We start from the raw sequence: 111,411 nt of genomic DNA, 5'->3' as shown, positions 1-111,411 counted from the left end.
AGATCGGCCCAAGATCGGCTCTGTCGGTTGTTCGCACCCTGCCGGACGGACCGAATCGCTTGTACCGTTTTGTGCTCGTGCAGTCCTGGAGCCGCCTCGGTCATCGATTCGGTCCTTGAGCAATCCGTGAGCGACTGGTGACCCCATGTCATCCGCCGATAACCCTCATTAATTGCTCCTAGCGCATTTGGAGTAACGCTCGGCGCACCCGGACTCAATGCTTGTCTCGTGTGGTGACCGAGTGTAAGACTCGAAATGGTGACCTGGGGGCAAGCAAGGGGGTCGGATGATCAGGGTCCTACTAGCCGAGGACGTGCAAATGGTCCGCGGTGCTTTGGTCGCCTTGTTGAATCTTGAACCGGATATTGAGGTCGTCGCGTCTGTCGCCACCGGTGACGAAATCATCGCCGCTGTCGAGAAGAACAAACCGGACGTCGCGGTGCTCGACATCGACTTGCCCGGAATGGACGGTCTTTCCGCCGCCACGGTGATCCACGACACCGCTCCCGAGACGCGCACTCTCATTCTCACGAGCCTCGGCCGGCCGGGCACTCTGCGCCGCGCGCTCAACGCACGCGTCAACGGGTTCATCCTCAAGGATGCTCCGGTCGGAGAACTCGCGGACGCCATTCGCGGCGTCTCAATTGGTCGGCGCGTGATCGACTCGCAGCTCGCGCTTTCCGCGTGGGACACCGACGAGTGCCCGCTGACCCCTCGCGAACTGGAAGTGCTGCGGCTCGCCTCCGACGGCGCGGACGCCATGGAGATCGCCACGACGCTGTTCCTGTCGGTCGGCACGGTCCGCAACTACCTGACGGCGGCGACGGCCAAGCTCGACGCCCGCAACCGGGTCGACGCCGTCCGCATCGCGCGCAAGTCCGGCTGGTTCTGAGCGCCGGTCTTTGCAACGGGTCTTTTGCCGACGAAGTCAAAACACCCGTTGCAAGGGGTCTGATCAGGGTGCGGGCGTGGCCGGGATGGCCGCGTGCACGTGGAACGAGTCGTCGCCGATGTGGCGCGCGGTGAACGTGCCGCCGGCCGCCTTGACGCGTTCCGCCTGGTTGCGGACACCGTTGCAGTCGGCGGAGTCCGGGCGGGTGGCGGCGCCGTCGTTGATGACGTCCAGCAGGATCGTGGCGCCGCTCTGGTGCACGCCGATGGTGCACGTGCTGGCGTCGCTGTGGCGCAGGACGTTCGTGACCGCCTCGCACAGGACGGCGGCCAGGACTGTCTCGACCGTCTCGGGGAGCGGGTCGTGCGCGAGCTCGACGCGCACGTCGATGTTGGAGGCCGCGAGCATCGCCTTGGCCGAGTCCGAGGTGTCCGCGAGCGACAACGGGCGGTAGGCGCGCGCGAGGGAGCGCACGTCGGCCAGGGCGTGGTGGGTGATGTCCAGGATGTCGGTGATGTGCTCCTGCATGAACTCCCAGCCGTGGTCCGGGCGGTCGGCGACGATCCGGTGGGCCAGTTCGCTCTTGAGCTTGATCGCGCTCAGGCTGTAGCCGAGCAGGTCGTGCAGGTCGCGGGCCACGCGGACGCGTTCGGCGGTCACCGCCGCGGTCGTGGTGACGCTGATGTCTACGGTCTGCACCGGCGGTGCGGCCGGGGGCGGAGGTGTCAGGGCGGCCGGCCAGTCGCGGTGGGTCGCGAAGCCCGTGGCCAGGCCCGCGAGCAGCAACGCCGTGGCGGCGGTGGCCATCATCGCCTCGCCGTGCACGGCCTGGGCGAGGCCCGTGGAGACCACGGTCGCCACGAAGATCGACCAGCCCGCGACCGGGCGCAGGACGAGGAGCGCGTTGCCCGCGACCAGGCCCGCGACGCCCGTCCAGGAATAGCCGAAGAGGGCGTACGGCAGGATCAGGAGTGCCGCCTGTGCGGCCAGTGCGAGGTGTCGCTGGAGTGCGGTCAGCGGCCTGAAATACGACACTTGCAGCAGGACAAGTACCGCTAAATCAATGACCGACACCGCCAATTCGGTGATCTCGCCGGCGAGAAGCAGCGCGCGGGTCAGGTCGGTCAGGCACACCGCTGCGAAGACCGCCACGATGATCGCGCGGTATCTCGGTATCGCAGGCGAAGCATTCACGTGCCCCCCAAGAGCATCTGCTCCAGAGCAAAAGTCTGGCAGTCGACGCCGGTCTAACTGCTCACACGGCGCGCGCCCAGGCCGAATACTAGACATGCACAGGCAGTTCGGGACGGCAACTGAATCGGTTCAGAATGCCAATTCGCATTGACTCTCGACTCAATGTCACGCCAATGGACGAGTATTTTCGGACCGCCGTCACGGCGCGTGTTCAGCTGATTACTGGACGGGGCGGTTTGGGTTCGTTTGAGCATATGAATTTCTCACGTCGGGCGCAGTAGTTAGCCATCCGGGAGTCATGGCGGCATACGTGGCGTTCGATAGCCCCGCTCAGGTGAACTTGATGGCACGACCAAGTCGTCCGCCGCAGAGCAGGGGAGGCTCCAATGGAGATCAAGGTTCTGGGACCGCTGGAGGCACGGGAGAACGGCGTCTCGATCGCACCGAGCGCGGTGAAGCCGCGGCAGGTGCTGTCCCTGCTCGGTTTGCAGGCCGGTCACGTCGTCACGGTTCCGACGTTGATCGAGGAACTCTGGGGGATGACACCGCCCAGGAGCGCTCTCACGACGCTGCAGACGTACGTGCTGCAGGTGCGCCGGCGCATCGAGGCGGCCATGCCGGGCGACGGTCCCGGTGTCGCGAAGAACGTCCTCGTGACCCGCTACGGCGGTTACATGCTGGACGTGCCGCCGGAGAGCGTCGACGTCCGCAGCTACGAGCGGCTCGCGAGTGCGGGTCAGCGCGCGTTCGAGGTCGGCGACCTGGAGTCCGCGAGCCGGTTGCTGCGCAGCGCCGCCGAGGTGTGGCGCGGGCCGGTCCTGGTGGACGTGCAGATCGGTGTGCGCCTGGGCATGGAGGTCACCCGGTTGCAGGAGAGCCGGCTCGGCGTCCTCGAGACGCGCATCGAGGCCGACCTCCAGCTGGGCAAGCACCAGTCGTTGCTGAGCGAGCTGTCGGTGCTCACCGCGCAGCACCCGATGCACGAGAACCTGTGCGCGCAGTACATGCTCGCGCTCTACCGGGCGGGCCGGCAGTGGAAGTCGCTGGAGGCCTACCAGTCCCTGCGCGACACGCTGATCGAGGAGCTGGGGCTTGAGCCGTCCGAAAGGCTGCGTCAGTTGCAGCGGGCGATCCTGAGCTCCGAGCCGTCGCTCGACAAGCCGTTGTCGCCTCGCCAGCTGGAGCGCCAGCTCGCGGGCTGAGTGCAGTTCGGGGAGCAAGCGTGGACACCACCGGTGCAGGTGCGTTGATCAAGGCGCTCGAGGACGTCGGCTGCGAGGTGATCTTCGGGATGCCGGGCGGGGCGATCCTGCCCGCGTACGACCCGCTGTTCGACTCGAAGATCCGGCACGTGCTCGTGCGCCACGAACAGGGCGCCGGGCACGCCGCCCAGGGGTACGCGCTGGCGACCGGACGCGTGGGCGTCTGCATGGCGACCTCGGGCCCCGGGGCGACGAACCTGGTGACACCGCTCGCGGACGCCTACATGGACTCGGTGCCGATCGTGGCGATCACCGGCCAGGTCGCGCGGTCGGTGATCGGGACGGACGCCTTCCAGGAGGCGGACATCCGCAGCATCACGCTGCCGATCACCAAGCACAGCTTCCAGGTGCACGACCCGGCCGACATCCCGCGGGTGATCGCGGAGGCGTTCCGGCTCGCGGCGAGCGGACGGCCGGGACCGGTGCTGGTGGACCTGCCCAAGGACGTGCTGGCCGCCGCCACGACCTACACCCCGCCGAAGCCGGTCGCGACGTCGCGGCCGGTGCTGTCCCCGGTGCAGATCCGCAACGCCGCCCAGCTCATCGGCAGCTCCAAGCGACCGGTGTTCTACATCGGTGGCGGTGTGGTCCGCAGCGGTGCGGCGCAGGAGCTGCTGAAGCTCGCGGAGAAGACCGGGATCCCCGTCGTCACCACGCTGATGGCGCGGGGCGCGTTCCCCGACTCCCACCCGCTGCACCTGGGGATGCCCGGCATGCACGGCACGGTGCCGGCCGTCGCCGCGCTGCAGCGGTCCGACCTGCTGATCGCGCTCGGCACGCGGTTCGACGACCGCGTCACCGGCCTGCTGCCGGACTTCGCCCCGCACGCCGCGGTGGTCCACGCCGACATCGACCCCGCCGAGATCTCCAAGAACCGCAAGGCGGACGTCGGCATCGTCGGCGACTGCCGCGACGTCATGGCAGCGCTCTCCGCCGTTGTCACGCGGAAACCGGACCTCACCGACTGGTGGAACTACCTCGGCGGCCTGCTCACGACGTACCCGCTCGGCTACGACTGGCCCGCCGACGGCATGCTGGCGCCGCAGTACGTGATCGAGCGCATCAGCACGCTCACCGGCCCGGAGGCCATCTACACCGCGGGCGTCGGCCAGCACCAGATGTGGGCCGCGCAGTACGTGCGCTACGAACGCCCCGGCTCGTTCATCAACTCCGGCGGCGCGGGCACGATGGGCTTCGCGGTGCCGGCGGCGATGGGCGCCCAGGCCGGCGCGCCCGACCGCACGGTGTGGGCCATCGACGGCGACGGCTGCTTCCAGATGACCAACCAGGAGCTCGCCACCTGCGCCGCCGAGGGCATCCCGATCAAGGTCGCGATCATCAACAACGGCAACCTCGGCATGGTCCGCCAGTGGCAGACCCTGTTCTACGAGGGCCGCTACTCCAACACGCGGCTCGGCACGCACCAGCGCCACCCAGACTTCGTGAAGCTCGCCGACGCGCTCGGTTGCGTGGGGCTGCGCTGTGAGGACAAGTCCGATGTGGACGGCACGATCCTGGAGGCGATGGCGGTCCGGGACCGGCCCGTCGTCGTCGACTTCGTGGTGGGACAGGACGCCCAGGTGTGGCCGATGGTCGCCGCGGGCACGGGCAACGACGAGATCATGGCCGCGCGGGGCATCCGGCCCCTGTTCGACGAGGTGGAGTGATGACCAGACATTCGCTGTCCCTGTTGCTGCGCAACGAACCCGGCGCGCTGGCGCGGATCGTGGTGCTGTTCTCGAGCCGCGGTGTCGAGGTCGAGTCGCTGAGCCTCGCGCCGGCCGAGCGGGGAGACCTGTCCCGCCTCGACGTCGTCGTGGACCTGCGGCCCGGACGCACGGCGGGCCAGCTCATCAAGCAGCTCGGCCGCGTCGTGGACGTCAAGAGCGTCGTCGACCGCACGCACGACGAGGCGCTCGAGCTCGGCGCCTGACCGGAACACGAGGAAACGGCCACCCCGGAGGCTTGGGGCGGCCGTTTCTCTTTCGCCTGACGAAGTTCCGGGTTCGTCAGGCAGCCTTCGGGACGTGCCGCTCGATCACGCGGGCGTACGTCTCCAGCGTCTCGCCGGGCGACGGGCCGTCGAGCGCCTTGTGGATGCCCTCGGCGATGTCGCCGTGGCGGTGCAGGTCCGCGTGCGTCAGCGTGACCTTCGTCGTCGTCGGGCCGACGGCCTCGAAGTCCACCTTGATGAACGAGGCCTTCTCGTCGTCGAAGATCGGCTGCCAGTACGGGCCGACGCGCCACGTCATCACGAGGCGGTTCGGCGGGTCCCACTCGGTGATGGTGCCCCAGGCGATCTCCTCGCCGTCCGCGCCGCGCTCGAAGTAGCGCCCGCCGACGAACGGTTCGATCGTGATGGCCTGCCGGTCCTTGACGAACACGTGCGACTCCGGCCACCACTCGATCGGCTTGGTCGCGAAGATCGCGAACGCCTGCTCGATCGTCGCCTCGACCGTCACCGACTTGGCGACATCGGGAGTTGAGGCCATGTGGCCCTCCTCGCGCATAGATAGGGGAGATGTCCCCCAGACCGTGCCCGTGCCGTCTCGACGCCACCTCAAACGGCGGTCGAACCAGGACGGCTCGACCGGCTGTCCAGCGGCCGCACCCATAGTCGCGGTAGCGAAACCGGCAGACCGAGGAGTTGTCGTGTCCCCTGTCAATGTTGCGGTCCACATCGAGGTCCAGACGTTCTACGCCCAGCAGATGCGGCTGCTCGACGCGTTGGACGTGGAGGGCTACGCCCAGACGTTCACCGAGGACGGGGTCACCGACCACGCCCACCGGAGCGAGAAGGTCGAGGGCCGCGCGGCCCTGATCGCCGGCGCCAGCGCCGCGCTGCCCCGCTACAAGGGCGTCGCCGTGCGGCACTGGAACGACCACTACCTGATCGAAGAGGTCGACGAGAACACGCTGAACGTCAGCTACGCCTCGCTCGTCACCCGCACGACCGCCGAGGGCGTGGTCAGCTTCGAGCCGACGTTCTCCATCGAGGACGTGCTCGTGCGCGTCGACGGCAAGCTCTACACCAAGTCCCGCACCATCCACCGCGACCTTCCCGTCCAGGCCGCGTGACGTTCTCCAGGAGGTGACGAGGTGACTGCTCAGAACACCGGCCTCGCGGTGGCCGCGGAGAAGGTGAAGCTGATCGCCGCGGAACACGCGGCGGAGGCCGACGCCACCCGCAAGCTGGCCCCCGAGGTCGTGGAGGCACTGCGCGACGCCGGGTTCGCGCGGCACTTCGTCGCGTCCGGACGCGGTGGCGCGGAGGGGTCCTTCGCCGAACTGACCGAGGCCGTCTTCACGGTCGGGCAGGGGTGCGCGTCGGCGGCGTGGTGCGCGTCGTTGTCCGCGCTCTCCTCACGGTTCGGGGGACTGCTGCCCGAAGAGGGCCACGACGAGCTGTGGGCGTCCGGCCCGGACACGTTCGTCGTCACCGGCCAGCCGCCCATGGGCAAGGGCACCGTCGTCGACGGTGGCCACCGGCTGAGCGGCCGCTGGCTCTACGTCAGCGGCGTGGACTTCGCCGACTGGGCGTTGCTGTGCGGCATGGTCGGCGACCAGGGCCGCTTCTTCGCCGTGCCGCGCAGGGACTTCACCGTCCTCGAGACGTGGGACAGCGTCGGCATGAAGGCCACCAGCAGCCACTCCGTCGTGGTGGACGACGTGTTCGTGCCGTCCCACCTCTCGTTCGACAGGGCGGACCTGCTCACGGGCACCAGCTGGTCGCCGGTGCCGAGCCACAACGTCCCGTTCCAGGCGGTCGGCGGCCTCACGTTCGTCGCTCCGGCCGTCGGTGCGGCGATGGGGGCACTGGACGCGTGCATCGCGGTGCTGTCGGGGAAGAAGCAGTCCGTGATGAACGCGGTCGACCTGGTCCGCGCGTCGGGTCAGATCGAGGCGGCGAAGCTGCTCGTGGAGCAGAACGCCGCGGTGCTCGACGACCGCGAGTTCACCCCGGCGGCGATGGCGCGCAACGAACGCAACGTCGCCTACGTCGCCGAGGTCCTGGTCGACGCGGTCGGCGGCCTGGTGCGGGCCGCCGGCACCAGCGGACTCGCGGAAGGCGGTGCGCTGCAACGGTTCTGGCGTGACGTGGTGAGCTCCTCCAGCCACGTGGCGCTGCGGTACGAGACCGCGTCCGTGCGCACCTACCCGGCGTCGGTCCTGCACTGACCCGGAGTCGAAAGGCCCTGGTGCCCACCTCCCCGGCACCAGGGCCTTCGGCATGCGCGCGAAACGCTCCGCCGCGGCCTGACCGGGACTCAAGCGGAAGGGATCACCCTGAGGGCATCGACCGGCAGTCGTGTTTTCAGGCAGGAGGTGGGACCTCGTTCAACTCGACCGGCTTTCCGCCACCACGAGTAGTCCCGAGCCATCACCTGTCGTGCGCAGCGAACAAAGTCCATCTGAGGAGAAATCGTGACCTCCACCAACACCAACCCCGATCTGGAGTCGCCGTCGGCGACTGCCGGCGCGCAGGCGGCTCCGGTCGTTGACGCGCCGGCGGCCGACCCGCGCCGCTGGATCGCGTTCATCATCATGACCGTCGCGACGTTCATGGACATGCTGGACGGCAGCATCGTCAACGTCGCGCTCCCCGCGATCCAGCACGGCATGGGCGCGAGCTTCGTGCAGCTGCAGTGGATCACCGCCGGTTACGTGTTCGCGTTCGCGCTGACGCTGATCACCGGTGGACGTCTCGGCGACATCTACGGCCGTCGCCGCATGTTCCAGCTCGGCGTGCTCGGCTTCGTCGTCACGTCGTTCCTGTGCGGCATCGCGGTCAACCCCGAGATGCTCGTGATCTCCCGCCTCGCGCAGGGTCTCGCGGCCGGCCTGATGGTCCCGCAGGTCATGTCGATCATCCACGTCACCTTCCCCGACAAGGAGAAGGGCGCGGTCTTCGCCATCCAGGGCACCATCGGTGGTCTCGCGGCCACCATCGCGCCGCTCGTCGGCGGCCTCCTGGTCGCGTGGAACGTGTTCGGCTGGGACTGGCGGACGATCTTCCTGGTCAACGTCCCGATCGGCATCATCGGCTACGTCCTGGGCTGGAAGTACATCAACGAGTCCAAGGCGCCGAGCCGCATCCGCCTCGACCTCATCGGTGTCGTCCTCGCGACCGTCAGCCTCACGGCCCTGCTGTTCCCGCTGACCTTCGGCCGTGAGCTGCACTGGCCGGCGTGGGGCTTCGTGCTGATGGCCGCGTCCGTCGTCGGCTTCATCGGCTTCGTCGCCTACGAGAAGGCCAAGCAGCGCAAGGACGGCATGCCCCTCGTGCCGCTCAACCTGTTCAAGTCCCGCAGCTTCTCTGCGGCCCTCGCGCTGATGCTGGGCATGTTCAGCTTCACCGGCATGTTCATGCTGGCCCTCTACCTGTACCTGCAGGAGGGTCTGGGCTTCTCGCCGCTGCGCACCGGTGTCACGCTGCTGGCGTTCTGCATCGGCGCGTTCATCACCGCGTCGGCCTCGGTCATCGCGCTGGTGCCGAAGTTCGGTCGCGCCGTCCTGCAGGCCGGCGCCGTCGTGATCGCCGTCGGTGTCGCGGTGCTGCTGCTCTCGGTCAGCCCCGACATCACGAGCTGGGGCCTGGTGCCCGGGCTGCTGCTCATCGGCCTCGGTTTCGGCATGACCGCGACCCCGATCGCGCTGTTCGCCCTGCAGGAGGTGCCGCACGAGGACGCGGGTGCGGCTTCCGGCCTGATCAACACCAAGCAGCAGCTCGGCTTCGCGGTCGGCATCTCGGTCGTGACGCTGGCGTTCTTCTCGCCGCTGGCCTCGCACGGCGCCGAGAACGCCTCGACGCTGGCACCGCAGTTCCGCCAGGAGATCGTGGCCGCGGGCGTCGCCGACGCCAGGGCCACCGAGCTCACGGCCGCCTTCCAGTCCTGCGCCACCTCGACGTTCTCCGGTTCGCCGGACGCGGCGGCGTGTGGCGCGGTCCAGGCGGACCCGCAGGCCAAGGCGGTCGCCGACAAGTACACGCACCAGGCCGCGGGCCAGTCCTTCACGGACGCGTTCCGCACCACGCTGTACGTCGGCTTCGGCTTCGCCGCGCTGGCACTTCTGCTCGCCTCCTTCCTGCCTCGCTGGCTGAAGCAGGAGGAGTGGGGCGCGCCGGCCGAGGAAGGCGCCGAAGAGGGCGCTGAGGACACCGCCAAGGCGTAGTTCCCTCCCGCTGGAATCCCTGAGGCCCCAGGCGATCTGCCTGGGGCCTCAGGGCGTCTGAGGGCTGCTTCGGGCGCGGCGAAAGGCCCCCTCACGTGAGCGAGGGGGCCTTTCGGCACGCGCGGCGCTTCAGATGCGCTTGGCGTCACCGTCGACGTCGACCGGACCCTGCCAGGGCGTCCCGTCGTTCATGTTGATGTAGGTGTGCGCCTTGGTGGTGAACTTCTTCTTGTTCGCGCTGATCTTGCCCAGGTGGCTCGCGTTGATCGAGCCGACCGGGTTGCCGTTCGCGTCCCGGTGGGCGTGGTGCGTGATCCAGAAGCTGAACTGCCCGTCCTTCTGCGCCGTCCAGACGCCGCGGCCCTCCAGCTCGTCCGGGTAGCCGGGCTTGGTGACGCAGTGCAGCTGGTAGTCGGCGGTGAAGTCGCAGAACAGCGGGGTGAGCAGCGGCGGTTCCTCGATGTGGATGGTCACCGTGAGGTCCCAACGGCCGACGAGCGCGTTCTCGTAGTTCGGCTTCGCGGTGGCACCGGCGGCGGCGACGAACGGAACTGCCAACGCGACGGTGGCCACGGCGGCCAGGGCCTTCTTGCGGACGTTCATGGGGTTGCGCCTCCGTTGAGGTGGGCAGCGGACGCGCTGAGTGTTGTTCGCGCAGCTCAAGCACCCCTGTAGCGCCAGTTGTGACCCGAGCGGGTTTCTAGGCCGGTTGCGGAGGATGGGCGAAATGAGAGGAGCTGGCGCATGTCTGCAACGGTGACCGACGCGTTCCGCTGCCGGGCGGCCAGGACGCCTGACGCGATCGCGCTCTCCGCGGCCCAGGGGTCGCTGAGCTATGCCGAGCTGGACAGGTGGTCGGACGCCCTGGCCGGTGAGCTCGTCGAGTCCGGAGTGCGGCCCGGCGACCGGGTCGCGGTGTGCCTGGAACGGTCGCCGCAGCTCGTCGTGGCACTGCTGGGGGTGCTCAAGGCCGGCGCGGCCTACGTGCCGATCGACCCGGAGGACCCCGAGTCGCGGGTCTCGATGATGCTCGCGGACGCCGAGGTCGCTCTCGTCGTGGGCCGGTTCTTCCCCGGCTACACCACGATCAAGGTGCCGCCGGCGACCACCACGTCCACTGTGGAGCTCCCGGTGGTCGCCCCCGAGGACCTCGCCTACCTGATGTACACGTCGGGCTCCACGGGCAAGCCGAAGTCGGTGATGATCGAGCACCGCAACATCACGAACCTCGTCACCGCGCCCAACTACGTCGCCGTCACGCCCGCGGACCGGATCCTGCAGCTCGCGCCGGTCGCGTTCGACGCCGCCACGTTCGAGATCTGGGGCGCGCTGCTCAACGGCGCCCGCGTCGTGCTCGCGCCGCCCGGGGTGGTGCAGGCCGAGGAGCTCGGGGACCTGTTGCGGTCCAACGAGATCAGCGTGCTGTGGCTCACCGCGGCGCTGTTCCACCGGCAGGTCGACGTCGACGTGTCCGCGTTCAAGGGGCTGCACACCGTGCTGACCGGCGGGGACGTCGTGTCCGTGCCGCACGTGCGGCAGCTGCGCGAGTCGGTGCCGGAGCTGCAGGTCGTCAACGGCTACGGGCCCACCGAGACGACGACCTTCGCGACGTGCCACCGCATCGGCGCGGACGAGGAGCTCGGTGGCGCTGTGCCGATCGGCAGCGCGCTGCAGAACGTCGAGGTCGTCGTCGTGGACGCGGACGCGAGGCCCGCTCCCGAGGGGACCGCCGGCGAGCTGTGGATCGGCGGCGCCCAGGTAGGCCGCGGCTACTGGAAGCGCCCCGACCTCACGGACGAGAAGTTCGTGCGCGGGAGCTGGAACGGCGAGCGCTACTACCGCACCGGTGACCAGGCGAGGAAGCGCGCCGACGGCGTGGTCGAGTTCCTCGGCCGCATCGACGACCAGTTCAAGCTGCGCGGTTTCCGGATCGAACCGGGCGAGGTGGAGAACGCGCTGGCCGAGCACCCGCAGGTGCGCGCGGCCGCGGTCAGCCTCCGCACGCACCCCAGCGGCGACCGCAGGTTGATCGCGTGGGTGGTGAGGTCCGGTGAAGACCTCGACAAGCGCGCGTTGAAGGCGCACATGCGCGCCGCGATGCCCGAGCACATGGTGCCGGCCGGGTTCGTCGTCCTCGACGAGCTGCCGATCACGAGCAACGGCAAGACCGACCGCAAGGCGCTGCCGGAGCCGGACTGGAACTCCAAGTCCCTCTACGTCTGACGCCGACGCGAAAGGGCCGGGCTCACAGGGGAGCCCGGCCCTTTCGCACGTCTTCCTAGACCCAGGAGGGGACCTCGAGGATCTCGATCACGGCCGCGGTCCACACGTAGCCCGCGCCGGAGGACTGCAGGACGACCAGGTCGCCGGGCTTCGGGTCGCGTTCGGCCAGCACGTGGTCGAGCCCCAGGGCGATGTCCGCCGTCCCGACCATGCTGTACTGCTTCGCCCAGTCGTACGTGGTGGAGGCCCGGTCGACGCCCAGCAGGCCGCAGATGCCGTGCGTGACAATGGTTTCCGCGAGCTGCTGGTGCAGGAAGAAGCGCGCGTCGGCGAGCTCGATCTCCGCCTCGTACAACGCCATCTTGAGCGAGTGCCGCACCCCGCCGCCGATGCGCGCGATCATGTCGTCGAGGTCGACGTCGCCGTTCTGCAGGAAGTCCTCGACACCGCTGTTGAGCTGCAGGGTCTGCCCGTCCGCGAACGGCCCGGTGGTCCACGGCTGGAAGCCGCGCGACATCTGCTCGAGCGTCGAGTCGGCGTGCGAGTGGATGGAGCGGATCCGCGCGAAGCCCGAACGGTTCGACAGGACGAACGCCCCCGCGCCGTCGCCGTTGACGTTCTGCTCCTCCGAGGCCCACCGGTCGAAGTAGGGGAGGTGGAACGCGTCGCCCGCGGTCACCAGCGCCGCCGGCAGGTCCCGGTGCGACGAGAGGTACGAGGCCGCCAGGTCGACCGCGGCCATGAAACCGTTGCAGCCCTGCTTGACCTCGAACGCCGGTCCGGTGCCGCCGACGGTGTTGGCCTGCACGTAGCTCGCGGGCGTCCACAGGTCGAGGCCCTGGTGCGACAGGGAGGCGTGCACGGTCAGGCCGAAGTCGAGCGGGCTGAGGCCGGAGCGCTCCACGGCTTCCAGACCTGCCTTGGCCGCCATGACGGGACCGGTCTCCCCCGGAGCGGCGACGCGCAGCTCCCGGTAGCCGTTCATGGCCTTCTTCTCTTCTGTGTACCGGCCGGCCGCGATGGCGTCGTCCACCGTCTCGACCTGCTCGGGCAGGTATGTGCCCACACCGGCGATGTACAGGTCATTCCATCGCATCTCGAACTCCTAGGCTGCCTGGTCCAGCTGCTTGGCGACGGCACGCGCCGTCGGGTCCTCGTAGAAGCTGCGCAACGGGACGCGGACGCCGTACCGCTCGTGGACCTGCTTGACCAGCTTCGACGCGAGCAGCGAGTGACCGCCGAGGTCGAAGAAGTGGTCCTCCGGTTCGATCCCCGGTACTCCGAGCACCTCCCCGAACAGCTCGCAGAGCTCTGTCTCCCGTTCTGTCACGGCGTCCTCCCTGTCAGCTCATGAGTAACGAAAACTTTGCGTTACCCGAGTCGAGGTGAGCTTGTGCCGCAACGGAAAAACGGGCGTTCGAGTCGTTCTGAGGTGTGCGTCGAGGGAGGTCGTCCACGGTTGCGCGCGTCCGCCGCTCGCACCCTGGATCAGGAGCCGCACAGATGCAGACGTTCACTCCGAAACGTTCGGGCCTCTTCGCACGCATAGGAGCGATCACGGCCGTGGTCCTGCTCTCGCTGGCCGGCACGGCGACCGCGGCGAACGCGACCTGCACGCCGGTGGGGAACTGGACCGGGTACGTGACCCGGACCGACGGCGACCACCCGACGCAGTTGCAGTTCAAGGCCAACGGCAAGGTGTTCGTCACCAACGAGCAGAACACCACCACGCAGGGCAGCTGGTGGGTCACCGGTGTGAACAAGTTCCACTTCAAGTTCCGCGGCGAGAAGGTCTACGACGAGAACGGCGCGTACTTCGCCTACGTCGACTTCGACCAGGACGCCGTCCAAAGTGGAGCGAACAGCTTCACCAGCTCCGGCCCGTCCACGTTCTTCCTCGCGGACGGCACGAACCTGGGCACGTCGACCATCACGTTCACGATGACGCGGGTCTGACCCGTGACCGGAGTCGGGGTGGGTCCGCCGCCCTCATCCCGACTCCGGCCCCCGGTCACGCGAGGAACGCGGCGTGCTCTTCCACCCACTGGCGGAAGGTGCGGGCCGGCTTGCCGGTGATCCGCTCGGCCGTGGCGCTCGTGTCCGCGACGACGCCGACCGCGGCCTCCCACTGGTTCAGCAGCGACGTGAGCACGGGCGGCGGCACGAAGTTGCTCATCTGCGCCTCGCCCTCCTCCCGCGTCAGCCCGTTGATCACGAGCTTGCGGCCGAGCACCTCGCCGACGATCTCCAGCTCCCGCCGGAACGTCAGCGACTCGGGCCCGGTGAGGTCGACGATCTCGTCCTGGAGCTTCTTCTCCGTCAACGCGACCACGGCCACGTCGGCGATGTCGTCCTCGTGCACCGGGGCCACCTGCGCCTCGGGGAAGACCTGGTCGATCGTGTCGCCCTGCTGCAGCGAGTAGCTCCAGCCGAACGCGTTGCTCATGAAAGCACCGGGACGCAGGATCGTGTAGGTGAGGCCCGAGGCGACCACGGCCTCCTCGACGAGGACGTGGTGGTGTGCCAGCGGGTCCTCCTCCGCGCCCGGCAGGCCGACGGTGTTCGACGAGAGCAGCACGATCTGCTCGACGCCCGCCTTCTCGGCCTCGTCGAGGAACTTCACGACGCCGTCCGGCTCCGCGTAGAGCAGGACCTTGGAGACACCGGCGAGGGCCGCGACGAACGTCTCCGGGTCGGTGAGGTCGAGGGCGACGGTCTCCACACCTTCGGGGACGTCGAGCTCCGCGGGATTTCGGCCCGACGCGCGGAGGCTGTGACCCGCCGCGTAGAGCCGCTGGAGCACGCGACGGCCGACGTTGCCGCGCGCCCCCGTGACGAGGATGGTCATGTGGATCTCCAAGTGGGGTGCTTCGCCTGGATGGCCGATCACGCTCAGCGTTCACCCGGTCACTCGAACGGCACTAGATCGGGGTTCAGGCCGACGCTCCTAACCTGCGGAAACATCCACTCTCACCGCGAGGAGCGCACGGTGGTCACCTTTCCCGTTCCCGGATCCAGCTACCGCGGTCCGGCGCCGGAGTTCGCCGGGTTCCGCGCGTCGAGCCCCGTCGTGCGCCTGCCCGCGAACGGCGGCGGCCACTGCTGGATCGCCACGACCCAGGACTCGGTCCGCGTCGTGCTCGACGACGTGCGGTTCTCCCGCGCCGCGTCCTACGAACCGGACGCGCCGACCTTCCCCGGGCTGTTCCAGGCGCCGCCCGGCATGATCATCTCGCTCGACCCGCCGGCCCACACGAGGCTGCGGGACCTGGTGTCGCAGGCGTTCTCGGTCGACCGCATCGAGTCCATGCGACCGAGAATCCAGCGGCTCGTGACAGAGTTGCTGGACAGGGCGGACGAACGAGCGCTGGAAGGTCCCGTCGACCTGCTGGGCGAGTTCACGTTCCCCCTGGCGATCATCGCGATCAGCGACCTGCTGGGTGTTCCCGAGCAGGACCGCGACACGTTCGCCCGGCTGATCCGCGAGTTCGCCGCCGTGGACGCGCCGGATCTCGCGGCCGCGGCGGGCGAGCAACTCGGTGAGTTCATGGCCGGACTGGTGTTCGCGAAGACCGCCGCACCCGGTGACGACGTGCTGTCGGCGCTGACCGAGGCGCGGATCGGTGACGACAAGCTGGAGGTCGGCGAGCTCATCGGCCTCGGCTACACGTTGCTGGGTGCCGGCGGCGACTCGACCGCCTGCCACCTGGCCAGTTCGGTCCTGACGTTGCTGGGGCACCACCGCGACATCTGGGTGCGGCTCGGCGAACGGCCGGACGAGGTGCCGGCCGCCGTCGAGGAGCTGCTGCGGTGGATCACGTTGTCCACCAACGACACCACGGGCCTGCCGCGGATCGCGACGGAGGACGTCACGCTGTTCGGCGTCACGATCCCCAAGGGGGACGCGGTGTTCGTGTCGACGAACTCGGCGAACCGGGACGAGACGCTGTTCACCGACCCCGACCGGCTCGACTTCGCGCGCACCGACAACGCGCACCTCGCGTTCGGGTACGGGATCCACCGCTGCCTCGGCGCCCCGCTCGCCCGCATCGAGCTGACCACCGCGTTCGAGGAGCTGACCCGGCGCTTCCCGGCCGCGCGGCTCGCCGTCGCCGAGGAGGACCTCGAGTGGCAGGGGGCCGACATGAACCACCGGCTCGTGGCGCTGCCGGTCGACCTGCACGGCAAGGGCTTCTAGGAAACGACGAAGGCCCCCGGCGCTGACCGGGGGCCTTTTGGCGTCGTGCCTACTTCTTGCGGGGAACGGCCAGTGCCGCGAGCGCGCCGCAGAGGGTGAAGACGCCGGCACCGAACAGCGCGAGCCCGTACCCGGAACCGAGCGAGTGCTGCAACGGTTCGCCCTGGGCCAGCAACGAGTCCGCGCGGGCCGACGACATCGTCGCGAGCACGACCAGGCCGATCGCGCTGCCCATCTGGCGGATCGTGTTGAGCAGCCCGGACGCGAGGCCCGCCTGCTCGCGCGGCACACCGGACGTCGCGGCGTTCGTGGTCGCGTTCAGCACCGCGCCCATGCCCAGTCCCAGCAACGTGGTCGGCACCAGGATCGAGCCGAGGAACGTCGACGTCTCGTCCGCTGTGGACACCCACAGCAGGCCGAGGGTGCCGAGGAGCAGGCCGCCGATCAGCACCGGCCGCGGCCCGATCCTCGGCACGATCCGCGCCACGCCGAACCCGCCGAGCGCGATGCCGATCGACAACGGCAGGTAGCCGATGCCGGTGGCGAGCGCGCTGAAGCCCATCACCTGCTGCAGCACCAGCGTCAGGAAGTAGAAGGTGCTGAACAGCGCGGCGATCGCGAAGAACGCCACGATGTTCGTCGCCGTCACCTGGCGGTTGCGGAAGATGCCGAGCGGCATGAGCGGGTGGTCCGAGACCGTCTGCTGGCGCAGGAAGAGCGCGAACAGCACGAGCGCGAGGACCAGCGAACCGCTGACCTGCCAGGAACCCCAGCCCAGCTCGTGCGACTGCGCGATGCCGTAGACCAGGGCCATCAGGCCGACCGTCACGGTGATCGCGCCCGGCACGTCGAGACTCTTGAGACCACCGTTGCTCGGGGTCTCGGGCACGGCCCGGCGGATCATCCACACCAGCGCGATGCCCAGCGGCACGTTGATCAGCAGCACCCAGCGCCAGCCGAGCGACTCGGTGACGATGCCGCCGAGCAGCACGCCGACCGCGCCACCGGTGCCGGACACCGCGCTCCACCAGCCGAAGGCCTTCGCGCGGGCGGTAGGATCGCGGAACGTCGTGCCGAGCACCGTGAGCGACGCCGGTGCCATCACGGCCGCGCCCAGGCCCTGGAAGCCGCGGGCCGCGATCAGGGTGCCGGGCGAGGTCGCCATGCCACCGACCGCGCTCGCGACGGTGAACAGCGTCGCGCCGAAGAAGAACACCCGGCGTTGCCCGAAGAGGTCGGCGAGCCGGCCGCCCAGCAGCAGGAAGCCGCACACCGCGATCGTGTACGCGCTGTTGACCCACTGCAGGTGGTGCCGCTCGAACTTCAGCTCCTCGAAGATCGAGGGCAGGGCGACGTTCATGACCGACGCGTCGAGCACGTTCATGAACTGCGCCAGGCAGCACACGGCGAGGACGAGGCCGAGCTTGGTGCTCGGCTTGCCCAAGGTCGCCGTCATGCGCGCACCAGCCGGAAGAACGTCCGCAGCTCCTCGACGAGGACGACCGGGTTCTCGAGCGCGGGGAAGTGGCCGCCGGACGGCATCTCCCGCCAGTAGCGCAGGTCGGTGAACCGGTGCTCGGCCCACGCCTTGGGCATCCGCGCGTCGGCGGGGAACACCGAGAAGCCGGTCGGCACGCCGACCTGGGTCAGCGGCGACTTGTTGTAGCTCTCCCAGTACAACCGGCCCGACGACGCGGCGGTGGCGGTGAACCAGCACACCGAGACCATGTCGAGGATCCGGTCCCGTGAGATGATCTTCTCGGCGTCGCCGTCGTGGTCGCTCCACGACCAGTACTTCTCGCCGGCCCAGCCGAGCTGGCCGACGGGGGAGTCGGTGAGGCCGTAGGCGAGCGACTGCGGCTTGGTGTTCATCACCGCCGCGTACGCGGACTCCTTGGCGGCGAACTCCTTGAGCGCGCCGAGTCCTTTGTAGTCCTCCTGCGTCAGCTGGACCTCGGCCTCGGGTGCGGAGGCGAACGGCATGACGAGGTGGATCGCCTCGACGTGGTCCGGCGCGATGTGGCCGAGGATGCCCGTGATGAACGAGCCCCAGTCGTTGCCGTGCGCGTAGAACTTGTCGTAGCCCGCGCGGCCCATCAGCGTGACGAGCGAGGCAGCGATCTTCTCCAGCGTCCAGCCGGTTCCGGTCGGCTTGTCGCTGAAACCGTAGCCGGGCAACGAGGGCGCGACGACGTGGAACGCGTCGGCCGGGTCCGGCGGGTTCGTCAGCGGCTCGATCACGTCGAGGAACTCGGCGACCGACCCGGGCCAGCCGTGCGTGAGCAGCAACGGCTTCGCGTTCGCGTGCGGCGAGCGGGCGTGCAGGAAGTGGATCCCGACACCGTCGATCTCGGTCTTGAACTGGGGGATGGCGTTCAGCCGCGCCTCGGTGGCGCGCCAGTCGTAGACGCCTGCCCAGTACTCGGCCAGTTCCTTGGCGTAGGCCAGGGGCATGCCCTGCGACCAGTCGTCCACGGTCTCCGCGTCCGGCCACCTGGTCGCTGCCAGCCGCCGGGTGAGGTCCGCCAGTTCGGAGTCGGGAACCTCGACCCGGAACGGCACGAGTGCAGTGTCCATGAGCGCGAAGGTAGGGACGAAACCTCGAACCCCGGTCGACATCCAGGTTTCGAGCCGCTTTCGAGGTGCGCGGAGCAAGGTTCGGCGCGAGGCCAGGCCGAATTCCCCCGGAGGTGTCCCGTGCTGCCCCTTGAACTGGACGAGGTGTTCCCGTTCAGCGGTTCCTCCTACCGCGGCCCGGACCCCAAGTACGACGAGCTGCGCGCCACCTGCCCCGTGGCCAAGGTGCAGACCAACTCCGGCACGCCGACCTGGGTGATCACCAAGTACGAGGACGTCCGCGCCGGGCTCGCCGACTCCAGGCTGAGCCGCGCGTTGACGTGTGCTGAAGGTGCTCCCCAGGTCGGCGGCGCCATGACCACCACGCCCGAGATGATCATCTCGCTGGACGGTGCCGAGCACTCCCGGTTGCGCAAGCTCGTGATGGGCGCGTTCACCGTCCGCAAGGTCGAGGCGATGCGCGCGGGCGTGCAGAAGGTGGCCGACGAGCTGCTGGACGCCGTGGAGTTGCAGGGCGGTCCGGTCAACCTCGTCGAGGCGCTGTGCGTTCCGTTGCCCCTCACCATCATCGGCGACCTGCTGGGCGTGCCGACCGAGGACCTCAAGATCTTCGAGACGGACGCGCGGGCGTTCGCCACGTTCGACGAGAACGACCCCGAGGCGCCGATGCGGGCGTTCGGCCGGCTCGCCGGGTACGTGATGGGCCTGATCGCGCAGAAGCGCGAGAACCCCGGCCAGGACATGCTGTCCGACCTGATCTCCGCGCGGGACAACGACGACAAGCTGAGCGAGCAGGAGCTGGTGACGTTCGCGTTCACCCTCATCGGCGCCGGCTTCGACACCGCCGCGAACCAGATCTCCAACTCCGTGCTGGCGTTGCTGCACGACCACCCGGACACGTGGAAGCGCCTGGTCGCCGACCCGTCGCTGATCCCCGCCGCCGTGGAGGAACTGCTGCGCCACGTCAACCTCTTCGCCACCGACACCACCGGTTTCCACCGCATCGCCGCGGAGGACCTGGAACTGGGCGGGCAGAAGATCGCCCAGGGCGACTCGGTGTTCTTCGTGCTCTCGTCGGCGAACCGCGACGAGGACGTCTTCGAGAACGCCACGCAGCTCGACATCGACCGCGCCTCGAACCCGCACATCGCGTTCGGGCACGGCGTGCACTACTGCCTCGGCAAGCAGCTGGGGCGCATGGAGATGGCGATCGCCATCGAAGGCCTGACCCGCCGCTTCCCTGACCTCCGCCTCGCCGTGCCGTACGAGGACCTGGAGTGGCACCAGGGCGAGATCAACCACTCACTCGTCACGTTCCCCGTCACCTGGGGCTAGAGAAACAAGGAGAGCCATGAGCATCCCCGAGAAGCAGTGGGAGGTCAGGCTCGCCAAGCACGTCGAGGACGACCTGACCCTCGAGCACTTCGACGTCGTCGAGGTGGCCGTCCCCGAGATCGGTGACGGTGAGGTGTTGGTGCGCGTCGACTACGTGTCGGTGGCCGCCGCCTTCAAGGAGTTCATGAAGTCCGACTGCCAGATCCCCGGCGTGCCGCCGTGGAAGGTCGGCGAGCCCGCCGGCGCCGGTGGCGTGGGCACCGTGGTGAAGTCGAACAGCCCGGACCTCGCCGTCGGTGACCTGGTGCAGTCGTTCGGGCCGTGGCAGGAGTACTGGTCCGGTCCGGCGCAGCAGTTCATCAAGCAGAACCCGCACTACGTGCCGTCGCCGGTCTACTTCCTGTCGCAGGGGCCGACGGCCTACTACGGCATGGCGACCATCGCGCAGGCCGGTGAGGGCGACGTCGTGTTCGTCACCGGTGCCGCCGGTGGCGTCGGGTCGCTCGCCGGGCAGATCGCGAAGGCCCGCGGCGCCAAGGTGATCGGCTCGGCCGGCAGCCAGGCCAAGGTCGACTGGCTGGTGAACGAGCTCGGCTTCGACGCCGCGTTCAACTACAAGGACGGCCCCGTGGCCGACCGGCTGCGCGAGCTCGCTCCGGACGGCATCAGCGTGTTCTTCGACAACGTCGGAGGGGAGCAGTTCGAGGCGGCGGTCCAGGCCGCCCGCCCGCACGCCCGGTTCGCGTTGTGCGGCGCGCTGTCCAACCAGAACGACGGCGCGGAGAACCCGCGGATCGACCTGATGACGGCGATCACCAAGCACCTGGAGATCCGCCCGTTCGCCTGCTACCACCTGCCCGAGCAGATCCAGGACTGGGTCGTCCACTTCGGACAGTGGTTGCAGGAGGGCAAGTTCGTCTTCCCGCACACGATCGTCGAGGGCGGGGTGAAGTTCGCGCCGCAGGCCTTGCTGTCGTTGCTCGCCGGTGAGTACACCGGCAACGTGACGGTCAAGTTCTCCTGACGCGCGTGCTGTAGAAGGGGGCGCCTGCCTTGGCGCCCCCTTCGAGGTGCCATCACCCGAGTCGTTGCGCCACGATGCGAATCGCGGCCTCCCGGGCCGTGGTGCCGTTCGCGAGGCGCACCACCGCGTTGCCGTTGCTGACGAACTCGTCGCCGCGCAGCACGGCGTCCTGGGCGATCTCGATCGTGCCCGGAGCCTCGGTCAGCTCCTCCTCGATCCGGTAGCTGAACGTGTCGGGGCCCGTCTGGGTCCACGTGCCGGCGCCCCTTCCGCCCACGACCAGCATCGCCGTGCCGTCGCGCGCGAACTCGAACTCGCTCGTCGTGTCACCGCCGGGCCTGCCGACCCGTGCGCGCCACCTGCCCACCGCAAGAGTTCCCATGGCTCCCAGGGTTTCCGTCCGACCTAGACCTGGACTCAAGGAACACCGAGCAGGGTTTACAGCGACTGCGACACCGAGTGGAAAGAAGCTGGAGGCGTCATGTCGGACGCACCATTTGCCGGACAGCAGGTCGTCGTGACGGGTGGGGGAACCGGCATCGGCCGCGCGGCGGCGCTGGCGTTCGCCGACCTCGGCGCCGCGAACGTGATCATCACCGGCCGCCGGGAGAGCCGCCTCACCGAGGTCGTCGCCCTGCACCCCGCGATCACCGCCGTCGTCGCCGACGTGACGACCGACGAGGGCGCGCAGAAGGTCGCGGACGCCGTGAAGCTCGGCGGCGGCAAGGTGGACGTGCTCGTGCACAACGCCGGGATCTTCCGCTTCACGCCGGTCGCGGGCTTCGACCTCGCGACCGCGCGCGACGTGCTGGAGACCAACCTGGTCGGCCCGCTGGTGCTGACCGCCAAGCTGTTGCCGCAGCTGACTTCGCCCGGCGGCAGCATCGTCTTCGTCTCGAGCAACGCCGGGCACATCGCCGTGCCGGGCGGTGGCGTCTACGGCGCCAGCAAGGCCGCCGTGGACAGCCTGGTCCGCAGCTGGGCCCTCGAACTGGCCCCGCAGGGCATCCGCGTCAACGCCGTCGCGCCCGCCGCGGTGCGCACGGAGGTCTACGCGGCCAACGGTTTGAGCCCCGAGGAGGTCGAGGGCTACTTCGGCTTCCAGGCCTCGCAGACGCCGCTCGGGCGCACCGGCGAGGTCGACGACGTCGTTCCGTGGATCACCCGCTTCGCGGAGCCGGCGAGCTCCTGGGTGACCGGGCAGGTCATCACGCTCGACGGCGGCGCTGACCTGGCGTGAGCCAACCTTTCGACTAGGAGGAAGACCCAGATGACCAGCACCGCCGAGCCGGGTGTGGACACGTTCCCGTACAAGCGCACCTGCCCGTTCACGCCGCCTGCCCAGTACACGCAGATGGCCGAGGAAGACGTCGTCGAGGTGACGCTGACCGGGTCCGGTCTGCGCATCTGGACGATCAGCGGCTACCACACGATCAAGCAGCTCCTCACGGACCCGCGGATCAGCGCGTCGCGCAAGCACGACAACTTCCCGTTCTACTTCATCGCGCCGCCGGAGTTCCGCACCGAGACGTCGTTCATCGGCTACGACAACCCGGAGCACACCAAGACCCGGCGCAAGGCGGCCGTGACGTTCACCAACCGCCAGGTGAAGCGGCTGCGCGGGCGCATCCAGGAGATCGTCGACGAGTACATCGACAAGATCCTGACGATGACGCCGCCCATCGACTTCCACCGCGAGTTCTCGCTCGCCGTGCCGATGACGGTCATCTGCGAGCTCCTCGGCATCCCGCAGGACGAGCACGACTTCTTCATCGAGCACGGCACCTGTCTGCTCGGCGGCCACTCGACGCCCGAACAGCGCCAGGCCGCGATCGTCGAGGTGAACGCCTACGTCGACAAGCTGATCACGTTGAAGGAGAAGGAGCCCGGCGAGGACCTGCTCTCGCGGGCGATGGCCGAGTACGCGGCCTCCGGCGAGGAGTACACCCGCCGCGACCTGTTCAACATGATCCGCCTGCTGATGAACGGCGGCCACGAGACCACGGCGTCGATGCTGTCGCTGGGCACCGCCGCGCTGTTGGAGAACCCGGACCAGCTCAAGCTGCTGCTCGACGACCCCGAGGGGATGATCGAGCCGGCCGTCGAGGAACTGGTCCGCATCGCGACCATCGGTGACACCGCCATCCCGCGCGTCGCGCTGGAGGACATCGAGATCGCCGGCAAGACCATCAAGGCGGGCGACGGCATCCTGTGCCTGGGCTTGAACGGCAACCGCGACCCGGAGATCTTCCCGGAGCCGGAGAAGCTGATCCTGGAGCGCGGCACCCGCAAGCACCTCGGGTTCGGCCACGGCCTGCACCACTGCATCGGCGCCGACCTCGCGCGCCTGGAGATGCAGCTGGTGTGGACGACGCTGTTCCAGCGGATCCCGTCGCTGCGCCTCGCGAAGCCGTTCCTGGAGATCCCGCGCAAGGAGGGCGCCGTGATCTACGGCCTCTGGGAGCTGCCGGTCACCTGGGACCTCCCCGCGGAGGACTGAGTTCCGCACGCGAAAGGGGCCCCGCACCTCGGTGCGGGGCCCCTTTGCCGTTGCTAGTCCTTCGGGATGTCCGGGCGCTTGACGTGCCCGGGGATCCTGGTGTGCTTGGACGCGGGCAGCACGCCGTCGACGAGGTAGTCGTCGACCAGGGCGTCGAGTGCCTCGTTGCCGGCCAGCCCGTACACCTCGTGGTCGCCGGAGTCCTCGATGAGGACCAGCGGGTGGTCCAGCAGCGCGGCCAGCTCGATGCCGCCCTCGACCCGGTCCATCGGGTCGCCGTCGGCCTGCACGACGAGGCCCTTGGGGTAGCCCGGCTGCGCGAGCTTCGTCGGCGGCTCCAGGCTCTCGAACGTCCGGAACGCGCCGACCCACGGCTGCGCCCGCAGCACGCCGTACCCGTACGGGTGCTGGGCGCGGTGCTTGCGCACGTCCGCGTAGTAGACCTCCAGGTCCTGCGGCCAGTAGGTCTCGAGCGTGATGGCCTCCAGCACGCCGACCCGCAGGTCGCCCTCGGAGTCCTGTGGCCGCCACGTGGCCTGGCCGACGATCAGCGACCGCGCCTTGTCGTAGTTGGCGTCCTGCAACGTGGTGCGGAGGTCGCCGATGAGGTAGCCCAGCGAGTCCCACTGCGCCCGGTCCGTCGACCTCGTGCCGACCGCGCCGTCGAACAGCGTGCGCAGCTGGACCTGGTCGCCCTCCTCGAGCTTCTCGACGACGGCCTCGATCTCGGCGATGACCGCGTCCCGGGTGGTGCCGAGGCGGAAGTGCCCGTCGCGTTCCGCGGTCCAGTCCGCCCACAGCTCGACGTTGCGGTAGACCGCCTCCGCCTGCGTGACGAACTGTTCGCGCCACGTCCACTGTGGATTGATGCACGAGTCGAGGACCGTGCGGTCGAGGTTCTCCGGGAACATCGTGCCGTAGACGGCGCCGACGTACGTGCCGTAGGCGTACCCGACGAACGAGATCTTCTCCTCGCCCAGCACGACCCGGATCAGGTCCATGTCACGCGCTGTGTTGCGGGTCGTGATGTGCGGGCGCAGCTCGCCGCCGGCCTTCTCACAGCCCAGTTCGCGCAACCGCATGTCCTCGGCCAGCTGCTCGAACAGCGAGTCCGGCGGCCGGGAGTCGAAGGGCGCCTTGGGAATCGTCACCTCGCTGTAGAGCTTGGTGGACTCGCCGTACCCGCGCGGGTCGAACCCGATCAGGTCGTAGGCGGTGCGGACCCGCTTGCCCAGCAACTTGATCAGTCCGAGTCCGTCGCCGCCGTCGCCACCGGGACCGCCGTTGACGGCGAGCAGCACACCGCGGCGCTTCGCCGGGTCGGTCGCCTTCAGCCGGGCGATCGCGATGGTCAGCTTGGGACCGTCGGGATCGGAGTAGTCGCGTGGCACGACGACCGTCGCGCGTTCAAGGCCGTCCTCGAACGGCGGTGACCAGTTCACCTGCTGGTCGTAGAACTCCTTGAGGGGCACGGTGGAACCTCCGCGTGTGGGTGTGCGCCGACACCGCAGAGTCGCAACACCTGCTCGAATGCCAGCGGAGCAGCGGGGCAGGTGCCGGGTTTGTGGCGAGACGGGAGGTTCGAGGTCACCGGCCGGTCGAGCCGTCGATCAGCTCCCGGACGATGTCGGCGTGCCCCGCGTGCCGGCCGGTCTCCTCGATCATGTGCGCGAGCTTCCAGCGGACCGTGCCGATGGGACGGTCGATCACCTCCCTCGTTCGCTCGACTGTGCCTGCCTTGGCCGCGCCTTCCTTTTGCGGCGGCGAAGATGACCATGGTTTCGTGACACCTACCAGACGGCGCCGAGCGTGAATCAGGACGACAATCACTCGATCAGGTGAGGTGGCGGGTCGACCTCAGCAGGGTCGTCCCGGACGGCACCACCGCGGTTCGCACGGCAGGTTCGGGTGCACCCTCCACCTTGGCGATCACTGCGGCACGCAGGTAGTCGAGGAACCCGCGCAGCACCTCGGTCTCGCTCCCGCCGGTCCTGGGCGGCGGCTGGTCTCGTTTCCTGGCCATGGCCCGATCCTCGGTCGCACCGCACCCGGACGCACGCGAACTTGCCGTTCCGGCAAGCCCGTGAACGCTCAAGGTGGTCTCCACCACGTGCAAAGCGAAGACGTTCAAGGTGAACCACGTCCGGCGAGCCGCAGATCCGTGGGAGAACTGCCATGCCAAAGATCACTTACGTTTCGCACGACGGCATCGAGACCGTTGTCGACGTTGCCCAGAACGACTCCGTGATGCGCGGCGCGGTTCTCAACGGCATCAAGGGAATCGTCGCGCAGTGCGGTGGCGGGGCGTCGTGCGGGACCTGCCACGTGTACGTGGACCCCGAGAACACCAAGCCGCTGTCCCAGATGCACCAGGTCGAGGACGAGCTCCTCTACTTCACGGCCTGCGAGCGCAAGGAGAACAGCCGCCTGAGCTGCCAGATCCCCGTGACCGAGGAGCAGGACGGGCTCGTCGTGCACATGCCTGAGAAGCAACTCTGAGGGAGAGAATGAGCATGAGCCAGCGACGGGTCGCCCTGGTCACGGGCGCTACCAGCGGTATCGGTCTCGAGGTCGCGCGCAGCCTCGGCAACCAGGGGCACGCGGTCTTCGTCGTCGCCCGCAACGCCGAGAACGTGCAGACCACGGTGAAGCAGCTGAGGGAAGAGGGCATCGAGGCGGACGGCGCGGCGTCCGACGTGACGTCCACAGAGGACATCCGCAAGGCCGTCGAGAAGGCCGTCGAGGTGTTCGGGCCCATCGAGATCCTCGTCAACAACGCCGGGCGCGGCGGTGGCGGCATCACCGCCGAGCTGGACGAGGACCTCTGGCTGGACGTCATCGACACCAACCTCAACGGTGTCTTCCGCTTCACCAAAGAGGTGCTGAGCACCGGCAAGATGGTCGAGCAGTCTTGGGGCCGGATCATCAACATCGCCTCCACCGGCGGCAAGCAGGGCGTCGTGTTCGCCGCGCCCTACTCGGCGTCGAAGCACGGCGTCGTCGGCTTCTCCAAGGCCGTCGGCATCGAGCTCGCGAAGACCGGCATCACCGTCAACGCGGTGTGCCCGGGCTACGTCGAGACCCCCATGGCCGGCCGGGTCCGCCAGGGCTACGCCAACCACTGGGGCGTCAGCGAGGAAGAGGTCCTCGAGAAGTTCAACGCCAAGATCCCGCTGGGTCGGTACAGCACGCCGGAAGAGGTCGCCGGTCTCGTGACGTACCTGACGACGGACACCGCGTCCTCGATCACCGCGCAGGCGCTCAACGTCTGCGGCGGGCTGGGCAACTACTGACATGCGCGGCGAGTCGGTAGTCGTCGTCGGGGCCGGGCAGGCGGGATGCCAGGTCGCGGTGTCCCTGCGCGAGCAGGGACACCGCGGACCCATCACGCTCATCGGCGACGAGCGGGTCGCGCCGTACCAGCGGCCCCCGCTCACCAAGGCCTACCTGGCGGGGGAGACCGACCTCGCCGGGCTGGCGCTCAGGCAGGACTCGTACTACGACGACCACGGCATCAAGCTCGTCACGGACGAGCGGGTGATCGGGGTCGACCGCCAGGCACGGGTCGCGGTGCTGGGCTGCGCCCGCACGATCTCCTACGACCACCTGGTGTTCGCGACGGGCGCGCGGCCCCGGCCGTTGCCCATCCCCGGCGCCGAGCACGTGCTGAACCTGCGCACGGTCGCCGACGCGGACGCCATCCGCGAGCGGCTCGACGGCCAGATCGGGCTCGACGTCGTCGTCATCGGCGGCGGGTTCATCGGCCTCGAGTTCGCCGCCGTGGTGCGCAAGCTGCGCCACGAGGTGACCGTCGTCGAGGCGCAGCCGCAGGTGATGCAACGGGCCGTGACCGCGGCGACCGCGGAGCAGCTCGTCAACCGCCACCGCAGCGAGGGCGTCCAGATCCTCACCGGCACGGGCGTCGCGGCCGTCCGCGAGGGCCTGGTGGAGCTGACGGACGGCACGGTGCTCGTCGCCGACCTCGTGGTCGCGGGCATCGGCGTCATCCCGAACACCGAGATCGCCCAGCGCGCCGGCCTCGCCGTCGACAACGGCATCCTGGTCGACGCCCACCTGCGCACGGTCGACCCGCGGATCCACGCCCTCGGCGACTGCGCGCGGTTCGCGAGCACGCACGCCGGCGGCCTGATCCGCCTGGAGTCCGTCCAGAACGCCACCGACCAGGCCACCACGGTCGCGGCGGCCATCCTGGGCAGCGCGGAGCCCTACACGGCCCTGCCGTGGTTCTGGAGCGACCAGTACGACGTGAAGCTGCAGACCGCGGGACTCACCAACGGCCACGACCGCACGGTCACCGTCGGCGACCCGGCGGAGGGCCGGTTCTCCGTGTTCTGCTTCAAAAATGACAGGTTGATTGGAATCGAGGCCTACAACCGGCCGATCGACTTCCTGATGGGGCGCCGGATCCTCGAGGGCGGCAACCAGCTGACCCCCGAGATCGTCGCCCGGCCAGGCTTCGACCTGCGGGCGAGCCAGCAGAAGGCCGCGTGAGCGATGCCGTCCGCACGCCTAGAGCCAGCCGGCTTCCTCGGCGATGCGGATGGCGTCCACCCGGTTGCGCCCGTTGAGCTTGGTCATGATCGTCGTCATGTAGTTGCGGACCGTGCCGACCGACAACGACAGCGCGACAGCGATGTCAGGCGCGTCCGCACCGTTGGCCGCGAGCCGGAGGACCTCCAGTTCGCGGTCGGTCAGCGGGCACTCGCCGCGGTCCCACGCGGCCAGGGCGAGCTGGCTGTCGACGACGCGTTCCCCGGCGGCGACCCGGCGGATCGCGTCGGCGAGCTCCGTCGGCGGCGCGTCCTTCAGCAGGAAGCCGTCCACGCGGGCGGCCAGCGCCCTGCGCAGCGTCCCCGGACGGCCCAGCGACGTCAGCATCAACGTCCTGACCTGCGGCATCGTCTCGCGGATCGTCGACGCGGCACTGAGTCCGTCGAGGATCGGCAGGTCGATGTCGATCACGCAGACATCCGGGTTGTGCTGGCGTGCGGCCGGCACGATCTTGTCGCCCGAGCTCACCTCGGCCACGACCTCGATGTCCGGTTCCAGGTTGAGCAGCGCGATGAGAGCACCGCGCACCATGTGCATGTCCTCCGCGAGCAGAACCCTGATCATCGCGCCCCTCCGCGCGACACCCTATCTCCCAACGTTCATGTCGCGCTCCACGCCGCGTCAAGGCGGCCCGGCGAGGGTGAACCGAGCTGCCTCGCGAAGGGATGCGTCATGGAACGCAGCGTCAACGTGACGGTCGTGTACTACTCCTCGACGGGAACGATTCACCGGCTCGCCTCGGAGATCGCCGAGACGGCCGAGAAGCACGGCGCCGAGGTGCGGCTGGTGCGGGCGGCGGAGCTGGCTCCCGAGTCGGTGTGGCGGTCGCGGCCGACGTGGGCCGCGCACCTGGAGGAGACCGCGGACGTCCCGATCGCCTCGGTCGACGACGTGCTGTGGGCCGACGCCGTCGTGTTCGGCACCCCGACCCGCTTCGGCAACGTCTCCTCGCAGCTCAAGCAGTTCATCGACACGCTGGGGCCCGCCTGGTTCAGCGGCCTGCTCGCGGACAAGGTGTACAGCGCGTTCACCTCCGGCGGCAGCCTGCACGGCGGCATGGAGACGACCCTCGTGTCGATCTACAACATGGTCTGCCACTTCGGCGGGATCATCGTGCCGCCGGGCGGGAACCTGAACCCCTACGGCACCTCTCACGTCCTGGGCGCGGACAACGTGCCGGTCGACGAGATCGCGCTGCAGGCGGCCCAGATCCAGGCGGAACGCGTCGTGCGCGTGGCACGCGCGCTGAAGGAGGTCTGACCGCGGTGCGAGTCAAGGATGTCTACGTCAACGGCAGTGGCGTGCGCCTGCCCTCGACGCTGAACGTCGCGGACGCGATCGCGTCGGGGGAGTGCGAGCCCAAGCTCGTCGCGCGCACGGACGTCGAGTCCGTGTCCGTGTCCCCGCACGAGTCCGCGGCCGAGATGGCGGTCGAGGCGGCACGGGTCGCGTTGGCACGGGCGGGGTCCGAGCCCGACGACGTCGACCTGATCCTGCACGCCACCACCTACCACCAGGGCCAGGACCTGTGGCCGGTCGGCTCGTACATCCAGCGCGAGACGGTCCGCAACTCCTGCCTGGCGCTCGAGATCCGGCAGATGTCCAACGGCGGCCTGGCCGCGATGGACCTCGCCGTGTCGTACCTGATCGCCCGTCCCGGCAGGGACGCCCTCCTCACGTCCTCGGACCGCTTCTGCCTGCCGGGGATCGACCGGTGGAGGACCGACCCCGGCACGCCCTACGGCGACGGCGCGTCGGCTCTGGTGCTGTCCACAAGGGGCGGTTACGCCAAGCTGCTTTCATTGGCCATCAATGCGGACAGCGACCTGGAGCCGTTGCACCGCGGCGACGTGCCGTTCGGTCTCGCGCCCTTCTCGCACCGCATCCCGGTGGACTTCGAGGAGGCCAAGCACACGTTCAGCCGCGAGTTCGGGCTCTCCTACGGCATCAACAAGGCCAACGCGGGGCAGGCGCTCGCCGTCGAGCAGGCGCTGTCCGACGCCGACATGAAGATCGGCGACGCGGACTGGGTGATCCTGCCGCACTTCGGCCGCCGCCGGCTCGACGTGAACTACCTGCGCCCGTACGACATCGAGACGGACCGCACGACGTGGGAGTGGAGCCGCACGGTCGGGCACCTCGGCGCCGGCGACCAGTTCGCGAGCTTCGACCACCTCGTGCAGACGGGCAAGGCCAAGTCCGGCCAGCGGATCGTGATGTTCGGCGTCGGCGCCGGCTACAGCTGGGGCTGCGCGGTCATCGAGATGCTGTGACCCAGCGGGATCTCCGCGCGCAGCCGGTAGGTGTGCTCGGGCGTGAGGCCGGCGTGGAGCACGCCGCCGAGCGCCCGCACGCGCGTGGCGAGGTTGCCGATCCCGCTGCCGTCGCCCGGACCCGGTGCGGTGGCGGGGATGCCGTCGTTGGTCAGCTCCATCTCGACCGACTGCGGTGAGGTCGACAGCAGGATCTCGCAGTGCTCGGCCTTGCTGTGCCGCAACAGGTTCGTGACGCCCTCGCGCAGCACGGTCGCGAGCGCCACCTTCGTCGCGGCCGGCAGCTCGTCGTAGGCGTCGATCCGGGCCACCACCTCGATGTCGGCCGCGGACAGCAACGCCTGCGCCGACCACGTCTCCTCGTCCAGCGAGAGCTCGCGGTAGCTCAGGGCCACCGACCGGACGTCTGCCAGCGCCTGCCGCGAGATCTCCGCGACCTCCCCGAGCTCCCGCCGCGCGCGCACCGGGTCCGGTGCCGCGAGCCGGTGCGCGAGCTCGCACTTCAGCGTGATCGCGGAGAGGCTGAACCCGAGCAGGTCGTGCAGGTCGCGGGCGAACCGCAGCCGTTCGCGCGTGACCGCCGCCGTCGCCAGCTCCTCCTGCGCCGCCCGCAGTTCGGTCACCATCGACCGCAGGCGGGTCAGCGCGTAGAGCACGAGCCCGTGGTTCGTCGTCGCCATCAGCGCCCACACCACGTCGCTCGCGGGGAAGCCCCACACCGCCTGCAGCACGCCCTGCCCGGCCACGACCGCGGCGAACGCCGTCCAACCCGCCCAGCGCGGGAGGAGCAGCACCGCCGCGCCCGCGAGGAAGCCGGGCACCCCGCCGAGGTACGGGTGCCCGTAGGCGAACTGGGGGAGGTACACGCAGACGGCGATCCCCGCGAACGCCGCCCAGCGCGGTGCCGGACGGACCCCGGGACGGCTCACGAAGCCCAGCACCAGGACCGCGGTCACCGCACCGCTGAGCGCGCAGACCGCGACGGCGCCGAGTCCGATCACGGGCAGGTAGTAGGCCGCCAGCAGCGTCGCCATGACCCCGTACCCGATCACCACCGCGGTGAGCAGCGCTCGTGCGAACCGCGTCGGGATCGGCGGACCGGCGAGGAACGGCTGCCGCGCCGGCGGGGCGGCCGACCGGGGAGACGGCTCCGGGCGGTCCGCGGTCAGCGCCGATCGTGCCGCCTCGAGCTCGTCGGCCGGCGACAGCGCCCGGTAGCTCGACGCGACCGCGCGCACGTCCGCGAGGGCCTGGCGGGACAGGTCGATGATCCGCGCGAGCTCCTCCGCGGCCCGGCCGGTGCGCTCGCCGATCAGGCGGCCGGCCAGCCCGGCCTTCAGCGTGATCGTCGCGAGGCCGACGCCGAGCAGGTCCTGCAGGTCGCGGGCGAACGCCAGCCGTTCCCGCGCCACGGCGAGGTCGGCGAGCTCCGAGCGGGTCGTCTCCAACTGGTGCACGAGGGTGGGCAACCGCGAGAGGCCGTAGACCGCGAGGCCCGCGGTCAGCGAGGACGCCGCGTAGTAGGCCATGACGCTGGGCGGGATGCCGAACGAGATCTTGCTCGCGGGGTTGGCCAGCGCCGCCGCGACGAAGACGATCCACCGCACCCGGCCGGGCACGACCAGCAGCACGCTGCCCGCCAGGAAGACGCCCATGCCGCCCCACGCCGTGGGGAAGAACGGCACCGGCGCGAACACCAGCACCGCCAGTGCGCCCAGGGCCAGGCGCGCCCGGCCCGACCGCAGGTCCGTGCCCGGCCGCGAGAAGACCCCGAGCTGCAGGTACGCGATCGAGAACAGCAGCGCGAGCGAGGTCACGACCCGAGCGGTCGTCGCACCGGCCTCCAGGACGTAGAGGAACGCGTTCCCGAGGTAGTTCGCGAAGACCACGCTGATGACCGCGTACGCGAGCCTGCGGGACACCGCGGAGTGTTCCTGTCGTCTCGGCACGGCGGCATGATAGGCGCGCTACCTGGGATTTCCCGTCTGCCCGGACCGGCTCAGTTGAACGGCAGCGGGATCTCGGCGCGCAACCGGTAGGTGTGCTCCGGCGTGAGACCCGCGTGCAGGTCGCCGCCGAGGGCGCGGACGCGGGTGGTCAGGTTGCCGATGCCGCTGCCGTCGCGGGACTTCCGCTCGGCCTCCGGGATCCCGTCGTTGACGATGTCCATCGTGACGAGGCGAGGCGAGCTCGACAGCAGGATCTCGCAGTGCTCGGCCTTGCTGTGCCGCAACAGGTTCGTGACGCCCTCGCGCAGCACGGTCGCCAGCGTCACCTTCACCTCCGTCGGCAGCTGGTCGCACGCGTCGATCTTCACCGTGACCTCGATGTCCGCCGCGGACAGCAGCGCCTGCGCCGACTGGGTCTCCTCGTCGAACGACAGCTCGCGGTAGCTCAGGGCGACCGACCGGACGTCCGCGAGCGCCTGCCGCGAGATCTCCAGGACCTCGGTCAGCTCCCGGCGGGCCCGGTCGGGGTCGATCGTGGCCAGCCGGTGCGTGAGCTCGCTCTTCAACGTGATCGCGGACAGGCTGTAGCCGAGCAGGTCGTGCAGGTCGCGGGCGAACCGCAGCCGCTCCTGGGCCACCGCCGCCGTCGCCAGTTCCTCGCGGGCCTCGTGCAGCTCGGTCACCATCGACCGCAGGCGGGTCAGCGCGTAGAGCACGAGTCCGTGGTTCGTCACGGCGATCAGGGCGTACACGACGTACGAACCGGTGAGGCCGGTCGCGGGAAAGACGAAGGACTGGCCCGCGGCGATCGCGATGAAGGTCGTCCAGCCGTACCGGCGTGGCAGCAGCAGCGCGGCGGACCCGGCGAGGAAGCCCGGGTCGGCGATGAACGGGTTGTCGAAGATCCACACCGGTAGGTACACGCAGACGGCCATCACGGCGAGCACCGCGAGTCTGCCCGCCGTGCCGAGATGCACTCGGGTGCGCCCGACGAAGGCCAGCACGAGGCCGAGCTCGATCGCGGTGGCGAGCACGGCGGTCGCCAGGCCCGGCAGGCCGATGCGGGGGTAGTCGTAAGCCACCTGGAACAGCGACATGAGGCCGTAGCCGATCACCACGGTGACGAAGAGGACCTGGGCGAACCGGGTCGCCATGGGCTGGCCCGCCGGTCGCGACCCGTCCGCCGGTTCTTCGAGCACCGGCTCCGCCGGCACCTCGGCGTGCAGCCGGTACGTGCCGTCCGGTGTCACCTGGGCGAGCAGGGAGCCGTTGATGGCGGTGGCACGCGTGGCGAGGTTGGTGAGGCCGCTGCCGCGTTCGGCGGTGACCTCGGCGGGAGCACCGTCGTTGACGATGTCGATCGACGCCGTGCTGCCCCTGTGGGAGATCGTGATGGTGCAGCGGGTGGCCTCGCTGTGCCGCAGCAGGTTCGTCACGCCCTCGCGCAGCACCGTCGCGAGCACCGTCCTCGACCGCGGCGAGAGCTCCCGCCGGTCCGTCTCGATCGTCACCGCGACACCGGCCGCGGTCAGCACCGACCGCGCCGACTCGATCTCGTCGGCCAGCGACAGCTCGCGGTAGCTCGACGCCACCGCACGAACGTCCGTCAGGGCCTCGCGTGCGACGCCGAGGATCTCGGCCAGCTCCCGCATCGCGCGTTCGGTGTGCGCGCCGAGCAGCTTGCGGGCCAGCTCCACCTTCAGCGTGATGGCGGACAGGCTGAACCCCAGCAGGTCGTGCAGGTCGCGGGCGAACCGCAGCCGTTCCTTGGACACCGCGAGCGAGGCGAGCTCCGAGCGGGCCGCCTCCAGCTGCTTCACCTGCGACGGCAGCCGGGACAGGCCGAACACGACCAGCCCGGCGACCATCGACGCGATCACGTGGTAGATCTGCGTGGACAGGTCCGGGACGCTCCACGCCTGGTACAGCCCGTTGCTCAGCGCCACCGCGCTGAAGACGAGCCAGCGGATCCCGCCGGGCAGCACGAGCAGCACGCTGCCGGCGAGGAAGCCGTGCATCCCCGTCCACTCGGTCGGGAAGAACAGCAGCGGGACGAACACCAGCGCCGCCATCGCGCCCAGCGCCAGGTACGCCCTGGGGGAGTGCAGATCCGCTCCGGGCCTGCTGAACACCCGCAGCTGCAGGTACCCGATCGCGAGCAGGCAGGCGAGCGAACCCACGACCCTCGCGGGCGTCGCGCTGACCTTCACCACGTCGAGGAAGTTGTCGAGCAGGTAGTTGAAGAACACCACGCTGATGACGACGTACGCCAAACGACGGGACACCGACGAGCGTTCCTGTCGTTGCGTCACAGCGGCTCCCACGCGAGGTTCGGGACGCGGCCATGATACGGGCGCTTCCTGGGAAATCTCGCTTTTCGCGGTCCTCGTTCGGAGCAACATGACGGCGGCTCAACACCTCTGGACGACGACCAGGTCGGCCCCCGCCAGGTAGGCGACCACGTCGGCGACCAGCGTCCTGTCGACCTGCAGCGAGCCGGCGAGCTGGTTGATCGTGCTCTCGGTGTGCAGCAACGACTTCGCGATCTCCGTCGCGGGAGCGCTGTGCAGGATCGCCTGGTAGGCGAGGCCGGGGCAGGTGAGCGCCTGGTCGCCGTTGAGCCGCTCGACCTCGGTACCGGGCCGCATGGTCACGACCTCGTCGTCCCCGATGTGCGGCAGGGCGAAGACCGCGTCGCGGGTCACGGCGACCAGCGAGAGGATGGGACCGGCGCCGTCGTTCAGGCCGAGCGACGGCACCAGGCACCCACCCAGCTGGTCGAGGGTGTTCTTCAGCTTGCGCCAGATGAGGCACGGCCCGGAGCCCGACTTCCACCGCACGAAGTTCTCGTGCAGCGCCGAGATGTTCTCCAGCGCCACGGGGCCGAGGCTCATCCGGTGCAACGCCTCGCGCACAAGAGGACTGGTGTCCGCGATCTCGATGACACCCCACCGGCCGTGCACGGCGAGGTGCTCGGCGCCCTCGTCCACGAACGCGTCTTCCAGCAGGGACCACAGCGGCCGGCCTGCCGGGACGTGCGATTGCGTGGTCGTGGTCACCACAGCGCCTCCGCTCTGGGCGATGGTCATCACATGAACAACGGGAACGGGTTGAGCTCCTCGTACCGGCGGGGTCGTGCCAGCCGACCCAGTTGTACGGGTACCTCGTAGAGGCGCCCTTGAGCGAACCTCGACCAGAAGTGCCGCAGCCCCGGCACGACCACCCGGACGACCGGGAGCCCGATGTCCGGACGCGTCTGGTCGAGCACGAGCAACTCCATTCCCCGCGACTCCAGGGTGGCCTGGATCGCGCGGATGTCGTCGACGAGGTCACGCCGGTGCGTGTAGGCGTGGTGGGACGGGGCGCGCGCCGGTACGCCGGGGTCGGGGGCGATCCAGCCCTGCTCGGCGAGCCGGGCGTGTTCGAACCAGCGTCGCATGTCGACGTCGAACGCGGCCAGGTCCATCGGGTCGCAGACCATCGGCATGCACTGGTTCAGCTCGGTCAGCGCCCGGCGGGCGGCGATCCTGGGGTCGAGGTGCGCGCCGCAGCCGAACATGATGTCCTCGCGCGGGCCGTCCGTGCGGCGGGACACCGCCACCATCGCGGGCACGCCCAGGTCGGACGTCACGTCGAGCAGCCACACCTCGCGGCCGAGGCCGGCGTGCACCGCGCGGAGCTCGTCGATCCACGGGTCGTGGAAGGCGTCGAGGTCCATGCCCGGCACCGGAGTGCGGTTGTACCACCAGATCGCGACGGCGTCGCGTTCCACGAGTTCCAGCAGCCCTTGCAACACCGCGTCCTCGAGGCTGCTGCCGGCGGCGCAGCCGTTGGAGTTGGAGTTGACGCTCGGCGGGCAGGGGGCGCCGAAGTAGAGCATTCCGCTGGGCAGGAACCGGTGCCGCCGCTGTGTCAGCGACCAGAGGGGGGTCCAGTCCAGGACCTCGTCCTCGTCGAACGGGGTGGTGATCTCCTGGAACGCCGAGTGGTCCGCGTTCCACGCGTCGCGGTCCTCGAACTGGCGGGGGTGGTAGAGCTGCACGGAGTCCGGGTGGACCGCGAGGTCGCCGAGCGAGGTGAAGCTGCCGCTCACGCGCGCCTCGTCGCCGACGAACGCGCCGCTGCGCCGTTCCACGGCCTCGCACAACGCGCCGACCTCGGCGTCGAGCGCCGTGACGCCCTTGCCCCCGCTGTCCGCGCGCAACGCGGAGCGCAGGCCTTCGAGACCCTCGCCCATAGCCGCGATGTTCGCCCCGGACTGGAAGGAGTTGAAGAACGAGGGACCCCGGTCGTTGCGGTGGATCTCCCGCACGATCCCGGTGACCGGGCCGATCAGGTGCCGGTAGGTGTCGAGCACCTCCTGCGGCGACGACGACCGGTGGCCGCCGCCGTCGCAGGAGGTCTTCACGCGACTGACGAGTTCGACCGGCTCGAACGTCCTGCGCGCGACAACTCCGGGGTCACCGCAGCCGGAGCACTGCGGGCGGTGCCGCACCTCGTGCTGCGTGACCCTCATCGTCAGGCTGTCGTAGTTCCAGATCGACCGCTGCACGTCGTGGCGTATGCCGGCGAGCCACTTGGTCACCTCGACCGAGGCGATCTCGAGCGCCGTCGCCCGCAGCGAGGGGAGGCCGATGGAGGGACGCGGTGCCGGACCTCGTTGTCCGCACCGTGCCCGTACGTGCGCCTCGGCCTTGCGGTTGGCCGAGAGGCGGGTGGCGAGGCAGCGCCAGCAGGGGCCGTCGCCGGGGGTGAAGAAAGGACCCACGCTCACCTGCGCGCCGACCGGTTTGACCAGCAACCAGGGCGTGCCGGACGCGCGGTGCGCGGCGTCGATGTCGCGCAGTTCGGAGGCCAGGTAGTCCGCGCACACCACGACCGTGAGGTCACCACTCCCCGAAGTGACCGTGAGTCCGTTGTGGCGCAGAGCTTCCACCAGCCCGTCGCGGTCGACGTCGCCGATCGCGACCACGGAGACGAGCGACGCCGTCGTCGCCGCCACCGCGTCCGAGGGGTCGAGGCCCGCCGCGTCCCAGTACGCGAGCGACGCCTCTGTCGTGGCCGAACCGCCCTCCGGGCAGCGCCTGCCGATCAGGCCCGCCGCGGCGAGCCTCGTGAGCATCCGTTCCACCGTGTCGGCGGACAGGCCGGCGGGCAGGTCGCGCAGCACCGCGGTGAGGTCCCGGGTGCCGTCGAGCAACGGCGCCAGCGCCTCGACGTACGTGCCCTGGATCGCGGTGACCCCGGACTCGCCGATGAGGTAGACGGCCTCACCCTGCACGATCTGCGGTCGGAGGTGGCGTTTGAACCCGATCCTCTGTTCGCCGGGTTCGGCCAGTTCGGGTCTCATGCCGCGAGAACCTCGTCGTAGGACACGTAGCGGCTGCCGATGATGCACTGCGTGCCGCTGCAGCAGCCGAACGTGTAGACGTAGTAGTCCGACGAGGCTTCACGGTCGAGCTGGTAGATCTTCATGTCGTCGGAGTCGTCGTTCGCGGTGGTGACGGAAGACAGGTGCTCCACGGTGGCGGTGGGGTGCATGAGCGTCTCCGATGTTTGGGGGTGACTTGATGTGGGTAATGATGCGGACCAGCGGTAATGGACCGGTAGTTACCGGCTAATGCGCCCCCGTATGAAGTTTTCATACCCCCCACGGGCAGAACTCACCTGACATCGATGGCCTGTGCACTAACGCGCGACCGTTGGGCCGAGCAGACTAATCGTGTGCTTGGAACCGAAGGAGGGGTCGCGATGCAGATCAAGGTCCTGGGGCCCGTCGAGGCCAAGGTGAACGGTCGCTCGGTGACTCCGACCGCGGCCAAGCCACGGCAGATCCTCGCCCTGCTCGCGCTGCACTCCGGGCAGGTCGTGTCCGTCCCCACGCTGATCGAGGAGCTGTGGGGCGACCGCCCGCCGCGCAGCGCCCGCACCACCCTGCAGACCTACATCCTGCAGCTGCGCAAGCTCATCGGGGACGCGCTGGCGTCGTCCGGTGAGGGCGCGGCCAAGGAGGTGCTGGTCACCCGCTACGGCGGCTACCTGCTCGACGTGCCGGAAGACGCCGTCGACGTGCACGAGTTCGAACGGCTCTCGCGCGCCGGCCAGCAGGCCTACGACGTCGAGGACCACGCCTCGGCCTCCCGGCTCCTGCGCCAGGCCCTCGACATGTGGCGCGGCGCCGCGGTCGTGGACGTGCGGCCCGGCATGCCGCTCGGCATCGAGATCGTGCGGCTGGAGGAGGCACGTCTCGGCGTGCTGGAGGCGCGCATCGACGCCGAGCTGCGGATGGGCAAGCACAAGGCGCTGCTGTCCGAGCTCTCGGTGCTGACCGTGCAGAACCCGATGAACGAGAACCTGTGCGCGCAGTACATGATCTCGCTGTTCCGGGCGGGCCGGCAGTGGCAGGCGCTCGACGCGTTCAAGGCGTTGCGCAACACCCTGATCGAGGAGCTCGGCGTCGAGCCGTCGTCGCGGCTGCAGACGCTGCAGCACGCGATCCTGACGTCCGACCCGCGCCTCGACAGCGCCGAAACCCGCCAGCTGCAACGACTTCTCGCCTAGATCACGGCTCCAGCGGCCCCCGCCACACTGTGGCGGGGGCCGTTTTGCTTGTCGCGCAACGGTTTCTTCGAGAATCTCTCCACCGGCTTACAGGTGTGCGCTGGCAACCTCAGACGTGGGCGCGCGGGAATCGCCCGCTGGAGGAAAGGAAACAACAGTGAGCGCACTGACCATCGAGGGCCTCAAGGAGATCCTCAACGAGGCCGCGGGCGACGACGACTCGTTCAAGCCCGGCCAGGACATCCTCGACCTCCCGTTCCTCGAGCTGGGCTTCGACTCCCTCGCCCTGCTGGAGACGGTCGCGCTGATCAAGCGCAAGCACGGGGTCGCCATCGCCGACGACGAGATGGCGTACATCGAGACGCCGCGTCAGCTGCTGGACAAGGTCAACGGACAGATCGCGGCCTGACGCCGGCGACTCGGGATACGGAGACGGACATGACGCACACCACCACGCACACGGTCATGATCGGGGCTCCCGCCAAGGTGGTGTACGACCTGGTCGCGGACGTGACGACCTGGCCGTACATCTTCGGACCCACGGTGCACGCCGAGGTGTTCGAACGGGACGGCTCGACGGAGCGGTTGCGGCTGCACGCGTTCGCCAACGGTGACGTGCGCACGTGGACGTCTCGCCGTGAGCTCGACCCGGCGAACCTGCACATCAAGTTCGAGCAGGAGCGTTCGGCGGCACCCGTGAAGACGATGGGTGGGGAGTGGCGGATCGTCCCGATCGCCGACTCGGCGACTCGGGTCGATCTGCTCCACCACTTCACCGCGGCGCAGCCCGAGGCGGTCGACCTCATCCTGAACGCCGTCAACAACAACAGCGACGCCGAGCTCGCCGCCCTGAAGCGGGCGGCCGAGTACGGCGACGACTACGACAAGCTCGTGCTGTCGTTCTCCGACAGCATCACGATCCACGCGAGCCGCAAGGACGTCTACGAGTTCCTGTACCGGTCCGACCTGTGGCCGGAGCGCCTGCCGCACGTGGCCAGGCTGGACCTCACGGAGGCCGTCACCGGGGTGCAGTCCATGGAGATGGACACGCGCAGCCCGGACGGGTCGATCCACACCACGCACTCGGTGCGGGTCTGCACCCCGTACGACGGCATCGTCTACAAGCAGACGCACACCCCGCCGATCATGGCGGCGCACGTCGGCCGGTGGACGTTCAGGGACATCGGCGACGGCATCGAGGCCGGCATCGAGGCGACGTCGCACCACACCGTCGTCATCCGGCCCGAGGTCATCCCCGAGGTGCTCGGCGCCGACGGGACGATCGAGCGCGCTCGTGAGCTCATCCGCCACGCGCTGGGCACCAACAGCCTCACGACGCTCCGGCACGCGAAGGAATTCGCCGAGAACGGATGAGGGTGACGCGATGGGGTTGAGTGGCGCGGACTTGCTGACTGCCGCCGCACGCGCTGCAAGCCGCAACGGGCTTTACGTGGTCTCCATGTACCTGGAGAAGGCCGCGGTCGAGCACCAGCGCAAGGGATGTCCTTCCGACATCGGACATTGCGCCTACGAGATCGAGGCCTCTCGAGTACTGCTGTCGGGCTTCTGAACGGTGAAGCGCGAGGGGTTTTGGATGAAGCTCTACGACATCTCGCTGCGCCGCACCGGACTGTCCATCTCGGACAGACTGGTCGCGGCGCGGCGCCTCGACGCGCTCGGCGTCACGTTCGTCGACGGAGGCAGGCCGGCCCGGTCGTTCTACCCCAGAGGATTCTTCGGCAGGGCCGCGATCGAGCTCCGCTTGCGGTCCGCCACCCTCATCGCCTCCGGGTACGCGGAGGACCTCACCGCCCTCATCGCCGCGGAAACACCTGCGGTGGCGGTAGTTGTGGAAGGGCACGGCATTTCGGTGGTCCGAGAAGCCGTGCGTCAACTCGTGCGCGCCGAACGACGAGTGGTCGTCGAGGCGCGGGACTTCTTCGACGGCTGGCTGATCGACCCCGAACACGCGTTGGAGGTCGTGCTGTCGGCCGCGGAGGCTGGGGCGGAGACCGTGTTGCTGCACGACACCGCGGGCAAGCTGTGGCCGGACCAGATCGGCGAGATCGTCGCGTCGGTCGCGGACACCGGTGTGCCCCTGGGATTCGGATGTCACGACGAAGGCGGTTCGCAGGCGAAGCAGCTGTTCGCCGCGGATGCGGGGGCCGGCCTCGTACAGGGGTCCTACGCCGTCGTTCGAGGTGGCCTCGATCGGGCCGTTTCACCATCGGTTCATTCGGCAGAGACAGGTATCGCTCCCGTGCCCTGTCCGAGATTGGAGCAGACCGTGTCCGCACAGAAGGCGATTGGAGGTGTCCGATGAGTCGTCGCGCCGTCATCACCGGGGTGGGCGTGGTCGCACCTGGTGGCATCGGAACGAAGGCGTATTGGAAACTGCTGTCCGAAGGGCGTACGGCGACTCGCAACATCACGCACTTCGACGCGTCTCCGTACCGCTCCCGCATGGCGGGGGAAGCAGATTTCGATCCAGTGCGCGAAGGCCTGACGCCGCAGGAGATCCGCCGGCTCGACCGCGCCGCGCAGTTCGCTGTCGTCGCGGGTCGTGAGGCGATGTCCGACTCCGGCATCGAGTTCGACCAGCTCGACCCCGGCCGCATCGGTGTCTCGCTCGGCACCGCGGTCGGCTGCACGACCTCGCTGGAGCGCGAGTTCATCGTCGGCTCCGACCGGGGCAAGTACTGGGAGGTCGACCAGTCCTACGCCGTCCCGCACCTCTACGACTACTTCACGCCGTCCTCGATGGCGACGGAGCTGGCGTGGACGGTCGGCGCGGAAGGACCGGTCTCCGTGGTCTCCACGGGCTGCACCTCCGGCCTCGACTCGGTCGGCTACGCCGCCGAGCTGATCATGGAGGGCTCCGCGGACGTCGTCGTCACCGGCGGCACCGAGGCCCCGCTCTCCCCGATCACCGTGGTGTGCTTCGACGTGATCCGCGCGTCGAGCACCCGCAACGACGACCCCACCACGGCGTGCCGTCCGTTCGACAAGACCCGCGACGGCCTGGTGCTGGGCGAGGGTTGCGCGATCATCGTGCTCGAGGAGCTGGAGCACGCACGGGCGCGCGGCGCGCACATCTACGGTGAGATCGGCGGCTTCGCCTCGCGGTGCAACGCCTACCACATGACGGGCCTGCACCCCGAGGGCATCGAGATGTCCGACGCCATCAACATCGCGCTGAAGCAGGCGCGGGCGGACGCCACGGACGTCGGCTACATCAACGCGCACGGGTCGGGCACCAAGCAGAACGACCTGCACGAGACGGCCGCCTTCAAGCGCTCGCTCGGCGCGCACGCCTACAAGACCCCGGTCTCCGGCTTCAAGTCGATGATCGGGCACTCGCTGGGCGCGATCGGGTCCCTGGAGATCGTCGGCTCGCTGCTGGCGTTCGAGCAGGACCTCATCCCGCCGACGGCGAACCTCCACGAGCCGGACCCCGAGTGCGACCTCGACTACACGCCGCTGGTCGCGCGCGAGAAGAAGGTCAACACGGTCCTGACCGTGGGCAGTGGTTTCGGTGGATTCCAGAGCGCCATGGTGCTCAAGAAGGTGGAAGGGGCTGGCCGGTGACTCGGGCGGTGGTGACGGGAATCGGCATCGCGTCGCCGAACGGTTTGGGGCCGACCGCGTACTGGCGGGCGACCCTGCACGGTGAGGCGGCGATCAAGCCGATCACCCGGTTCGACAGCGCGAACTACTGGGCGAAGATCGCCGGCGAGGTGCCCGGCTTCGAGGCAGGGCGGCACCTGCAGGGTCGCCTGCTGCCGCAGACGGACCACATGACGCGGCTGACACTCGTCGGCACGGACTGGGCGTTGCGTGGTGCGGGCGTGCAGCCGAACGACATCCCCGACACGGACATCGCGGTGATCACCGCGGCGACCGCCGGCGGCTACGAGTTCGGTCAGCGGGAACTGCAGAAGCTGTGGCACCAGGGGCCGGAGTACGTCTCGGCGTACCAGTCGTTCGCGTGGTTCTACGCGGTCAACACGGGCCAGATCTCGATCCGGCACGGCACGCGTGGTCCGGGTGCGGTCGTGGTGTCCGAGCAGGCCGGTGGCATCGACTCCATCGGGCACGCCCGCCGGCAGCTGCGCAAGGGCGTGCAGCTGGCGCTCACGGGTGGCATGGACTCCTCGCTGTGCCCGTGGGCGTGGGTCGCCCACCAGGCGTCGGGTTGCCTGTCCCGCAACAACAACCCGAAGCGCGCCTACCTGCCGTTCGACCGCGACGCCTCCGGGTACGTCGCGGGTGAGGGCGGCGCGATCATGGTCGTCGAGACGCCGGAGTCGGCGGCGGGACGGCCGGGGACGCGCATCTACGGCGAGATCGTCGGGTACGCCTCGACGTTCGACTCGAAGATGCCGTCACGGGAGCCGGGCCTGAAGCGGGCGGCCGAGCTGGCCCTGTGCGACGCCGGCATGGACGCCTCGGAGATCGACGTGGTGTTCGCCGACGCGGCGGGCATCCCGGAGCTCGACAAGGCCGAGGCCGAGGCGATCAAGGGCATCTTCGGGCCGTACGGCGTGCCGGTCACGGCGCCGAAGACCATGACCGGTCGTCTGTTCGCCGGTGGTGGCTCGCTGGACGTGGCGTCGGCGATCCTCTCCATCTACTGGAGCGCGATCCCGCCGACCGTCAACGTCGAGAACGTCGTGCCGGAGTACGAGCTCGACCTCGTCATGAACGAGGCGCGGCACGGCAAGATCAAGGCCGCGCTGGTGCTCGGCCGCGGCAAGGGCGGCTTCAACTCCGCCATGGTGGTCCGCGAGTACAGGTGATGTCATGCCTCAAGGGCCGCGAGGGTTTTCTCTCTCGCGGCCCTTGAGCCGTTTCTGGAGGCGTGTTGTGGACGTAGCACTTATGTTTCCGGGCCAGGGATCGCAGTACCCGCGGATGGCGGCGTCCCTGTACGGCACGGACGCGGTGTTCACCTCGGTGATCGACGAGGTGTTCGAGCTGTTCGGCGAGGTCGGCTCGGTGGCCTGCGAGGACTGGCTCTCCGGCGCCGACATCGATCATGTGTCGCGCGCGCAGCCGTTGTTGTTCGCGGTCGACTACGCGCTGGGGCGCACGGTGCTGTCGTGGGGTGTGGAGCCCGTGGCGTTGATCGGGCACTCCGCGGGGGAGGTCGTCGCGGCGACCTTGGCGGGCGTGTTCTCGTTGGAGGAAGCCGTTTCCCTGGTGCGCGACCGGGTGGTGTCGGCCGTGCCGATCCCGTCCGGGGGCATGCTCGCGGTGGCCGCCTCGGAGGCGGACCTGCTGCCGTACCTGGAGGGCGACGTCGCGATCGCCGCGGTGAACTCGGCGCGGCAGACGATGCTCGCGGGCTCCGACGAGCCGCTGGCGCGCGTGCGGGCGCGGCTGGAGGCCGACGAGTACATCGTCGTCACGGTGCCGGCCTCGACGCCGTTCCACAGCCCGGCCATGCAGCCCGCCGTGGACGAGGCGCTGGCGAACTGGAGCGCGTCGCCCGTCGCGCCGTCCCTGCCGCTGTACTCGGGCTACACGGGCAAGCTGATGACCGAGGAGGACGCGCTGTCGCCGCGGTTCTGGACGCGGCAGCTCACCGACGCCGTCTACTTCGGACCCGCGCTGAACGAGCTCGTGGCGATGTACGACGTGCTGCTGGTGGAAGCGGGTCCCGGCCAGACGCTGACGTCGTTCGCGCGTCGCACGAAGGCCGTGCGGTCCGGCGCCTCGCAGGTGCTGCCGTTGCTGGACGCCCACGACACGATCGAAAGCGCTCGCGCCCGTCTGGTGTGAGCGCACTATAAAAGGGCCGCCCTCCAGGAGAGGGCGGCCCTTTAGTGACTTCTAGTCGATGCCTCGGACGATGTGGTCTTCGTTCTCTGGTGGCCATGAATCGCTGTTTTCCATACCTACGAAGGTAGGGATGGTGATTCAGCTCTCACTTGAGGAACGGTTGTCCGGTTTTCAGTCGTCCAGAAGGGCTACCGCGCGCGTCCAGCCCGCGCCCGCACCCTTGATCTTGACGGGGAACGCGACGACGGTGAACCCGAAGTCCGGCAACGCGTCCAGGTTGCTCAGCCGTTCGATCTGGCAGTACTCGCGGTCGCGGCCGGCGAAGTGCGCGGGCCACAGCACGCTCTCGTCCTTCGTCTGCAGGTAGCGCTTGACGATGTCCGGGAACGGCGCGTCGAGGCTGAACGCGTCGGTCGCGATCACCTTGACCCCGAGGTCCAGCAGGAAGTTCGTGGCCGGGCCGTCGAGTCCGGTGTAGTCGGTGAAGTAGGTCTGGGTGCCCGCGTGCTCGGCGGCGCCGGTGTCGAGGATGACGATGTCCATCGGCTTCGGCGTGTAGCCGATGCGGGCGAACTCCTTCTCCAGCACCTCGACGCCGATGACGCCGGTGCCGTGGCCGCGCACGTCGAGCTTCACGCCGGGGTTGTGGAACCACTCCAGCGGCATCTCGTCGATGTGGCGCGGAATGCCGTTGCCGTACGTGGTCTTCGAGCCGTAGTGCGACGGCGCGTCGACGTGGGTGCCGGTGTGGGACGTCAGGCTGATCCGGTCCAGCGTCAGGAACTCGGAGTCCCGCAGCACGGAGACGTCGAACTCGATGCCGAGGCGCGCCTTGAGCTGCTCGGCCATGTGTTCCGCGCCCTGGGCGGCCGTGAGCACCTCGTGCGTCACCGGGTCCGCTTCGTACGCGGATGCGTCAATGTGGGAAGACAGATCGATGATGCGCATGGAGCCGAGCTTGGCGGGCGTTCCTTGAGCACGTCTCAAGACGCGGTGTGCAGAGTTTTCTCTGGCCAGACACCGTTTTCTGAGGGAGCTCGCTCATGATCACCTTCCTGAACCGCTTCACGCTCACCGGTGACCCCGAGGAGTTCGAGAAGGCCTTCGACGAGACGGCGGCGTTCCTGCGCGAGCAGCCGGGCCTGATCCAGTACACGCTCTCGCGCCAGCTCGACGACCCGGCGTCCTACATCAACATCGCGCTGTGGGAGAGCGCCGACGCCCTGCGCGCGGCCCTGGCCCACCCCGACTTCGGCAACCACGCCAAGGCGATGCGCGGCCTGGCCGAGTCGAGCGGCGCGATCTTCAACCCGCGCCTGTCGTTCGTGGCCTCCGAATCCTGATGGCCCCGCTGCACGGGCTGAAGGTCGTCGAGTTCGGCGGCATCGGACCCGGCCCGCACGGCGCGATGCTGCTGGCGGACCTCGGCGCGGAGGTCGTGCGCGTCGAACGCCCGTCCGGCGGGCTGTCGGTCGTCCCGGACGCCTCCCGCGACTTCCTGTTGCGCGGCAGGCGTTCGGTGTCGGCGGACCTCAAGTCGGAGCAGGGCCGGGCCGACGTCCTGGCGCTGATCTCGGCGGCCGACGTGGTGATCGAGGGCTTCCGCCCCGGCGTGCTGGAACGGCTCGGCCTCGGCCCGTCCGACTGCCTCGCGGTCAACCCCGGCCTGGTCTACGCGCGGATGACCGGCTGGGGCCAGGACGGACCGCTCGCGCAGCGCGCCGGGCACGACATCAACTACCTGTCCGTCACCGGGTTGCTGCACGCCATCGGCAAGCCGCCGCTGAACCTCGTCGGCGACTTCGGCGGCGGATCGCTCTACCTGGTGCTGGGCGTGCTGGCGGCGTTGTGGGAACGGCAGCGCACTGGCCGCGGTCAGGTCGTCGACGCGGCGATCGTCGACGGTGTCGCCTCGCTCGCGCAGATGATCTGGTCGATGAAGGCGCAGGAGGTGTGGGAGGACGCGCCGGACGCGAACCTGCTCGACGGCGGCTGCCCGTTCTACGCGCTCTACGAGTGCGCGGACGGCCGGTCGGTCGCCGTGGGGTCGCTGGAACCGCAGTTCTACGCGTTGCTGCTGGCCGGGCTGGGCCTGTCCGCCGACGACCTCCCGCCCCAACTGGACCGCGACACGTGGCCGGTGCTGCGCAAGACGTTCGCCGAGGCGTTCCTGACCCGGACGCGCGACGAGTGGTCGGAGGTGTTCGGCTCTTCCGACGCTTGTGTGACGCCGGTGCTGACCCTGGAGGAGGCCGCCGCGCACCCGCACCTGGTGGCGCGCGGAGTGTTCACCGCGGACGGTGCGGCCGTTCCTGCACCACGCTTTTCGGCCGACTAGATTCGGGTCGTGGAACTGCGCATCTTCACCGAGCCCCAGCAGGGGGCGAGCTACGACGACCTGCTCCGGGTGGCGCGGACGGCCGAGGACGCCGGCTACGGCGCCTTCTTCCGCTCCGACCACTACCTCAAGATGGGCTCGGCGGACGGTCTGCCCGGCCCGACCGACCCGTGGATCACGTTCGCAGGCCTCGCCCGCGACACGACCACGATCCGCCTGGGCACGCTGATGACCGCCGCGACGTTCCGCCACCCCGGACCGCTCGCCATCAGCGTCGCCCAGGTCGACCAGATGTCCGGTGGCCGCGTGGAGCTCGGCATCGGCGCCGGCTGGTACGAGGCGGAGCACGCCGCGTACGGCATCCCGTTCCCGTCGCTGGGGGAGCGCTTCGAGCGCTACGAGGAGCAGGTCGCGATCATCACCGGCCTGTGGGAGACCCCGCTCGGCGGCACCTTCTCGTTCGAGGGCAAGCACTACGCGCTCACGGACTCGCCCGCGCTGCCCAAGCCCGTCCAGGAGCGCGTCCCGCTGCTGATCGGCGGCATGGGCGCCAAGCGCACGCCCGCGCTGGCCGCCTCGTACGCCACCGAGTTCAACCTGCCGTTCGTCGGGATCGACGCCGCGGTGGAGCAGTACGCCCGCGTCGACGCCGCGTGCGAGGAGATCGGCCGCGACCCGAAGGACCTGACTCGCTCGGTCGCGCTCGTCGCGTGCGTCGGCCGCACCGACGCCGACGTCGCCCGCCGGGCCGCCGCGATCGGCCGCGAGGTTTCCGAGCTTCGTGAGAACGGTCTTGCGGGCAGCCCCGCCGAGGTCGTCGACCGCATCGGGCGGTGGCGGGATGCGACCGGTGTACAGCGCGTGTACCTGCAGGTCCTCGACTTGGCCGACCTCGACCACGTCACCGAGATCGCCGAGGACGTCGCGCCCCAGCTGTGACCGCGGGTCAGGCGAGTGCTTTGCGAACCGCCGCCGGCAACGGCAGGACGTGGTTCGCGAAGCGCCGCCGGTTCCCGAGGAACCGCAGCTGCAGGCCGGGGTCGTCGAGGTAGCGCTGCTCCAGGCCGTCCCGGCCGAGCACCAGCTTCAGCCCGCGGCCGAGCATCGACGGCGACTCCAGGCCGAACCGGGCGCGCAGCACGTCGGCGGCCGCGTGGTCGCCGAACTCCAGGGCGGCCCTGCGCACGGACTCGGCGGGCACCAGCAGGTACTGCTCGTCCGCGCGGACGCCGTCGCGGTGCGCGATGCCCAGCGCGGCGAGCGCCTTCTGGTGCGCACCGCCGTCGAGCCCGAGGTGGAACTGCTCCCACTCGCTGACCTGGATCTCACCGGACCAGGTGCGCACCGGCGCCGCCACCGCCCCGTTAGACCCTGTAACGCCTGCTACACCTGCTATTGCGGCAGCCGTGAACAACTGGCGTCGGGACAACCTCACGACGCACCCTCCTCCGACAGCCTGCGGCTCCCCGCCGCAGGGCTACGGAATGCTAGCGAAGGTGATACCCGGAGCAACGGGTCCAGTGCGGGTCAAAGTGCGGTCCGTCAGGGGGAGCGTGCCGTCGAGCGCCGCGAGCACAGCGTCACGGGCGAGCGGCAGCACCTCCGCGACCGTGACGTCCCGGCCCAGCTCGTGCGACAGGGAAGCGACGCCCGCGTCCTTGATGCCGCACGGGATGATGTCGCCGAACGCGTCGAGGCTCGCGTTGCAGTTGATCTCGAAGCCGTGCATGGTCACGCCGCGCTGCACGCGGATGCCGATGGCGGCGACCTTGCGCTCCGGGCCGCGGTCGTCGGCGGGGAGCCACACGCCACTGCGGCCCTCGACCCGGCCGGTGTGCACGCCGAGCTTGTCGCACACGTCGATCAGGCCCTGCTCGACGCGGCGCACGTAGTCGACGACGTCGATCGGGTCGGAGAGCTTGACGATCGGGTAGCCGACGAGCTGACCGGGGCCGTGCCAGGTGATCTTGCCGCCGCGGTCGACGTCGATGACCGGGGTGCTGCCGCCGCGCGGGCGCTCCTCGTCGAGGGTGCGCTTGCCGCAGGTGTAGACGGGCGGGTGTTCGAGCAGCAGCAGCGTGTCGGGGCCGGTGCCACCCGCACGCGCCTCCGCGAGCTCCTTCTGCAGGTCCCACGCCGCCAGGTAGTCGATGAGCCCCAGCTCACGGACGACGACGGGGTCTGTCGAGGTGCGACACGAGTTCACGACCCGACGTTACCAACCCCAGCGCCATGGCGGCCAAGAGACCGACGCCCGTCACACCGAGCACGGCGCCCACGACGTCGGTGGCCCAGTGCATCTCCAGCACGATCCGCGCGAACCCCGCCACCAGCACCGCGATCGCCGCCCACAGCACCCCGCGCTTCAGGATCACGACCAGCGTGAACCCGACGGAGGCGACCGCCACGGTGTGCCCGCTCGGATAGCTCGGCAGGTGGTACTCGACCGGCCGCACGCGGTCGAACAGGAACCTCGTCAGGATGGTCGCGCAGCAGATCCCGTGCAGCGCCAGCGCCTTCCACAACCGCGCGTCACGGCGCTTCCACGCCAGCACGAACAGCACGGCCGCGAACGCCCAGCCGATCGTCGGCCCGAGCACGAGGCTCACCGCGAACGCCGTGGCCTGCAGCCACTCCGGCCTCGGCAGCCCGTCGTGGACCCACAGGTCGAACGCCGTCCTCTCGGGGAGCCCGACCAGGATCCACGAGACGATCAGCGCCGCCGCCACCGCACGCGTCATGCGACCGCCGCGGTCAGCGCCGCCGGCAGCGCCGGGTGCAGGAAGTGGAACCCCTTGCTCTCCAGCACCTTCGGCGTGAGGCCGGGGCCGGTCAGCAGCAGCTCCTGCGCCATCTCCCCGCCCAGCACCGTCTTCAGGGCGAACGCGGGCACCGTCCACGGCGCAGGCCGGCCCAGCGCCGTCCCGACCGCCTTGGTGAACTCGGCGTTCGTCACCGGCGTCGGGCCCACGACGTTCACCGGCCCGCGGACGTCGTCGTGCTCGACGACGAACCGGTAGGCGGACACGACGTCGTCGAGCGACACCCATGGGAAGTACTGGTCACCCGTCCCGAGCTTGCCGCCCAGGAAGAACTGGAACAGCGGCTTCAACCGGCCGAACACTCCACCCGACGGTGAGATGACCACGGCCGTGCGCATGAGCACGACGCGCACGCCGCCCTCCTGCGCCGCGGACGTCGCCGCCTCCCAGTCCTGCGTCAGCCGCGACATGAACGTGTGGCCGGCCGGGGCGTCCTCGTCGGCGAGCCGCGAGCCGGTGTCGCCGTAGTAGTGCGCGCCCGACGAGCTCACGAGCGTCGGCACGCCGTGCTCGACGCACGCGGCGGACAGCACCTCGGCCGGCACGATCCGGCTGTCGTGCAGCACCTGCTTGCGCGCGTCGTCCCACCGCTTGTCGCCGATGCCCGCTCCGCAGAGGTTGATGACCGCGTCCACGTCGTCGAACGTGCCGTCGTCGATCCGCCCGGCGTACGGGTCCCACCCCCGTTCGTCGGGCGCGGTGGGCTTGCGGCGCACCAGCCGCAGCACCTCGTGCCCGGCGGCGCGCATGGACGCCACCAGGCTCGTTCCGATCAGACCCGATGACCCCGCGATGACGACTCGCATGACCTAGATCGTTCCGCACAGGGGCACCGCGTGCACAGCCGCAGCAGACATAACGGACCCAGGATGTGCCGAAGGCCACCCCGGCTAAACCGGGGTGGCCTTCGCGTCACTCTTCGGTGAGGTCCGGGCTACCGGACGTCAGCGCTGGTCAGAGACCGAGGTCGGCCTCGAACGCGCCCTCCTCGAGACGGTTCTTGACCGTCGTGAGGAAGCGGCCCGCGTCCGCACCGTCGACCAGGCGGTGGTCGTAGGTGAGCGCGAGGTACATCATCGAGCGGATCGCGATGGTGTCGTTGCCGTCCTCGTCGGTCATGACGACCGCGCGCTTCTTCACGACGCCGACGCCCAGGATGCCGACCTGCGGCTGCTGGATGATCGGGGTGTCGAAGAGGGCGCCGTTGCTGCCGAGGTTCGTCAGCGAGAACGTGCCACCGGCGAGCTCGTCCGGCGTGAGCTTGTTCGAACGGGCGCGCGCCGCCAGGTCACCGATCTTGTGGGCGATGCCCGACAGGTTCAGGTCACCGGCGTTGTGGATCACGGCGTTGAGCAGGCCGCGCTCCGTGTCGATCGCCAGACCGAGGTGCTCGGCACCGTGGTAGGTGACCTCCTTGCGCTCCTCGTCGATCGACGCGTTGAGCACCGGGTGGGCCTTGAGGGCCTCGATGGCGGCCTTCGCGAAGAACGGCAGGAACGTGAGCTTGGCGCCCTCACGAGCCTCGAACGCCTTCTTCGCCTGGTTGCGCAGGCGGGCGATCTTGGTGACGTCGACCTCGAACACCTGGGTGAGCTGGGCCGACTGCTGCAGCGACTCCCGCGTGCGCTGCGCGACGATCTGGCGCAGGCGGGGGAGCTTCTGCACGGTGCCGCGCTTGCCCGAGTTGTCGACCGCGGCCGGGGCGGCGGTGCGCGCGGCCGGAGCGGCAGCCGGAGCGGCGGCGGGCGCCGGAGCCGGGGCCTTCTTGGCCTCGACGGCGGCGAGCACGTCCTGCTTGCGAATGCGACCACCGACGCCGGTGCCCTTGAGCGAGCCCAGGTCGATGCCGTTCTCCGACGCGAGCTTGCGCACGAGCGGGGTGACGTACGGCGTGCCGTTCGCGTCGTCCGAAGTGGACGGTGCGGCGGCCTGCGGGGCCGGGGCGGCGGCCGGAGCCGGTGCCGGGGCGGCCTGCGGGGCGGGAGCCGGCTTCGGGGCCTCCTCCTGCTTCGGCTCGGGCTTCGCCTCGGGGGCGGGCGCGGCCTGCGGGCTGCCGGAACCGACGACGGCGAGCTTGCCGCCGACCTCGACGGTCTCGTCCTCACCGGCGACGATCTCGAGCAGCGTGCCCGCGACCGGCGACGGGATCTCGGTGTCGACCTTGTCGGTCGAGACCTCGAGCAGCGGCTCGTCGACCTCGACGCTGTCGCCGACCTGCTTCAGCCAGCGGGTGACGGTGCCCTCGGTGACGGACTCGCCGAGCGCGGGCATCGTGACGTCGGTGCCCTCGGCGGACCCACCGGACTGCGCCGGGGCGGGCGCCTCGGGAGCCTCCTGGGCCTCCTCGGCGGGCTGCTGCGGGGCCGGCTGCGTCTGCTGCGGCTCGGGCGCGGACTCCTGGGCCGGGGCGGGCGCGGGTGCGGAGGAACCGCCGTCACCGTCACCGATGACCGCGAGCTCACCGCCGACCTCGACGGTCTCGTCCTCCTGCGCGACGATCTTCTGCAGGACGCCGGCCGCGGGGGACGGGATCTCGGTGTCGACCTTGTCGGTGGACACCTCGAGCAACGGCTCGTCCACCTCCACCCGGTCGCCTTCCTGCTTCAACCACCGGGTGACCGTGCCCTCGGTGACACTCTCACCGAGTGCGGGCATCTGGACGGAGAAGGCCATTGTTCGCTGACTCCTCGTGCTCTCGTGTGGCTGACTTTGTGTGGGGAACGGTCAGCCGTGCACGTGCAGCGGCTTGCCGGCCAGGGCGAGGAACGCCTCGCCGAGGGCTTCAGTCTGGGTCGGGTGGGCGTGGATCAGCGGAGCCACGTCCTCCGGGAAAGCCTCCCAGCTGTAGATCAGCTGGGCCTCACCGATCAGTTCGCCGACGCGCTCGCCGACCATGGTGATGCCGACGACCGGGCCGTCGGGCGCCTTGACGAGCTTCACGCCGCCGGCGGTCTTGAGGATCTGGCTCTTGCCGTTGCCCGCGAGGTCGTAGACGAACGTCTCGGCGGAGCCGTACTTCTCCTTCGCGGCGGCCTCGGTGAGACCGACGGAGGCGACCTCGGGCTTGCAGTAGGTGACGCGCGGGATGCCCGCCTCGTCGATCACCTTCGGGTTCTGGCCCGCGATCTCCTCGGCCACGAAGATGCCCTGCTGGAAACCGCGGTGCGCGAGCTGCAGGCCCGGCACGATGTCGCCGACCGCGAAGACGTTCGGGAGGTTCGTGCGCAGGCGCTCGTCGGTGATCACGAAGCCGCGCTCGATCTTGATCCCGGCCTCCTCGTAGCCGTGGCCCGCGCTGTTCGGGCCGCGGCCGACCGCGACGAGCAGCAGGTCGGCGTCGAGGACGTCGCCGTTCTCCAGCGTGACGGACACGCCCGAGTCGGACTGGGTGGCGCCGGTGAACTTCACGCCGGTCTTGAACTTGATGCCGCGCTTGCGGAACGCGCGCTCCAGCTGCTTGGACGCGTACTCGTCCTCGGCCGGGACCAGGCGGGGCAGGGCCTCGACGATGGTCACCTCGGCGCCGAACGAGCGCCACACGCTCGCGAACTCCACGCCGATGACGCCGCCGCCCAAGACGACGACCTTCTCCGGGATGAAGTCCAGGTTGAGCGCCTGGTCGCTGGTGATGACCCGGCCGCCGATCTCCAGACCGGGCAGGCTGCGGGCGTACGAACCGGTCGCGAGGACCACGTTCTTGCCCGTGTAGCGCTGACCGTTCACCTCGACGGTGTTCGGGCCGACGAACGTGCCGGCGCCCTCGACCAGGGTGACCTTGTTGGCCTTGGCGAGACCCTGCAGGCCCTTGTAGAGCCGCGAGATCACGCCGTCCTTGTAGGAGTTGACGCCCGCGATGTCGATGCCCTCGAGAGAGGACTTCACACCGAACTGGTCGCCTTCGCGCGCGTTGTCCGCGACCTCGGCCGCGTGCAGCAGCGCCTTGGTCGGGATGCAGCCGCGGTGCAGGCAGGTGCCACCCAGCTTGTCCTTCTCGACCAGGACGACGGACAGGCCGAGCTCGGCCGCGCGGAACGCGCAGGCGTAGCCACCTGAACCACCGCCGAGGATGACGAGATCGGCGTTGGTGGCCGACTCCAGTTCCGGCGAAGTCACTTCGGATCTCCTCGGGATTACTTACTACGCGCGGGTGCGCGCGAGGTACGCGGCCATCTTGTCACTAGTTGCCGGAGCGCGGTGATCCGGCATGGACCACCACGTCACGATCCTGATCATTCACCTACTCATAACACCCTTTCCTGGCACGATGGTGGAGGCAAGCACAGGAGGTGCTCGATGGGGTTGTTCGACCGTTTCCGCAGGAAACCGCGCCCAGGTGTGCTGCGCACCGCCTCGAACCAGGACACGAGCCACCTCGAGCAGTGGACGAAGGCCCGGCACGGCGTCGAGGCGTACGTGGAACCGAAGACCACGGTGACCGAGACCACTGTGGTCCTCGTCGCTCACGACGGCGAGTGGACCCGCCGCCGGGTGGCGTCCCCGGACGCGGCGCGGTCGTTCGCACGCAAACTCGGCATGCCGATCTACGACGCGGGCATCGTGGGTTACCCGAAGCGCATGCGCGACTACACGGCGCGCAAAAAGGCCTCGGGCGAACTCTAAATCCGCACGGTCGGCTCGTGCCGCACCGGGAAATTGACGCTCGCGGCGATGAAGCACAACGCGTGCGCTTTCTCGTGCAACGCCTGCGCGGTCTCCCGGGTGGCGGGGTCCGCGACGGTCACGACGGGGTTGAGCTGCACCTCCGTGAACCGGCCCGACCCGTCCGGGTGCTCGGCCATCGTGCCGGTGGCGTGGTCGCGGTAATCCGTCACGACGACACCGTTGGTCGCCGCGAGGTGCAAATACCAGAGCATGTGGCATTGCGAGAGCGACGCGACCAGTAATTCCTCGGGGTTGTAGCGGCCGCGGTCCCCGCGGAAAGCGGGGTCGGAGGAGCCGAGAATCGTCTCCTTGCCCTCGACCCGGATCTCGTGCGCGCGTTCGTAGGACCCGTACCCGGAGGTGCCGCTCCCGGTGTTGCCGGTCCAGACGACGTCGGTCTCGTAACGATGCGTCCCCATGTGGAAATACTCCTCGCTCGGGGCGCCGCGGGACAGTCCCGGAAAACCGGTGCCGGTCCGCCTCCACACGCGACCGTCCACGCCGGACGGTCGGCCGACGGGGGGAACCTTCTGACAGCACGACAACCGGGGGAGTGGGCGTGAGGTTCGGAAGACTGCCGATCGACGAGCAGGTCGAGGTGCTGAAGGAGGTCCTCGGGCACAACGAGGTGCTGACCGAGGTGCTGGAGGGCGCGGCCGAACTGGACCTGCCGGGGTGGTACCTGACGGCCGGGTGCGTCTTCCAGACCGTGTGGAACGTGGTGACCGGCCGGCCCGCGACCGAGGGCGTGCTCGACCACGACCTGTTCTACTTCGACGCCTCCGACCTGTCCTGGGAGGCGGAGGACGCCGTGATCAGGGCGGGGAGTAGCCGGTTCGGCACCACGGCCGTCGAGATCCGCAACGAGGCTCGCGTCCACCTCTGGTACGAGGCGAAGTTCGGGGTGCCGTGCCCGCCGCACGACTGCACCGAGTCCGCCATCGACTCGTTCGCCGCGACGACCTGCTGCGTCGGCGTGCGGGTCGAGCCCGGCGGCCGGTGGCGGGTCTACGCGCCGCACGGCCTGTCGGACGTGTTCGACCTCGTCGTCCGGCCGAACCCGGTGCTGGCACCTCGCAGCGTCTACGAGGCGAAGACGGCCCGGTGGCGCGAGCAGTGGCCCGAGCTCGCGGTGCTTCCCTGGCCGTGAACGCGAACGGGCGGGGACCCCGCAGGATCCCCGCCCGTCCTCCAGCCGAACCTCAGCCGTTGGCCGCGATGTCCGCGAGCACGGCCGCGATCGTGCGGACCGGGACACCGGTGCCGCCCTTCGAGGTGTAGCCGTACGGCCCACCCGTGTGGAACGCCGGACCGGCGATGTCGATGTGCGCCCACTGCACGCCCTCGGCGACGAACTCGCGCAGGAACAGACCGGCCGCGAGCATGCCGCCCCAGCGGTGCCCGGTCACGTTCGCGAGGTCCGCGAGGCGCGAGTCGAGGTCCGCGCGCAGCTCATCGGGCAGCGGCATCGCCCACGCCGACTCGCCGACGGCGGTGCCGATGGCGGCCACGCGGTCGCGGAACTCCTCCGAGCCCATGACGCCCGACGTGCGCTTGCCCAGCGCCACGACCTGCGCGCCGGTCAGCGTCGCGGTCTCGATCAGGTAGTCGGGGCCGTCCTCGCACGCGCGCACGATGGCGTCGGACAGGATCAGGCGGCCCTCGGCGTCGGTGTTGAGCACCTCGACGGTCTTGCCGCCGTACATGGTCAGCACGTCGCCTGGGCGGTACGCGTCACCGGACGGCATGTTCTCCGCCATCGGGATCGACGCGATGATCTCCAGCGGGTACTTGAGCTTCGCGGCGAGCACCATCGTGGCGACGATCGCGGCGGCACCGGACATGTCCGAGGTCATCTCGTCCATGTTCGCGGCCGGCTTGATCGAGATGCCGCCGGTGTCGAACGTGATGCCCTTGCCGACGAGCGCGACCTTCTTCGTGGCCTTCGCGCCCTTGTACGAGATGCGCACGAGGCGCGGCTGGCGGGTCGAGCCGCCGCCGACGCCCAGGATGCCGCCGAAGCCCTGCTTCTTCAGCGCCTTCTCGTCGAGCACCTCGACGTCGAGACCGGCGGCGGTGGCGAGCTTCGCGGCGCGGTCGGCGAACGAGCCGGGGTAGAGGTCGTTCGGCGGCGTGTTGATGAAGTCGCGCGCGATGGCGACGGACTCGGCGATCGCGACGGCGGCCTTCAGCGCGGCCTTGTTCTCCTTGGAACCGGCGGCGTGCAGGTCGACCTTCGCGACCGGGCCCTCGCCCTTGTCGGACTTGTACTCGGTGAACGAGTAGGCGCCGAGCAGCGTGCCCTCGGCGGCGGCACCGACGTGCAGCGCGGCGAGCGTGTTGACCGCGCGCTTCTTGCCGGCCAGCGCGCGGGCGGCGACACCGGACGCGCGGCGCACCTGCTCCTCGCCCGCGGTCTTGCCCAGGCCGACGGCCAGGACGAGCGGGGCGGCGATCTTGCCGAACGTGGGGACCTTCACCAGTTCGTCCGCCTTGCCGGACGCGCGCAGCGTGCCGAGCACGTCGAGCAGCGCGCCGTCGAACGCGGCGGCGACAGCGTCGGCACCGGGGGCGAGCTCCAGACCGTCCGCACCCTGCAGGGTGCCCACGACGACTGCGTCCGCGGCGGTGGTGCTCAGGTCACCTTCGGTGAGGGCCAGCTTCGGGGCTGTCACGTGCTGCTCCAGGGTTGTGCGTGCGAGGGCTCGGAATCGTGACCCATGCTAAAGGTCGGATTGGTCCACTCACGGGCAGGCCCGCCACGTTCGCCGCAATCCGTGACGTTCACAGTTGCTGACAGTGGCGATTCGCCCGTTTCACTCATCAACCGACCGGGTGGTTACGGCCGGATGCCGCATCTGAGAACGTGTACCGGTGACCCACAAGCCACGCGAGATCGTCACGGCGGTCGCGCTCGGTCTTCCCGCGGTGCTCGGAGCGGGGGTCTTCGCCGGATTCGCCCCAGCCGCAGGCCTTGCGGGCTGGTGGCTGCTCCCGGCGCTGGCCATCTCCGCGCTCGCCGCCCTGTGCTCGGCCTTCTCGACCGCGGACCAGTCGCGCGCGTACCCGGACGTCGGCGGCGGGTACGGCTACGTGCGCGCGCAGCTCGGCGTGTGGCCCGCCCGGATGACGGCGAGCGCCCACCTGCTCGGCCGGTGCGCGATCGCCGCCGCGGTGGCCTTGATGTTCGGCGCGTACGTCGTGCCGGACCGCCCGGTGGTCGGCGCGCTCGCCCTGGTCGTCACGACGGCGCTGCTCGGCGCGGCCGGCTTCCGCTTCACCGCCGGGGTCAGCCTGCTGGTGTCCGCGGTCGTGCTCGGCGTGCTGGCGCTGGTCGTCGCGGCGAGCTTCTCGATCCCGCCCGTGCCGTCCGCGGGCGAGGCGGGCACCGTCAACGAGCTCGTCGGCGTCGCCGGCCTGATGTTCGCTGCCTTCGCCGGGTTCGAACGGATCACCGCGCCGCTGCGCGGCGAGCGGCAGCACTCCCCGGCGGTGCTGAAGGTCGCGATCCCCGTCCTCGTCGGACTGACCTTCGCGGTGTGCCTGGCCGTCGGTGCCGGGGTGCTGCGCCAGCTCGGCAGCGCGCGCCTCGCGCTGTCCCCGGCCCCGTTGCGCGACGCGCTCGTCGCCGCGGACTCGGCCGCGCTCGTGCCCCTGGTGCAGGTCGCCGCGGCGGTGGCGGGGGTGGCGGCGCTGCACTTCGTGCTGCGGTCCGCGCACCGCACGCTGACCGGCCTGACCGAGGACGGCGACCTGCCGAGCCGCCTGCGGCCCGCCGTGCTCTCGCTCGTCGTGGTCCTCGCGTCCGCGCTCGCCGCCGTGCTGATGCCGTTCGACGTGGCGCTGGGCGTCGGGGCGTGCGGGACGTTGTTCTACTACGCCTTCACGAACGCGTCGGCTCGGGTGCTGCTGCAGAACGACCGCACGTGGCCCATGCGCACGGCCTGTCTCGGACTCGGGCTGTCGGTGCTGCTCGCGATGAGCATGCCGGTGCCCGCCCTGCTGATCTCGCTCGCGGGGCTGGGCGCCGGCACCGGGCTCATCGGCCTCACGTCAGCGCTGAGAAGAAGACGAGCAGCGTCACGCCCACACCCACCGCAAGCCCGTACAGCCGCCCGTTCGTGATCTCGGGCTTCTCCTTGGTGGCCGCCCAGTAGAAGAACAGGAAGGTCGAGGCGGCGAACACGGCCGCCACGATGCCGCCCGCGCCCCAGAGCGCCCAGCCCGCGAAGAACGTCACGCCGGTGCCCAGCACGAGCAGCGCGGCCTGGATGACGGTGCGCACGTCGGCACCCTTGGAAGATCTTTCCGGCTCGGTCATGGCCGGGGACTCTATCGAGTTCTACTTAGTAGGACGTCCGAGTTTTGGGAAGTGGATTTTCCGTATCCCGACCTGCGGGTTACCGTGCTCCCATGACGAGCGAGTTGCCTTTCACCCGGACTCCCCACCCGCACCCGGCGACCCCGGAGCGCGTAGCGGAGGTACTTGCCAAGCCGGGCTTCGGGCAGCACTTCACCGACCACATGGTGACGATCCGCTGGAACCGCGAGAAGGGCTGGCACGACGCCGAAGTCGGCCCGTACTCCACCCTCGCACTGGACCCCGCGGCAATGGTGCTGCACTACGGCCAGGCGATCTTCGAAGGGCTCAAGGCCTACCGGCAGCCCGACGGTTCGATCGCGTCCTTCCGCCCTGAGGCCAACGCCGAGCGCTTCCGCGCCTCGGCCCGCCGCATGGCGATGCCCGAGCTCCCCGACGAGCTCTTCCTGGAGTCCGTGCGGCAGATCCTCGCGGTCGACGACCGCTGGGTGCCGTCCGCCGCGGAGGAGTCCCTCTACCTGCGGCCGTTCATGATCTCCACGGAGAAGGGCCTCGGCGTGCGACCCGCGTCCGAGTACCTCTACGTGCTGATCGCCTCCCCGGCCGGCTCCTACTTCGCGGGCGGCGTCAAGCCGGTGAGCGTGTGGCTCTCGACCGAGTACGTCCGCGCGGCTCCCGGTGGCACCGGCGCGGCCAAGTTCGCCGGCAACTACGCCGCGTCCCTCGTGGCGCAGGCGCAGGCCGCAGAGAAGGGCTGCGACCAGGTCGTCTGGCTCGACGCGGTGGAACGCCGCTGGGTCGAGGAGATGGGCGGCATGAACCTGTTCTTCGTCTTCGGGGACAAGGTCGTCACGCCCGAGCTGACCGGCACGCTGCTCCCGGGCATCACCCGGAACTCGTTGCTGGCGCTCGCCTCCGACCTCGGCCTGTCCGTGGAGGAGCGCCGCATCTCGACCGAGGAGTGGGAGAAGGCCAACGCCTCCGGTGAGCTCACCGAGGTCTTCGCCTGCGGCACGGCGGCGGTCATCACGCCCGTCGGCCACGTCAAGCACGCCGGTGGCGAGTTCGACATCGCCGACGGCGGCACCGGCTCGGTGACGATGAAGCTGCGCGAGCGCCTGACCGGCCTCCAGCACGGCGCCGTCGCCGACACCCACGGCTGGATGACGACCCTCAAGTCCTAAGCGATCACCAGCACGGCCAGAAGCGCGATTTCGGCGGCAGCACCGAGCACATCACCGGTGATGCCGCCGAAACGCTTTCCGGTGTGCCGCACGAGTCCCCACACGAGCGCGAACGCCACGACGACGGCGAGAACCGCACGCCAACCGAGCGGAATCGCCGCTCCAGCGAGCACCACCCACGTGCCGATGACGATCCCTGGGTGCTGTGTGCCCGACACGAGCGCACCGAGCCCCTCGGGCCGTGCCGCGGGCACGCCGCGCAGGCAGCAGACGCCGAACGCCGCCCGGCTCGTCGCGAACGCGAGCAGCACGACACCCCAGTGGGCGTGGGGGAGCGCGGCAGCCTGCGCGCCCAGCACCACGATCAGCGACACGACGCCGAACGGTCCCGCGCCGCCGTCCTTCATGACCTTGAGCGCACGCTCGGGCGGTCCGTAGCAGCCGAGTCCGTCGGCGACGTCGGCCAGTCCGTCCAGGTGCATGCCGCGCGTGGACAACGCGACGGTGCCGACGGCGAGGAACCCCGCGACGAGCGCCGGTACGTCCGACACCGCCAGCAGCTTCAGCACCCCGACGACGAACGCGCCGAGGACGAGGCCGACGGCGGGCGTCCACGAGATGGCCCGCCCCGCCGCCTTGCGGTCGACGTCGTCGACGCGCAGCGGCAGGACCGTCAGCCAGGACAGTGCCAATTTCACGGGCAGAGCTTCATTCCTTGTTCGTGACCCCGGCGCTCTCGAACGTCGCCATCTCCGCGAGCACCTTGACCGCCGAGACCAGCAACGGCAGCGCCGCCACCGCGCCGGAGCCCTCGCCGAGCCGCATGCCGAACTCCAGCAACGGCTTCAGGTTCAGGTGCCCGAGCGCGATCGCGTGCGCGGGCTCGGCCGACTCGTGCCCGGCCACCCACCACTCGCGCGCACCCGGCGCCAGCTCCTCGGCGACGACGGCGGCCGCGCCGACGACGACACCGTCGAGCACGACGGGCGTCTTGCGCACCGCGGCCTGCGCGACGAAGCCGGCCATCGCGGCGAGGTCCGCGCCACCGGCCGTGGCGAGCAGCGCGACCGGGTCGCTGATCTGCAGGCGGGCCCGGCGCAGCGCGTCCCGGATCGCCGCCGTCTTGCGCATCCACGCCTGGTCGTCGATGCCGGTGCCGCGCCCGACCACCGCGACCGGTTCCGACCCGGTCAGCGACGCGATCAGCACGGCCGCGGGCGTGGTGTTGCCGATGCCCATGTCGCCCGCGACGAGCACGTCGGCGCCCGCGTCGACCTCCTCGTCGGCGATGGCCCGGCCGGCCGCGATGGCCAGTTCGCACTGCTCACGGGTGAGCGCGTCCTCGCGGTCGATCGATCCGGACGAGCGCCGCACCTTGTGCTGGCTGACTGCGGCGGGGGTGTCCGCGTCGACGGCCATGTCGACCACGCGCACGGTGGCGCCCGCGACCTGCGCGAGCACGTTCACCGCGGCGCCGCCGGTGAGGAAGTTCGCGACCATCTGGCCGGTGACCTCGCTCGGGTACGCCGACACGCCCTGCGCGGTGATGCCGTGGTCGCCCGCGAACACGACGACCCGCGGCCGCACGAACGGCTTCGGCGGCACGACGCCCTGGCAGGCGGCGATCCAGTTGCCCAGCTCCTCGAGCCGCCCCAGCGAGCCGACCGGCTTGGTCAGCACCGCGTGCCGGGCCTCGGCCTCGCGCAGAACGGTCTCGTCCGGCGGTTCAACCGGCGGGAACTCGGTGCTCACCTGTCGCTCCTATCGCAACTTCAGTCCGATGCCGGCGACGAGGAGGGTGACCTCGTCGCACACCTCGGCGACGCGCGCGTTGAGCGCACCGAGGTGATCGCGGAAGAGCCTGCCAGAGCGCGTCGAGGGGATGACGCCGAGGCCGACCTCCGCGGTCACGAGCACGAGCCGCGCCCGGCACGTGGCGACGGACCGCACGAGCCGGTCGACGTCGCGCGTGATCGCGTCCCCGCCGTCGCCCTCCCAGGCCTGCGCGTCGTCGAGGACGCCGACCAGCCACGTCGACAGGTCGTCGACCAGGATCGGCGGGTCCTCGTACTGGGTCGCGGTGAGCAGGGCGGGCAGGTCGGCCGGCGTGGACGCCTCGACCGTGTGCCAGGTGGACGGCCGGCGTTCGACGTGCGCCGCTATGCGCGCGTCCCAGTCCGGGTCGTCCGGGTACCTCCGCGCGGTGGCGACGTACGTCACGACCGGCTCGGTGAGCAGGCCCTCCGCGTGCGCTGACTTGCCCGAACGTGCTCCGCCGAGCACGAGCGTCCTGGTCGACAAGAGAGTTAGCCTTCGTCCGTGGAATATCGCTGGCGCTACCAGGATGCACAGGGACGGGACGTCACGGGCCCGGATGTGATGTTCGCGGACCAGACCGAGGCCGAGGACTGGTTCAGCGCCGGGTGGCGCGACCTGCTCGACGCCGGGGTCGAACAGGTCACGCTGCTGCGCTCGGAAACCGAGGTGTACGGCCCGATGAGCCTGCACCCGGCCGGCTGATCAGCCCTGGGCGGTGAGCCTCGGGTCGTCGGTGACGACACCTTCGAGGACCGCGTCGATCTTCTTCAGCAGTTCGGCGTCGAGCTTCACGCCGACCGCCTTCACGTTCTCCGTGACCTGCTCGGGACGCGACGCGCCGATGATCGCCGAGGCGACGTTCGGGTTCTGCAGCACCCACGCCACGGCGAGCTGCGCCAGCGTGAGGCCGGCCTCCTCCGCGATCGGCTTCAGGTTCTGCACGGCGGTGAGGACGTCGTCGCGCATCCAGCGGGCGATCATCTGCGACCCGCGCTGGTCGGTCGCCCGCGAGCCCTCGGGCAGGTCGCCGCCCGGCAGGTACTTGCCGGTCAGGACGCCCTGGGCGATCGGGGAGAAGACGATCTGCGAGATGCCCTCGCGCTCGCAGGTGGGGACGACCTGCGGCTCGATCACGCGCCACAGCATCGAGTACTGCGGCTGGTGGGAGACCAGCGGCACGTTCAGCTCCCGGGCGAGGGCCGCGCCGCGGGCGATCTGCTCGGCCGTCCACTCGGACACGCCGAGGTAGAGCACCTTGCCCTGCCGGACGAGGTCCGCGAACGCCGTCATGGTCTCTTCGAGTGGAACGGTCTCGTCCCACCGGTGTGCCTGGTAGAGGTCGACGTAGTCGGTCTGCAGGCGCTTCAGGGAGGCGTTCGCCGACTCCATGATGTGCTTGCGGCCCAGACCGCGGTCGTTGGGACCACCGGGGCCGGTCGGCCAGTAGACCTTCGTGAAGATTTCGAGGGACTCGCGGCGCTCGCCCTTCAGCGCTCGCCCGAGCACCGACTCCGCCGCTGTGTTCGCGTACACGTCGGCGGTGTCGTAGCTGCTCACGCCCGCGTCGAGGGCCGCGCGCACGCACGCGGTGGCGGCGTCCTCCTCGATCTGCGAGCCGTGGGTGAGCCAGTTGCCGTACGTGATCGCGCTGATGTTCAAGCCGCTACGGCCCAGACGTCGAAACTCCATACCGGCAGCCTAGACCAGATCTTTCGTGCTGCTAATGAAATTCCGGTGCGTGCCACACCAGGGACCACCGCCAGAACAGGCGCCGCCGGATCCGCGCGCCGGGCACGATCCCGGCCGCCGCCGCACGGATCTCGGGCAGCGTCGGCGCGGTCGTCACGACCGGCATCTCGGGGTCGTGCGGCTGCTCGCGGCTGCCGCGCAGGAACTTCCCGAGACCGACGAGCGCGTTCGCGGGCAGCGTGACGAGCTCCATCGCGCGGTCCGCCCAGGTCGCCGCCCGGTACAGCCCGACGACGACCAGCGTCCCGCCCGGCGCGGTCAGCCCGGCAAGTCTCGTCAGACCCTCTAACAGAGGTAAGTGGTGCAAGCTCGCCTCGGCGGTGACGACGTCGAACCGGCCGAGTTCGCAGGTGAGCACGTCGCCGTGGATCCACCGGACCTCGTCGCTCGTCGCGCTCGCCCGTTCGATCATGCGCGCGCTGGCGTCGATCGCGGTGACCTCGCGGGCCTCGATCGAGCGGGCCAGCGCACCGAGGCCGCAGCCCACGTCGAGCGCCGAACCCGCCCGCGACGGCAACTGCCGGAGCAGCCACCGGCGGTACCACGCGTTGTGGTCCCACCGGAGGATCTCCGGCAGCTCGAGCCTTCGAGGCTTCTCGCGCACTACTTGATCGCGTCGCCCGGCTTCACGTGCGGCTTCGGGACGCGCAGCTTGCGGATCTGGCTCGCGCGGATGAACGAGTACCAGCCGATCGACAGACCCTTGATCGGCTCGGTCGGGAACTTCGCCCGGACCCTCTTCGTGACGAGGCGGCCGAGCACGATGCCCTCGATGACCATCGCGATCAGCATGAACGTGGTCGCGAGCGTCGCGTACCGCTGCACCGCGAGCGACGGGGTCAGCAGCGCCACGAACACCAGGATCGCGAGCGGCATGAACAGGCCCATGAGGTTGCGGCGCGAGTCGACGAGGTCGCGGATGTACGCCTTCACCGGTCCGCGGTCGCGCGGCAGCAGGTACTTGTCCTCGCCCGCCATCATGCGCTGACGGCGCTCGACGGCCGCGGCACGGCGCTCTTCCTTGCTCACCTTGTTGCCGCGCATGCGCTTGAACGCCTCGCGCTGCGTGCGGGGAGGAGGCGGCACCGGACCGGTGCGCCTTCCCTGCGCCTCACGGCGCTTCGGCGTCGGCCTGCCCTTGCCCACCGAGGTGGTGGAGTCGGCGGCTTCGGCGGTCGACTCGGTGACCGGGGCTTCGGTGGCGGCGTTGCGACGCAGGAACCTCACGGCACCAGGGTAGGACAGGGGTTCTTCTGTACCTTTCGCGAGGTGCGCGTACTCATCGCTCCGGACTGCTTCGGCGGCACCCTGACCGCCCGCGAGGCCGCCGACGCCATCGCCACCGGCTGGCACGACGCCAAGCCCGGCGACGTCGTCACCCAGCGCCCCCTCGCCGACGGAGGCCCCGGCTTCGTCGACGTCCTGCACGCCGCCACGGGCGGCGAGATCCGCTCCGTCAGCGTCACGGGCCCGCTCGGCGACCCGGTCGACGCCCGCTGGCTCAGCGTCGACCGGGTCGCCTACATCGAGTCCGCCGAGGCCTGCGGCCTGCACCTGGTGCCCGCCGACCTCCGTCCCCAGCACTGCGAGACGGCCACCACGCGCGGCGTCGGCGAGCTCATCGCGTCTGCGGCGGCCGACCACGACGTCATCACCGTCGGCCTCGGTGGCTCCGGCACGACCGACGGCGGCGCGGGCATGCTCGCGTTCCTCGCCGAGTCGGGCGTCGACCTGTCCCACGTCTCGCTCGTGGCCGCGTCCGACGTCGAGAACCCGCTCCTCGGCCCACACGGCGCCGCGCGCACGTTCGGACCGCAGAAGGGCGCCTCCCCGGAAGCGGTCGAACGCCTCGAAGCGACGCTGGCCGCCATGGACGTCCTTGCCCCCGTGGCCGACGTACCGGGCGCCGGAGCCGCGGGCGGCCTGGGTGCCGCGCTCCTGTCGTTGGGTGCGACGGTCGCGTCGGGCGCGGGCATGGTCCGCGAACTGACCGGCCTCGACGCCGCTCTCGACGACGCCGACGTCGTCATCACCGGCGAGGGCAGCTTCGACTGGCAGTCGCTGCGCGGCAAGCTCATCACCGCCGTCGCGGGCGGCGCGGCCGAACGCGGCATCCCGTGCCTCGCCATCGCGGGCCAGGTCACCGTCGGCCGCCGCGAGATGGGCGCCGCCGGCGTCCAGGCCGCCTACTCGGTGTCCGAGCACGTGGGCTCTGTGCAACAGTCGATTGCGGACGCCCGCAAAAGTGTCGTTGCAACGGCCAGGCACGTGGCCGCGCAGTGGTCGCGTTAGAGGGTCTAACGCGACCGACAGGCATATCGGCCCGCTCGAGCGTGGTCTACGTGACGTTCGACATGACGAGCTGTTGTGGGACCATGGGAGGCGGAACAAGGCGGGGAACGCCCGTGTTGTTGATGGGTGAACCGCCCGCAAAGGACCTCTTAGGAGAGCCATGACGACCGCTCAGGATGCCGCTTCGACCTCCGAGGCGCCGAGCCACGGCGTGACGCTGACCGATGCGGCCGCCGTCAAGGCCAAGGCCCTGCTCGACCAGGAGGGCCGCGACGACATGCACCTGCGCATCGCCGTCCAGCCCGGTGGGTGTGCCGGCCTTCGCTACCAGCTGTTCTTCGACGAGCGCTCGCTCGACGGTGACGCGATGGTCGACTTCAACGGCATGAAGGTCGCCGTCGACCGCATGAGCGCCCCGTACGTCGAGGGCGCTGTCATCGACTTCGTGGACACGATCGAGAAGCAGGGCTTCACGATCGACAACCCGAACGCCGGCGGGTCGTGCGCCTGCGGCGACTCGTTCCACTAAGGCGACCAAGCGCAGAGGCCGCGTTCCCGCATCGACGGGAACGCGGCCTCTCCGCGTGTGGACCGGAAATCCCCGCTCGGGGGACCGGAAGCCGGAAGGGTCAGACGCCGTAGTCGGCCAGACCTTCGACCTGGTGGGCGCACCGCTCGTCGACCTGCCACGGCGCGGCCGCGCGCGGGGCGGGGAGGGGGTGCTCGGGGTGGGTCAGAGCGAACGGGAGCTGCGCGCAGTCCTCGATCAGTTCACTCATCGTGGTCGCCTCTGGAATGGTCACTTTGTGACCGTATGACGGCTGTCTGACCTGCGGTAGTCCTACCAAACAGTAGTCTTCACAGCGGTACTCGTCCGGGTGAGTTGTCACTCAGCGCTACAGAGAGAAGAGGAGCCGACGTGCCCCTAGCCGTGTGCGGCAGCATCGCGACCGACCACCTGATGCACTTTCCGGGTCGTTTCGCGGACCAGCTGGTCGCGGAGCGTCTGGACCGCGTGTCACTGAGCTTCCTGGTCGACGACCTCGTGGTCCGCCGCGGTGGCATCGGCGCGAACATCGCGTTCGGCCTCGGCGTGCTCGGGGTCCGCCCGGTGCTCGTCGGCGCCGTCGGCAAGGACTTCGACGACTACCGCTCGTGGCTCGAACGGCACGGTGTCGACACGTCCGGCGTCTACGTGTCCGAGGTCGCGCACACCGCGCGGTTCGTCTGCACCACGGACGACGACATGTGCCAGATCGCCTCCTTCTACGCCGGCGCGATGGCCGAGTCCCGCAACATCGAGCTCTCGCCGATCGCGAACCGCGTCGAGAACCTCGAGCTCGTCGTCATCAGCCCGGACGACCCCGCGGCGATGCTCCGCCACGCCGAGGAGTGCCGTCAGCGCGGCTACAAGTTCGCCGTCGACCCGTCGCAGCAGCTCGCCCGCATGGACGGCGAGCAGGCGCGCGCGTTCATCGAGGGCGCCGAGTACCTCTTCAGCAACGACTACGAGTGGGAACTGCTGCTGCAGAAGACCGGCTGGACCGAGGCGGACGTCCTCGCCCGCGTCGGCAAGCGTGTCACCACACTCGGTGCCAAGGGCGTCGAGATCGTCGACCGCGACGGCTTCGCGCTGCACGTGCCGGCCGTCCCCGAGGTCGCGAAGACCGACCCGACGGGCGTCGGCGACGGCTTCCGCGCGGGCTTCCTCGCGGGCATCACCGCGGGTCTGAGCATCGAACGCGCCGCTCAGCTGGGGTCGTTCATCGCCGTCGAGGTGCTGGAGACCGTGGGCACGCAGGAGTGGGTGATCGAGCGCGAGTCGGCTCTCGCTCGCATTCGCGGCGCGTTTGGTCCGGAAGCCGCTGAGGAGATCGCCCCCGTCCTGCCATGATCGGACAATGGGGACGTACCTGTTCGGCGACGCCGATGAACCTCTCGATCCCAAGTTCGACGCGCTGAGCTCCCTGCTCGACGCGGGCACGTTCGCCCGCGTCGAGCAGCTGGGGGTCGCGGACGGCTGGCGCTGCCTCGAGGTCGGGGGTGGCGGCGGCACGGTCACGACCTGGCTCGCCGACGTCGTCGCCCCGTCCGGCCACGTGACCGTCACCGACATCGACGTCACCAGGCTCGAGGAACGCGACAACGTCACCGTCCTCGAACACGACGTGGTGTCCGACATCCTGCCCGGCAATGCGTACGACCTCGTCCACGCCCGCCTGGTGCTCTTCTACCTGCCCGCCCGCGACCTGGTCCTGCGCAAGCTGCGCGACTCGCTGCGGCCCGGCGGCTGGCTCGTGCTCGAGGAGTTCGACTGCCTGCCGCTCGACGTCCTCGCCGCCGCCCCCGACGACGCCAAGCTGATCATGCGGGTGAAGAACGCCCTGCTCACGTTGCTCGACCAGGCCGGTGCCGAACTGGCGTGGGGCGCGCGCGTCGAGAGCGCGCTGCACGACGCGGGCCTGCACGACGTCAGCGGCTCCCGCGACGTCCAGGAGTGGCAGGGCGGCTCGGCGGGGTGCCGCCTGCTCGCCGCGACGGCACGGTTGGTGCGGGCGAAGCTCCCGCTCACCGACGCCGAGTTCGACCGCTACCTGGACCTGATGGCGTCCCCGGAGACCGTTGTGAGCTCGTACGCGATCTGCAGCGCCCAAGGTCGCCGATAACGCGCAAGGGCCCCTCCGGAGAGGGGCCCTGACACCTACAGCTTGACCGGGTAGTGCGGTTCCGGCACCACCGGGTGGATGCGGTTCTCCACGAAGATGCCGTGCCAGATCATGAACACCAGCAGCGCCCAGATGCGGCGGCTGTGGTCGAGCACGCCCGAGCGGTGCTCCTCGACGAGGCGCAGCACCGCGGCCTTGTCGATGTACTGGTCGGTCTGCGACGACCGCACGATGTCGACCGCCCAGTCGTGCATCTCGTCCTTGAGCCAGTGCCGGATAGGCACCGGGAAGCCGAGCTTGCGGCGGTTCAGCACGTGCGCCGGCACGATGTCGCGGATCGCCTTGCGCAGCGCGAACTTCGTGGTGTCCTTCGTGATCTTCAACTCACTCGGGATCTGCGACGCGATCTTGAAGACCTCGGGGTCGAGGAACGGGACGCGCAGCTCCAGCGAGTTCGCCATGGTCATCTTGTCGGCCTTGACCAGGATGTCGCCGCGCAGCCACGTGAACAGGTCGACGTGCTGCATGCGCGTCACGGGGTCCCACGCCGCCGACTCGCGGTACGGCTGGGCCGTCGCGTCCATGTGGGACACCGCCGGGTCGTACGTCTTGAGCACCTGGCGCAGGTGGTCGTCGAGGAAGATGCGCGCGTTGCCGTAGTAGCGCTCCTCCAGCGTCAACGCGCCCCGGCGCAGCAGGTCCTTGCCGCGCACGCCGTGCGGGATCTTCGTCGAGACCTTGCCCATCGCCTTGCGCAGCGCGCCCGGCACCTTCTCGAACCCGGCCAGCGACAGCGGCTCGCGGTAGATCGTGTAGCCGCCGAACAGTTCGTCCGCGCCCTCGCCGGACAGCACGACCTTCACGTGCTGGCGCGCCTCGCGGGCGATGAACCACAGCGGCACCAGCGCCGGGTCGGCCACCGGGTCGTCGAGGTACCAGGTGATCAGCGGCAGGGAGTCCATCATCTCCTGCGCGCTCACCGTGCGGACCACGTGCTTCACGCCGATCAGCGCCGCCGACTCCGCGGCCACGTCGACCTCGGAGAAGCCCTGGCGCTCGAACCCGGTGGTGAACGTGATCAGGTCCGGGTTGTGCTCCTTCGCGAGCGCCGCGACCACCGTCGAGTCGATGCCGCCGGACAGGAACGAGCCGACCGTCACGTCCGCGCGCATGTGCTTCGCGACCGAGTCGCGCAGCGCGGCGGTGATCTCGTCGTAGAGCGCGTCGGCCTCGCCCTCGGTGCGGACCGTGCGGACCTTGAAGTTCGCCGGGAAGTACCGCTCGAACTTCGGCGACTCGCCCGGGACCAGCGTGAACGAGTGGCCCGACTCGACGCGGTTGATCGAGTCGTGCAGCGAGGCGGGCTCCGGCACGTACTGCAGCGTCAGGTAGTGCTGCAGGCCCTTGACGTTCATCTTCGGCGCGATGCCGATCGAGGAGGCGATCTCCAGCAGGATCTTCTTCTCGCTGGAGAACGCGACACCGCTCTGGCCCTGCGCCCAGTACAGCGGCTTGATGCCGAACGGGTCGCGGCCGCCGAACAGCACCTCGCGCTCGGCGTCCCAGATGATGAAGGCGAACATGCCGCGCAGCTTCGTGATCGCCGCCGGGCCGAAGTAGTGGTACGCCGCGACGATCGTCTCGGTGTCGCCGTCGGTGTGGAAGACCGCGCCGTGCTTCTCGGTGAGCTCGGCCCGCAGCTCCAGGTAGTTGTAGATCTCGCCGTTGAAGTTGATCGTGTACCGGCTCGGCGACTCCGCCGGCCCCCAGGTCAACGGCTGGTGGGAGTGCTCGATGTCGATGATCGCGAGCCGGTTGAAGCCGAACACGACCTCGTCGACCCGCCTGGTGCCGCTCTCGTCCGGGCCCCGGTGCCGCATGCAGCGCAGCGCCGCCTCCACGGCCGGGCGGGCGTTCTCGGCCTCGGTGTCGCTAGGGCATACAAGTCCTGCCAGGCCGCACAAGGCTCTTGCACCTCTCAAAAAACATGAAGGGGAAGACCACGGGGAAGTCCCCAGTATGCCGAAGGGGCTCTGTGTGACCGAAACTGCACCGCAGCGGCGGTGCCCCCGAGGGGTGAGCGGTGTCGTGCTGGGCTACGCTCCCGCTTGATCCGTTGGCATGACCAGTAGTTGTGAACGAGGAGGCGGGCGAGCAGTGGGCCTGAAGGAGGGCACCAGGGCATCCCGGCTGGTGAAGACCGCTGGGCTGGTAGGCCTGGTCGGTATCGGGGCCACCGGTTGCTCCACGGACGAGGTGCTGCGCTTCGGATGGCCGCAGGCCGTCACGCCGCAGGCCGAGAAGATGCGCGAGCTCTGGACCTGGTCCGTGATCGCCGCGCTCGTCGTCGGCGTCATCGTGTGGGGCCTGATCCTGTGGTCGGTGGTGTTCCACCGCAAGAAGTCGGAGGAGCTGCCGCGTCAGACGGCGTACAACCTCCCGCTGGAGATCGTGCTCATCGTCGTGCCGACGGTGATCGTGGCGGTGTTGTTCTACTTCACCGCCGTGACGCAGAACTACGTCACCGACAAGTCGGGCAAGCCCGACGTGAACGTCGACGTGATCGCGTTCCAGTGGAACTGGGAGTTCCAGTACCCGGACCACAAGACCGAAGAGGGCAAGGTCGTCAGCACGGTCGGCACCTCGGGTGAGATCCCCGTCATGGTGCTGCCGGCCGGCAAGCGCATCCAGTTCACGCTGCGCTCGACCGACGTCATCCACTCGTTCTTCGTGCCGGAGTTCCACTTCAAGCGCGACGTCTTCCCGCAGCCGGAGAAGAACAACCAGGACAACGTCTTCCAGATCGACCAGATCGACCGTCCCGGTGCGTTCGTCGGCCGCTGCGCCGAGCTCTGCGGCTCCTACCACGCGGTGATGAACTTCGAGGTCCGCGCGCTCGAGCAGGCGGACTTCGACAAGTACATCGAGCTCCGCAAGGAGGTCAACGAGAAGACCGGCAAGCCGTACACCACGGCCGAGGCCCTCTCGCAGGTGAACTGCGGCGAGCTGTGCGCGCCGCTCGCCACGACGACCACCCCGTTCAACACCGACCGGACGGCCCGCGAGGCCTCCGGCGCGGGCCAGAAGTAGGGACACGCCCCGCGATGAAGATCGAAGCTCGCGTATTCGACCTGGTGATGGCCTTCTCGTTCCTGATGGCCGTCGTCTACGGCTACTGGACGCACCTCGCGACCGGCCACGTCGAGCCCACCGGCACGGTGGCGCTCGCGCTGACCGGTGGCCTGGCCCTCATCACCGGCACCTACTTCCGGTTCGTCGCCCGCCGCATCGAGGTGCGGCCGGAGGACAACCCCGACGCCGAGGTGTCCGACGGTGCCGGTGAGCTGGGCTTCTTCAGCCCCGGCTCGTACTGGCCGGTCGGTCTCGCGGCCGCGGCGGCGACCACAGGTGTCGCGGTGGCGTTCTGGCACGTGTGGCTGCTCGTGATCGCCATCGTCATGGTGCTGATCATGGTCGGCGGCCTGGTGTTCGAGTACCACACCGGTCCGAACCACGACTGACAGTTGCTTCCGGCCGAGGCCCTCTCCCGCGTGGAGGGGGCCTCGGCCTTTCTGTGAGACATCGCACAGCACGCGAAAAGGCCCTTCCCGCACGGGAAGGGCCTTCGTCGTTCGTGCGGGGTCAGGCCGCCGCGGGCACCGGGGTCTTCTGGTACGCGTCGACGTACTCCTGGCCGCTCAGGTCCAGGATGCGGTAGATGATCTCGTCGGTGACGCTGCGCAGCACCGGCAGCGACTCCTGCATGCCGTCGTAGCGGCTGAAGTCGAGCGGCTCGCCGAAGCGCACCGTCACCGGGACGATCTTCGGGAACCTGCTGCCGACCGGCTGCACCTTGTCCGTGCCGATGATGCCGACCGGGATGACCGGGGCACCGGACTCGAGCGCCATGCGCGCCACCCCGGTGCGGCCGCGGTGGAGCCTGCCGTCGAGCGAACGGGTGCCCTCGGGGTAGATGGCGAACGCGTCACCGCGCGCCAGGATGTCCGCGGCCGTGTCGAGCGCGGCGCGGGCGTCGCGGCCCTTGCCGCGGTGCACCGGCACGTGGCCCAGCGAGGAGAAGAACCAGCGCGAGAGCCCACCCTTCACGCCCGTGCCCGTGAAGTACTCCGCCTTCGCGAGGAACGAGACGCGGCGCGGCACGACCATCGGGATCACGACGCTGTCGATGAAGCTGAGGTGGTTGGCCGCCAGGATGACGGGGCCGTCGGTGGGGATGTTCTCCAGACCGTCCACCACCGGGCGGTAGACAAGACGGGCTGCGCGCGCGACGACGTGCTTCATCACTGGGTAGAGGAGGGCCATGTCACCAGCATTCCAGGTGGTGGTTGCCACAGGGTTACCACGTGGTGCGCATCTCGGCCCCGTCACTCGCTCGGACTACGCCGGTGCGGCGGCCGTGCGAGCAGGGTCACGCGGCGGCGACCAGGTGTGACGAAACACGCCGGGAAGGCCCGGTTCACGAGGTCTGACGGCTTCGCGGCGTTCGTCCGGAGGAGCGGCGGGGCAGGTACCCCGCCGCCCGTCGGCTAGCTGTAGTGCCCTGAGACGTTGTCGACTCGGCTAATGGGTGGGTGTCCGCCGAGTGCGGTGTGGGCTCGGTGGTGGTTGTAGTGGTGCAGGAACTGTGGCAGGGCGTCGGCGCGTTGCTGGCCGCTGGTGAAGGCTTGGGCGTAGGCCCATTCCTCGGCGAGGGTGCGGTTGAAGCGTTCGGCTTTGCCGTTGGTTTGTGGCCGGTAGGAGCGGGTGAGGCGGTGGCTGGCGCCGATGTCGGCCATCGCTTGCGCGAAGGCGTGTGAGCGGCGGTAGGCCATGGCGTTGTCGGTCATGACCCGTTCGATGGCCGGGATGCCGTGTGTGGCGAAGACTTGTGCCGCGCGTCGGAGGAAGGTGGCGCAGGTGGTGGCGGTCTCGTCGGGGTGGATCTCGGCGTAGGCCAGGCGCGTGTGGTCGTCGATGGCGCAGTGGACGTATTCGTAACCGACGCGCGGTGCGGTGCGGGCGGCGTTGCGCTGGGCGCGGTCACGGCCGTGAACGCGCCAGCCGCCGCCGTCACGTAGCCGTCCGAGTTTCTTGACGTCGACGTGGACCAGTTCACCGGGGCTGGCTCGTTCGTAGCGGCGGATCGGTTGCCCGGTCGGGCGGTCGAGCCAGGCGAGTCGGGGTTCACGGTGCCGGGTCAGGACGCGGTGGGTGGTGGAGGCGTGCAGTCCGAGGATTCCGGCGATGCGAGCGGGTCCGAGCCGCCGGGTCCGGCGCAGGTGGAGGATCTGGGACTCGACTTCGGCTGTGGTGCGGCGGGGTGAGTGGTGTGGCCTGCTGGGCCGGTCGGTCAAGCCGGCGTCGCCTTCGAGCCGGTGGCGGCGGACCCATTTGTAGCCGGTGGCGCGGGAGATTCCCATCTCCGCGGCGACGTGGGCGACCGGGCGTCCCGCGGCGACACGCTCGACGAGCAGCCGCCGTCCGTGCACGGTCAGCCGGGCGTTACGGTGGTACACGAAGACCTCCGTTGTGCGGTGCAGACTTAGACACCTTCACCACACACGGAGGTCTTCCTCATGCTCAAGGCGACATGCCGGACACGCCGTCAACAACGTCCGTGATCACTACAGCTAGCCCTTCAGGGCCTGTGAGAGCTCCACCCAGCGGCTCAACAGCTCCGCCGCCTTGCCCGAGTCGACGGCGTCCGCCGCGCGGCTCAGCGAGGCCGTCAGGTCGGCGTGCAGGTCGTCGGAGAACCCGCCGTGCGCCGCGATGGCGCCCGCGGCGTTCACGAGCACCGCGTCGCGCACGGACCCCGTCTTGCCCGCCACGAGGTCGCGGACCACCTGGGCGTTGACCGACGAGTCGCCGCCCTTCAGGTCCTCCTCGCGCGCGGGCTTCACGCCGAGCACCGCCGGGTCGATGGTCGCGGTGCGCACCTCGCCGTCCTGCGCGAGCCACGCGGACGTCGTCGTGGTCGTCGTGATCTCGTCGAGGCCGTCGTCACCCCGCACGACCAGCGCGGTGTTGCGCCGCCGCGCGAACACGCCGGCGATCAGCGGGGCCGCCGCCGCCCGCGCGCAGCCGATCAGGCCGACCGTGGGCTGGGCGGGGTTCGTCAGCGGGCCGAGCAGGTTGAACGACGTCGGGATGCCGATCTCGCGCCGCACCGGGCCCGCGTGCCGGAAGCCGGGGTGGAACACCGGCGCGAAGCAGAACCCGATGCCCAGCTGCCGCACGGTCTCCCGGACGCCGTCGGCGGGCAGGTCGATCGCGACGCCCAAGGCCTCCAGCACGTCCGCCGTGCCGCACTGCGACGACGCCGCGCGGTTGCCGTGCTTGACCACGGGCACGCCCGCGGCGGCCGTGACGATCGCGGCCATCGTCGAAATGTTGACCGAACCGGAATGATCGCCGCCGGTGCCGACGATGTCGGTCGCCCGCACGTCCACCGTGAACCGGTTCGCGTGCTCCAGCATCATCGTGGCGAGGCCGTCGACCTCCTCCGGCGTCTCGCCCTTGGCGCGCAGCGCGACGATGAACGCCGCGATCTGCGCCGCGCTCGCCGCACCGGACATCACCTGGTCCATGCCCCAGGCCGTGTCGTCCGCGGTCAGGTCGGCGCCGTCGAGCAGCCGGTTGAGCAGCGAGGGCCAGGTCCGCTGGCTCATGGCGCTCAGCCCTTGACGACGGGAAGAGCCGAGCCCCGCAGCACCTCGGCCACGGTCTCGGCGGCGGCCAGCGGGTCGAGCGGGTGCACCAGCACCGCGTCCGCCTGCGACCACGTCGCGAGCCACCTGTCGTCCTTGCGGCGCACCGCCACGACGACCGGCGGGCAGTTCGTGATCTCGTCCTTGAGCTGGCGGGACAGGCCCATGCCGCCCGTCGGCTGCGCCTCGCCGTCGAGGATCAGCAGGTCGACGGTGCCGTTGTCCACCTCGTAGAGGACGTCGGCGATCGTCCCGACCTCGACGTACTCGACGCGGGCGAGGTCCGGCGCGGGCCGGCGGCCGACCGCAGTGATGATCGTCTCACGCACCTCGGGCCGGTGGCTGAACACCAGGATCTTCGTGGTCTGCGTGCTCATCTCTCGATCCTCCGCTGCGACTGCCGACTGCTGTCACCAAGAAAGTGACCAAGGTCGCCGTGATGCTATCGGGCCGGGTCGTGCGGCTTCTGCAGGGCGTCCCAGCCCAGCGCCTCGCCACCGAGGCGCTGCGCCAGCGAGGCCATCCGAGACCTCTCCTGGGCGCAGTGCAGCGCGTCCAGCTTCTGCACCCTGCTGATGAGCGCTATCTCACCCGCGACGAGCACCCAGCCGTCCGGCGTGAGCAGCTCCCGCGCGCGTTCTACCTGGTCAGCGGGGATGCGCACGTGGTGGCGGAGCACGGCGGGCTCGTCCGCGCGCCACTGCGGAGAGCGCGCCAGAGCGGCCGAATCGGCCTCCGCGATGTCGAACGCCTCGACCACGACCACGAGGTCCGGGTCGTCCACCGAGAGCGCCGGTTCCTCGTCCCGCCGCAGCATGTCGCGCAATCGGCCCAGCAAGCTCATCCGTTGATCTCCTCGCGATCACTCGCCGTGTGACCCAGCCGACCCATGATCCGCGCAGGACCCGATGGGCGGACGGAAATTACGCAGGCAATAATGCTGCTCGTGACCACGGCAGCGCCTTCAATCGGCCAGCGCGTGCACTCGCTGAACCGCCCGAACATGGTCAGCGTCGGCACGATCGTCTGGCTGTCCAGCGAGCTCATGTTCTTCGCTGGCCTCTTCGCCATGTTCTTCACGGTGAAGGCCCAGAACGAGGGACCTTGGCCCCCGCCCCCCACCCACCTGAACATCCCCTACGCGTCGGTCTTCACGATCATCCTGGTCGCGTCGTCCTTCACCTGTCAGTGGGGCGTGTTCGCGGCGGAGCGGGGAGACGTCTTCGGTCTGCGTCGCTGGTACATCGTGACGCTGATCATGGGCGCGATCTTCGTGGGCGGTCAGGCCGGTGAGTACGTCGAGCTGGTCCACGCCGGCACGACGATCCCGTCCTCGGCCTACGGCACGGTCTTCTACCTGACGACCGGCTTCCACGGCCTGCACGTCATCGGCGGCCTGATCGCGTTCGTCTACCTGTTGATCCGGACGAAGCTCAGCAAGTTCACGCCGGCACAGGCCACCTCCGCGATCGTCGTGTCGTACTACTGGCACTTCGTCGACGTCGTGTGGATCGGCCTGTTCGCCATCATCTACATCGTGCCCTGACCTAGTCAGCACGCAGCCAAGCCACGAGCTCCCGAACTGACAGCAAGGGTTGCCGCACACCATGACCACCACGACGAAACGCCCCCGCGGCGCCCGCACCAAGATGCGCCGCCGGGTCGCCGGACTGCTCGCACTGGGCTTCGCCCTGCTGAGCGCCGGCATGCTGTTCGCCGCCTTCGCGCCCCAGGCGCAGACCGCCCAGGCGCAGCAGCAGGACGCCCTGGTCCGCCAGGGCGAGCAGATCTACCTGAACACCTGCCTGAGCTGCCACGGCAGCTCCCTGGAGGGTGTCGAGGGCCGCGGGCCGAGCCTCGTGGGCGTCGGCGACGCCGCGGTCTACTTCCAGACTTCCTCCGGCCGCATGCCCATGGCGCGGCAGGAGGCGCAGGCCATCCGCAAGCCCGCGAAGCTCTCCCCCGAGGAGATCAACGCGCTGATGGCCTACATCACCGCGAACGGTGGCGAGGGCCCGAAGAAGCCCTCCGAGTCCGGTGAGGCCCTGCGCGGCGACAACCCGGCGCGCGGTGGCGAGCTCTTCCGCCTCAACTGCGCCAGCTGCCACAACTTCACGGGTCGTGGTGGCGCGCTGTCCTCCGGCAAGTTCGCGCCCGCTCTCGACGGCGTGACCGAGGAGCAGATCTACACGGCGATGCTCAGCGGCCCGCAGAACATGCCGAAGTTCGGCGAGCGCCAGCTCACGCCGGAAGAGAAGAAAGACATCATCGCGTACGTCAAGTCGGTCACCGACGGAAACAACAACTCCGGCGGTAACGCCCTGGGCGGGTTCGGCCCCGTCTCCGAGGGCCTGATCGCGTTCATCGTGGGCATCGCCGCGCTCATCGGCGTGACCCTCTGGATCGGAGCCAAGGCATGAGCGGCGACAAGCCGATCGAGCTGCCCAGCGAGGCAGAACTCGCGGAGATGAGCCGGGACGAGCTCGTCAAGCTCGGCACGAAGATGGACGGCGTCGAGCTCGTCCACTACGAGGAGAAGTTCCCGGTCCCCGGCACCCGCGCCGAGCGTCGTGCTCAGCGCTCGGTCGCCGCGTGGTTCATGGTCTCCGCGCTGTCGGGCCTGGCGTTCCTCGGCGTGTTCCTGTTCTGGCCGTGGGAGTACGAGTCCCCGTTCAACGAGAGCGGCCACTTCCTGCACAACCTGTACAACCCGCTGATCGGCCTGTTCCTGGGCCTCTCGGTGGTGGCCCTGGGTGTCGGAGCGCTGCTCTACACGAAGAAGTTCCTGCCGGACGAGCTCGCGGTGCAGCAGCGCCACGACGGCCCGTCGAGCGCGGTCGACCGCGCCACCCTGGTCGCGGAGCTCGCCGACGCGGGTGACCGCAGCGGCATCGCGCGCCGCAGCCTGATCAAGCGCACCGCGGGCCTCGGCGCCGGTGTGCTGGGTCTCGGCGTGGCGGCCGTGCCGCTGGGCGCGCTGATGAAGAACCCGCACTCGGACAGCGAGACCAAGGCCTCGCTCTGGCACACCGGCTGGAAGCCGGAGAAGCCGGGCGAGAAGGTCTACCTGCGCCGCCACACCGGCAACTTCCACGAGGTCTCGCTCGTGCGTCCCGAGGACGTCGAGCCGGGCGGTTTCGAGACGGTCTTCCCGTTCCGCGAGTCCGAGCGCGACGACGAGCACGCCCTGGTGGCGGCCCTCAAGCGCGCCGACGCGCCGGTCATGCTGATCCGCATGCGGCCGAACCAGGCCATCACCAAGCGTGCGGGCCAGGAGGACTTCAACTACGGTGACCTGTACGCGTACTCGAAGATCTGCACGCACCTGGGTTGCCCGACGTCGCTGTTCGAGCAGCAGACCGGTCTGCTGCTCTGCCCCTGCCACCAGTCGCAGTTCGACGTCTTCGAATACGCGAAGCCGCGGTTCGGTCCGGCAACCCGCCCTCTGCCGCAGCTTCCGATCACTGTGGACGAAGACGGATACTTGGTAGCCCGCAGCGACTTCATCGAGGCTGTGGGACCGGCGTTCTGGGAGCGGAAGTCATGAGTGCCATCACGACGCCGACGAAGCCGGCCAACGCGGCCGCGCGCGTCGCAGGAGCGGCGGCCAACGCTGCCGACGAGCGGTACCACGCGGCCTCTGGCCTGCGCAAACAGCTGAACAAGGTCTTCCCGACGCACTGGTCCTTCCTGCTCGGTGAGATCGCGCTGTACAGCTTCATCGTGCTGCTGCTGTCGGGCACGTACCTCGCGCTGTTCTTCGACCCGTCGATGACCGAGGTCACCTACAACGGCTCGTTCGAGAACCTGCGCGGCATCGAGATGTCGCGGGCGTTCGCGTCCACTCTCGACATCTCGTTCGAGACGCGGGGCGGTCTGTTCGTCCGCCAGGTGCACCACTGGGCGGCACTGCTGTTCATGGGCGCGATCGTCGTGCACATGTTCCGGATCTTCTTCACCGGCGCGTTCCGCAAGCCGCGTGAGATCAACTGGGTCATCGGCATCGTGCTGTTCATGCTCGGCGCGATCGAGGGCTTCCTCGGCTACTCGCTGCCGGACGACCTGCTCTCGGGCACCGGCCTCCGCGTCATGGCGGCGCTGCTGATCTCGTTCCCGGTCATCGGCACGTGGCTGAACTGGCTGATGTTCGGCGGGGAGTTCCCCGGCACGGACATCATCCCGATGCTCTACACCGCGCACATCCTGATCATCCCGGCGATCATCCTGGGTCTGATCGCGGCGCACCTCGCGCTGGTCTGGTACCAGAAGCACACGCAGTTCCCGGGCGTGGGCCGCAAGGAGACCAACGTCGTCGGCGTCCGCATCATGCCGGTGTTCGCGGCCAAGGGCGGCGGCTTCTTCGCCATCGTCGTCGGTGTCATCGCGATCATGGGTGGCGTCTTCCAGATCAACCCGATCTGGAACATCGGCCCGTACAACCCCGCGCAGGTGTCCGCCGGCTCGCAGCCCGACTGGTACATGGGCTGGACCGACGGCCTGGTCCGCATCTGGCCCGCGTGGGAGTTCTACCTGGGCAACTACACGATCCCGGCGCCGTTCCTGCCGTTCATCCTCGGTCTGCCGCTGCTGACCGGCATCGCGGCGGCGTACCCGTGGATCGAGCGCAAGATGACCAAGGACTACGCGCACCACAACCTGCTGCAGCGTCCGCGCGACGTCCCGGTCCGCACCTCGCTGGGCTGGATGGCGATCACGTACTTCATGGTCCTGCTGCTCATGGGCGCGAACGACATCTTCGCCTACCAGTTCGACATCTCGTTGAACCTGACGACGTGGATGGGCCGCATCGGCATGCTGGTCCTGCCCCCGATCGCGTACTTCGTGTCGTACCGCATCTGCATCGGTCTGCAGCGCGGTGACCGCGAGGTGCTCGAGCACGGTGTCGAGACCGGCATCATCAAGCGCCTGCCGCACGGCGAGTTCATCGAGATCCACCAGCCGCTCGGCCCGGTGGACGACCACGGCCACCCGATCCCGCTCGCCTACCAGGGCGCGTCGGTGCCGAAGAAGATGAACAAGCTCGGCTCGGCCGGTCACCCGGTCGTCGGCAGCACGTGGTCGCCGGACCCGGTCGAGGAGACCGTGGCCCTGGAGAACGCGCGCAAGCACATCCACGCCTCGGAGGGCCTCAGCTCCCAGGACGAGGCGAGCGAGCTCGCGGGCAAGCCTTCGGACCCGAAGGCCTGACCCCAGCCGGCACAGCGAAAGGCCCCCGTGGACTCCACGGGGGCCTTTCGCCGTTCGGGCGTACTAGGGCCTGTATCGACGTCCGAATCCGCGATAGCCGGGCCTGAGGCGGCCCCTGACGGCACGGACGGACGGCCCACGTACAACACCGGTATGCGGGCCGTCCGTCCGCACCGCCAGGAACCACCTCAGGCGCGACTCTCATCGAACCCGGACGTCGATACAGGCCCTAGCGGGCGTCGTCGAGGCCGATGGCGAACGCGGCCTCGTCGTCGCGCTTCGAGTAGCTGCGGAACGCGATGTGCGTGTCGGTGTTCAGCACGCCCGCGACCTTGCTGATCTTGCCGGGCACCAGCGCGGCGAGGTCCTCGTGCTTGCTGACCCGCACCAGCGCGATCAGGTCCACGTCACCGGCACAGGAGTACACCTCGGTGACTCCGTCGATGTCGGCGATCTCCTGCGCGGCCTCGGGAATGCGTTCGGCGGCGGCCTGGATCAGCACGATGGCGGTGACCACGGCGTCCTCCTCGGGTCTGGGCTCCGGTGTCTCAAGCACCCGTAGTCTGCCCTACCGCCTGATCACCGGCGTGGGGACGTCACCACTCACGCCGCAGGTGTCCTGTGGCCTGCTGACCTGCGCCGACGACTTCATGCAATGACGTTTGCGCTCGACCGCAAACGTATGTTGCAAAGGTGGCGGCTACCGTGCGGGCATGACCACCCCGGCCAGGTACAGCGACGGCGCCATCCACGTCCCCGGCGGCGTCACCTTCCCCGTGCCGGTCACGCCGAGGGAGCAGGCGGTCGCCCCGGACCTGACGAGCGCGGTCTACACGTCGGACAACGACCTGGTCTGCGTCGACCGCGCGGGCGCGCAGCGGTGGCGACACGAGTTCGGCACGGTCCAGGAGAAGGTGCGCAACGTCCGGGCGGGATGCACGTTCTCATTCAACGGTGAGCACGTCTGGCTCTTCCGGCCGGACGCGATGGGGAACTGGAACGACGGCGACGACACCTGGCACGTGCTGGACGCCACCACCGGCACCCTGCTCGCCAGCGCCGACCTGGGCACCGTCGGCCACGGCGGCAACCACCACGTGCACCCCAACGGCACCGACGTGCTGGTCGACGTCGGCGAGGGCCAGGACGGGTCGCTGCTGTTCCGCGGCACCCTCCGCGGCACCTCACTCGAGGTGGTCCGGTACCCGTGGGAGGACCGCGTGCTGGTGGCGATCGCGGAGGACGGCCGCGGCTTCATGACCGTCCACCACGAACAGCACGACGTCGCGTTCCACACCTACCCGGACGGTGAGGTGGTGCGCCGGGTGTCCGCGGCGGACCTCGGCCACGACGAGGACACGTGGCTGGAGTGGACGGGCGGCTACCTCGACCCCGACACCGCGTTCGTGGTCGCGGGCGGGGAGGACGACGGTGAGGAGTGGTTCCGGCACCACCTGGTCGACGTGCGGACCGGCGCGCACCTCGGCACCTTCGACGCGCACGCCGCGGACGCGTACGGCGTGATCCCCGTCGGTGGTGGGGCGTGGCTGACGTTCGAGGGCGGTGAGTTCCGCCGGCACGTCCGCTGATCAGGTTGCCTCACGCTGTCGGCCGCACCTGCACCAACCACGCTGGCGGCCAGCCGCACCCGTGTTGAGCAGCTTGTCCGGTCACACCAGCGCCAACCACTCCGGCGACCGCTTCCTGCCACCTCCGGCGACACCCGCCGACCAGCTCAGCGGCCACCACTCCGTCGCGTCAGTTCCAGTGGTCGTGGATCGGGCGCGCGCTCGCCGCCTGCTCCGCCCAAGGCACCCAGGCCGCAGCCGCACCGGCAGGCGACGACCACGGCTCGTCCGCGTAGACCAGGCGGGTGCCCGGCTGGTCGAGCCAGCGCAGCACGACGCCGGCCTCCTCCGGCGGCGCGCCGCGCAGCGGGCCGGGAGTCGGGACGACCGTCTCCGCGGAGGCGACGAGGGCGTCGACCACCGGCATCGGGCGGGTGCCCCGGCGGGCAACGCCGGCGGAGGCGAGGCGGCCGTAGCGCACCACCGAGAACTCCCAGCCTCCCTCGCGGTCGGGTCTGGCGGCCACGAGCTGGGGGAGGGCCGCGAGGGCGGCCAGGCGTTGGGCGCGGTCCAGGGAGCGGACCAGGCCTGCCAGGCGGTCGCGGCGGCGGGCTGCCTCCTCGAAGCGTTCGGCTGAGGCGAGGCCGCCGAGTTGGCTGACGAGCGTGCGCAGCGGGTCCGCGCTGCGGCCCACGACCAGGTCCCGCACGGCGACCACGGCGGGGGCGTACTCGTCGACTGTCTGGTGGCCCGCGCACGGGGCCTTGCAGCGGTCCAGCTCGGCCAGGGCGCACGGGGAGGCGCGCTGGTTCGTCGCCGGGATCTTGATGGTGCACGAGCGCAGCGGGACGGCGTCGAGCAGCGCGTCGGCCACCGACTCGGCCGCCTTGCGCGTGCGGAACGGGCCCAGCGCGCCGTCCTTCGGCGTCTTGACCAGCGAGATCCGGGGGAACGGCTCGTCGGTCAGGGTGAGCCACCAGGCGCTGTGGGGATTCTTGGAGCGGCGGTTGTACGCGGGGCGGTGTGCGCGTAAGAGGCGGAGCTCGCGCACCTCCGCCTCTAGCGGGTGGGAGCACTCCACGGCGTCCACGCGCACGGCCAGCGCGACCATCTCGCGGAGCCGGCGCCTGCCTTCGCTCGCGGTGAAGTACTGGCGGACGCGCCGCCGCAGGTCCGACGCCGTGCCGACGTAGAGGACCTCCTCCTTCGGGCCGCGGAACAGGTACACGCCCGGTTTGTTCGGCAGGTGGGCGGCCAGCGAGCGCTTGCGGCGCTGCTCCGGCGTCACCTCCGGCAGGTACGCCAGCAGCTCCTCGAGCGAGTGCACGCCCACGTTGCCGACGCGTTCCAGCAGCGCGTGCAGCACCTCGACGGTGGTGCGGGCGTCGGCCAGCGCGCGGTGCGTCGGCTTGGTCTCCGTGCGGAACAGGTCCGACAGCGCCGACAGCCGGCACGACGGCGCCTCGTCGCGGCTGAGCACCCTCCGCGCGAGCTTGACGGTGCACACGACCGACGGCTTCGGCCAGCGGTACCCGTGCCGCTCGCAGGCCGCCTTCATGAAGCTCACGTCGAAGCCCGAGTTGTGCGCCACCAGGACGGACCCGGCGGCGAACTCCAGGAACGCGGGCAGCACCGTCTTCATCGTCGGCGCGCCCGTCACCATCAGCTGCGTGATCCCGGTCAGCTGGGCGACCTGCGGTGGGATGCCGCGCTCCGGGTCGACGAGCGTGGCGAACTCGCCGAGCACCTCGCCCGCGCGCACCTTCACCGCGCCGATCTCCGTGACGGCGTCCTCCTCGGAGCTGCCTCCCGTCGTCTCGAGGTCGAAGACGACGAACGTCGTGTCGCGCAGGGGCGTCCCGAGCTCGTCGAAGGACAGTTGTCCGGTCACGGCGCTGACGGTAGCGACGGGGTCTGACAATTTTCGGAGCCGATCTCCCGTGGAGCCCTGACCTGCGGTTGCTCCATTGGAGTGGTGACGAGGTGATCTTTTCCAGATCGTTGCTGCGGCCGCGGACCCGCCCGTGCGCCGCCCGAGTGCGCGGCCTCTAGCCTGGTGGGGTGTCCGAACCGGAGCCCGCGCACGAGATCGACCAGCCCGCCGAAGAGGTGGGTGAGTCCACGGCGGAGTCCGCTGTGGACTGGTCGTCCCTGCCGGAACCGCTGCGGGTGAGGCTCGCGGAGCTGGGCGCGGACGCGCTGGGCGAGATGGCGAAGGTCGACGTGCCGCAGCACCTGCGGCCGGTCGCGAAGTTCGCGCCGACGAAACGCGCCCGGCTGGGCGGGTCGCAGGTCGTGGCCGGCCTGCGGGACTCGGCGAACTTCCGCACCGCCGTGGTCGAGTGGCTGCGCAAGAACAGGCCGTCGACGCTCGAGGTGACCTCACCGGACCCGGTGACCGCGGCCGCCGCGGCGGTGCTGACCGGGGACGAGGTCGCGCTGCACTACGTCGAACTGGTGTCGCGGCGCGTGGGCGACGCGACGCTGCGGGCCGAACGGGACGCGGCCGTCGTGCGCGCGGAACGGCTGGAAGGCGAGCTGGACCGGCTGCGCTCCGAGCGCGCCCAGCTCGACGGCGCCGCCGAACGCGTCCGCGCGGACGCCGAGATCGAGCTGGAACGCCTGCGCAAGCGGTTGCGCGAGCAGGGCGTGAAGCTGCGCGAGGCCAAGGACGCCGCCCTGGCCGCGGCCGCCGAGGTCGACAAGATCCAGGAACGCACGGCCGACGAGGTCAAGCGCCTGACCGCCGAACGCGACCGCGAACGGGAGCGCGCCGAGACCGAGCGCGGCAAGGCCCAGCGGGCGATCGCCGACGCCGAGGTGGCGCGCCAGTCCGCGCGGGAGGCCCGTCAGGCCGACGAGGTGCGGCTCGCGCTGCTCGTCGACACCCTCGACGGCGCCGTCACCGGCCTGCGCCGCGAACTGGCCCTGGGCGGCAGCGGCCCGCGTCCCGCCGACCTGGTGCGGGGCGCCAGCGCGTCGCAGGGGGCCGTCGGCCGCGTGGAGGACCCGGCGGCGCTGGACCGGCTGCTGGCGCTGCCCGCGGTGCACCTGGTGGTGGACGGCTACAACGTCACGAAGACCGGCTATCCCGAGCTGTCGCTGTCCGACCAGCGCGATCGGCTCGTGCACCAGCTCGCCGTGCTGGCCGCCCGCACGGGAGCCGAGGTGACGCTGGTGTTCGACGGCGCCGGTGTCGTGGCGGTGCCCGCGGCCGCGCCACGGGGCGTGCGCGTCCTCTTCAGCGACCCCGGTGTCCTGGCCGACGACGTGATCCGCGCGCTGGTCACGGCGGAGCCGGAGGGTCGGCCCGTGGTGGTGGTGACCTCGGATCGCGCGGTCGCGGACTCGGTGCGCCGACGCGGTGCGCACCCCGTGCCGTCCGCGGTGTTGCTGGCCCGTCTCGGGCGTGTTTGATCACCCGGTAGCCTGACGCCGTCGATCTTGGCGGTCTTGTTCTGGCGAAGGGGATCGGCGACCTCATGTCGCGCAACTTCACCCGTGGTTTCCTGGTTCTCCTGCTGCTGTTCCCGGTCGCGCCGGCGGTGTCCTCGGCCGCGCAACCGGCTGATCCCGCGCGCGCGTACGCCGATCTGACAGCGCAGGCGACGAAGCTCAACGAGGAAGTCCTGCGCGCGCAGGAGGACCTGACACAGCGCAAGGCCGAGCTCGACCGCGCGACCGCGACGGTGGCGGCGGCGCAGCAGATCGAACGGCAGGCCAAGCGCGACGAGGACGACTTCCAGGGGCAGGTCGACCTGATCGCCCAGGCGTCGTTCGAGGGCGCGCGGTTCAACCAGCTGTCGGCGCTGCTCGTGGCGGACTCGCAGCAGGACTTCCTGAACCGCCTGGAGATGATGCGGGTCCTCGCCGCCGACAAGGCCGACTCGCTCGCGCGGCTGTCCGCCGCCGTCGAGAAGGCCCGGCAGGCGCACCAGGTCGCGGAGAGCGCGCGGGCGCGTGCCGCCGAGACCACCGCGGCGGCCGAGAAGCTGAAGAGCGACCTCGACGCGCGCAACCAGGCGTTGCAGGCGCAGATCACCGACGTGCGGGCGGCGCTGACCCGGCTGCCCGCCCCCGTCGTGAACCAGCTGCGCGACCCCGGTGACCGCTCGCAGGTCGGCGTGCCCGCCGGCGTGGCGGGCCTCGCGCTGACGTTCGCGCTCGGCCAGCGCGGCGACGACTACTCCTACGGCGCCACCGGCCCCGACTCGTGGGACTGCGCCGGCCTCACGATGAGGGCCTACGCCGCCGCGAACGTCACCATCCCGCGCACCTCCGGCGGGCAGGCAGGCGTCGGCCGCGCCGTGTCGCGCGGCGAGGTCCGCGCCGGCGACCTGATCATCTACTACGCGAGCCGCTCGCACGTCGCCATGGCCGTCGACAACGCGAGGGCGGTGCACGCCTCCACGGAGGGCCAGCCGGTCAAGATCGCACCCATCGACGCCATCGGGCCCATCGCGGTGATCCGGCGCATCGAGGGCTAGCGTTGCGCCGGTGAACCACCTGCGGACGTTGCTGGCGACCACCGTCGCCTTCACGTTCGTCCTGGGCATGACCGTTGCACTGCGGCCCGTCGAGTTGCCGCCGACCGCAAACGATCGTTGCAACGAGGCGGTGCTGACGACCGCGACAGGCACCGTGACCAGCAGTTCCTGCGACAGCGAGCTCGCGACGCGGGTGTCCGGGTCGCTCGACGCCGCGGTGCGCGCGGTCGCCGACGTGGTGGACACCGGGTGGGTCCGGCGGGTCGACGTCGTCGTGCCGACGTCGGACGAGGAGCTCGTGTCGCTCGTCGGGCCGGCGTTCGCGGACATGGCCGGCATCGCGATCAGGGACGGCTCCGGGCAGCGCGTCGTGATCAACCGGGTGCGCGCGGCGGCGCTGTCGGACCTGGAGCTGGGCGTGCTGCTGCGACACGAGATCACGCACGTCGCCACGCGCGACCTGACCTCGGACTCGGCTCCGCTCTGGCTGGTCGAGGGGTTCGCGGACTGGGTGGCCTTCCGCGGCACGGGGCTGTCGCTGCGCCAGGCCGCGCCGTTGCTCAAGACGGACGTCTCCGCGCTGCCGGTCGACTTCGGCGGGGCCGGCCGCGACCTGGCGTACCAGCAGGCGTACTCGATCATGGTCTACCTGGAGTCGCGCCTGGGGGAGCGCGGCGTCGTGGACTTCTACCTGCGCAACGCGGCGTCGTCCGCGGTGGACACCGGCGCCGTCGACGTGGCGGGCTGGCGTGAGTTCCTGAGAACGAGCATCGGATAGCGTTGGGTTCGTGCGCCGAACCTTGCTGGTGACCAACGACTTCCCGCCCCGCCCCGGTGGCATCCAGTCCTACCTGCACGCTTTGGCGACACGGCTGCCCGCGGACTCGCTCGTCGTCTACGCGCCGAAGTGGAAGGGCGCCGCGGAGTTCGACGCCGAGCAGCCGTTCCCGGTGGTGCGCCACCCCACGTCGTTGATGCTGCCGACGCCGGACGTCCTGAAGCGCGCCCGCGACATCGCCCGCGCGGAGTCGTGCGACGCCGCGTGGTTCGGCGCGGCGGCACCGCTCGCGCTGCTGGCGCCGTCGCTCGGGCTGAGCCGCGCGGTCGCGTGCACGCACGGGCACGAGGTGGGCTGGTCGATGCTGCCCGTGGCGCGGCAGGCCCTGCGCGCGATCGGGTCCGGTGTGGACGTCGTGACGTACGTCAGCCGCTACACCCGCTCGCGGTTCGCGGCGGCGTTCGGCCCGATGGCGGCGCTGGAGCACCTGCCGTCCGGTGTGGACACCGAGCAGTACCGCCCGGACCCGGCCGCGCGCGCCGAGATGCGCGCCCGCTACGGGCTGGGCGACCGCCCCGTGATCGTGTGCGTGTCGAGGCTGGTGCCGCGCAAGGGGCAGGACGTGCTGATCCGCGCGCTGCCGCTAATCCAGCGGTCCGTGCCGGACGCCGCCCTGCTGATCGTCGGCGGCGGGCCGTACCGCGGGACGCTCGAGAAGCTGGCCGCCGGCTCCCGCGACATCGTGCTGACCGGGTCGGTGCCGTGGGAGGAGCTGCCCGCGCACTACAACGCGGGCGACGTGTTCGCGATGCCCTGCCGCACCCGCGGCCGCGGCCTCGACGTCGAAGGGCTCGGCATCGTCTACCTGGAGGCGTCGGCGACCGGACTGCCCGTCGTGGCCGGCCGGTCCGGTGGTGCCCCGGAGACCGTGCGGGACGGCATCACCGGCAACGTCGTCGACGGCCTCGACGTCGAGAACGTCGCCTTGCGCATCGCCTCGTTGCTCGCCGATCCGGAGATGGCCGCCAAGATGGGGCGCGCCGGCCGGGAGTGGGTCAGCGACCAGTGGCGCTGGGACCAGCTCGCGCACCGCCTCGAAGGCCTCATCGGCTGATCGACGACCAGCCCGGCGTCTACCTGCGGTTTTGCGTTCGACTGCCTTTGCAATGACTCGTTTGCCGTCGTCCGCAAACATTTTTTGCATGCGCGCCGCCCTTTGCAACGAGTCTTTTGTGGACGTCCGCAAACGTATTTTGCATCCGGCGCAGGGGTGGTCAGGCGAGTTCGCGGGCCCGGTTCTCCAGCCCGCGCAGCCCCAGTTCGGCACTGCGCCGCGCGGCCTCGGCGGCGGCCGACCGGGCGTCGGCGGGGCGGTCCAGGTCCCGCAGCACCAGGGCCAGGTCGATCAACGCCCGCACCTCGCCCGAGGCGAACCCGATGCGCCGGGCCGTCGCCAGCGCCTGGGAGAACAGCTCGGCGGCGCCCTCGAAGTCGAGCAGCACGCGCCGGGCCTCGCCGAGCGTGATCCGGACCGACGTCGCCACCTGCTGGTCGCCGCCGTCGGCCACGAGCGCCAACGCACGCGACGCCAGCGAAAGCGCCTCGTCGGTGTTGCCGGAGGCGAGCTCGAGGGCGGCGAGGTTCTCCAGGGTCTCGGCCTCGCCGGCGGGCACGTTGCCGATCTCCAGCGCGCGTTCGAGGTGAGCGCGGGCCTCGTCGAGCCGGCCCTGCAGGCGCAGCGCCAGGCCGAGGTACGTGTGGCTGTCGGCGTTCGGCGCGAGCGACAGCGCCTGCGAGAAGTGCTCGACCGCGCTGTCGAGCTCGCCGAGCTCCACCGCGAGCTGGCCCAGGTTGTACAGGCCGGTGCTGACGATGTCCGCCGACGACGCGCGCAGCATCTCCAGGCACCGGACCAGGGTGTCGCGGGCGGCGACCAGGTTGCCCGAGCGGCGGTGCACGAGGCTGAGGTTGTTGAGCGCGCCCGCCTCGGCGTCCTTGTCGCCCAGCGCCCGGTACAGCTCGATCGCGTGACCGTGGTGCTCGATCGACCGCGCGAACTCGCCGAGGCGCAGGTAGAGGCTGCCCAGGTTCGCGTGCATCGCGGCCTCGGCCGGGCGGTGCGCGGACGCCTGGGCCGCCTGCAGGCCGTGGTGCGCGGTCGCGAGCCACTCGCCGACGTGCTGGCCGATCCACAGGTAGCCGCGCAGCGCGTCCGCCAGCTGCCAGGCCATGTCCGCGGGGCCGTGCTCGGCCGCGTGCCGGATGGTGGCGATCAGGTTCGGGCGTTCGCTGTCGAGCCACGCGAGGGCCTCGGCCGACGTCGCGATCCGCGGCGCCGGGCCCGTCGACGACGACGGCAGCCGCACGATCCCGGGGTAGAGCAGCTCGGCGCAGCGCTCGACGCCGCGCAGGTAGTGGTTGAGCAGCGCGGTCCAGGCCGCCTGCTGCTCGGCCGGGGTGTCCGCCGCCTCCCGCAGCGTCGCGGCGTAGCGGACCAGCTCGTCGTGGAACCGGTAGCGGCCGGGCGCGGGCGAGACCACCAGCCGGGCGATCGCGAGCACCGTCAGCAGGCCCTCGGCGTCCACGTCGGCCAGTGCGGAGGCGGCCTCCGGCGTGAAGTCCGGGCCCGGTACCAGCGACAACAGCCGGAACAGCCGTTGCGGCGCCGGGGGCAGCGCGGCGTAGGCCAGCTCGATCGGCGACCCCGAGATCGTCACGTCGTCGCGGCCCGCCAGGTATGCCGCGGCCACCCGCAACGCGAGCGGCAGGTGTCCGCAGCGTTCAGCCAGCTCCGCGTGGTCACCCGGCCCCAGCAACGTCGTCAGCAGTGCCTCCGACTCGGCCGCCGGGAACACACCGACCGGAACGGTCCGCGCGCCGTTCAACGCGATCAGCCCGCGCAGGTCGTCCCGCGACGTCACGATCACGCGGCACGACGCGGTGCCCGGCAGCAGCGGCCGCACCTGCGCCGGAGCGGAGGCGTTGTCGAGCACCAGCAGCATCCGGCGCCCCGACAGCAACGACCGCAGCATCGTGCTCTGCTCGTCCGCGTCCGGCGGGATCTCGTCCGGCGGCACGCCGAGCGCCCGCAGGAACCGCGACAGCACGTCCACCCCGTCCGCCGGCGCGCCCAGGGCGTACCCGCGCAGGTCGACGTAGAGCTGCCCGTCCGGGAACCGGTGGCGCAGCAGGTGCGCCACGCGCACCGCGAGCGTCGTCTTGCCCACCCCCGGCGGCCCCGCCAGCGTCACGATCGGCACCGAGCCCGTGACCAGCCCGGACACCCGGTCCACGTGCGCGGACCGCCCGGTGAAGTCCGCGATGTCGTCCGGCAGCCGCATCGGCGACGACGGCGCGCGCTCCGGTTCCCGTTCGACCACCGGTGCCGCCAACTCCGGCGCGCCCACCAGGATCGCCTGGTGCAACGACCGCAGCTCCTGCGACGGGTCGATGCCCAGCTGCTCGTCGAGCGTCCGGTCGAGCTGCCGGAACGCCTCCAGCGCCTCCGCCTGCCTGCTGCAGCGGTACAGCGCCAGCATCAGCTGCGCCCAGAACCTCTCCCGCAACGGGTGGTCCCGCGTAAGCCCGAACAGCTCCGGCACCAGGTCGGCGTGGTTGCCCAGGGCGAGCTCCACGTCGATCCGCTGCTCGTGCACCGTCATCAGCAGCTCGGTCAGCCGCGGGGCGTGCTCCGAGTACAACGTCTCCGAGGGCACGTCCGACAGCACCGGCCCGCGCCACAGGTCCAACGCCTCGGCAAACGCTTTCCGCGCCGTGACCAGGTCGGACGACGCCGCCGCACGCCCGCGCGCCGCCGCGTCGGCGAACCGGTGCGCGTCCACGGACAGCGGGTCGACCCGCATCCGGTAGCCGTCGGGAGCCGTCTGGATCAACGACGGGTCGCCCAGTGCCGCGCGCAACCGCATCACGTACGTCTGCAGGGTTCCCCTCGTGCGCGCGGGCGGTGTGTCGCCCCACACGTGCCCGACGAGTTCCGTCACGGGAACGACGCGGTTCGGGCGCAGCAGCAACGCCGCCAGCAACGCTCTGTGCTTGCCCGCTCGCAGTACGACAGCGGCGCCGTCCAGGCGCACCTCCATCGGGCCGAGCAGCCGGAACTGCGGACCCGAAGCCATCGCCAACCCCTCGTGCGTGCCGGAAGATCCCCGTCTGCCCGACAGCCTATTAGCGCACTGTCGCGGAGTGACATCGGCGCGTCAGCGATACGTCAGCGCCGTGCGGCAATCTTCTCCACGTCCCGGTCGGGGGGCCGGGGCAACACACTTCTCGGGTTCTGCGGAGGTCTCCGCGGATCACGATCGCTGGGGGTCGAAAGGCCCAGGCGCTCTCTCTGGAGCTCCTGGGCCTTTCGCGCATTGGACCTGCGGTTACTTCGCGTAGATCGCGTCGATGTCGGACGCGTAGGTGTTCGCGACGACCGAGCGCTTCAGCTTCAGCGACGGCGTCATCTCGCCACCCGCCTCGGTGAAGTCGACCGGCAGCACCCGGAACTTGCGGATCGCCTCGGCCTTGGACACCGACCTGTTCGCCTCGTCCACCACGGCCTGGATCTCGGCCAGCAGGTCCGCGTCCTCGACCAGGTCGGGGACCTCGGCCGACGCGGGCTTGCCCTTGGACTCCTTCCACACCGGGAAGAACTCCGGGTCGATCGTGATCAGCGCGCCGATGAACGGCTGCTTGTCGCCGACGACCATGCACTGCGAGATCAGGGGGTGCGCCCGGATCCGGTCCTCGAGCTGCGCGGGGGAGACGTTCTTGCCACCGGCGGTGACGATGATCTCCTTCTTGCGGCCCGTGATCTTCAGGAACCCGTCGGAGTCGAGCTCGCCGATGTCACCGGTGTGGAACCAGCCGTCCTCGAGGGCCTCCTTGGTGGCGGCCTCGTTGTTCCAGTAGCCGGTGAAGACGATGTCGCCCTTGATGAGGATCTCGCCGTCGTCCGCGATCCGGACCGACGTGCCGGGCACCGGCAGGCCGACCGTGCCGACCTTCTCCTGGCCGCTGAACGTCACGCACGCCGCCGCCGACGTCTCGGTCAGGCCGTAGCCCTCGTAGACCGGGATGCCCGCGCCGCGGAAGAAGTGCGACAGCCGGGCGCCCAGCGGCGCGCCGCCGGAGACCGCCGCGACCGCGCGCCCGCCCAGGGCGCCGCGCAGCTTCGAGAACACCAGCTTGTCGAACACCGCGTGCTTGATCCGCAGGCCGAGGCCGGGACCGCCGTTGTCGAGCGCCGTGCTGTACGCGACCGAGGTGGCCTCGGCGGCGTCGAAGATCTTGCCCTTGCCGCCGGCGTGCGCCTTCTGCTTCGCGCCGTTGTAGACCTTCTCGAACACGCGCGGCACCGCGACGACGAACGTCGGCCGGAACTGGCCGAGGTCCTCGACGAGGTTCTTCACGTCGGCGGTGTGGCCGAGCGTCGCCCGCGAGTACACGCACGCGAGGTACAGGGCGCGCGCGAGGATGTGCGCGAGCGGCAGGAACAGCAGCAGCGAGTTGCCGGCCGTGAGGATCTCCGGGAACCGCGACAGCGCCGACCGCACCTCGGACAGCAGGTTGCGGTGCGTCAGCGTGCAGCCCTTGGGACGGCCGGTGGTGCCGGACGTGTAGACGAGCGTCGCCGTGTGGTCCGCCTGGACCTGCTTGCGGCGCTCGTGGACCTGCTCGTCGGTGACCTCGGCGCCGAGCGCGGTGAGCTCGTCGACCGCGGCGGCCGCACCGTCGATCTGCCACACGTGGCGCAGCTCGGGCAGCTTGCCGACGACCTCGTCGACCATCGCGCGGTGCGGCGACGCCTCGACGAAGACGGCCTTCGCACCGGAGTCGGACAGGATCCACTCGATCTGGTCGGCCGAGGACGTCTCGTAGATCGGCACCACGACGCCGCCCGCCGCCCAGATGGCGAAGTCGAGCAACGACCACTCGTAGCGCGTCTTGGAGACCAGGCCGACCCGGTCGCCGAGCTCCAGACCGGCGGCCACGAGACCCTTCGCGACCGCCATCACCTGCGCGGCGAAGTCACGCGCGGTGATGTCGACCCAGGTGCCGTCGACCTGCCTGCGGAAGCTGACGGCGTTGCCGAAGCGCTCCGCGTTGGCCCACACCATGTCGGTGAGGTTCTCCTCCGGAGCCACAGCGGCGGTGGCGGGGACGCTGAACTCGCGCACGTCAACCTCCGTACGGTGAAATGTTACTGGTGGGGAAACCTAGCGTGTGATTCCGGCGATACAAAGGCTGGTACGCCCTTCCGTTACCTTTTGTCCTCATGGCCAGCGTGGACGTCGTCGACGAGACCTTCCTCGCGGTACCACCGAACGTGGTCGCCGCAGCCTTCGCCTCGCCCGCGTCGTGGCGGGAGTTCTGGCCCGATCTGGAGCTCGACGTCTACGCCGACCGCGGCGACGAGGGACTGCGCTGGACGGTCGGCGGCGCGCTCGTCGGCACCATGGAGGTCTGGCTCGAACCGGTGCTTGACGGCACTGTGCTGCACTACTTCCTCCGCGCTGACTCTCCCTCCGGAGCGCTCACGCCCCGCGACGCCCGCCGCGAGGTGCAACGCCGTCAGCTCGACGCCAAGTCGGTCTCGCTGGGGCTCAAGCTGACGCTGGAGGACGGTCGTCCGGCCGGATGCCCTCCATCCGTGTGATCTTGCTGGACGTGCGTCCCGCTGAACACCCCCAAGCGCGTCAACTAAGTTGGAGGCGTGCGGGTTCACGTGGTCTCGGATGTGCACGGCAACGCGGAGGCGCTGGCGCGCGCCGGTGACGGCGCGGACGCTCTGGTCGTGCTCGGCGACCTGATCGACTTCGTCGACTACCACGACCACTCCAGGGGAATCCTCGGCCGCGTGTTCGGACCGGAGAAGGTCGGGATCTTCGCCGAGCTGCGGCGCGGCACGCGGCGCGCGGACACGGCGAGCTACATCCGGTCGCTCTGGGACGGTCTGGCCGACGCCCGGTCCGTCGTGGAGGAGGCGGTGCTGGAGCAGTACCAGGCGCTGTTCGACGCCATGTCCGCGCCGACGTACGCGACACCGGGCAATGTGGACAGTCCGCAGCTGTGGCCGCGGTTCGCCGGTGCCGGCGTGCACGTCCTCGACGGCGAGGCGGCGGAGATCGGCGGCCTGAGGTTCGGCTTCGCGGGCGGCGGGCTCATGGTGCCCGGACTCGTGCGCAACCCCGACGCGCCGTGGTTCCCGTACCTGCGCACGGAGGACGACATGGCCGCCGCGCTCGACCGGATGGGTGAGGTCGACGTGCTGTGCACGCACATCCCGCCGCTGGTCCCCGAACTGACCTACGACGTCGTCGCGCGCCGTCCCGAGTGGGGCTCGCGGGCCGCGCTGGACAAGATCGTGAGCGAACGGCCGCGCTGGTCGGTGTTCGGACACGTGCACCAGCCGCTGGCCCGGCGCGTGCGCGTCGGCTACACCGAGTGCATCAACGTGGGACATTTCCAGCGCAGCGGCAAGCCTCACGTCCTCAACTGGTGACCACGCGAGTAACCTCCACGTTCATGGCCGACGAGTCCACTCAGTCCATCGTCATCGACGCTCCGCCTGAGAAGATCATGGCGATCATCGCGGACTTCCCGTCGTACCCGGACTGGGCGAACGGGATGAAGGAGGTCGAGGTCCTCGACACCCGCCCCGACGGCCGTGCCGAGCAGGTGCGGTTCGCGATCGACCAGGGTCCCGTGAAGGACGAGTACACCCTGAAGTACGACTGGGCCGCCGACGGCCTGTCGGTGAAGTGGGAGCTCGTCAAGGGCACCATGCAGAAGGCGCAGCAGGGCAGCTACGTGCTGGCGCCGTCCGGTACCGGCACCAAGGTCACCTACACGCTCTCGGTCCAGCTGGTGATCCCGATGATCGGGCTGTTCCGCCGCAAGGCCGAGAAGCTGATCCTCGACACCGCGCTCAAGGAGCTCAAGAAGCGCGCGGAGAAGGCGGCTTGAGCCGGGTCCTGCTCTTCACCGGCAAGGGCGGGGTCGGCAAGACGACGCTGTCCGCCGCCACGGCCGCCTCCCTGGCCGCGCACGGCCGCAAGGCGCTCGTGGTCTCCACCGATCCCGCGCACTCGCTGGGCGACGCCCTCGACGTGCGGCTCGGTGCCGAACCGTCCGAAGTGGACGGATCAGGCGGTCTGTTCGCCTGCCAGATCGACCCCCGCGGCCTCGTCGACGAGGCGTGGGGAGACCTGCGCGGGCACCTGCGGACGGTGCTCGCGGGTGCCGGCGTCGACGAGCTCGACGCCGAGGAGCTCACCGTGCTGCCCGGCGTCGAGGAGCTCCTCGCGCTGGCCGAGGTGCGCAGGCTCGCCGCTTCGGGGCCGTGGGAGGTCGTGGTCGTCGACTGCGGGCCGACCGCCGAGACGTTGCGGCTGCTGTCGCTGCCCGAGGCGTTCGCGGGCTACCTCGAACGCCTCTTCCCGACCCACCGGCGCGTGGTGCGCGGCCTGCTCGCGGGGGTCGCGGGCACCGGGACCGTCGAGAAGTGGGACGCCACGGCCGACGCGCTGAGCCGCCTCGCCGAGAGGCTGGACGCGCTGCGGTCGATGCTCGCCGACCCGTCGTCGTGCTCGGTCCGGCTCGTGCTGACGCCGGAACGCGTCGTCGCCGCCGAGACCCGCCGCACGCTGACCGCGCTGGCGCTGCAGGGAATCCGGGTCGACAGCGTGATCGCGAACCGGTTGGTGCCCTCGCCGGGTGCCGCGCGCGGTGCCGCCGCCACGTGGCTGCGGACCCGGCGGCACGAGCAGGACGCCGTGCTGGCCGAGCTGACCGGGATCGGCGAGATCCGCACGGTCGACCACCGCGCGTCCGAGCCCGTGGGCGTGCCGGCGCTGCTGGAGGTCGCCGAGCAGCTCTACGGCGACGCGGACCCGTTGCCCAGCGAGGCCGCGGCGGAGTCGATGCTGGAGGTGTCGGGCAGCGGTCGCGGTCTCGACGCCCGGTACTCGCTGCGGATCGCGCTGCCGCTGGCCGACGACACGGAGCTCGACCTCGCACGCGTCGGCGACGACCTGGCGCTGACCGTGGACGGCCGGCGCCGGCTCGTGGCGCTGCCGTCGTTGCTGAGGCGCTGCATCGTCACCGGTGCGGAGATGGACTCGGGTGGCGTGACGGTGGGGTTCCGTCCAGACCCTTCGCTGTGGCGTTGATTCGGCGCGCTAGGAGCCAGTAGATGACCCAGGACAACACCGGCAAGCTCGCCGAGGAGCTGCGGCTGCTCATCGACACCGCCGCCGAGCGGATGCAGCCGTGGCTGCAGCGCGTCGCCGAAGCGGGCGACGGCTCGCACACGCCCGAGACGTGCGGCTGGTGCCCGTTGTGCAACGGCGTGGCGCTGCTGCGCGGCGACCGCTCCGAGCTGGCCGCGAAGGCCGCCGAACACGCGGCGGGCCTGGTCGCGGTGCTGCGGGCGGCCCTGCGCGAGCCCGGCACCCCGCCCGCGCCCGCGGCGGACGAGCCCGCGCCGGACGCCGGTCAGCGCGTGCAGCACATCAAGGTCGTCAGGAAGACCGACTAGTGCTCACCGTCGGAGTGGACATCGGCGGCACCAGCGTGCGCGCCGGCGTCGTGGACCCGCGCGGCTCGGTCCTCGACACGTCCCGAGCACCCACCCCCGCGGGCGAACGCGCACTCGAGGACGCGATCGTCGCCGCCGTCGAGGAGGTGGCGGACCGTCACGCGGTGAGCGCCGTCGGCCTCGCCGTGGCGGGCTTCATCGCCTCGGACCGCCGCACGGTCCGGTTCGCGCCCCACCTCGCGTGGCGGCAGGTGAACGTGGCCGAGCGGATGAGCGAGCGCCTGGGCATGCCCGTCGTGCTGGAACACGACGCGAACGCCGCCGCCCTCGCCGAGCACCGGTTCGGCGCCGCCCGCGGTGCCAAGACCGCGGTGCTCGTCGCCATCGGCACGGGCATCGGCGCCGCGCTGCTGCTGGACGGCGAGGTCTTCCGCGGCGCGCACGGCGTCGCCCCCGAACTCGGCCACCTGCGCGTCGTCCCGGACGGCCGTCCCTGCCCGTGCGGCAAGAACGGCTGCTGGGAGCGCTACTGCAGCGGCACCGCGCTCAGTGCCACCGCGGTCGAGCTGCTCGCCAAGCACCCCGGCGTCTCGACCGTCCTCGCCCGCGAGGCGGCAGGCGACTCGCGCGCGGTGACCGGTCGCCGGGTGGCCGGCGCGGCCCGCGACGGCGACCCGCTCGCCAAGCGCGCGATGGCCGACCTCGCCCGCTGGCTCGGCGAGGGCCTCGCGCTCGTCGCCGACGTCTACGACCCCGAGGTGATCGTCATCGGGGGAGGGGTGTCGACCTCGGCGCCGCTGTTCCTCGACGACGCCCGCGAGCGCTACGCCGCCGTCGTCACCGGAGCGGGCCACCGCCCGCTGGCCCGGATCCGCACCGCCCAACTCGGCGACGACGCCGGCATCGTGGGCGCGGCGACCCTGGCCCGCGAGACGGCCTCGAACCTGACCAAGAACGCGCGCCGCGGCTGACCCTGCCGTCTACTGCTTCAGGGGGTCGTGCCCCCAGTTCATGAGGGAGTAGCGCCAGCGGCTGTCTTCGACCTCACCGCCGGGCCGTTGCGCGAGGTGCCGGTGCACGTAGCCGACGACCTTGCGCATGTGCTCGAAGTCGGCCTCGGTCAGGTCGTCGCGCTTCTTGCGCAGCAGCGACACGATGCGGCGCCCGGACGCGTGCCCGGTCGACTCGCCGGACGACTTGTCGCCGACCTCCTTGGACTCGTCGGAGTCGAGCCACTTCTCCAATGTCGCCGCGGTCATGTTGACCGAGGAGCCGAAGTCCTTCCGGGTCTGTTCCCGCTCGTCGTCGCGCACGGTTCGTCCTCCCGCTCGGGTTGGTTCGTCCGAGTGGGGTACCCGCGTGGACATGACGAAGCATCCGTTGAAGCCCGGTGACGAGGTCGAGTGGTCGAGCCACGGTTCGACGACGCACGGGAAGGTCAAGGAGGAGATCACCACGGAGAAGAAGGCCGCGGGCCGCAAGGTCAAGGCCTCGAAGGAGGAGCCGCAGTACCGCGTCGAGAGCGCGAAGAGCGGGCGGGACGCCGTCCACAAGCCGGAGGCGCTGAAGAAGCGGTCGTCCGGCTGAGCCCTCCTCGTGAGGGCCTTTGCAACAGGTCTTTTGCGGACGAAGTCCAAAGAGTGGTTGCAAGGGTGCAGGTCAGCGAAACCGATATATCGGTTTTGGGGAGTGTCGCGGCGGGCGTGTCGGGGTTGTTCACCCGCCGCGAACACCCTGCTTGGAGCGGCCGGCCGCGCGGGCCGGACCCGGAGGAGCTAGCGGCCGAGCAGGCGCAGGATGCGCGGACGGCGGCGCTTGGCCACGTCCTTCTTGCCGAGGGTCGCCATGGCACGGGCCATCATCAGGTGCTGCATCTGGTCCATGCCGCACACGGTAGGCATGACCGAATCGTTATCTGAAGGTTTGAGTGGCCGTTATCACGCCGTTACCCGCCGGCGCGTGACGTGTCACACCTGGGCGCCGTCGTCCCAGCCCGAGTCCGGTGGCGGGGTGTTGCGCATGCGCAGGATCAGCCAGCCGACGCCCGCGCACAGCGCCACCAGTGACAACGGCGTGCCGATGCGCGACTGCAGGCCGAAGATGCCCGGCGCGACCAGCAGCAGGATGCCCAGCACGAACAGGCCGAGCGCGGCGAGGGTCGACGCGCGCAGCACCGGGAACGGCGGCGGCTCCGGCGGCACGTAATGGTCCTCGTCGGCCGGATCTCGGCGTTCCGGCTCGTCGTCGGGGTCGAAGTCGGCCACGGCCGTGCGCTGCTCGGGCTCGCCGTGCCCGGTGTCCGCCGCGGCCAGGGCCGGGTCCGAGTCCGCGTTCGCCTCGTCGAGGTCGAGCCAGTCCTTGCCGACCCCGTCCCGTTCGAGACCCGCGACGATCTCGGCAAAGAGCTCGTCGACGTTCTCCGGTCCGTCGGTCGAGTCGCGCCGGGCGTTCATCCAGAGCCTCTCCACAAAAGCAGCAACCCTCTGACCCCTCATCGTTGCACGGGCGGGATGTGTTGCGGGTTACGGCAGTCGGCCCAGTGGTGGCCGTGAGGAATGGCCTGCGCCACGTGCCCGTGACGCGCAAACCTGGGACTCGTTGTGTGAGGTGCGGTCGGCTCCGTAGGCTGATTGTCGGGATCAAGGTTCGCGGGGTCTTAAGGGAGGCGCTTCCCAAGGTGCTGTACTGGTTGATGAAGCACGTCCTCCTGGGGCCGATTCTGCGGCTGTTCTTCCAGCCGAAGATCATCGAGGGCGCCGAGAACATCCCGAAGGACGGCGGCGCCATCCTGGCGAGCAACCACCTCGCCGTCTCCGACTCGTTCTTCCTGCCGCTGATGCTGTCGCGGCGGGTCACCTTCCCGGCGAAGATCGAGTACTTCACCGGCACGGGCATCAAGGGCCGGCTGCAGAAGTGGTTCTTCTCCGGCGTCGGCCAGGTGCCGATCGACCGGTCCAGCGCGTCCGCCGCGCAGGGGGCGCTCGACACCGGTGTGCGGATCGTGCGCGAGGGCAAGCTGCTCGGCATCTACCCCGAGGGCACGCGCTCGCCCGACGCCCGCCTCTACAAGGGCAAGGTCGGCGTCGCGTGGATCGCGCTGGAGTCCGGCGCGCCGGTCATCCCCGTGGCGATGTTCGGCACGGACAAGGCGAACCCCATCGGCTCGAAGATGTGGAAGCCGTACCCGATCCGCATCAAGATCGGGAAGCCGCTCGACTTCTCCCGCTACGAGGGCCTGTCGGGTGACAGGTTCGTGCTGCGGTCCATCACCGACGAGATCATGTACGCGTTGATGGAGCTGTCCGGCCAGGAGTACGTCGACGTCTACGCGGCCAAGGCCAAGGAGACCGCCGACGTGCCGCAGCAGGGCAAGAAGGACGACCGGGTGCCCGAGAAGAAGGCGAGCTGAGCGCACCCCTAGGGTGTCGCGGTGCGGTTTTTCTACGACTGTGAGTTCATCGAGGACGGGCTGACGATCGACCTGGTGTCGATCGGTGTGGTCGACGAGGAAGGCCGCGAGTTCTACGCCGTGTCCACCGAGTTCGACCCCGATCGCGCGGGGCCGTGGGTGCGGCAGAACGTCCTCAACCAGCTGCCCTCGCCCGCCGACAAGGCGTGGCGCAGTCGTGAGCGGATCCGCGAGGACCTGCTCGACTTCCTCGGCGCCCGCACCGCCGCGCGCGACGAGGTCGAGCTGTGGGCGTGGTTCGCCGCGTACGACCACGTGGCGCTCGCGCAGCTGTGGGGCGCGATGCCGGCGTTGCCGCGCGCGCTGCCCCGGTTCACGCGTGACCTGCGGCAACGCTGGGACGACGTCGGCCGCCCGAAGCTGCCGGCCCCTCCGGCGGACGCGCACGACGCCCTCGCCGACGCCCGGCACAACCTCGCGCGGTGGAAGGTCATCGAGGAACAGCGCAGGAAATTCGGCTTTCCTGTCCGGTAGATGAGACCCCACGTTGCTGCACCGATACAGCTCGTGAAAGTCTGCGTGACACAGAACACGAGAGATGGGGAAGCAGATGCGCATCGGTGTGCTCACTGGCGGTGGTGACTGCCCCGGTCTGAACGCCGTGATCCGGGCCGTGGTCCGCAAGGGCATCAAGGCACACGGCTGGGAGATCGTCGGGTTCCGCAACGGGTGGCAGGGCCCGATCGAGAACCTCACCAAGGAGATCGGCCTCGCGGACGTCGAGGAGATCCTCACCCGCGGTGGCACCATCCTGGGCTCGTCGCGCACGAACCCCTACAAGGTCGAGGGCGGTGTCGACCGCATCCGCGAGACCATCGCGGCGAACAACATCGACGCCATCATCGCGATCGGCGGCGAGGACACCCTCGGTGTCGCCAAGCGCCTGACCGACGACGGCATCGGCGTCGTCGGTGTGCCGAAGACGATCGACAACGACCTCGGCGCCACGGACTACACGTTCGGCTTCGACACCGCGGTCCACATCGCGACCGAGGCCATCGACCGCCTGCGCACCACGGCCGAGTCGCACCACCGTGCGCTCGTCGTCGAGGTCATGGGCCGGCACGCGGGCTGGATCGCGCTGCACTCGGGTCTCGCGGGTGGCGCGAACGTCATCCTCGTCCCGGAGCGCCCGTTCAGCGTCGAGAAGGTCGTCGAGTGGGTCGAGCGCCGCTTCGAGAGCGAGTTCGCGCCGATCATCGTCGTCGCCGAGGGCGCGATCCCCGAGGGCGGCGCCGAGGTGCTGCACTCCGGTGAGCGCGACGCCTTCGGTCACGTCCGCCTCGGCGGCGTCGGCCAGTGGCTCGCGGAGGAGATCGCGGACCGCACCGGCAAGGAGTCCCGCGCGGCCGTCCTCGGCCACATCCAGCGCGGTGGCACGCCGACCGCCTACGACCGCGTCCTCGCGACCCGCTTCGGCCTGCACGCCGTCGACGCCGTCGCCGCCGGCGACTTCGGCACGATGGTCGCGCTGCGGGGCACCGACATCGTCCGGGTGAAGCTGTCCGAGGCGACGGCCGAGCTCAAGACGGTCCCGGCCGAGCGCTACGAAGAGGCAGAGGTCTTCTTCGGCGCCTGATCGCCACCTGGGGCCTGACCAGGCCTGACACCATTGCAAAAGACGTTTGCGGTCGTCCGCAAACGTCTTTTGCATTACCGGGTCCCGCTCGCTGGGACTCGCGCTGTGACCGGGCTCCCACCGGCTGCCAAGGTGAATTCACCACCTGTTGAGCAGTCAAGGGAGACGTGATGAGCGACGTGCGAGTCGTGCTGCCCGAGCCGGACGCCGACGAGACCGGCCCGTACACCCACCTGGGCTTCGCAACGGCCAGGCCGGGGCGCGAGGACGAGGTCGAGGCGCTGATCCTCGGACTGGTCGAGCCGCTGCGCGCCGAAGAGGGCTCGATCGAGTTCCACGTCCACCGCGACCGCGCCGACCGGGCGCAGTTCGTGATCTACGAGATGTTCCGGTCGAAGCAGGACCTCGAGAAGCACCTCGCGCAGCCGTACGTCCAGGAGTTCGTCCGGGCGGTCCAGCCCCTGGTCGCGGGTCCGCTGGTCCAGCAGTTCCTGCGCATGTCGAGCCCCCTCCCGGCGGGGGAGTAGGCGATGGGCCTGCTGATCATCGCGGTCGTCACGCTGCTGGTGCTCGTCACCCGCAGGCTCTGGGGCCGGTTCACCGGCAACCCCCTCCCGCAGGTCACCGCCCGCCCCGGCAGCGGACTGCTCACCCGCCTCGGCAAGGCCAAGCACCGGCCCGCCGTCCGGCCCCCGAAACCGCACGGCCCCCGCCCGGCCGAGCTCACCCGCTACGACACCGACGTGCTGGTCGTCGGCGCCGGGCCGAGCGGGCTCATGACGGCCGCGCTCCTGGTCCGCCAAGGCGTGAAGGTGTGCGTGATCGACGCGAACGCGGGACCGGCGACCGAGTCGAGGGCGTTCGCGGTCCAGGCGCGCACCGTCGAGCTGTTCCGCGGCATCGGGCTCGCCGACGAGCTGCTGAAGCGCGGCATCGTCACCACCGGGATCCGCTTCCACATCAAGGGCCGGCACGTCGGCGGCCTCGACTTCGACCGCGCCAGGGCCGCCACCACGCCGTACCAGTTCATCCTGATGGCACCGCAGTCCGAGGTGGAGGAACTGCTGCTGCAGGACCTCGCCCGCCACGGCGTCGCGGTCCGGCGGGGCACGCGGCTCACCCAGCTCCACCAGACCGGGAACGCCGTCACCGCGACCCTGACCGACCGGACCGTCACGGCGCGGTACGTCGTCGGCGCGGACGGCGCGCACAGCACCGTCCGGCAGCAGCTCGGCCTGAGCTTCGACGGCGACAAGTACGGCCAGCGCTACCTCCTCGCCGACTGCAGGGTCGAGTGGCCGCTCGACCACGCGCACTTCCGCGTGTTCATGAACGGCACCCGCATCGGCCTGTTCCTGCCGCTGAAGGGCGCCGAGAACTCCCGCGTCATGGTCACCGACTTCGGCGACCCCGAGGCGCCGTTCGACCTCGCGGTCCTCCAGGACGAGCTGCGCGAGGCCATGCGCCTGCCCGTCACGCTCAGCGCGCCGACCTGGACCAGCCGCTACCGCGTCCACCTCCGCGGCGTCGACTCCTACCGCCGGGGCCGGGGGTTCGTCGTCGGCGACGCCGCGCACATCCACTCGCCGGCGGGCGGCCAGGGCATGAACACCGGCCTGCACGACGCGGCCAACCTCGCGTGGAAGCTCGCCGCCGTGATCCACGGCGCCGACCCGGACCTCCTCGACACCTACGACGCCGAACGTCATCCGGCGGGCGTGCGGCTGCTGAAGTTCACCGACCGGCTCTACCGCGTGGCGGCGGGCCTGCACGGCTGGCGCGCGTGGCTGCGCGACACCGCGGGCCCGTTCCTGATCGGACGGATGTCGGCGGCGCCGATCCCGCACCGCAAGTCGTTCCACCGCCTGTCCCAGCTGAGCCTGGGCTACCGGCCGAGCGGGATCAACGTCAACGAGCTGCTCTACTCGCTCCAGGGTCCGCTCGCGGGCCAGCGCGCTCCCGACGCCCGGATCAACTCCCGCGAGCAGGTGTTCGACCTCCTGCGGGACTACCGGCTGCACGTGCTCGCGTTGTCCCGCAGGCACCTCACGACCGCGGAGATCACCGAGACCACCCGCGCGCTGCACGCGCTCGGCGTCGAGGCCCACCTCGTCGCGAGGGTCGAGGCCCGTCAGGACGACCGCGTGCACCAGGCCGACTCGGCGCAGGTGTTCGAGCACTACGGCCTCACCGAACCGGACTCGCAGGCCCTCTACGTCGTCCGCCCCGACGGCCACGTGGCGTGGCGGTGCGACGAGCTCGACTTCGAGGCCTGCCGCGCGTTCCTCACGACCTTCCTCAGCCCGGCCGACGACACCGTCCAAGCAGCCTGAAAGGCGGATCAGAGTGACCAAGGTTCTCGTGCTCTACCACAGCATCCACGGCCACATCGAAACCATGGCGACCGCGGTCGCCGAGGGAGCGGGCACCGTGCCGGGGGCGACCGTCGCGCTCAAACGCGTGCCGGAAACCATTGCGCCGGAAGCGTTCGAGGCGATGGGCGGCAAGACCGGCCAGCCCGCGCCCGTCGCCGATCCCGGAGAGCTCGCCGAGTACGACGCGATCCTCTTCGGCACGGGAACGCGGTTCGGCAACATGTCCGGGCAGATGCGGACGTTCCTCGACCAGACCGGACCGCTCTGGTACACCGGCGCACTCGTCGGCAAGGTCGGGTCGGTGTTCGTGTCGAGCGCGACCCAGCACGGCGGCCAGGAGTCGACCGCGCTGACGTTCCACGCCACGTTGCTGCACCACGGCATGGTGGTCGTCGGCCTGCCCTACACCGAGCAACGGCAGATGGGCTTCGACGAGGTGAAGGGCGGCAGCCCGTACGGCGCCTCCACCATTACCGGCAACAAGGGCGAACGCCTGCCCAGCGAACAGGAGCTCGGCATGGCCCGGTTCCAGGGCGAGCACGTCACGAGGATCGCGGCCAGGCTCGCGACATAGGTGAAGGGCCCGGGAGAGATCCCGGGCCCTTCCGCATCCCCCGTCGTGGTCTACAGAGCGGGCGAGATGTCCATGTGCACGCGGTAGTCGACGATCTCCTCGCCGGACAGCCAGATCACCGTCACGCACGGCAGCGCGAGCTGCTTGCCGTCCGGCGCCTCGGTCTCGATGGTGAACCGGCAGAACAACTGGTCGCCCACCTCGGCCACCTGGTCGACCACGTGCCGCACCCACGGCAGCGCGCCGGCCGCACCGGCCGTGGCCGCCACGACCGCGTCACGCCCGATCAACGGCTCGTTGTTGCCGAACACGTACGTGGCGTCGGCGGCGAACCAGGCGCCGAACGCCTCGGCGTCACCGGAGTCCACCGCGGCGCACATCCGCCGCACCATGTCGACGCGGTTCATGGCTTCTTCTGCAGCGAAAGACCGTGCTGCACCATGATCTCCGCGACCAGCTTCATGTCGCGCGGACCCGGCGGCAGCTCCGACAACGCCTGGTAGTAGTTCTCGAGCCCCGGCGGCGACACGACGGCCACCACGCGCGTCTCCTCGTCGAACGGGTTGTGGAACATGTGCGGCACCCCGCGCGGCATCAGCAGCGAATCCCCTTGCGCCAGCACGTGTTCCTCGCCGTCCAGCTCGACCACGACCCGGCCCTGCACGCACGTGAACAGCTCGTCCTCGCGGGAGTGGATGTGCGTGGGCGGCCCGCCGAGGTTCGGCGGCACGACGTACTCGAACAGCGAGTAGGCGCCCTTGGTGTCCGCTCCGGTCAGCCGCGTGTAGATGCCGAGGCCGATCGCGCCGACGTTCGTGCCCTCACCGCTGCGGTAGACGTGATGCTTCACGGGGGTTTCCATGGTCTCCTACCTCGATTCGACTGAGACGTGCGAGCAGTTGGGGCGTCACCTTGCGGTACGCCGAGGGCGCGACCGGGTTGAGCCAGTGCGACGCGCGGGTGAGCTTCCCGATCTGCAGCCCCAGGTCCGCGAGCACCTCGTCGGCGTTCTTGAGCGAGAACGGGATGATCTTCGTGCCGCGGCAGTGGTGGGAGTTGGTGGCACCGTCCATGAACGCGAGCTGCGCGGTCACGTCCGCCTGACGGGTCGCGGCGTCCGGCAGCGAGAGCGCTCCCGCGAGGTCGGCCGCGATCCACAGCGCCGCCATCTCCGCGTTGAGCGGGCTGAAGAACGACGAGTTGTAGCCGTTGAAGTACAGGCCGGGCACGTCGATCGGCTGGATCTGCCGGTACAGCGCGAAGTTGCCGCGCTCGTCGAACAGCCGCGCCTGCACGTCGTCCGGTAGGAACGGCACGCCCTGGGTGAACCCGGTGGCGCACACGACGAGGTCCGCGGGCAGCACCGTGCCGTCGGACAGTTCGGCGCCACCGGCCTTCAGCCGCGCGATCGTCCGGTCGCGGTGCACGCGGATCTCACCGGACTCGACGCCCTCGAAGAACCCTTCGGTGGCCAGGCCGATGGCGCCCTTGACGATGTCCTCCATCTGCCCGGACGGCACCAGGTCGTGCTTCGCGAGCCCGAACTGCTTCACCGACACCGAGCCGAGCGAGTTGAGCATCGAGCGCCGCACGCCGTCCGCCGGGCCGTGCAGGACCTTCTCGAACCCGCGCAGGAACCGGTAGCGGAACAGCGCCTCGCCCATGCGGGTCAGCAGCAGCATCTTGAAGTTCACGACGCCCGCGATCTTGCGCGGCACCTTCCACAGCAGCTGCCGGGCGATGATGTCGGTGCTCGCGGCGACCCCGCTGATCGGCACCGTCACGTCGCACGCCGACTTGCCGTACCCGACGACGAGCGCGTGCTTGCCGCGCGCCTCCTCGACGTCGAGGAACTCGGTGCCCGCGAGCACCCACCCGCCGGCCGCCTCGAACTCGTCCCGGCCGGGGAAGTCCGGCACGAGCGGTTCGCAGAACACGCCGTTGGCGACGACCACGCGGTCGTAGCGGTACGACGAGCCGGTGTGCGTGGTCAGCTCCCACCCGCCGTCGACCGGCACCACGGACGTCACGGTCGTCTCCAGCCGCAGGCACGCGTCGACCCCGAAGTGCCACGTGTAGGCCTCCAGGTACGCCTGCACCTGCGCGCCGGTCGGCCACTCCGGCAGGTCCTTCGGCATCGGGAAGTCCGAGAACGAGTACTGGGCCTTCGGGCTCTGCGTGGTGAGGCCGGGGTAGCGCCGGGTGCGGCTCCACACGCCGCCGACGTCCGGTGTCCGGTCGAAGACCTCGACCTCGTGGCCTGCCTGCAGCAACACCTTCGCGGTGGTCAGGCCGGCCACCCCGGCGCCGATGATCGCGACTCGCATCCTGGGCCTCCTCGCTGAGGATGTGACGGTCCACACTGTGGAGCGCGCCGGAGTCGCCGACCAACCAGGAGTCCCGGCTAGTGGGACTCCCAGCGCCGCGTCGAGTAGGCGCGGGTGGCCGCCGCGGCCGCCATCCGAACCGCCGGGCCGATCCGGTCCGGGCGCACCGCCGCGCTCGGCCCGGTCACCGACAAGGCCGCGGCAACCCCGCCACCAGCGCTGAAGATGGGTGCGGCGATGCAGCTGATGCCGACGATGCCCTCCTCGCGGTCGTAGGCCCAGCCCCGGTCGGGGATCGCGGCCAGCTCGCGGCGCAGCGTGGTCGGGCTGGTGATCGTGCGCGGAGTGCGGCGCTCCAGGCCGGCGGCGATCACGGCGTCCACAGTGGACGGCTCGGAGTAGGCGAGCATGGCGCGGCCCAGACCCGAGCAGTGCGCCGGGATCACGCCACCGACCTGGTCGAGCATCGGCATCGGCCGGTGCCCGGTGATCTTGTCGACGACCAGCACGCGGGTGCCGTCGAGGACACCGAGCTGCACCGTGACGCGGGCGGCGGCGTAGAGGTCCTGGAGGAACGGCAGCACGGCTTCGCGCAGCTCGTGGCGCACGGGCACGAGGCCGGAGAGCTTGAACAGGCCGGTGCTGATCCGGTAGCGGTCGCCCGGTTTGTCGAGCCAGCCCAGCTCGATCATCCGTCCCGCCGTGCGGTGCACCGTGGAGCGCGGGAGCCCGGACCTGCGCACCAGTTCGGCGAGGCCGAGCTCGCGGTGCGTCACGTCGAACGCGTCCAGGATCGCCGCCGCGCGTTCGAGTGAACCGCTCGGCTCGCCTGCCTGCGAGTCCCGGTGACTGGGACTCATCCTTGGTCAACCATTCGCACACGGCGACTGTAGGAGCTCATGGACGCAAACACCACGCGGGTCGCGCTCGTCGGCGGCGGCGCCGGCGGAATCGGGGCGGCGACGGCCGCGGCGCTCGTCGGGAGCGGGCACCGCGTCGTGCTGGCCGGACGCACCGAGGCGACGCTGAAGGAGACCGCCGCCGCGTTCGACGCCGACCACGTCGTGTGCGACCTCGCCGACCCGGCCGAGGCCGCCGCGGTCGTCGGCGACGTCACCGGGCGGTTCGGCTCGCTCGACGTGCTGGTCGTGAACGCGGGCGGGCCGTCGCCGGGCGAGCTCTTCGACGTGACGGACGCCCAGTGGCACCGCGACCTCGATCTGCTGCTGCTGGGGCCGCTCGCACTGCTGCGGGAGGCGTTGCCGGCCATGGCCCGGCGGGGCTTCGGCCGGGTCGTCGCGATCACGTCGACCGCCGTGCGGCAGCCGCAACCCGGGCTGGCGTCGTCGACGGTGCTGCGCGCCGCCGTGACGTCGGCGATGAAGCTCGCGTCGCGGCGGTTCGCGGCGGACGGCGTCACGGTCAACTGCGTGGCGCCGGGCGCGACGCTGACCCCGCGCCGCAGGGAGGTCCTGGCGCGCAGGGCGGAGGCGGCCGGCGTGGACTTCGACACCGCCGCCGCCCGGGACATGGCCGACATCCCCGCCCTGCGCGCGGCGGACCCGGCCGAGATCGCCGCCGCAGTAGCGTTTTTGGCTTCACCGCAGGCTTCGTACGTCAACGGCACCGTGCTGACCGTCGACGGCGGCCGCACCGAGTTCTCCGTCTGAAAGGGACTACCGCGTTGGCCACCTCAGGACCCGACTTCGCCATGACCGACTTCCTCGGGGCGCTCACGCACGCGGTCCGGCCCGACGGCGCGCGGCCGCTGGTCGTGCACGACGACGAGCTGGAGACGATCCCCGCGCGCGCGGTGCCGAACCCGACGACGCTGCGGATCGCGGGGAAGCTGCCGACGTCGACGTTCGAGCTGTTCCGCCAGGTGATCCCGGCGGGCGAGAGCTCGGACATGCAGCGGCACTACCACGAGACCGTGCACTTCGTGATCTCCGGCGAGGGGCACAGCGAGATCCAGCTCGCCGACGCCGAGGTGTACGAGACCGTCACGTGGACGACCGGCTCGTTCGTCTACACGCCGCCGTGGACCTGGCACCGCCACTACAACGACTCGTCCGAGCACCCGGTCGAGTTCCTGACGATCGAGAACTCCCGGCTGCTGGCCCTCTTCGGGCTCGCCCGCAGGCAGAGCGCCGGCCTCGCGACCTTCGACGAGGCCCGCGCCCGTTTCGACAACCCATCTGGGGAGGATCAGTGATTCCCGAGCACGTCAGCATCTGGGGCGAACTGTCGCACGTGGACCACCAGGTGCGGCACGTCGACGTCCCGGTGCGCGGCCACACCGTCCGGACCAGGGTCCTGCAGGCCGGCTCCGGACCGGAACTCGTGCTGCTGCACGGCACCGGCGGCCACCTGGAGGCCTACGCGCGCGACATCGCGGGGCTGGCGGAGGACTTCCACGTCACCGCGTACGACATGATCGGCCACGGCTGGTCGGACCTGCCCGACCTCCCGTACACGATCGACGTGCTGTCCGAGCACCTCGTGGGACTGCTGGACGCGCTGGGCGTCGAGAAGGCGCACCTGTCCGGTGAGTCGCTCGGCGGCTGGGTGGTCGCGTGGGTCGCCGCGCACTTCCCCGGCCGCGTCGACCGGCTCGTGCTGAACACGCCGGGCAACATCGCGAACAAGCCCGAGGTCATGCAACGCATGCGGGACTCCACGATGGCCGCGGTGACCGACCCTAGCGAGGAGACCGTGCGGCGGCGGGTGGAGTTCCTGTTCCACCACAAGGAGATGGTCACCGACGAGCTGGTGAACCTGCGCCGCCAGGTGTACTCGCGGCCGGGGTTCGTGCAGGCGATCACCAACACGCTCGTGCTGCAGGACCCCGTGGTGCGCAAGGACTTCGCGTGGGACCCGGCGTGGGTCGGGAAGGTCGCGGCGCCGACGTTGCTGCTGTGGACCAGCCACGACCCGACCGGCGGCCTCGACGAGGCCGACATGCTGCTCGGCTGGCTGCCGGACGCGCGGCTGCACGTCATCGACGACGCCGGCCACTGGCCGCAGTGGGAGAAGGTCTCCGAGTTCCTCGACGCGCACCGGACCTGGTTGCTGCACGGAAAGGACCCGTCCTGATGGCCGAGATCATCGGATTCGCGGGCATGTCGCACAGCCCGTTCGCGACGCTGCTGCCGCCGGACGGCGCCGGTCCCGGCGCGGTGTTCCTGCGTGACGCGGACCGCGTGCGCCGGACCGTCGAGCGCCTGGAACCGGACGCGATCGTCGTCATCGGGCCGGACCACTTCCACGCCAACTTCTACGACGTGATGCCGCCGTTCGTGCTCGGCGTCGAGGAGGCGGTGGGGTTCGGCGACTTCGGCAGCAGCTCCGGACCGCTGCCGGTCGAGCGGACGCTGGCCTGGTCGGCGCACGGCGGCCTCGCGGACGCGGGGTTCGACGTGTCGCTGTCGTACTCGCTGACCGTCGACCACGGCATCGTGCAGAGCTACGAGATGATCACCGGCGGGACGACGCTCCCGCTGGTGCCGCTGGTGGTGAACACGGCGGCGCCGCCGCTGCCGTCGCTCGACCGGTGCGTGGAGATGGGGCGGGCGCTGGGAGCCGCGCTGCGGTCGTCGGAGTTCCCCGGACGGGTGCTCGTGGTCGCGTCCGGCGGGCTGTCGCACTGGCTGCCGTCCAACGACCCGCGTGATCCCTCGGTGGTGGGGGAGCGGCGCGAGTCGCTGATCCGGGGCCGCGCCTACGCGAAGGAGTTCGCCGCCGCGCGCGAGCCCCGGGTGCGGGCGATGGGCGGCAACCCGGAGGCGCGCGTGAACGCCTCGTGGGACGAGTGGTTCCTCGACCGGCTGGTGGCGGGGTCGGCCGGGGAGGTCGCCGCGCTCGGGCACGAGGCCCTGGAGGACCACGCCGGCAGCGGCGGGCACGAGATCCGCTGCTGGCTGATCGGGCAGGTCGCCGTCGGCCTGCCGCTCGTGTGGACGAGCTACGAGCCCGTGCCGGAGTGGATCACCGGCATGGGCATCGGAACCACTTTCCCCGTCGGGTGACTGCTAGCGCGTGAGGTCCAGGGCGATGTCGGTGAGCATGTCCTCCTGACCGCCCACCAGGCGCCGGCGTCCCGCCTCCAGCAGGAGAGCGCGGACGTCGGCGCCCGTGCGTTGGGCGGCCGTGTCGGCGTGGCGCAGGAACGAACCGTAGACGCCCGCGTAGCCGAGGGTGAGGCTCTCGCGGTCGACACGCACGGGCCGGTCCATGAGCGGCCGCACCAGGTCGTCGGCGGCGTCCTGGAGGCCGAACAGGTCGGCGCCGTGCTGCCAGCCCTGGAGGTTCGCGACGGCGACGAACGGCTCGATGGGGCAGTTGCCCGCCCCGGCGCCGAGCCCCGCCAGCGACGCGTCGACCCGGAGCGCACCCTCCTCAACAGCGGCGATGGAGTTC

118 protein-coding genes and 1 pseudogene (1 of these 119 running past the window's edge) are annotated in these 111,411 nt (G+C 70.2%); 67 read left to right on the top strand and 52 right to left on the bottom strand.

All coding sequences use genetic code 11. The annotated features are described in order from the left end of the window. Positions 1-286: 286 nt before the first annotated feature. Complete coding sequence (locus ABZX02_RS29070) at positions 287-892, top strand: response regulator transcription factor (protein WP_093600134.1); 606 nt, start codon at positions 287-289, stop codon at positions 890-892. A 63-nt stretch (positions 893-955) separates the two neighbouring features. Here ABZX02_RS29070 and ABZX02_RS29065 read toward each other — a convergent pair whose 3' ends face one another. Then, positions 956-2,044, bottom strand: coding sequence for a histidine kinase (locus ABZX02_RS29065; RefSeq protein ID WP_355302634.1), 1,089 nt, complete (start codon positions 2,042-2,044; stop codon positions 956-958). A gap of 428 nt (positions 2,045-2,472) precedes the next feature. Between ABZX02_RS29065 and ABZX02_RS29060 the strand changes: the two genes are divergently transcribed. From ABZX02_RS29060 to ilvN, 3 genes are read left to right on the top strand one after another with little or no spacing between them, the layout of a single operon-like run. Continuing rightward, the gene (locus ABZX02_RS29060) at positions 2,473-3,288 is read left to right on the top strand and encodes an AfsR/SARP family transcriptional regulator (RefSeq protein WP_355302632.1); all 816 of its coding nucleotides are present in this window, start codon (positions 2,473-2,475) and stop codon (positions 3,286-3,288) included. Between the two features lie 20 nt (positions 3,289-3,308). Beyond that, a complete protein-coding gene (locus tag ABZX02_RS29055) occupies positions 3,309-5,015 on the top strand; it encodes an acetolactate synthase large subunit (protein WP_355302630.1) in 1,707 nt (568 codons plus the stop codon). Continuing rightward, entirely contained in the window at positions 5,015-5,281 is a 267-nt protein-coding gene (ilvN, locus tag ABZX02_RS29050) for an acetolactate synthase small subunit (protein ID WP_355302628.1), read from the top strand. Before ABZX02_RS29055 ends, ilvN begins: the two co-directional genes overlap by 1 nt. Positions 5,282-5,357: 76 nt before the next feature. Here the strand turns inward: ilvN and ABZX02_RS29045 are convergent, their stop codons facing one another. Further along, positions 5,358-5,840 carry an SRPBCC domain-containing protein gene (locus tag ABZX02_RS29045; protein ID WP_355302626.1) on the bottom strand — a complete coding sequence of 161 codons (483 nt, stop codon included), beginning with the start codon at positions 5,838-5,840 and terminating at the stop codon, positions 5,358-5,360. Between the two features lie 160 nt (positions 5,841-6,000). Between ABZX02_RS29045 and ABZX02_RS29040 the strand changes: the two genes are divergently transcribed. From ABZX02_RS29040 to ABZX02_RS29030, 3 genes are all read left to right on the top strand, one after another. Continuing rightward, positions 6,001-6,426 carry a nuclear transport factor 2 family protein gene (locus ABZX02_RS29040; protein WP_355302624.1) on the top strand — a complete coding sequence of 142 codons (426 nt, stop codon included), beginning with the start codon at positions 6,001-6,003 and terminating at the stop codon, positions 6,424-6,426. A 21-nt stretch (positions 6,427-6,447) separates the two neighbouring features. After that, positions 6,448-7,527 carry an acyl-CoA dehydrogenase family protein gene (locus tag ABZX02_RS29035; protein WP_355302622.1) on the top strand — a complete coding sequence of 360 codons (1,080 nt, stop codon included), beginning with the start codon at positions 6,448-6,450 and terminating at the stop codon, positions 7,525-7,527. A gap of 246 nt (positions 7,528-7,773) precedes the next feature. Continuing rightward, positions 7,774-9,522, top strand: coding sequence for a DHA2 family efflux MFS transporter permease subunit (locus ABZX02_RS29030; RefSeq protein WP_355302620.1), 1,749 nt, complete (start codon positions 7,774-7,776; stop codon positions 9,520-9,522). A 129-nt stretch (positions 9,523-9,651) separates the two neighbouring features. Here ABZX02_RS29030 and ABZX02_RS29025 read toward each other — a convergent pair whose 3' ends face one another. Continuing rightward, positions 9,652-10,125 (bottom strand): hypothetical protein, encoded by a 474-nt coding sequence (locus ABZX02_RS29025; protein ID WP_355302618.1) that lies wholly within the window; start codon positions 10,123-10,125, stop codon positions 9,652-9,654. Between the two features lie 141 nt (positions 10,126-10,266). Here ABZX02_RS29025 and ABZX02_RS29020 point away from each other — a divergent pair, with 141 nt between their 5' ends. Continuing rightward, complete coding sequence (locus tag ABZX02_RS29020; RefSeq protein WP_355302616.1) at positions 10,267-11,745, top strand: amino acid adenylation domain-containing protein; 1,479 nt, start codon at positions 10,267-10,269, stop codon at positions 11,743-11,745. A gap of 55 nt (positions 11,746-11,800) precedes the next feature. Here the strand turns inward: ABZX02_RS29020 and ABZX02_RS29015 are convergent, their stop codons facing one another. Both ABZX02_RS29015 and ABZX02_RS29010 read right to left on the bottom strand, forming a co-directional pair. Next, complete coding sequence (locus ABZX02_RS29015) at positions 11,801-12,841, bottom strand: ketoacyl-ACP synthase III family protein (protein WP_355302614.1); 1,041 nt, start codon at positions 12,839-12,841, stop codon at positions 11,801-11,803. A gap of 9 nt (positions 12,842-12,850) precedes the next feature. Continuing rightward, a complete protein-coding gene (locus ABZX02_RS29010) occupies positions 12,851-13,075 on the bottom strand; it encodes an acyl carrier protein (RefSeq protein WP_355302612.1) in 225 nt (74 codons plus the stop codon). Between the two features lie 173 nt (positions 13,076-13,248). On the opposite strand from ABZX02_RS29010, the gene ABZX02_RS29005 reads away from it, so the two are divergent. After that, on the top strand, positions 13,249-13,701 hold the full coding sequence (locus ABZX02_RS29005) for a hypothetical protein (RefSeq protein WP_355302610.1): 453 nt from the start codon (positions 13,249-13,251) through the stop codon (positions 13,699-13,701). A gap of 55 nt (positions 13,702-13,756) precedes the next feature. On the opposite strand, the gene ABZX02_RS29000 is transcribed toward ABZX02_RS29005, so the two are convergent. Further along, the gene (locus tag ABZX02_RS29000) at positions 13,757-14,593 is read right to left on the bottom strand and encodes an NAD(P)H-binding protein (RefSeq protein WP_355302609.1); all 837 of its coding nucleotides are present in this window, start codon (positions 14,591-14,593) and stop codon (positions 13,757-13,759) included. A gap of 141 nt (positions 14,594-14,734) precedes the next feature. Between ABZX02_RS29000 and ABZX02_RS28995 the strand changes: the two genes are divergently transcribed. Continuing rightward, positions 14,735-15,943, top strand: a complete 1,209-nt coding sequence (locus ABZX02_RS28995) for a cytochrome P450 (protein WP_355302607.1) — start codon at positions 14,735-14,737, stop codon at positions 15,941-15,943. Between the two features lie 49 nt (positions 15,944-15,992). On the opposite strand, the gene ABZX02_RS28990 is transcribed toward ABZX02_RS28995, so the two are convergent. After that, positions 15,993-17,399 carry an MFS transporter gene (locus ABZX02_RS28990; protein ID WP_355302606.1) on the bottom strand — a complete coding sequence of 469 codons (1,407 nt, stop codon included), beginning with the start codon at positions 17,397-17,399 and terminating at the stop codon, positions 15,993-15,995. Beyond that, positions 17,396-18,520: an epoxide hydrolase family protein gene (locus tag ABZX02_RS28985; RefSeq protein ID WP_355302604.1), complete on the bottom strand. Its 1,125-nt coding sequence runs from the start codon at positions 18,518-18,520 to the stop codon at positions 17,396-17,398. Before ABZX02_RS28985 ends, ABZX02_RS28990 begins: the two co-directional genes overlap by 4 nt. Before the next feature lie 120 nt (positions 18,521-18,640). Between ABZX02_RS28985 and ABZX02_RS28980 the strand changes: the two genes are divergently transcribed. Both ABZX02_RS28980 and ABZX02_RS28975 read left to right on the top strand, forming a co-directional pair. Further along, complete coding sequence (locus ABZX02_RS28980; RefSeq protein WP_355302602.1) at positions 18,641-19,855, top strand: cytochrome P450; 1,215 nt, start codon at positions 18,641-18,643, stop codon at positions 19,853-19,855. A gap of 16 nt (positions 19,856-19,871) precedes the next feature. Then, a complete protein-coding gene (locus ABZX02_RS28975; RefSeq protein WP_355302600.1) occupies positions 19,872-20,879 on the top strand; it encodes an NADP-dependent oxidoreductase in 1,008 nt (335 codons plus the stop codon). A gap of 52 nt (positions 20,880-20,931) precedes the next feature. Here ABZX02_RS28975 and ABZX02_RS28970 read toward each other — a convergent pair whose 3' ends face one another. Beyond that, a complete protein-coding gene (locus ABZX02_RS28970; protein ID WP_355302598.1) occupies positions 20,932-21,261 on the bottom strand; it encodes a hypothetical protein in 330 nt (109 codons plus the stop codon). Between the two features lie 99 nt (positions 21,262-21,360). On the opposite strand from ABZX02_RS28970, the gene ABZX02_RS28965 reads away from it, so the two are divergent. Both ABZX02_RS28965 and ABZX02_RS28960 read left to right on the top strand, forming a co-directional pair. Next, entirely contained in the window at positions 21,361-22,119 is a 759-nt protein-coding gene (locus tag ABZX02_RS28965) for an SDR family oxidoreductase (RefSeq protein WP_266043478.1), read from the top strand. Between the two features lie 30 nt (positions 22,120-22,149). Next, complete coding sequence (locus ABZX02_RS28960) at positions 22,150-23,379, top strand: cytochrome P450 (RefSeq protein WP_355302595.1); 1,230 nt, start codon at positions 22,150-22,152, stop codon at positions 23,377-23,379. A gap of 53 nt (positions 23,380-23,432) precedes the next feature. Here ABZX02_RS28960 and ABZX02_RS28955 read toward each other — a convergent pair whose 3' ends face one another. The 3 genes and pseudogenes from ABZX02_RS28955 to ABZX02_RS28945 all read right to left on the bottom strand — a co-directional run. After that, entirely contained in the window at positions 23,433-24,851 is a 1,419-nt protein-coding gene (locus ABZX02_RS28955; protein ID WP_355302593.1) for an alpha/beta fold hydrolase, read from the bottom strand. A 115-nt stretch (positions 24,852-24,966) separates the two neighbouring features. Beyond that, positions 24,967-25,209: a DUF664 domain-containing protein gene (locus ABZX02_RS28950; protein ID WP_355302591.1), complete on the bottom strand. Its 243-nt coding sequence runs from the start codon at positions 25,207-25,209 to the stop codon at positions 24,967-24,969. Between the two features lie 28 nt (positions 25,210-25,237). Continuing rightward, positions 25,238-25,402, bottom strand: a pseudogene (locus ABZX02_RS28945) (mini-circle protein); the annotation flags it as partial. 152 nt (positions 25,403-25,554) lie between these two features. On the opposite strand from ABZX02_RS28945, the gene ABZX02_RS28940 reads away from it, so the two are divergent. The 3 genes from ABZX02_RS28940 to ABZX02_RS28930 are packed head-to-tail and all read left to right on the top strand — an operon-like array spanning position 25,555 to position 27,891. Further along, entirely contained in the window at positions 25,555-25,878 is a 324-nt protein-coding gene (locus tag ABZX02_RS28940) for a 2Fe-2S iron-sulfur cluster-binding protein (RefSeq protein WP_093600065.1), read from the top strand. A 14-nt stretch (positions 25,879-25,892) separates the two neighbouring features. Then, complete coding sequence (locus ABZX02_RS28935; RefSeq protein ID WP_355302589.1) at positions 25,893-26,672, top strand: SDR family NAD(P)-dependent oxidoreductase; 780 nt, start codon at positions 25,893-25,895, stop codon at positions 26,670-26,672. Between the two features lies 1 nt (position 26,673). Beyond that, positions 26,674-27,891: an FAD-dependent oxidoreductase gene (locus tag ABZX02_RS28930; protein WP_355302587.1), complete on the top strand. Its 1,218-nt coding sequence runs from the start codon at positions 26,674-26,676 to the stop codon at positions 27,889-27,891. A gap of 18 nt (positions 27,892-27,909) precedes the next feature. Here the strand turns inward: ABZX02_RS28930 and ABZX02_RS28925 are convergent, their stop codons facing one another. Beyond that, positions 27,910-28,515, bottom strand: coding sequence for a response regulator transcription factor (locus ABZX02_RS28925; protein ID WP_355302585.1), 606 nt, complete (start codon positions 28,513-28,515; stop codon positions 27,910-27,912). Positions 28,516-28,623: 108 nt separating this feature from the next. On the opposite strand from ABZX02_RS28925, the gene ABZX02_RS28920 reads away from it, so the two are divergent. Both ABZX02_RS28920 and ABZX02_RS28915 read left to right on the top strand, forming a co-directional pair. Beyond that, complete coding sequence (locus ABZX02_RS28920; RefSeq protein ID WP_355302584.1) at positions 28,624-29,211, top strand: NAD(P)H-dependent oxidoreductase; 588 nt, start codon at positions 28,624-28,626, stop codon at positions 29,209-29,211. Between the two features lie 5 nt (positions 29,212-29,216). Further along, positions 29,217-30,224, top strand: coding sequence for a ketoacyl-ACP synthase III family protein (locus ABZX02_RS28915; RefSeq protein WP_355302582.1), 1,008 nt, complete (start codon positions 29,217-29,219; stop codon positions 30,222-30,224). Here the strand turns inward: ABZX02_RS28915 and ABZX02_RS28910 are convergent. From ABZX02_RS28910 to ABZX02_RS28890, 5 genes are all read right to left on the bottom strand, one after another. Further along, positions 30,188-32,173, bottom strand: coding sequence for a histidine kinase (locus tag ABZX02_RS28910; RefSeq protein WP_355302580.1), 1,986 nt, complete (start codon positions 32,171-32,173; stop codon positions 30,188-30,190). The two genes, ABZX02_RS28915 and ABZX02_RS28910, sit on opposite strands and share 37 nt — an antisense overlap. Before the next feature lie 50 nt (positions 32,174-32,223). After that, complete coding sequence (locus ABZX02_RS28905) at positions 32,224-34,485, bottom strand: histidine kinase (protein WP_355302578.1); 2,262 nt, start codon at positions 34,483-34,485, stop codon at positions 32,224-32,226. 99 nt (positions 34,486-34,584) lie between these two features. Continuing rightward, positions 34,585-35,232 (bottom strand): hypothetical protein, encoded by a 648-nt coding sequence (locus ABZX02_RS28900; protein WP_355302576.1) that lies wholly within the window; start codon positions 35,230-35,232, stop codon positions 34,585-34,587. Positions 35,233-35,261: 29 nt separating this feature from the next. Beyond that, the gene (locus ABZX02_RS28895) at positions 35,262-37,523 is read right to left on the bottom strand and encodes a TOMM precursor leader peptide-binding protein (protein WP_355302574.1); all 2,262 of its coding nucleotides are present in this window, start codon (positions 37,521-37,523) and stop codon (positions 35,262-35,264) included. Then, on the bottom strand, positions 37,520-37,714 hold the full coding sequence (locus tag ABZX02_RS28890) for a hypothetical protein (RefSeq protein ID WP_355302572.1): 195 nt from the start codon (positions 37,712-37,714) through the stop codon (positions 37,520-37,522). The genes ABZX02_RS28895 and ABZX02_RS28890 overlap by 4 nt, the downstream gene beginning before the upstream one ends. A gap of 210 nt (positions 37,715-37,924) precedes the next feature. On the opposite strand from ABZX02_RS28890, the gene ABZX02_RS28885 reads away from it, so the two are divergent. The 8 genes from ABZX02_RS28885 to ABZX02_RS28850 all read left to right on the top strand — a co-directional run bounded on the left by ABZX02_RS28885 (position 37,925) and on the right by ABZX02_RS28850 (position 44,518). After that, entirely contained in the window at positions 37,925-38,734 is an 810-nt protein-coding gene (locus tag ABZX02_RS28885; RefSeq protein ID WP_355302570.1) for an AfsR/SARP family transcriptional regulator, read from the top strand. A 157-nt stretch (positions 38,735-38,891) separates the two neighbouring features. Beyond that, positions 38,892-39,143 (top strand): acyl carrier protein, encoded by a 252-nt coding sequence (locus ABZX02_RS28880; RefSeq protein WP_355302569.1) that lies wholly within the window; start codon positions 38,892-38,894, stop codon positions 39,141-39,143. A 29-nt stretch (positions 39,144-39,172) separates the two neighbouring features. Beyond that, on the top strand, positions 39,173-40,108 hold the full coding sequence (locus ABZX02_RS28875) for an aromatase/cyclase (RefSeq protein ID WP_355302568.1): 936 nt from the start codon (positions 39,173-39,175) through the stop codon (positions 40,106-40,108). 10 nt (positions 40,109-40,118) lie between these two features. Further along, positions 40,119-40,304, top strand: coding sequence for a hypothetical protein (locus ABZX02_RS28870; RefSeq protein ID WP_355302566.1), 186 nt, complete (start codon positions 40,119-40,121; stop codon positions 40,302-40,304). Between the two features lie 24 nt (positions 40,305-40,328). Then, positions 40,329-41,057 carry a hypothetical protein gene (locus ABZX02_RS28865; protein ID WP_355302564.1) on the top strand — a complete coding sequence of 243 codons (729 nt, stop codon included), beginning with the start codon at positions 40,329-40,331 and terminating at the stop codon, positions 41,055-41,057. Beyond that, the gene (locus ABZX02_RS28860) at positions 41,054-42,322 is read left to right on the top strand and encodes a beta-ketoacyl-[acyl-carrier-protein] synthase family protein (protein WP_090059926.1); all 1,269 of its coding nucleotides are present in this window, start codon (positions 41,054-41,056) and stop codon (positions 42,320-42,322) included. Before ABZX02_RS28865 ends, ABZX02_RS28860 begins: the two co-directional genes overlap by 4 nt. Next, positions 42,319-43,533 carry a ketosynthase chain-length factor gene (locus tag ABZX02_RS28855; RefSeq protein ID WP_355302562.1) on the top strand — a complete coding sequence of 405 codons (1,215 nt, stop codon included), beginning with the start codon at positions 42,319-42,321 and terminating at the stop codon, positions 43,531-43,533. Before ABZX02_RS28860 ends, ABZX02_RS28855 begins: the two co-directional genes overlap by 4 nt. A gap of 4 nt (positions 43,534-43,537) precedes the next feature. Further along, positions 43,538-44,518, top strand: a complete 981-nt coding sequence (locus ABZX02_RS28850) for an acyltransferase domain-containing protein (RefSeq protein WP_355302560.1) — start codon at positions 43,538-43,540, stop codon at positions 44,516-44,518. 171 nt (positions 44,519-44,689) lie between these two features. Here the strand turns inward: ABZX02_RS28850 and ABZX02_RS28845 are convergent, their stop codons facing one another. Beyond that, entirely contained in the window at positions 44,690-45,466 is a 777-nt protein-coding gene (locus ABZX02_RS28845; RefSeq protein ID WP_355302558.1) for a cyclase family protein, read from the bottom strand. Between the two features lie 95 nt (positions 45,467-45,561). Between ABZX02_RS28845 and ABZX02_RS28840 the strand changes: the two genes are divergently transcribed. From ABZX02_RS28840 to ABZX02_RS28830, 3 genes are read left to right on the top strand one after another with little or no spacing between them, the layout of a single operon-like run. Then, entirely contained in the window at positions 45,562-45,861 is a 300-nt protein-coding gene (locus ABZX02_RS28840; RefSeq protein ID WP_355302556.1) for an antibiotic biosynthesis monooxygenase family protein, read from the top strand. Continuing rightward, complete coding sequence (locus ABZX02_RS28835) at positions 45,858-46,856, top strand: CaiB/BaiF CoA-transferase family protein (RefSeq protein WP_355302663.1); 999 nt, start codon at positions 45,858-45,860, stop codon at positions 46,854-46,856. The genes ABZX02_RS28840 and ABZX02_RS28835 overlap by 4 nt, the downstream gene beginning before the upstream one ends. A gap of 9 nt (positions 46,857-46,865) precedes the next feature. Next, positions 46,866-47,795, top strand: a complete 930-nt coding sequence (locus ABZX02_RS28830) for an LLM class F420-dependent oxidoreductase (RefSeq protein ID WP_355302554.1) — start codon at positions 46,866-46,868, stop codon at positions 47,793-47,795. A gap of 7 nt (positions 47,796-47,802) precedes the next feature. Here ABZX02_RS28830 and ABZX02_RS28825 read toward each other — a convergent pair whose 3' ends face one another. The 6 genes from ABZX02_RS28825 to lpdA all read right to left on the bottom strand — a co-directional run bounded on the left by ABZX02_RS28825 (position 47,803) and on the right by lpdA (position 53,791). After that, on the bottom strand, positions 47,803-48,213 hold the full coding sequence (locus ABZX02_RS28825; protein ID WP_355302552.1) for a hypothetical protein: 411 nt from the start codon (positions 48,211-48,213) through the stop codon (positions 47,803-47,805). A gap of 120 nt (positions 48,214-48,333) precedes the next feature. Next, on the bottom strand, positions 48,334-49,062 hold the full coding sequence (gene lipB / locus ABZX02_RS28820) for a lipoyl(octanoyl) transferase LipB (RefSeq protein ID WP_355302550.1): 729 nt from the start codon (positions 49,060-49,062) through the stop codon (positions 48,334-48,336). Further along, positions 49,019-49,597, bottom strand: coding sequence for a phosphatase PAP2 family protein (locus ABZX02_RS28815; protein WP_355302548.1), 579 nt, complete (start codon positions 49,595-49,597; stop codon positions 49,019-49,021). The genes lipB and ABZX02_RS28815 overlap by 44 nt, the downstream gene beginning before the upstream one ends. After that, entirely contained in the window at positions 49,594-50,484 is an 891-nt protein-coding gene (locus tag ABZX02_RS28810; RefSeq protein ID WP_355302546.1) for a TIGR01777 family oxidoreductase, read from the bottom strand. The genes ABZX02_RS28815 and ABZX02_RS28810 overlap by 4 nt, the downstream gene beginning before the upstream one ends. A gap of 148 nt (positions 50,485-50,632) precedes the next feature. Then, positions 50,633-52,351 carry a 2-oxoglutarate dehydrogenase, E2 component, dihydrolipoamide succinyltransferase gene (gene sucB, locus ABZX02_RS28805; RefSeq protein ID WP_355302544.1) on the bottom strand — a complete coding sequence of 573 codons (1,719 nt, stop codon included), beginning with the start codon at positions 52,349-52,351 and terminating at the stop codon, positions 50,633-50,635. Between the two features lie 51 nt (positions 52,352-52,402). Next, complete coding sequence (gene lpdA / locus ABZX02_RS28800; protein WP_355302542.1) at positions 52,403-53,791, bottom strand: dihydrolipoyl dehydrogenase; 1,389 nt, start codon at positions 53,789-53,791, stop codon at positions 52,403-52,405. 180 nt (positions 53,792-53,971) lie between these two features. Between lpdA and ABZX02_RS28795 the strand changes: the two genes are divergently transcribed. Then, positions 53,972-54,298, top strand: a complete 327-nt coding sequence (locus ABZX02_RS28795) for an oxidoreductase (RefSeq protein ID WP_355302540.1) — start codon at positions 53,972-53,974, stop codon at positions 54,296-54,298. On the opposite strand, the gene ABZX02_RS28790 is transcribed toward ABZX02_RS28795, so the two are convergent. Beyond that, complete coding sequence (locus ABZX02_RS28790) at positions 54,295-54,759, bottom strand: OsmC family protein (RefSeq protein ID WP_355302538.1); 465 nt, start codon at positions 54,757-54,759, stop codon at positions 54,295-54,297. The genes ABZX02_RS28795 and ABZX02_RS28790 overlap by 4 nt on opposite strands. Positions 54,760-54,899: 140 nt before the next feature. Between ABZX02_RS28790 and ABZX02_RS28785 the strand changes: the two genes are divergently transcribed. Continuing rightward, positions 54,900-55,490, top strand: coding sequence for a nucleotidyltransferase family protein (locus ABZX02_RS28785; RefSeq protein ID WP_355302536.1), 591 nt, complete (start codon positions 54,900-54,902; stop codon positions 55,488-55,490). 52 nt (positions 55,491-55,542) lie between these two features. Here the strand turns inward: ABZX02_RS28785 and ABZX02_RS28780 are convergent, their stop codons facing one another. After that, positions 55,543-57,015 (bottom strand): leucyl aminopeptidase, encoded by a 1,473-nt coding sequence (locus ABZX02_RS28780; protein WP_355302534.1) that lies wholly within the window; start codon positions 57,013-57,015, stop codon positions 55,543-55,545. 199 nt (positions 57,016-57,214) lie between these two features. On the opposite strand from ABZX02_RS28780, the gene ABZX02_RS28775 reads away from it, so the two are divergent. Next, entirely contained in the window at positions 57,215-58,465 is a 1,251-nt protein-coding gene (locus tag ABZX02_RS28775) for an amino acid permease (protein ID WP_355302532.1), read from the top strand. On the opposite strand, the gene ABZX02_RS28770 is transcribed toward ABZX02_RS28775, so the two are convergent. Further along, complete coding sequence (locus tag ABZX02_RS28770) at positions 58,389-58,661, bottom strand: hypothetical protein (RefSeq protein WP_355302530.1); 273 nt, start codon at positions 58,659-58,661, stop codon at positions 58,389-58,391. The two genes, ABZX02_RS28775 and ABZX02_RS28770, sit on opposite strands and share 77 nt — an antisense overlap. Positions 58,662-58,753: 92 nt before the next feature. Between ABZX02_RS28770 and ABZX02_RS28765 the strand changes: the two genes are divergently transcribed. Then, entirely contained in the window at positions 58,754-59,845 is a 1,092-nt protein-coding gene (locus tag ABZX02_RS28765; protein WP_355302528.1) for a branched-chain amino acid aminotransferase, read from the top strand. Here ABZX02_RS28765 and cobS read toward each other — a convergent pair. The 3 genes from cobS to cobU are packed head-to-tail and all read right to left on the bottom strand — an operon-like array spanning position 59,842 to position 62,146. Further along, positions 59,842-60,543: an adenosylcobinamide-GDP ribazoletransferase gene (cobS, locus tag ABZX02_RS28760; RefSeq protein ID WP_355302526.1), complete on the bottom strand. Its 702-nt coding sequence runs from the start codon at positions 60,541-60,543 to the stop codon at positions 59,842-59,844. The genes ABZX02_RS28765 and cobS overlap by 4 nt on opposite strands. 10 nt (positions 60,544-60,553) lie before the next feature. Beyond that, positions 60,554-61,597, bottom strand: a complete 1,044-nt coding sequence (gene cobT, locus ABZX02_RS28755; RefSeq protein ID WP_355302524.1) for a nicotinate-nucleotide--dimethylbenzimidazole phosphoribosyltransferase — start codon at positions 61,595-61,597, stop codon at positions 60,554-60,556. A gap of 9 nt (positions 61,598-61,606) precedes the next feature. Beyond that, on the bottom strand, positions 61,607-62,146 hold the full coding sequence (gene cobU, locus ABZX02_RS28750; RefSeq protein ID WP_355302522.1) for a bifunctional adenosylcobinamide kinase/adenosylcobinamide-phosphate guanylyltransferase: 540 nt from the start codon (positions 62,144-62,146) through the stop codon (positions 61,607-61,609). 18 nt (positions 62,147-62,164) lie between these two features. Here cobU and ABZX02_RS28745 point away from each other — a divergent pair, with 18 nt between their 5' ends. Continuing rightward, complete coding sequence (locus ABZX02_RS28745) at positions 62,165-62,365, top strand: hypothetical protein (RefSeq protein ID WP_355302520.1); 201 nt, start codon at positions 62,165-62,167, stop codon at positions 62,363-62,365. On the opposite strand, the gene ABZX02_RS28740 is transcribed toward ABZX02_RS28745, so the two are convergent. The 3 genes from ABZX02_RS28740 to ABZX02_RS28730 are packed head-to-tail and all read right to left on the bottom strand — an operon-like array spanning position 62,366 to position 64,639. Further along, positions 62,366-63,352, bottom strand: coding sequence for an aldo/keto reductase family protein (locus ABZX02_RS28740; protein ID WP_355302518.1), 987 nt, complete (start codon positions 63,350-63,352; stop codon positions 62,366-62,368). 31 nt (positions 63,353-63,383) lie between these two features. Next, a complete protein-coding gene (locus ABZX02_RS28735) occupies positions 63,384-64,016 on the bottom strand; it encodes a class I SAM-dependent methyltransferase (protein ID WP_355302516.1) in 633 nt (210 codons plus the stop codon). Beyond that, the gene (locus tag ABZX02_RS28730) at positions 64,016-64,639 is read right to left on the bottom strand and encodes a DUF3043 domain-containing protein (protein WP_355302514.1); all 624 of its coding nucleotides are present in this window, start codon (positions 64,637-64,639) and stop codon (positions 64,016-64,018) included. The genes ABZX02_RS28735 and ABZX02_RS28730 overlap by 1 nt, the downstream gene beginning before the upstream one ends. A 42-nt stretch (positions 64,640-64,681) precedes the next feature. Between ABZX02_RS28730 and ABZX02_RS28725 the strand changes: the two genes are divergently transcribed. Next, complete coding sequence (locus ABZX02_RS28725) at positions 64,682-65,704, top strand: glycerate kinase (protein ID WP_355302512.1); 1,023 nt, start codon at positions 64,682-64,684, stop codon at positions 65,702-65,704. Between the two features lie 160 nt (positions 65,705-65,864). After that, the gene (locus tag ABZX02_RS28720) at positions 65,865-66,233 is read left to right on the top strand and encodes an iron-sulfur cluster assembly accessory protein (RefSeq protein ID WP_355302510.1); all 369 of its coding nucleotides are present in this window, start codon (positions 65,865-65,867) and stop codon (positions 66,231-66,233) included. Positions 66,234-66,333: 100 nt separating this feature from the next. Here the strand turns inward: ABZX02_RS28720 and ABZX02_RS28715 are convergent, their stop codons facing one another. After that, positions 66,334-66,507, bottom strand: a complete 174-nt coding sequence (locus ABZX02_RS28715) for a hypothetical protein (RefSeq protein ID WP_355302508.1) — start codon at positions 66,505-66,507, stop codon at positions 66,334-66,336. A gap of 158 nt (positions 66,508-66,665) precedes the next feature. Here ABZX02_RS28715 and ABZX02_RS28710 point away from each other — a divergent pair, with 158 nt between their 5' ends. Both ABZX02_RS28710 and ABZX02_RS28705 read left to right on the top strand, forming a co-directional pair. Continuing rightward, the gene (locus ABZX02_RS28710) at positions 66,666-67,598 is read left to right on the top strand and encodes a carbohydrate kinase family protein (protein ID WP_355302661.1); all 933 of its coding nucleotides are present in this window, start codon (positions 66,666-66,668) and stop codon (positions 67,596-67,598) included. A gap of 7 nt (positions 67,599-67,605) precedes the next feature. After that, the gene (locus tag ABZX02_RS28705) at positions 67,606-68,370 is read left to right on the top strand and encodes a methyltransferase domain-containing protein (protein ID WP_355302506.1); all 765 of its coding nucleotides are present in this window, start codon (positions 67,606-67,608) and stop codon (positions 68,368-68,370) included. 35 nt (positions 68,371-68,405) lie between these two features. Here ABZX02_RS28705 and asnB read toward each other — a convergent pair whose 3' ends face one another. Next, complete coding sequence (asnB, locus tag ABZX02_RS28700) at positions 68,406-70,334, bottom strand: asparagine synthase (glutamine-hydrolyzing) (protein ID WP_355302504.1); 1,929 nt, start codon at positions 70,332-70,334, stop codon at positions 68,406-68,408. A 193-nt stretch (positions 70,335-70,527) separates the two neighbouring features. On the opposite strand from asnB, the gene coxB reads away from it, so the two are divergent. Both coxB and ABZX02_RS28690 read left to right on the top strand, forming a co-directional pair. Then, on the top strand, positions 70,528-71,460 hold the full coding sequence (gene coxB / locus ABZX02_RS28695; RefSeq protein ID WP_355302502.1) for a cytochrome c oxidase subunit II: 933 nt from the start codon (positions 70,528-70,530) through the stop codon (positions 71,458-71,460). Positions 71,461-71,474: 14 nt separating this feature from the next. Further along, positions 71,475-71,891, top strand: a complete 417-nt coding sequence (locus ABZX02_RS28690) for a cytochrome c oxidase subunit 4 (protein ID WP_191303177.1) — start codon at positions 71,475-71,477, stop codon at positions 71,889-71,891. A gap of 121 nt (positions 71,892-72,012) precedes the next feature. Here the strand turns inward: ABZX02_RS28690 and ABZX02_RS28685 are convergent, their stop codons facing one another. From ABZX02_RS28685 to ABZX02_RS28665, 5 genes are all read right to left on the bottom strand, one after another. Beyond that, positions 72,013-72,693 carry a lysophospholipid acyltransferase family protein gene (locus tag ABZX02_RS28685; protein WP_355302500.1) on the bottom strand — a complete coding sequence of 227 codons (681 nt, stop codon included), beginning with the start codon at positions 72,691-72,693 and terminating at the stop codon, positions 72,013-72,015. Between the two features lie 224 nt (positions 72,694-72,917). Continuing rightward, complete coding sequence (locus ABZX02_RS28680) at positions 72,918-73,886, bottom strand: IS481 family transposase (RefSeq protein WP_355302498.1); 969 nt, start codon at positions 73,884-73,886, stop codon at positions 72,918-72,920. A gap of 114 nt (positions 73,887-74,000) precedes the next feature. Further along, positions 74,001-75,041 (bottom strand): anthranilate phosphoribosyltransferase, encoded by a 1,041-nt coding sequence (gene trpD / locus ABZX02_RS28675; RefSeq protein ID WP_355302496.1) that lies wholly within the window; start codon positions 75,039-75,041, stop codon positions 74,001-74,003. A gap of 5 nt (positions 75,042-75,046) precedes the next feature. Beyond that, positions 75,047-75,457 carry a hypothetical protein gene (locus ABZX02_RS28670; RefSeq protein ID WP_355302494.1) on the bottom strand — a complete coding sequence of 137 codons (411 nt, stop codon included), beginning with the start codon at positions 75,455-75,457 and terminating at the stop codon, positions 75,047-75,049. A 65-nt stretch (positions 75,458-75,522) separates the two neighbouring features. After that, positions 75,523-75,924, bottom strand: a complete 402-nt coding sequence (locus ABZX02_RS28665) for a hypothetical protein (protein WP_355302492.1) — start codon at positions 75,922-75,924, stop codon at positions 75,523-75,525. A gap of 93 nt (positions 75,925-76,017) precedes the next feature. Between ABZX02_RS28665 and ABZX02_RS28660 the strand changes: the two genes are divergently transcribed. From ABZX02_RS28660 to ABZX02_RS28645, 4 genes are all read left to right on the top strand, one after another. After that, positions 76,018-76,626: a heme-copper oxidase subunit III gene (locus ABZX02_RS28660; RefSeq protein ID WP_236223465.1), complete on the top strand. Its 609-nt coding sequence runs from the start codon at positions 76,018-76,020 to the stop codon at positions 76,624-76,626. Between the two features lie 61 nt (positions 76,627-76,687). Next, the gene (locus ABZX02_RS28655; RefSeq protein ID WP_355302490.1) at positions 76,688-77,500 is read left to right on the top strand and encodes a c-type cytochrome; all 813 of its coding nucleotides are present in this window, start codon (positions 76,688-76,690) and stop codon (positions 77,498-77,500) included. Next, entirely contained in the window at positions 77,497-78,627 is a 1,131-nt protein-coding gene (locus ABZX02_RS28650; protein WP_355302488.1) for a Rieske 2Fe-2S domain-containing protein, read from the top strand. Before ABZX02_RS28655 ends, ABZX02_RS28650 begins: the two co-directional genes overlap by 4 nt. Beyond that, positions 78,624-80,288, top strand: a complete 1,665-nt coding sequence (locus ABZX02_RS28645) for a cytochrome bc complex cytochrome b subunit (RefSeq protein ID WP_355302486.1) — start codon at positions 78,624-78,626, stop codon at positions 80,286-80,288. Before ABZX02_RS28650 ends, ABZX02_RS28645 begins: the two co-directional genes overlap by 4 nt. A gap of 229 nt (positions 80,289-80,517) precedes the next feature. Here the strand turns inward: ABZX02_RS28645 and ABZX02_RS28640 are convergent, their stop codons facing one another. After that, on the bottom strand, positions 80,518-80,805 hold the full coding sequence (locus ABZX02_RS28640) for an Lrp/AsnC ligand binding domain-containing protein (RefSeq protein WP_355302484.1): 288 nt from the start codon (positions 80,803-80,805) through the stop codon (positions 80,518-80,520). 196 nt (positions 80,806-81,001) lie between these two features. On the opposite strand from ABZX02_RS28640, the gene ABZX02_RS28635 reads away from it, so the two are divergent. After that, positions 81,002-81,877 (top strand): hypothetical protein, encoded by an 876-nt coding sequence (locus ABZX02_RS28635; protein WP_355302482.1) that lies wholly within the window; start codon positions 81,002-81,004, stop codon positions 81,875-81,877. Between the two features lie 169 nt (positions 81,878-82,046). Here the strand turns inward: ABZX02_RS28635 and ABZX02_RS28630 are convergent, their stop codons facing one another. After that, positions 82,047-83,747: a DEDD exonuclease domain-containing protein gene (locus tag ABZX02_RS28630; protein ID WP_355302480.1), complete on the bottom strand. Its 1,701-nt coding sequence runs from the start codon at positions 83,745-83,747 to the stop codon at positions 82,047-82,049. 218 nt (positions 83,748-83,965) lie between these two features. On the opposite strand from ABZX02_RS28630, the gene ABZX02_RS28625 reads away from it, so the two are divergent. From ABZX02_RS28625 to ABZX02_RS28610, 4 genes are all read left to right on the top strand, one after another. Next, on the top strand, positions 83,966-85,273 hold the full coding sequence (locus ABZX02_RS28625) for an NYN domain-containing protein (protein ID WP_355302659.1): 1,308 nt from the start codon (positions 83,966-83,968) through the stop codon (positions 85,271-85,273). A 65-nt stretch (positions 85,274-85,338) separates the two neighbouring features. Beyond that, positions 85,339-86,343, top strand: coding sequence for an NlpC/P60 family protein (locus ABZX02_RS28620; protein ID WP_355302478.1), 1,005 nt, complete (start codon positions 85,339-85,341; stop codon positions 86,341-86,343). 10 nt (positions 86,344-86,353) lie between these two features. Further along, the gene (locus ABZX02_RS28615; protein ID WP_355302477.1) at positions 86,354-87,121 is read left to right on the top strand and encodes a hypothetical protein; all 768 of its coding nucleotides are present in this window, start codon (positions 86,354-86,356) and stop codon (positions 87,119-87,121) included. A 10-nt stretch (positions 87,122-87,131) separates the two neighbouring features. Next, entirely contained in the window at positions 87,132-88,235 is a 1,104-nt protein-coding gene (locus ABZX02_RS28610) for a glycosyltransferase family 4 protein (protein WP_355302475.1), read from the top strand. Between the two features lie 160 nt (positions 88,236-88,395). Here ABZX02_RS28610 and ABZX02_RS28605 read toward each other — a convergent pair whose 3' ends face one another. Continuing rightward, positions 88,396-91,257 (bottom strand): BTAD domain-containing putative transcriptional regulator, encoded by a 2,862-nt coding sequence (locus tag ABZX02_RS28605; protein WP_355302473.1) that lies wholly within the window; start codon positions 91,255-91,257, stop codon positions 88,396-88,398. Positions 91,258-91,509: 252 nt separating this feature from the next. Continuing rightward, entirely contained in the window at positions 91,510-93,306 is a 1,797-nt protein-coding gene (locus tag ABZX02_RS28600) for a long-chain fatty acid--CoA ligase (RefSeq protein WP_355302471.1), read from the bottom strand. A gap of 98 nt (positions 93,307-93,404) precedes the next feature. Here ABZX02_RS28600 and ABZX02_RS28595 point away from each other — a divergent pair, with 98 nt between their 5' ends. From ABZX02_RS28595 to ABZX02_RS28570, 6 genes are read left to right on the top strand one after another with little or no spacing between them, the layout of a single operon-like run. Next, positions 93,405-93,785, top strand: coding sequence for a polyketide cyclase / dehydrase and lipid transport (locus ABZX02_RS28595; protein ID WP_355302470.1), 381 nt, complete (start codon positions 93,405-93,407; stop codon positions 93,783-93,785). A 57-nt stretch (positions 93,786-93,842) separates the two neighbouring features. Next, positions 93,843-94,631: a metallophosphoesterase gene (locus tag ABZX02_RS28590; RefSeq protein ID WP_355302469.1), complete on the top strand. Its 789-nt coding sequence runs from the start codon at positions 93,843-93,845 to the stop codon at positions 94,629-94,631. A 23-nt stretch (positions 94,632-94,654) separates the two neighbouring features. Beyond that, entirely contained in the window at positions 94,655-95,095 is a 441-nt protein-coding gene (locus ABZX02_RS28585; protein ID WP_355302657.1) for an SRPBCC family protein, read from the top strand. Then, positions 95,092-96,300 (top strand): ArsA family ATPase, encoded by a 1,209-nt coding sequence (locus ABZX02_RS28580; RefSeq protein ID WP_355302467.1) that lies wholly within the window; start codon positions 95,092-95,094, stop codon positions 96,298-96,300. Before ABZX02_RS28585 ends, ABZX02_RS28580 begins: the two co-directional genes overlap by 4 nt. A 23-nt stretch (positions 96,301-96,323) precedes the next feature. Further along, positions 96,324-96,668 carry a hypothetical protein gene (locus tag ABZX02_RS28575; protein WP_355302465.1) on the top strand — a complete coding sequence of 115 codons (345 nt, stop codon included), beginning with the start codon at positions 96,324-96,326 and terminating at the stop codon, positions 96,666-96,668. Next, entirely contained in the window at positions 96,668-97,639 is a 972-nt protein-coding gene (locus ABZX02_RS28570) for an ROK family glucokinase (protein ID WP_355302463.1), read from the top strand. The genes ABZX02_RS28575 and ABZX02_RS28570 overlap by 1 nt, the downstream gene beginning before the upstream one ends. A gap of 9 nt (positions 97,640-97,648) precedes the next feature. On the opposite strand, the gene ABZX02_RS28565 is transcribed toward ABZX02_RS28570, so the two are convergent. Beyond that, the gene (locus ABZX02_RS28565; protein ID WP_355302461.1) at positions 97,649-97,981 is read right to left on the bottom strand and encodes a DUF3140 domain-containing protein; all 333 of its coding nucleotides are present in this window, start codon (positions 97,979-97,981) and stop codon (positions 97,649-97,651) included. Positions 97,982-98,033: 52 nt separating this feature from the next. Here ABZX02_RS28565 and ABZX02_RS28560 point away from each other — a divergent pair, with 52 nt between their 5' ends. Next, positions 98,034-98,255 (top strand): DUF2945 domain-containing protein, encoded by a 222-nt coding sequence (locus ABZX02_RS28560; protein WP_355302459.1) that lies wholly within the window; start codon positions 98,034-98,036, stop codon positions 98,253-98,255. Positions 98,256-98,635: 380 nt separating this feature from the next. Here the strand turns inward: ABZX02_RS28560 and ABZX02_RS28555 are convergent, their stop codons facing one another. Then, the gene (locus ABZX02_RS28555) at positions 98,636-99,121 is read right to left on the bottom strand and encodes a hypothetical protein (protein ID WP_355302457.1); all 486 of its coding nucleotides are present in this window, start codon (positions 99,119-99,121) and stop codon (positions 98,636-98,638) included. A 224-nt stretch (positions 99,122-99,345) separates the two neighbouring features. Here ABZX02_RS28555 and ABZX02_RS28550 point away from each other — a divergent pair, with 224 nt between their 5' ends. The 6 genes from ABZX02_RS28550 (at position 99,346) to wrbA (ending at position 104,665) form a co-directional block, all read left to right on the top strand. After that, on the top strand, positions 99,346-100,077 hold the full coding sequence (locus ABZX02_RS28550; RefSeq protein ID WP_355302456.1) for a lysophospholipid acyltransferase family protein: 732 nt from the start codon (positions 99,346-99,348) through the stop codon (positions 100,075-100,077). Positions 100,078-100,098: 21 nt separating this feature from the next. Next, positions 100,099-100,611: a polyadenylate-specific 3'-exoribonuclease AS gene (locus ABZX02_RS28545; protein WP_355302454.1), complete on the top strand. Its 513-nt coding sequence runs from the start codon at positions 100,099-100,101 to the stop codon at positions 100,609-100,611. Positions 100,612-100,687: 76 nt separating this feature from the next. Continuing rightward, the gene (locus ABZX02_RS28540; protein WP_285646390.1) at positions 100,688-101,716 is read left to right on the top strand and encodes a 6-phosphofructokinase; all 1,029 of its coding nucleotides are present in this window, start codon (positions 100,688-100,690) and stop codon (positions 101,714-101,716) included. A 170-nt stretch (positions 101,717-101,886) separates the two neighbouring features. Continuing rightward, positions 101,887-102,243 carry a putative quinol monooxygenase gene (locus tag ABZX02_RS28535; protein WP_355302452.1) on the top strand — a complete coding sequence of 119 codons (357 nt, stop codon included), beginning with the start codon at positions 101,887-101,889 and terminating at the stop codon, positions 102,241-102,243. A gap of 3 nt (positions 102,244-102,246) precedes the next feature. Continuing rightward, positions 102,247-104,049: an FAD-dependent monooxygenase gene (locus tag ABZX02_RS28530; protein ID WP_355302451.1), complete on the top strand. Its 1,803-nt coding sequence runs from the start codon at positions 102,247-102,249 to the stop codon at positions 104,047-104,049. Between the two features lie 13 nt (positions 104,050-104,062). Further along, entirely contained in the window at positions 104,063-104,665 is a 603-nt protein-coding gene (gene wrbA, locus ABZX02_RS28525) for an NAD(P)H:quinone oxidoreductase (protein ID WP_355302449.1), read from the top strand. 50 nt (positions 104,666-104,715) lie between these two features. Here wrbA and ABZX02_RS28520 read toward each other — a convergent pair whose 3' ends face one another. The 4 genes from ABZX02_RS28520 to ABZX02_RS28505 all read right to left on the bottom strand — a co-directional run bounded on the left by ABZX02_RS28520 (position 104,716) and on the right by ABZX02_RS28505 (position 107,852). Further along, positions 104,716-105,072 carry a nuclear transport factor 2 family protein gene (locus tag ABZX02_RS28520; RefSeq protein WP_355302447.1) on the bottom strand — a complete coding sequence of 119 codons (357 nt, stop codon included), beginning with the start codon at positions 105,070-105,072 and terminating at the stop codon, positions 104,716-104,718. Then, positions 105,069-105,515 carry a cupin domain-containing protein gene (locus ABZX02_RS28515; RefSeq protein ID WP_355302445.1) on the bottom strand — a complete coding sequence of 149 codons (447 nt, stop codon included), beginning with the start codon at positions 105,513-105,515 and terminating at the stop codon, positions 105,069-105,071. Before ABZX02_RS28515 ends, ABZX02_RS28520 begins: the two co-directional genes overlap by 4 nt. Next, on the bottom strand, positions 105,487-106,992 hold the full coding sequence (locus ABZX02_RS28510; protein WP_355302443.1) for an NAD(P)/FAD-dependent oxidoreductase: 1,506 nt from the start codon (positions 106,990-106,992) through the stop codon (positions 105,487-105,489). Before ABZX02_RS28510 ends, ABZX02_RS28515 begins: the two co-directional genes overlap by 29 nt. A gap of 77 nt (positions 106,993-107,069) precedes the next feature. Beyond that, positions 107,070-107,852 (bottom strand): IclR family transcriptional regulator, encoded by a 783-nt coding sequence (locus tag ABZX02_RS28505; protein ID WP_355302441.1) that lies wholly within the window; start codon positions 107,850-107,852, stop codon positions 107,070-107,072. A 39-nt stretch (positions 107,853-107,891) separates the two neighbouring features. Between ABZX02_RS28505 and ABZX02_RS28500 the strand changes: the two genes are divergently transcribed. Genes ABZX02_RS28500 through ABZX02_RS28485 form a run of 4 tightly spaced genes read left to right on the top strand, consistent with a single transcriptional unit; the run spans position 107,892 to position 111,020 of the window. After that, positions 107,892-108,662, top strand: a complete 771-nt coding sequence (locus ABZX02_RS28500) for an SDR family oxidoreductase (RefSeq protein WP_355302440.1) — start codon at positions 107,892-107,894, stop codon at positions 108,660-108,662. A 14-nt stretch (positions 108,663-108,676) separates the two neighbouring features. Beyond that, positions 108,677-109,207: a cupin domain-containing protein gene (locus ABZX02_RS28495; RefSeq protein WP_355302438.1), complete on the top strand. Its 531-nt coding sequence runs from the start codon at positions 108,677-108,679 to the stop codon at positions 109,205-109,207. Then, entirely contained in the window at positions 109,204-110,088 is an 885-nt protein-coding gene (locus ABZX02_RS28490) for an alpha/beta fold hydrolase (protein ID WP_355302436.1), read from the top strand. Before ABZX02_RS28495 ends, ABZX02_RS28490 begins: the two co-directional genes overlap by 4 nt. Then, the gene (locus ABZX02_RS28485) at positions 110,088-111,020 is read left to right on the top strand and encodes a 2,3-dihydroxyphenylpropionate 1,2-dioxygenase (RefSeq protein WP_355302435.1); all 933 of its coding nucleotides are present in this window, start codon (positions 110,088-110,090) and stop codon (positions 111,018-111,020) included. The genes ABZX02_RS28490 and ABZX02_RS28485 overlap by 1 nt, the downstream gene beginning before the upstream one ends. A gap of 3 nt (positions 111,021-111,023) precedes the next feature. Here ABZX02_RS28485 and dmpG read toward each other — a convergent pair whose 3' ends face one another. Next, positions 111,024-111,411, bottom strand: the 3' end of a protein-coding gene (gene dmpG, locus ABZX02_RS28480) for a 4-hydroxy-2-oxovalerate aldolase (RefSeq protein WP_355302433.1). 611 nt of this gene lie beyond the right edge of the window; the window shows 388 of its 999 coding nt (coding positions 612-999); the start codon falls outside the window, past its right edge; it ends in the stop codon at positions 111,024-111,026.

The organism is Lentzea sp. NPDC003310, assembly GCF_040610935.1.
Lineage (GTDB): Bacteria > Actinomycetota > Actinomycetes > Mycobacteriales > Pseudonocardiaceae > Lentzea.
Note: the sequence above shows the minus strand (reverse complement) of the source record. Positions and strands in the feature narration are given on the sequence as shown.

Bases quoted from the DNA above. Each gene is read 5' to 3' on its own strand.
- ABZX02_RS28520 (WP_355302447.1), bottom strand. From the start codon at position 105,072: ATGAACCGCGTCGACATGGTGCGGCGGATGTGCGCCGCGGTGGACTCC.
- ABZX02_RS28790 (WP_355302538.1), bottom strand. From the start codon at position 54,759: ATGGGGACGCATCGTTACGAGACCGACGTCGTCTGGACCGGCAACACC.
- ABZX02_RS28770 (WP_355302530.1), bottom strand. From the start codon at position 58,661: ATGACCGAGCCGGAAAGATCTTCCAAGGGTGCCGACGTGCGCACCGTC.
- ABZX02_RS28595 (WP_355302470.1), top strand. From the start codon at position 93,405: ATGGCCAGCGTGGACGTCGTCGACGAGACCTTCCTCGCGGTACCACCG.
- ABZX02_RS28795 (WP_355302540.1), top strand. From the start codon at position 53,972: ATGGGGTTGTTCGACCGTTTCCGCAGGAAACCGCGCCCAGGTGTGCTG.
- ABZX02_RS28510 (WP_355302443.1), bottom strand. From the start codon at position 106,992: ATGCGAGTCGCGATCATCGGCGCCGGGGTGGCCGGCCTGACCACCGCG.
- ABZX02_RS28660 (WP_236223465.1), top strand. From the start codon at position 76,018: ATGCTGCTCGTGACCACGGCAGCGCCTTCAATCGGCCAGCGCGTGCAC.
- ABZX02_RS28535 (WP_355302452.1), top strand. From the start codon at position 101,887: ATGAGCGACGTGCGAGTCGTGCTGCCCGAGCCGGACGCCGACGAGACC.
- ABZX02_RS29025 (WP_355302618.1), bottom strand. From the start codon at position 10,125: ATGAACGTCCGCAAGAAGGCCCTGGCCGCCGTGGCCACCGTCGCGTTG.
- sucB (WP_355302544.1), bottom strand. From the start codon at position 52,351: ATGGCCTTCTCCGTCCAGATGCCCGCACTCGGTGAGAGTGTCACCGAG.
- ABZX02_RS29060 (WP_355302632.1), top strand. From the start codon at position 2,473: ATGGAGATCAAGGTTCTGGGACCGCTGGAGGCACGGGAGAACGGCGTC.
- ABZX02_RS28670 (WP_355302494.1), bottom strand. From the start codon at position 75,457: ATGAGCACGCAGACCACGAAGATCCTGGTGTTCAGCCACCGGCCCGAG.
- ABZX02_RS29015 (WP_355302614.1), bottom strand. From the start codon at position 12,841: ATGCGATGGAATGACCTGTACATCGCCGGTGTGGGCACATACCTGCCC.
- ABZX02_RS28890 (WP_355302572.1), bottom strand. From the start codon at position 37,714: ATGCACCCCACCGCCACCGTGGAGCACCTGTCTTCCGTCACCACCGCG.
- ABZX02_RS28645 (WP_355302486.1), top strand. From the start codon at position 78,624: ATGAGTGCCATCACGACGCCGACGAAGCCGGCCAACGCGGCCGCGCGC.
- ABZX02_RS28605 (WP_355302473.1), bottom strand. From the start codon at position 91,257: ATGGCTTCGGGTCCGCAGTTCCGGCTGCTCGGCCCGATGGAGGTGCGC.
- ABZX02_RS28555 (WP_355302457.1), bottom strand. From the start codon at position 99,121: ATGAACGCCCGGCGCGACTCGACCGACGGACCGGAGAACGTCGACGAG.
- ABZX02_RS28635 (WP_355302482.1), top strand. From the start codon at position 81,002: ATGACCACCCCGGCCAGGTACAGCGACGGCGCCATCCACGTCCCCGGC.
- ABZX02_RS28975 (WP_355302600.1), top strand. From the start codon at position 19,872: ATGAGCATCCCCGAGAAGCAGTGGGAGGTCAGGCTCGCCAAGCACGTC.
- ABZX02_RS28920 (WP_355302584.1), top strand. From the start codon at position 28,624: ATGGAACGCAGCGTCAACGTGACGGTCGTGTACTACTCCTCGACGGGA.
- ABZX02_RS28815 (WP_355302548.1), bottom strand. From the start codon at position 49,597: ATGACGCGTGCGGTGGCGGCGGCGCTGATCGTCTCGTGGATCCTGGTC.
- ABZX02_RS28720 (WP_355302510.1), top strand. From the start codon at position 65,865: ATGACGACCGCTCAGGATGCCGCTTCGACCTCCGAGGCGCCGAGCCAC.
- ABZX02_RS28985 (WP_355302604.1), bottom strand. From the start codon at position 18,520: ATGGACACTGCACTCGTGCCGTTCCGGGTCGAGGTTCCCGACTCCGAA.
- ABZX02_RS28530 (WP_355302451.1), top strand. From the start codon at position 102,247: ATGGGCCTGCTGATCATCGCGGTCGTCACGCTGCTGGTGCTCGTCACC.
- ABZX02_RS29020 (WP_355302616.1), top strand. From the start codon at position 10,267: ATGTCTGCAACGGTGACCGACGCGTTCCGCTGCCGGGCGGCCAGGACG.
- ABZX02_RS28870 (WP_355302566.1), top strand. From the start codon at position 40,119: ATGGGGTTGAGTGGCGCGGACTTGCTGACTGCCGCCGCACGCGCTGCA.
- ABZX02_RS28690 (WP_191303177.1), top strand. From the start codon at position 71,475: ATGAAGATCGAAGCTCGCGTATTCGACCTGGTGATGGCCTTCTCGTTC.
- ABZX02_RS28930 (WP_355302587.1), top strand. From the start codon at position 26,674: ATGCGCGGCGAGTCGGTAGTCGTCGTCGGGGCCGGGCAGGCGGGATGC.
- ABZX02_RS28925 (WP_355302585.1), bottom strand. From the start codon at position 28,515: ATGATCAGGGTTCTGCTCGCGGAGGACATGCACATGGTGCGCGGTGCT.
- ABZX02_RS28665 (WP_355302492.1), bottom strand. From the start codon at position 75,924: ATGAGCTTGCTGGGCCGATTGCGCGACATGCTGCGGCGGGACGAGGAA.
- ABZX02_RS29000 (WP_355302609.1), bottom strand. From the start codon at position 14,593: ATGACCATCCTCGTCACGGGGGCGCGCGGCAACGTCGGCCGTCGCGTG.
- ABZX02_RS28885 (WP_355302570.1), top strand. From the start codon at position 37,925: ATGCAGATCAAGGTCCTGGGGCCCGTCGAGGCCAAGGTGAACGGTCGC.
- ABZX02_RS29005 (WP_355302610.1), top strand. From the start codon at position 13,249: ATGCAGACGTTCACTCCGAAACGTTCGGGCCTCTTCGCACGCATAGGA.
- ABZX02_RS28710 (WP_355302661.1), top strand. From the start codon at position 66,666: ATGCACTTTCCGGGTCGTTTCGCGGACCAGCTGGTCGCGGAGCGTCTG.
- ABZX02_RS28505 (WP_355302441.1), bottom strand. From the start codon at position 107,852: ATGAGTCCCAGTCACCGGGACTCGCAGGCAGGCGAGCCGAGCGGTTCA.
- ABZX02_RS28740 (WP_355302518.1), bottom strand. From the start codon at position 63,352: ATGGAGTTTCGACGTCTGGGCCGTAGCGGCTTGAACATCAGCGCGATC.
- ABZX02_RS28860 (WP_090059926.1), top strand. From the start codon at position 41,054: ATGAGTCGTCGCGCCGTCATCACCGGGGTGGGCGTGGTCGCACCTGGT.
- ABZX02_RS28485 (WP_355302435.1), top strand. From the start codon at position 110,088: ATGGCCGAGATCATCGGATTCGCGGGCATGTCGCACAGCCCGTTCGCG.
- ABZX02_RS28560 (WP_355302459.1), top strand. From the start codon at position 98,034: ATGACGAAGCATCCGTTGAAGCCCGGTGACGAGGTCGAGTGGTCGAGC.
- ABZX02_RS28960 (WP_355302595.1), top strand. From the start codon at position 22,150: ATGACCAGCACCGCCGAGCCGGGTGTGGACACGTTCCCGTACAAGCGC.
- ABZX02_RS28620 (WP_355302478.1), top strand. From the start codon at position 85,339: ATGTCGCGCAACTTCACCCGTGGTTTCCTGGTTCTCCTGCTGCTGTTC.
- ABZX02_RS28845 (WP_355302558.1), bottom strand. From the start codon at position 45,466: ATGCGCATCATCGATCTGTCTTCCCACATTGACGCATCCGCGTACGAA.
- ABZX02_RS28540 (WP_285646390.1), top strand. From the start codon at position 100,688: ATGCGCATCGGTGTGCTCACTGGCGGTGGTGACTGCCCCGGTCTGAAC.
- ABZX02_RS28500 (WP_355302440.1), top strand. From the start codon at position 107,892: ATGGACGCAAACACCACGCGGGTCGCGCTCGTCGGCGGCGGCGCCGGC.
- ABZX02_RS28810 (WP_355302546.1), bottom strand. From the start codon at position 50,484: ATGCGAGTCGTCATCGCGGGGTCATCGGGTCTGATCGGAACGAGCCTG.
- ABZX02_RS28685 (WP_355302500.1), bottom strand. From the start codon at position 72,693: ATGGCCCTCCTCTACCCAGTGATGAAGCACGTCGTCGCGCGCGCAGCC.
- ABZX02_RS28865 (WP_355302564.1), top strand. From the start codon at position 40,329: ATGAAGCTCTACGACATCTCGCTGCGCCGCACCGGACTGTCCATCTCG.
- ABZX02_RS28895 (WP_355302574.1), bottom strand. From the start codon at position 37,523: ATGAGACCCGAACTGGCCGAACCCGGCGAACAGAGGATCGGGTTCAAA.
- ABZX02_RS28935 (WP_355302589.1), top strand. From the start codon at position 25,893: ATGAGCCAGCGACGGGTCGCCCTGGTCACGGGCGCTACCAGCGGTATC.
- ABZX02_RS28850 (WP_355302560.1), top strand. From the start codon at position 43,538: ATGCCTCAAGGGCCGCGAGGGTTTTCTCTCTCGCGGCCCTTGAGCCGT.
- ABZX02_RS28650 (WP_355302488.1), top strand. From the start codon at position 77,497: ATGAGCGGCGACAAGCCGATCGAGCTGCCCAGCGAGGCAGAACTCGCG.
- ABZX02_RS28940 (WP_093600065.1), top strand. From the start codon at position 25,555: ATGCCAAAGATCACTTACGTTTCGCACGACGGCATCGAGACCGTTGTC.
- ABZX02_RS29070 (WP_093600134.1), top strand. From the start codon at position 287: ATGATCAGGGTCCTACTAGCCGAGGACGTGCAAATGGTCCGCGGTGCT.
- ilvN (WP_355302628.1), top strand. From the start codon at position 5,015: ATGACCAGACATTCGCTGTCCCTGTTGCTGCGCAACGAACCCGGCGCG.
- trpD (WP_355302496.1), bottom strand. From the start codon at position 75,041: ATGAGCCAGCGGACCTGGCCCTCGCTGCTCAACCGGCTGCTCGACGGC.
- ABZX02_RS29045 (WP_355302626.1), bottom strand. From the start codon at position 5,840: ATGGCCTCAACTCCCGATGTCGCCAAGTCGGTGACGGTCGAGGCGACG.
- ABZX02_RS28875 (WP_355302568.1), top strand. From the start codon at position 39,173: ATGACGCACACCACCACGCACACGGTCATGATCGGGGCTCCCGCCAAG.
- ABZX02_RS28655 (WP_355302490.1), top strand. From the start codon at position 76,688: ATGACCACCACGACGAAACGCCCCCGCGGCGCCCGCACCAAGATGCGC.
- ABZX02_RS28765 (WP_355302528.1), top strand. From the start codon at position 58,754: ATGACGAGCGAGTTGCCTTTCACCCGGACTCCCCACCCGCACCCGGCG.
- ABZX02_RS28705 (WP_355302506.1), top strand. From the start codon at position 67,606: ATGGGGACGTACCTGTTCGGCGACGCCGATGAACCTCTCGATCCCAAG.
- ABZX02_RS28990 (WP_355302606.1), bottom strand. From the start codon at position 17,399: ATGACGGCGACCTTGGGCAAGCCGAGCACCAAGCTCGGCCTCGTCCTC.
- ABZX02_RS28965 (WP_266043478.1), top strand. From the start codon at position 21,361: ATGTCGGACGCACCATTTGCCGGACAGCAGGTCGTCGTGACGGGTGGG.
- ABZX02_RS28575 (WP_355302465.1), top strand. From the start codon at position 96,324: ATGACCCAGGACAACACCGGCAAGCTCGCCGAGGAGCTGCGGCTGCTC.
- ABZX02_RS28585 (WP_355302657.1), top strand. From the start codon at position 94,655: ATGGCCGACGAGTCCACTCAGTCCATCGTCATCGACGCTCCGCCTGAG.
- ABZX02_RS28840 (WP_355302556.1), top strand. From the start codon at position 45,562: ATGATCACCTTCCTGAACCGCTTCACGCTCACCGGTGACCCCGAGGAG.
- ABZX02_RS28970 (WP_355302598.1), bottom strand. From the start codon at position 21,261: ATGGGAACTCTTGCGGTGGGCAGGTGGCGCGCACGGGTCGGCAGGCCC.